The 102567-nt window shown below is 73.2% G+C and carries 108 protein-coding genes and 2 pseudogenes; 49 read left to right on the top strand and 61 right to left on the bottom strand.

The window, feature by feature from the left end; all coding sequences use genetic code 11:
• Both E6R62_RS25155 and E6R62_RS25160 read right to left on the bottom strand, forming a co-directional pair.
• Window positions 1–229: pseudogene (locus E6R62_RS25155) on the bottom strand (MFS transporter); the annotation flags it as partial.
• A gap of 279 nt (window positions 230–508) precedes the next feature.
• Window positions 509–1693 (bottom strand): serine hydrolase, encoded by a 1185-nt coding sequence (locus E6R62_RS25160; RefSeq protein ID WP_136215894.1) that lies wholly within the window; start codon window positions 1691–1693, stop codon window positions 509–511.
• A 220-nt stretch (window positions 1694–1913) separates the two neighbouring features.
• Between E6R62_RS25160 and E6R62_RS25165 the strand changes: the two genes are divergently transcribed.
• The 4 genes from E6R62_RS25165 to E6R62_RS25180 all read left to right on the top strand — a co-directional run bounded on the left by E6R62_RS25165 (window position 1914) and on the right by E6R62_RS25180 (window position 4746).
• Window positions 1914–2594, top strand: a complete 681-nt coding sequence (locus E6R62_RS25165) for a spermidine synthase (protein WP_240801876.1) — start codon at window positions 1914–1916, stop codon at window positions 2592–2594.
• 234 nt (window positions 2595–2828) lie between these two features.
• Window positions 2829–3161 (top strand): hypothetical protein, encoded by a 333-nt coding sequence (locus tag E6R62_RS25170; RefSeq protein WP_240801887.1) that lies wholly within the window; start codon window positions 2829–2831, stop codon window positions 3159–3161.
• A 24-nt stretch (window positions 3162–3185) separates the two neighbouring features.
• The gene (locus E6R62_RS25175; protein WP_306432468.1) at window positions 3186–3437 is read left to right on the top strand and encodes an antitoxin; all 252 of its coding nucleotides are present in this window, start codon (window positions 3186–3188) and stop codon (window positions 3435–3437) included.
• Between the two features lie 97 nt (window positions 3438–3534).
• Window positions 3535–4746, top strand: coding sequence for a glycosyltransferase 87 family protein (locus E6R62_RS25180; RefSeq protein WP_168714176.1), 1212 nt, complete (start codon window positions 3535–3537; stop codon window positions 4744–4746).
• Between the two features lie 55 nt (window positions 4747–4801).
• Here the strand turns inward: E6R62_RS25180 and E6R62_RS25185 are convergent, their stop codons facing one another.
• Window positions 4802–5125: a nuclear transport factor 2 family protein gene (locus tag E6R62_RS25185; protein WP_136215807.1), complete on the bottom strand. Its 324-nt coding sequence runs from the start codon at window positions 5123–5125 to the stop codon at window positions 4802–4804.
• Between the two features lie 157 nt (window positions 5126–5282).
• Between E6R62_RS25185 and E6R62_RS25190 the strand changes: the two genes are divergently transcribed.
• Window positions 5283–6254, top strand: coding sequence for a TAXI family TRAP transporter solute-binding subunit (locus E6R62_RS25190; protein WP_240801877.1), 972 nt, complete (start codon window positions 5283–5285; stop codon window positions 6252–6254).
• Here the strand turns inward: E6R62_RS25190 and E6R62_RS25195 are convergent.
• From E6R62_RS25195 to E6R62_RS25210, 4 genes are all read right to left on the bottom strand, one after another.
• Window positions 6233–7642 carry a HAMP domain-containing sensor histidine kinase gene (locus E6R62_RS25195; RefSeq protein WP_206308840.1) on the bottom strand — a complete coding sequence of 470 codons (1410 nt, stop codon included), beginning with the start codon at window positions 7640–7642 and terminating at the stop codon, window positions 6233–6235. The genes E6R62_RS25190 and E6R62_RS25195 overlap by 22 nt on opposite strands.
• Entirely contained in the window at window positions 7639–8403 is a 765-nt protein-coding gene (locus E6R62_RS25200) for a response regulator transcription factor (RefSeq protein WP_136215808.1), read from the bottom strand. Before E6R62_RS25200 ends, E6R62_RS25195 begins: the two co-directional genes overlap by 4 nt.
• Window positions 8404–8561: 158 nt before the next feature.
• Complete coding sequence (locus E6R62_RS25205; RefSeq protein WP_240801878.1) at window positions 8562–9989, bottom strand: MFS transporter; 1428 nt, start codon at window positions 9987–9989, stop codon at window positions 8562–8564.
• A gap of 202 nt (window positions 9990–10191) precedes the next feature.
• Window positions 10192–11625, bottom strand: a complete 1434-nt coding sequence (locus tag E6R62_RS25210) for an MFS transporter (RefSeq protein WP_306432469.1) — start codon at window positions 11623–11625, stop codon at window positions 10192–10194.
• On the opposite strand from E6R62_RS25210, the gene E6R62_RS25215 reads away from it, so the two are divergent.
• The gene (locus E6R62_RS25215; RefSeq protein WP_136215809.1) at window positions 11527–12012 is read left to right on the top strand and encodes a universal stress protein; all 486 of its coding nucleotides are present in this window, start codon (window positions 11527–11529) and stop codon (window positions 12010–12012) included. The two genes, E6R62_RS25210 and E6R62_RS25215, sit on opposite strands and share 99 nt — an antisense overlap.
• Here E6R62_RS25215 and E6R62_RS25220 read toward each other — a convergent pair.
• Window positions 11978–12499 carry a GNAT family N-acetyltransferase gene (locus tag E6R62_RS25220; RefSeq protein ID WP_136215810.1) on the bottom strand — a complete coding sequence of 174 codons (522 nt, stop codon included), beginning with the start codon at window positions 12497–12499 and terminating at the stop codon, window positions 11978–11980. The two genes, E6R62_RS25215 and E6R62_RS25220, sit on opposite strands and share 35 nt — an antisense overlap.
• 266 nt (window positions 12500–12765) lie before the next feature.
• On the opposite strand from E6R62_RS25220, the gene E6R62_RS25225 reads away from it, so the two are divergent.
• Window positions 12766–13179 (top strand): rodlin, encoded by a 414-nt coding sequence (locus tag E6R62_RS25225; protein WP_136215811.1) that lies wholly within the window; start codon window positions 12766–12768, stop codon window positions 13177–13179.
• A gap of 145 nt (window positions 13180–13324) precedes the next feature.
• Complete coding sequence (locus tag E6R62_RS25230; protein WP_136215812.1) at window positions 13325–13921, top strand: GNAT family N-acetyltransferase; 597 nt, start codon at window positions 13325–13327, stop codon at window positions 13919–13921.
• Between the two features lie 92 nt (window positions 13922–14013).
• Here E6R62_RS25230 and E6R62_RS25235 read toward each other — a convergent pair whose 3' ends face one another.
• Window positions 14014–14505, bottom strand: coding sequence for a flavin reductase family protein (locus E6R62_RS25235; protein WP_136215813.1), 492 nt, complete (start codon window positions 14503–14505; stop codon window positions 14014–14016).
• Window positions 14506–14859: 354 nt separating this feature from the next.
• Between E6R62_RS25235 and E6R62_RS25240 the strand changes: the two genes are divergently transcribed.
• Window positions 14860–15063, top strand: coding sequence for a hypothetical protein (locus E6R62_RS25240; protein ID WP_136215814.1), 204 nt, complete (start codon window positions 14860–14862; stop codon window positions 15061–15063).
• An 85-nt stretch (window positions 15064–15148) separates the two neighbouring features.
• Here the strand turns inward: E6R62_RS25240 and E6R62_RS25245 are convergent, their stop codons facing one another.
• A complete protein-coding gene (locus tag E6R62_RS25245; protein WP_136215815.1) occupies window positions 15149–15832 on the bottom strand; it encodes a DUF4230 domain-containing protein in 684 nt (227 codons plus the stop codon).
• 194 nt (window positions 15833–16026) lie between these two features.
• On the opposite strand from E6R62_RS25245, the gene E6R62_RS25250 reads away from it, so the two are divergent.
• Window positions 16027–17193, top strand: a complete 1167-nt coding sequence (locus tag E6R62_RS25250; RefSeq protein WP_136215816.1) for an aromatic acid exporter family protein — start codon at window positions 16027–16029, stop codon at window positions 17191–17193.
• 59 nt (window positions 17194–17252) lie between these two features.
• On the opposite strand, the gene E6R62_RS25255 is transcribed toward E6R62_RS25250, so the two are convergent.
• Together E6R62_RS25255 and E6R62_RS25260 are read right to left on the bottom strand one after the other, a co-directional pair.
• Window positions 17253–18215: a sensor histidine kinase gene (locus tag E6R62_RS25255; protein ID WP_136215817.1), complete on the bottom strand. Its 963-nt coding sequence runs from the start codon at window positions 18213–18215 to the stop codon at window positions 17253–17255.
• Complete coding sequence (locus E6R62_RS25260; protein WP_306432470.1) at window positions 18212–18991, bottom strand: MEDS domain-containing protein; 780 nt, start codon at window positions 18989–18991, stop codon at window positions 18212–18214. Before E6R62_RS25260 ends, E6R62_RS25255 begins: the two co-directional genes overlap by 4 nt.
• Window positions 18992–19275: 284 nt before the next feature.
• Here E6R62_RS25260 and E6R62_RS25265 point away from each other — a divergent pair, with 284 nt between their 5' ends.
• Window positions 19276–20484 (top strand): MFS transporter, encoded by a 1209-nt coding sequence (locus tag E6R62_RS25265; RefSeq protein ID WP_136215819.1) that lies wholly within the window; start codon window positions 19276–19278, stop codon window positions 20482–20484.
• Window positions 20485–20575: 91 nt separating this feature from the next.
• A complete protein-coding gene (locus E6R62_RS25270; protein WP_136215820.1) occupies window positions 20576–22795 on the top strand; it encodes an FUSC family protein in 2220 nt (739 codons plus the stop codon).
• On the opposite strand, the gene E6R62_RS25275 is transcribed toward E6R62_RS25270, so the two are convergent.
• Both E6R62_RS25275 and E6R62_RS25280 read right to left on the bottom strand, forming a co-directional pair.
• Window positions 22785–24044, bottom strand: coding sequence for an RNA polymerase sigma factor (locus E6R62_RS25275; RefSeq protein ID WP_136215821.1), 1260 nt, complete (start codon window positions 24042–24044; stop codon window positions 22785–22787). The two genes, E6R62_RS25270 and E6R62_RS25275, sit on opposite strands and share 11 nt — an antisense overlap.
• The gene (locus E6R62_RS25280; RefSeq protein WP_136215822.1) at window positions 24041–24442 is read right to left on the bottom strand and encodes a YciI family protein; all 402 of its coding nucleotides are present in this window, start codon (window positions 24440–24442) and stop codon (window positions 24041–24043) included. Before E6R62_RS25280 ends, E6R62_RS25275 begins: the two co-directional genes overlap by 4 nt.
• Before the next feature lie 291 nt (window positions 24443–24733).
• On the opposite strand from E6R62_RS25280, the gene E6R62_RS25285 reads away from it, so the two are divergent.
• Window positions 24734–24973, top strand: coding sequence for a hypothetical protein (locus E6R62_RS25285; protein WP_136215823.1), 240 nt, complete (start codon window positions 24734–24736; stop codon window positions 24971–24973).
• 68 nt (window positions 24974–25041) lie between these two features.
• Here E6R62_RS25285 and E6R62_RS25290 read toward each other — a convergent pair whose 3' ends face one another.
• Complete coding sequence (locus tag E6R62_RS25290) at window positions 25042–26025, bottom strand: aldo/keto reductase (RefSeq protein ID WP_136215824.1); 984 nt, start codon at window positions 26023–26025, stop codon at window positions 25042–25044.
• A gap of 120 nt (window positions 26026–26145) precedes the next feature.
• Here E6R62_RS25290 and E6R62_RS25295 point away from each other — a divergent pair, with 120 nt between their 5' ends.
• Together E6R62_RS25295 and E6R62_RS25300 are read left to right on the top strand one after the other, a co-directional pair.
• A complete protein-coding gene (locus E6R62_RS25295) occupies window positions 26146–26736 on the top strand; it encodes a TetR/AcrR family transcriptional regulator (protein WP_136215825.1) in 591 nt (196 codons plus the stop codon).
• A gap of 26 nt (window positions 26737–26762) precedes the next feature.
• Window positions 26763–27455 (top strand): nucleoside/nucleotide kinase family protein, encoded by a 693-nt coding sequence (locus E6R62_RS25300; RefSeq protein WP_136215826.1) that lies wholly within the window; start codon window positions 26763–26765, stop codon window positions 27453–27455.
• A gap of 102 nt (window positions 27456–27557) precedes the next feature.
• Here the strand turns inward: E6R62_RS25300 and E6R62_RS25305 are convergent, their stop codons facing one another.
• The 4 genes from E6R62_RS25305 to E6R62_RS25320 all read right to left on the bottom strand — a co-directional run bounded on the left by E6R62_RS25305 (window position 27558) and on the right by E6R62_RS25320 (window position 31001).
• Window positions 27558–27893, bottom strand: coding sequence for an STAS domain-containing protein (locus E6R62_RS25305; RefSeq protein WP_136215827.1), 336 nt, complete (start codon window positions 27891–27893; stop codon window positions 27558–27560).
• A 1-nt stretch (window position 27894) separates the two neighbouring features.
• The gene (locus E6R62_RS25310; RefSeq protein ID WP_136215828.1) at window positions 27895–29166 is read right to left on the bottom strand and encodes a PP2C family protein-serine/threonine phosphatase; all 1272 of its coding nucleotides are present in this window, start codon (window positions 29164–29166) and stop codon (window positions 27895–27897) included.
• Entirely contained in the window at window positions 29166–29969 is an 804-nt protein-coding gene (locus tag E6R62_RS25315) for an alpha/beta fold hydrolase (protein WP_136215829.1), read from the bottom strand. Before E6R62_RS25315 ends, E6R62_RS25310 begins: the two co-directional genes overlap by 1 nt.
• A gap of 93 nt (window positions 29970–30062) precedes the next feature.
• Window positions 30063–31001: a hypothetical protein gene (locus E6R62_RS25320; protein WP_136215830.1), complete on the bottom strand. Its 939-nt coding sequence runs from the start codon at window positions 30999–31001 to the stop codon at window positions 30063–30065.
• Window positions 31002–31337: 336 nt separating this feature from the next.
• Here E6R62_RS25320 and lanKC point away from each other — a divergent pair, with 336 nt between their 5' ends.
• The 4 genes from lanKC (at window position 31338) to E6R62_RS25340 (ending at window position 37880) form a co-directional block, all read left to right on the top strand.
• Complete coding sequence (gene lanKC, locus E6R62_RS25325; protein WP_136215831.1) at window positions 31338–34013, top strand: class III lanthionine synthetase LanKC; 2676 nt, start codon at window positions 31338–31340, stop codon at window positions 34011–34013.
• On the top strand, window positions 34010–34144 hold the full coding sequence (locus tag E6R62_RS25330; protein ID WP_136215832.1) for a SapB/AmfS family lanthipeptide: 135 nt from the start codon (window positions 34010–34012) through the stop codon (window positions 34142–34144). The genes lanKC and E6R62_RS25330 overlap by 4 nt, the downstream gene beginning before the upstream one ends.
• Window positions 34145–34218: 74 nt before the next feature.
• A complete protein-coding gene (locus E6R62_RS25335) occupies window positions 34219–36081 on the top strand; it encodes an ABC transporter ATP-binding protein (protein WP_136215833.1) in 1863 nt (620 codons plus the stop codon).
• Window positions 36078–37880, top strand: a complete 1803-nt coding sequence (locus tag E6R62_RS25340; protein WP_136215834.1) for an ABC transporter ATP-binding protein — start codon at window positions 36078–36080, stop codon at window positions 37878–37880. The genes E6R62_RS25335 and E6R62_RS25340 overlap by 4 nt, the downstream gene beginning before the upstream one ends.
• A 34-nt stretch (window positions 37881–37914) precedes the next feature.
• On the opposite strand, the gene E6R62_RS25345 is transcribed toward E6R62_RS25340, so the two are convergent.
• From E6R62_RS25345 to E6R62_RS25355, 3 genes are all read right to left on the bottom strand, one after another.
• Entirely contained in the window at window positions 37915–38523 is a 609-nt protein-coding gene (locus tag E6R62_RS25345) for a response regulator transcription factor (protein ID WP_136215835.1), read from the bottom strand.
• Window positions 38524–38951: 428 nt separating this feature from the next.
• The gene (locus E6R62_RS25350; RefSeq protein ID WP_136215836.1) at window positions 38952–39302 is read right to left on the bottom strand and encodes a PRC-barrel domain-containing protein; all 351 of its coding nucleotides are present in this window, start codon (window positions 39300–39302) and stop codon (window positions 38952–38954) included.
• A 145-nt stretch (window positions 39303–39447) separates the two neighbouring features.
• Window positions 39448–39897, bottom strand: a complete 450-nt coding sequence (locus E6R62_RS25355; protein ID WP_136215837.1) for an SRPBCC family protein — start codon at window positions 39895–39897, stop codon at window positions 39448–39450.
• Window positions 39898–40496: 599 nt separating this feature from the next.
• On the opposite strand from E6R62_RS25355, the gene E6R62_RS25360 reads away from it, so the two are divergent.
• A complete protein-coding gene (locus E6R62_RS25360; protein ID WP_136215838.1) occupies window positions 40497–41213 on the top strand; it encodes a hypothetical protein in 717 nt (238 codons plus the stop codon).
• Here the strand turns inward: E6R62_RS25360 and glgX are convergent.
• Window positions 41197–43350 carry a glycogen debranching protein GlgX gene (glgX, locus tag E6R62_RS25365; RefSeq protein ID WP_136215839.1) on the bottom strand — a complete coding sequence of 718 codons (2154 nt, stop codon included), beginning with the start codon at window positions 43348–43350 and terminating at the stop codon, window positions 41197–41199. The genes E6R62_RS25360 and glgX overlap by 17 nt on opposite strands.
• A 174-nt stretch (window positions 43351–43524) precedes the next feature.
• Between glgX and E6R62_RS25370 the strand changes: the two genes are divergently transcribed.
• The 7 genes from E6R62_RS25370 to E6R62_RS25400 all read left to right on the top strand — a co-directional run bounded on the left by E6R62_RS25370 (window position 43525) and on the right by E6R62_RS25400 (window position 50996).
• Window positions 43525–45303, top strand: coding sequence for a diacylglycerol kinase family protein (locus E6R62_RS25370; protein WP_136215840.1), 1779 nt, complete (start codon window positions 43525–43527; stop codon window positions 45301–45303).
• A gap of 43 nt (window positions 45304–45346) precedes the next feature.
• Entirely contained in the window at window positions 45347–46318 is a 972-nt protein-coding gene (locus tag E6R62_RS25375) for a YihY/virulence factor BrkB family protein (protein ID WP_136215841.1), read from the top strand.
• A gap of 109 nt (window positions 46319–46427) precedes the next feature.
• Window positions 46428–47255 carry a phosphatase PAP2 family protein gene (locus E6R62_RS25380; protein ID WP_136215899.1) on the top strand — a complete coding sequence of 276 codons (828 nt, stop codon included), beginning with the start codon at window positions 46428–46430 and terminating at the stop codon, window positions 47253–47255.
• Between the two features lie 272 nt (window positions 47256–47527).
• Entirely contained in the window at window positions 47528–48769 is a 1242-nt protein-coding gene (locus E6R62_RS25385; RefSeq protein WP_136215842.1) for a globin domain-containing protein, read from the top strand.
• A 39-nt stretch (window positions 48770–48808) separates the two neighbouring features.
• Window positions 48809–49423 (top strand): pyridoxamine 5'-phosphate oxidase family protein, encoded by a 615-nt coding sequence (locus E6R62_RS25390; protein ID WP_136215900.1) that lies wholly within the window; start codon window positions 48809–48811, stop codon window positions 49421–49423.
• A gap of 103 nt (window positions 49424–49526) precedes the next feature.
• Complete coding sequence (locus tag E6R62_RS25395) at window positions 49527–50399, top strand: YihY/virulence factor BrkB family protein (protein ID WP_136215843.1); 873 nt, start codon at window positions 49527–49529, stop codon at window positions 50397–50399.
• 117 nt (window positions 50400–50516) lie between these two features.
• Window positions 50517–50996 carry an SAM-dependent methyltransferase gene (locus E6R62_RS25400; RefSeq protein WP_136215844.1) on the top strand — a complete coding sequence of 160 codons (480 nt, stop codon included), beginning with the start codon at window positions 50517–50519 and terminating at the stop codon, window positions 50994–50996.
• Window positions 50997–51036: 40 nt separating this feature from the next.
• Here E6R62_RS25400 and E6R62_RS25405 read toward each other — a convergent pair whose 3' ends face one another.
• The 3 genes from E6R62_RS25405 to E6R62_RS41820 all read right to left on the bottom strand — a co-directional run bounded on the left by E6R62_RS25405 (window position 51037) and on the right by E6R62_RS41820 (window position 55198).
• Window positions 51037–51984, bottom strand: a complete 948-nt coding sequence (locus E6R62_RS25405; protein ID WP_136215845.1) for an alpha/beta fold hydrolase — start codon at window positions 51982–51984, stop codon at window positions 51037–51039.
• Window positions 51985–52036: 52 nt separating this feature from the next.
• On the bottom strand, window positions 52037–53671 hold the full coding sequence (locus E6R62_RS25410) for an FAD-dependent monooxygenase (protein WP_136215846.1): 1635 nt from the start codon (window positions 53669–53671) through the stop codon (window positions 52037–52039).
• Window positions 53672–53860: 189 nt separating this feature from the next.
• Window positions 53861–55198 carry a LuxR C-terminal-related transcriptional regulator gene (locus tag E6R62_RS41820; RefSeq protein WP_136215847.1) on the bottom strand — a complete coding sequence of 446 codons (1338 nt, stop codon included), beginning with the start codon at window positions 55196–55198 and terminating at the stop codon, window positions 53861–53863.
• 142 nt (window positions 55199–55340) lie between these two features.
• Between E6R62_RS41820 and E6R62_RS25420 the strand changes: the two genes are divergently transcribed.
• The 7 genes from E6R62_RS25420 (at window position 55341) to E6R62_RS25450 (ending at window position 61081) form a co-directional block, all read left to right on the top strand.
• On the top strand, window positions 55341–56255 hold the full coding sequence (locus E6R62_RS25420) for an NADP-dependent oxidoreductase (protein WP_136215848.1): 915 nt from the start codon (window positions 55341–55343) through the stop codon (window positions 56253–56255).
• A 118-nt stretch (window positions 56256–56373) separates the two neighbouring features.
• Window positions 56374–57087 carry a response regulator transcription factor gene (locus E6R62_RS25425; protein WP_240801880.1) on the top strand — a complete coding sequence of 238 codons (714 nt, stop codon included), beginning with the start codon at window positions 56374–56376 and terminating at the stop codon, window positions 57085–57087.
• Window positions 57084–58529 carry a sensor histidine kinase KdpD gene (locus E6R62_RS25430; protein WP_136215850.1) on the top strand — a complete coding sequence of 482 codons (1446 nt, stop codon included), beginning with the start codon at window positions 57084–57086 and terminating at the stop codon, window positions 58527–58529. Before E6R62_RS25425 ends, E6R62_RS25430 begins: the two co-directional genes overlap by 4 nt.
• A gap of 117 nt (window positions 58530–58646) precedes the next feature.
• Complete coding sequence (locus E6R62_RS25435; RefSeq protein ID WP_136215851.1) at window positions 58647–59051, top strand: hypothetical protein; 405 nt, start codon at window positions 58647–58649, stop codon at window positions 59049–59051.
• The gene (locus E6R62_RS25440; RefSeq protein ID WP_136215852.1) at window positions 59048–59254 is read left to right on the top strand and encodes a hypothetical protein; all 207 of its coding nucleotides are present in this window, start codon (window positions 59048–59050) and stop codon (window positions 59252–59254) included. Before E6R62_RS25435 ends, E6R62_RS25440 begins: the two co-directional genes overlap by 4 nt.
• A 136-nt stretch (window positions 59255–59390) precedes the next feature.
• Window positions 59391–59933: a DoxX family protein gene (locus E6R62_RS25445; protein WP_136215853.1), complete on the top strand. Its 543-nt coding sequence runs from the start codon at window positions 59391–59393 to the stop codon at window positions 59931–59933.
• Window positions 59933–61081, top strand: a complete 1149-nt coding sequence (locus tag E6R62_RS25450; RefSeq protein ID WP_136215854.1) for an AI-2E family transporter — start codon at window positions 59933–59935, stop codon at window positions 61079–61081. Before E6R62_RS25445 ends, E6R62_RS25450 begins: the two co-directional genes overlap by 1 nt.
• 108 nt (window positions 61082–61189) lie before the next feature.
• Here the strand turns inward: E6R62_RS25450 and E6R62_RS25455 are convergent, their stop codons facing one another.
• From E6R62_RS25455 to E6R62_RS25465, 3 genes are all read right to left on the bottom strand, one after another.
• A complete protein-coding gene (locus E6R62_RS25455) occupies window positions 61190–62395 on the bottom strand; it encodes a serine hydrolase (RefSeq protein ID WP_136215855.1) in 1206 nt (401 codons plus the stop codon).
• Between the two features lie 107 nt (window positions 62396–62502).
• On the bottom strand, window positions 62503–63906 hold the full coding sequence (locus E6R62_RS25460) for a uracil-xanthine permease family protein (protein ID WP_240801881.1): 1404 nt from the start codon (window positions 63904–63906) through the stop codon (window positions 62503–62505).
• On the bottom strand, window positions 63879–65006 hold the full coding sequence (locus E6R62_RS25465) for an aryl-sulfate sulfotransferase (protein ID WP_136215856.1): 1128 nt from the start codon (window positions 65004–65006) through the stop codon (window positions 63879–63881). The genes E6R62_RS25460 and E6R62_RS25465 overlap by 28 nt, the downstream gene beginning before the upstream one ends.
• A 145-nt stretch (window positions 65007–65151) precedes the next feature.
• On the opposite strand from E6R62_RS25465, the gene E6R62_RS25470 reads away from it, so the two are divergent.
• Entirely contained in the window at window positions 65152–65718 is a 567-nt protein-coding gene (locus E6R62_RS25470; protein ID WP_136215857.1) for a helix-turn-helix domain-containing protein, read from the top strand.
• A gap of 325 nt (window positions 65719–66043) precedes the next feature.
• Window positions 66044–67468, top strand: a complete 1425-nt coding sequence (locus E6R62_RS25475) for a nucleobase:cation symporter-2 family protein (RefSeq protein ID WP_136215858.1) — start codon at window positions 66044–66046, stop codon at window positions 67466–67468.
• A gap of 82 nt (window positions 67469–67550) precedes the next feature.
• On the opposite strand, the gene E6R62_RS25480 is transcribed toward E6R62_RS25475, so the two are convergent.
• From E6R62_RS25480 to E6R62_RS25515, 8 genes are all read right to left on the bottom strand, one after another.
• Window positions 67551–68270: a transcriptional regulator gene (locus tag E6R62_RS25480; RefSeq protein ID WP_136215859.1), complete on the bottom strand. Its 720-nt coding sequence runs from the start codon at window positions 68268–68270 to the stop codon at window positions 67551–67553.
• A gap of 383 nt (window positions 68271–68653) precedes the next feature.
• Window positions 68654–68917, bottom strand: a complete 264-nt coding sequence (locus E6R62_RS25485; RefSeq protein ID WP_136215860.1) for a hypothetical protein — start codon at window positions 68915–68917, stop codon at window positions 68654–68656.
• A gap of 157 nt (window positions 68918–69074) precedes the next feature.
• Window positions 69075–69878: a hypothetical protein gene (locus tag E6R62_RS25490; protein WP_136215861.1), complete on the bottom strand. Its 804-nt coding sequence runs from the start codon at window positions 69876–69878 to the stop codon at window positions 69075–69077.
• Window positions 69878–71152: a VWA domain-containing protein gene (locus tag E6R62_RS25495; RefSeq protein ID WP_136215862.1), complete on the bottom strand. Its 1275-nt coding sequence runs from the start codon at window positions 71150–71152 to the stop codon at window positions 69878–69880. The genes E6R62_RS25490 and E6R62_RS25495 overlap by 1 nt, the downstream gene beginning before the upstream one ends.
• Before the next feature lie 141 nt (window positions 71153–71293).
• Window positions 71294–71713, bottom strand: a complete 420-nt coding sequence (locus E6R62_RS25500; RefSeq protein ID WP_136215863.1) for a GntR family transcriptional regulator — start codon at window positions 71711–71713, stop codon at window positions 71294–71296.
• Between the two features lie 38 nt (window positions 71714–71751).
• Window positions 71752–72741, bottom strand: a complete 990-nt coding sequence (locus E6R62_RS25505) for an ABC transporter permease subunit (RefSeq protein ID WP_136215864.1) — start codon at window positions 72739–72741, stop codon at window positions 71752–71754.
• Window positions 72738–73685: an ABC transporter ATP-binding protein gene (locus E6R62_RS25510; protein WP_240801882.1), complete on the bottom strand. Its 948-nt coding sequence runs from the start codon at window positions 73683–73685 to the stop codon at window positions 72738–72740. The genes E6R62_RS25505 and E6R62_RS25510 overlap by 4 nt, the downstream gene beginning before the upstream one ends.
• 148 nt (window positions 73686–73833) lie before the next feature.
• On the bottom strand, window positions 73834–74073 hold the full coding sequence (locus E6R62_RS25515) for a chaplin (RefSeq protein WP_240801883.1): 240 nt from the start codon (window positions 74071–74073) through the stop codon (window positions 73834–73836).
• A gap of 268 nt (window positions 74074–74341) precedes the next feature.
• On the opposite strand from E6R62_RS25515, the gene E6R62_RS25520 reads away from it, so the two are divergent.
• Window positions 74342–75115: a 3-hydroxybutyrate dehydrogenase gene (locus E6R62_RS25520; RefSeq protein WP_136215866.1), complete on the top strand. Its 774-nt coding sequence runs from the start codon at window positions 74342–74344 to the stop codon at window positions 75113–75115.
• Window positions 75116–75182: 67 nt separating this feature from the next.
• Here E6R62_RS25520 and hypE read toward each other — a convergent pair whose 3' ends face one another.
• From hypE to E6R62_RS41100, 3 genes are all read right to left on the bottom strand, one after another.
• Window positions 75183–76172, bottom strand: coding sequence for a hydrogenase expression/formation protein HypE (gene hypE / locus E6R62_RS25525; RefSeq protein ID WP_240801888.1), 990 nt, complete (start codon window positions 76170–76172; stop codon window positions 75183–75185).
• Window positions 76173–76269: 97 nt separating this feature from the next.
• Window positions 76270–77439: a hydrogenase formation protein HypD gene (gene hypD, locus E6R62_RS25530; protein WP_136215867.1), complete on the bottom strand. Its 1170-nt coding sequence runs from the start codon at window positions 77437–77439 to the stop codon at window positions 76270–76272.
• Complete coding sequence (locus E6R62_RS41100; RefSeq protein WP_368773872.1) at window positions 77436–77783, bottom strand: HypC/HybG/HupF family hydrogenase formation chaperone; 348 nt, start codon at window positions 77781–77783, stop codon at window positions 77436–77438. Before E6R62_RS41100 ends, hypD begins: the two co-directional genes overlap by 4 nt.
• Here E6R62_RS41100 and E6R62_RS42210 point away from each other — a divergent pair.
• Entirely contained in the window at window positions 77694–77918 is a 225-nt protein-coding gene (locus E6R62_RS42210) for a hypothetical protein (protein ID WP_368773873.1), read from the top strand. The two genes, E6R62_RS41100 and E6R62_RS42210, sit on opposite strands and share 90 nt — an antisense overlap.
• On the opposite strand, the gene hypF is transcribed toward E6R62_RS42210, so the two are convergent.
• The 12 genes from hypF to E6R62_RS25590 all read right to left on the bottom strand — a co-directional run bounded on the left by hypF (window position 77809) and on the right by E6R62_RS25590 (window position 90270).
• On the bottom strand, window positions 77809–80220 hold the full coding sequence (gene hypF, locus E6R62_RS25540) for a carbamoyltransferase HypF (protein WP_136215868.1): 2412 nt from the start codon (window positions 80218–80220) through the stop codon (window positions 77809–77811). The two genes, E6R62_RS42210 and hypF, sit on opposite strands and share 110 nt — an antisense overlap.
• Window positions 80220–81008 (bottom strand): hydrogenase nickel incorporation protein HypB, encoded by a 789-nt coding sequence (gene hypB, locus E6R62_RS25545; protein ID WP_136215869.1) that lies wholly within the window; start codon window positions 81006–81008, stop codon window positions 80220–80222. The genes hypF and hypB overlap by 1 nt, the downstream gene beginning before the upstream one ends.
• Window positions 80987–81409, bottom strand: a complete 423-nt coding sequence (locus tag E6R62_RS25550; RefSeq protein WP_136215870.1) for a hydrogenase maturation nickel metallochaperone HypA — start codon at window positions 81407–81409, stop codon at window positions 80987–80989. The genes hypB and E6R62_RS25550 overlap by 22 nt, the downstream gene beginning before the upstream one ends.
• A gap of 138 nt (window positions 81410–81547) precedes the next feature.
• The gene (locus tag E6R62_RS39770; RefSeq protein WP_168714177.1) at window positions 81548–81712 is read right to left on the bottom strand and encodes a hypothetical protein; all 165 of its coding nucleotides are present in this window, start codon (window positions 81710–81712) and stop codon (window positions 81548–81550) included.
• Complete coding sequence (locus E6R62_RS25555; protein ID WP_168714178.1) at window positions 81709–82215, bottom strand: hydrogenase maturation protease; 507 nt, start codon at window positions 82213–82215, stop codon at window positions 81709–81711. The genes E6R62_RS39770 and E6R62_RS25555 overlap by 4 nt, the downstream gene beginning before the upstream one ends.
• A complete protein-coding gene (locus tag E6R62_RS25560) occupies window positions 82212–83633 on the bottom strand; it encodes a hypothetical protein (protein WP_136215871.1) in 1422 nt (473 codons plus the stop codon). The genes E6R62_RS25555 and E6R62_RS25560 overlap by 4 nt, the downstream gene beginning before the upstream one ends.
• Window positions 83630–84334 carry a DUF6084 family protein gene (locus E6R62_RS25565; RefSeq protein WP_136215872.1) on the bottom strand — a complete coding sequence of 235 codons (705 nt, stop codon included), beginning with the start codon at window positions 84332–84334 and terminating at the stop codon, window positions 83630–83632. The genes E6R62_RS25560 and E6R62_RS25565 overlap by 4 nt, the downstream gene beginning before the upstream one ends.
• On the bottom strand, window positions 84331–84999 hold the full coding sequence (locus E6R62_RS25570) for a DUF5947 family protein (RefSeq protein ID WP_136215873.1): 669 nt from the start codon (window positions 84997–84999) through the stop codon (window positions 84331–84333). The genes E6R62_RS25565 and E6R62_RS25570 overlap by 4 nt, the downstream gene beginning before the upstream one ends.
• Window positions 84996–85517, bottom strand: coding sequence for a NifU family protein (locus E6R62_RS25575; protein WP_136215874.1), 522 nt, complete (start codon window positions 85515–85517; stop codon window positions 84996–84998). The genes E6R62_RS25570 and E6R62_RS25575 overlap by 4 nt, the downstream gene beginning before the upstream one ends.
• Complete coding sequence (locus E6R62_RS25580) at window positions 85514–87292, bottom strand: nickel-dependent hydrogenase large subunit (RefSeq protein ID WP_136215875.1); 1779 nt, start codon at window positions 87290–87292, stop codon at window positions 85514–85516. The genes E6R62_RS25575 and E6R62_RS25580 overlap by 4 nt, the downstream gene beginning before the upstream one ends.
• Window positions 87293–87377: 85 nt before the next feature.
• Window positions 87378–88433: a hydrogenase expression protein HypE gene (locus tag E6R62_RS25585; protein WP_136215876.1), complete on the bottom strand. Its 1056-nt coding sequence runs from the start codon at window positions 88431–88433 to the stop codon at window positions 87378–87380.
• A 67-nt stretch (window positions 88434–88500) separates the two neighbouring features.
• Entirely contained in the window at window positions 88501–90270 is a 1770-nt protein-coding gene (locus E6R62_RS25590; protein ID WP_136215877.1) for a hydrogenase maturation protein, read from the bottom strand.
• A 290-nt stretch (window positions 90271–90560) separates the two neighbouring features.
• Here E6R62_RS25590 and E6R62_RS25595 point away from each other — a divergent pair, with 290 nt between their 5' ends.
• The 4 genes from E6R62_RS25595 (at window position 90561) to E6R62_RS25610 (ending at window position 93136) form a co-directional block, all read left to right on the top strand.
• Window positions 90561–91508: an NmrA/HSCARG family protein gene (locus E6R62_RS25595; protein ID WP_136215878.1), complete on the top strand. Its 948-nt coding sequence runs from the start codon at window positions 90561–90563 to the stop codon at window positions 91506–91508.
• 165 nt (window positions 91509–91673) lie between these two features.
• Window positions 91674–91877, top strand: coding sequence for a cold-shock protein (locus tag E6R62_RS25600; protein ID WP_136215879.1), 204 nt, complete (start codon window positions 91674–91676; stop codon window positions 91875–91877).
• Window positions 91878–92139: 262 nt separating this feature from the next.
• Window positions 92140–92718 (top strand): DUF5133 domain-containing protein, encoded by a 579-nt coding sequence (locus E6R62_RS41105; protein ID WP_240801885.1) that lies wholly within the window; start codon window positions 92140–92142, stop codon window positions 92716–92718.
• A 103-nt stretch (window positions 92719–92821) separates the two neighbouring features.
• Window positions 92822–93136, top strand: a complete 315-nt coding sequence (locus E6R62_RS25610; protein WP_136215880.1) for a hypothetical protein — start codon at window positions 92822–92824, stop codon at window positions 93134–93136.
• A gap of 433 nt (window positions 93137–93569) precedes the next feature.
• On the opposite strand, the gene E6R62_RS25620 is transcribed toward E6R62_RS25610, so the two are convergent.
• Complete coding sequence (locus E6R62_RS25620; RefSeq protein ID WP_136215881.1) at window positions 93570–93863, bottom strand: hypothetical protein; 294 nt, start codon at window positions 93861–93863, stop codon at window positions 93570–93572.
• Window positions 93864–94033: 170 nt separating this feature from the next.
• On the opposite strand from E6R62_RS25620, the gene E6R62_RS25625 reads away from it, so the two are divergent.
• Window positions 94034–94249, top strand: a complete 216-nt coding sequence (locus tag E6R62_RS25625; protein ID WP_136215882.1) for a hypothetical protein — start codon at window positions 94034–94036, stop codon at window positions 94247–94249.
• Between the two features lie 104 nt (window positions 94250–94353).
• A pseudogene (locus E6R62_RS25630) lies at window positions 94354–95047 on the top strand (UdgX family uracil-DNA binding protein).
• Between the two features lie 30 nt (window positions 95048–95077).
• Here the strand turns inward: E6R62_RS25630 and E6R62_RS25635 are convergent.
• The 4 genes from E6R62_RS25635 to E6R62_RS25650 all read right to left on the bottom strand — a co-directional run bounded on the left by E6R62_RS25635 (window position 95078) and on the right by E6R62_RS25650 (window position 97457).
• The gene (locus tag E6R62_RS25635; protein ID WP_136215883.1) at window positions 95078–95491 is read right to left on the bottom strand and encodes an STAS domain-containing protein; all 414 of its coding nucleotides are present in this window, start codon (window positions 95489–95491) and stop codon (window positions 95078–95080) included.
• Window positions 95492–95572: 81 nt separating this feature from the next.
• Window positions 95573–95971: a hypothetical protein gene (locus E6R62_RS25640; protein ID WP_136215884.1), complete on the bottom strand. Its 399-nt coding sequence runs from the start codon at window positions 95969–95971 to the stop codon at window positions 95573–95575.
• 42 nt (window positions 95972–96013) lie between these two features.
• Window positions 96014–96934: a Rieske 2Fe-2S domain-containing protein gene (locus E6R62_RS25645; RefSeq protein WP_136215885.1), complete on the bottom strand. Its 921-nt coding sequence runs from the start codon at window positions 96932–96934 to the stop codon at window positions 96014–96016.
• Window positions 96935–96962: 28 nt separating this feature from the next.
• A complete protein-coding gene (locus E6R62_RS25650) occupies window positions 96963–97457 on the bottom strand; it encodes a DUF5709 domain-containing protein (protein ID WP_240801886.1) in 495 nt (164 codons plus the stop codon).
• Window positions 97458–97674: 217 nt separating this feature from the next.
• On the opposite strand from E6R62_RS25650, the gene E6R62_RS25655 reads away from it, so the two are divergent.
• A complete protein-coding gene (locus E6R62_RS25655; protein WP_136215886.1) occupies window positions 97675–97893 on the top strand; it encodes a hypothetical protein in 219 nt (72 codons plus the stop codon).
• A gap of 55 nt (window positions 97894–97948) precedes the next feature.
• Here E6R62_RS25655 and E6R62_RS25660 read toward each other — a convergent pair whose 3' ends face one another.
• The 3 genes from E6R62_RS25660 to E6R62_RS25670 all read right to left on the bottom strand — a co-directional run bounded on the left by E6R62_RS25660 (window position 97949) and on the right by E6R62_RS25670 (window position 99232).
• Window positions 97949–98323: a hypothetical protein gene (locus E6R62_RS25660; protein WP_136215887.1), complete on the bottom strand. Its 375-nt coding sequence runs from the start codon at window positions 98321–98323 to the stop codon at window positions 97949–97951.
• 113 nt (window positions 98324–98436) lie between these two features.
• Window positions 98437–98811 carry a hypothetical protein gene (locus tag E6R62_RS25665; RefSeq protein ID WP_136215888.1) on the bottom strand — a complete coding sequence of 125 codons (375 nt, stop codon included), beginning with the start codon at window positions 98809–98811 and terminating at the stop codon, window positions 98437–98439.
• A gap of 106 nt (window positions 98812–98917) precedes the next feature.
• Complete coding sequence (locus E6R62_RS25670; protein WP_136215889.1) at window positions 98918–99232, bottom strand: plasmid stabilization protein; 315 nt, start codon at window positions 99230–99232, stop codon at window positions 98918–98920.
• Window positions 99233–99483: 251 nt separating this feature from the next.
• Here E6R62_RS25670 and E6R62_RS25675 point away from each other — a divergent pair, with 251 nt between their 5' ends.
• Window positions 99484–99759 (top strand): isoamylase early set domain-containing protein, encoded by a 276-nt coding sequence (locus E6R62_RS25675; protein WP_136215890.1) that lies wholly within the window; start codon window positions 99484–99486, stop codon window positions 99757–99759.
• Window positions 99760–99810: 51 nt separating this feature from the next.
• On the opposite strand, the gene E6R62_RS25680 is transcribed toward E6R62_RS25675, so the two are convergent.
• A complete protein-coding gene (locus E6R62_RS25680; protein WP_136215891.1) occupies window positions 99811–100824 on the bottom strand; it encodes a DNA topoisomerase IB in 1014 nt (337 codons plus the stop codon).
• Between the two features lie 96 nt (window positions 100825–100920).
• Here E6R62_RS25680 and E6R62_RS25685 point away from each other — a divergent pair, with 96 nt between their 5' ends.
• The 3 genes from E6R62_RS25685 (at window position 100921) to E6R62_RS25695 (ending at window position 102407) form a co-directional block, all read left to right on the top strand.
• Window positions 100921–101307 (top strand): VOC family protein, encoded by a 387-nt coding sequence (locus E6R62_RS25685; protein WP_136215892.1) that lies wholly within the window; start codon window positions 100921–100923, stop codon window positions 101305–101307.
• A 178-nt stretch (window positions 101308–101485) separates the two neighbouring features.
• Window positions 101486–101989 carry a hypothetical protein gene (locus E6R62_RS25690; RefSeq protein WP_136215906.1) on the top strand — a complete coding sequence of 168 codons (504 nt, stop codon included), beginning with the start codon at window positions 101486–101488 and terminating at the stop codon, window positions 101987–101989.
• Window positions 101990–102188: 199 nt separating this feature from the next.
• Window positions 102189–102407, top strand: coding sequence for a hypothetical protein (locus E6R62_RS25695; RefSeq protein ID WP_136215893.1), 219 nt, complete (start codon window positions 102189–102191; stop codon window positions 102405–102407).
• Window positions 102408–102567 lie beyond the last annotated feature (160 nt).

The following is a 102567-nucleotide window of genomic DNA, read 5'->3' on the forward strand; positions in this document are numbered from 1 at the left end:
CGGCGAAGGTGGCGAATGCGGAGACCACCTGCACCCCGGGGGAGCTGTCGGGGAAGAAGACCTTGCCCATCGTTCCCGCGAGGTAGGCGTACACGCCGAAGTCGAACCACTCCATCGTGTTGCCCAGCGCCGCGGCGGTCACGGCACGCCGTACCTGCGGCCGGTCGGAGACGGTCACGTCCTCGCTGCGGAGGGACGTCTTGCGTCGCCGCAGGAGCGTGCGCAGCATCCGGTCGGTCGTCGGGTGGCCGCCGCGTGGCAGCCTCTTCCCCGGCCCACTGCCCGAGCCCCGTGACGGTCCCGCCATACTGTCGGCCTCCTGGCTGGTCGCCGCTGCCTCGCCGGACTCCGATTCTGGGGTCTTCGCCCGGGCGCGGCCCGCCGGCTGGTCCGAGAGGGTGAATTCGGCCGCGAGGAGCTCCCTCCGTCCGTGGGGCGACGCCGCGGCGGTGGACCACGCCGGGGAGGCCCTACGCCCCTCGGGCTTCCCACACCCGGGGTGGCGGGTTCAGCGGCCCTTGGGCGCCGACGGTGTGTGGCCGGGATATACGTGCCGGGGGGTCACGATGCGGGTGACCGCCTCGCCGAACAGGGTGCTCGGCTCCTGGCCGTCGTGCAGGACGTCGGTGTTGAGGACGATCACCATGGTCGCCCGCGCCTGGGGCAGGTAGACGGCGAGGCATTCGTAACCGGGGAGCGAGCCGTTGTGGCCGATCCAACCCTGGACGTCGAAGATGCCCAGACCGTAGCCGGCACCCGTGACGCCGATCGGTCGGGTCTTGAGACGCTCGGCCTGCGTCGCGGGGGTCAACAGGGCGCCGGTGGCGAGGGTGTGCGCCCAACCGCGCAGGTCCTGTAGGTCGGAGATCATCGCTCCGGCGGCCCAGGCCCAGGAAGGATTCCAGTCGGTCGCGTTCTCGATCCTTCCCGATGCCGTCTGGCTGGTGTAGCCCTGGGCGTGCGGGTCGGGGAATTTGGCGCCCGTGGGGAAGAGCGTCCGGTGCAACCCCGCCGGCCGGACGACGTCCCGCATGACGACCTCGTGCAGCGGCCGGCCGGTGACCTTCTCGATCACCAGGCCGAGGAGGACCAGGTTCGTGTTGGAGTAGTCGAACCGCGCGTCCGGCTGGAACTGAATGCCGTGTTTGAAGCTGTAGTCGAGCAACTGCCGCGGGGTGAAGGGCTTGTCCGGGTGCGCGAAGAGCGCCTTGGAGAAGTCCGGGTCCTCGCTGTAGTTGAACAGCCCGCTCCGCATGCCCGCCAGTTCGCGCAGGGTGATGCGGTCCCCGTTGGGAACGCCCTTGACGTACTTGCCGATCGGGTCGTCCAATCCGATCTTCCCCTGGTCGACCAGGCGGAGGAGGGCGGTGACCGTGAACGTCTTGGTCTCGCTGCCGATGCGGATGCGGAGTCCTTCGGTCATCGGCGCGCCGGTCGCCTTGTCCGCCACGCCGAAGGACTTCACGTAGCTTCCCTTGCCGGGTGCCCACAGTCCCACGGTGACGCCCGGAACCCGCGCGTCGTGCAGGACCCGGCGGATCGCCGAGTCCAGCTCGGCGGCCACGGCCGGGGTGAGCTGCCGGAATTCCGTGTTCGGTGAGGGGGCGGCGGCGGGCCGCGTGGGATCGGTCGCGCCCTGTGCGGACCCTGCCACGGCCGGGGTGATGAGCAGACCTGCGGCGGCGACGGCCATGCAGGCCCGGCGCAACCGAATCCCGTATGGCTTCACGGCCTGGCCTCCAGTCGTACGAGGGCCCGAGCAGGCTCAGGGTAGGCCCGCGCCACCGGGGCCGCGACGTGAGCCGCACGTCACGGCGGGGCGCGGAAGGCTGCGCGGGTGTTGCGGCGGCCGCCCCGGCGGGGCCCGGAACACCGGCCGCGCATGGTTCGTTGGGCTTCGCATGACCACACCTGTGACAACGGGACAGGCCCTGACGCTGGACCGCCGGGAGGGCCGGTTCGGCGAGGTCGTGCTGCGGCAACGGGGCACCACCTACGAGATCATCGCCAACGGCTGCTTCCTCATGGACACCTCCGACGGACGGTCGGAGCGACTGCTCGTCGACGCCGCGCGCCTGGCGCTCGATCCGCCGGCGGGCGGTGGACCACCGGCCCTGCTGATCGGAGGGCTGGGCGTCGGCTTCTCGCTCGCCCACGCCGCCGAGCAACCGCTCTGGGGGCGGATCGCCGTCGTCGAACGGGAGGACGCGATCATCGAGTGGCACCGGACGGGGCCGCTCGGCGCGATCTCCGCCCGGTCGCTCGCGGACCCTCGGACGACGATCCTCCATACCGACCTAGTGCGATACCTCGCGTCGGGCGCCGAGCGGTACGACGCGCTCTGCCTGGACATCGACAACGGCCCGGACTGGACGGTGGACGAGAAGAACCGCAAGCTCTACTCCCGGGCCGGACTCGCGGCATGCCATGCCCGGCTCAACCCCGGCGGTGTCCTGGCCGTCTGGTCGGCACACCACTCCCCCGCCTTCGAAACCGCCCTGCGCGAGGCGGGCTTCACCGATGTCCGGACCGCGGAGGTCCCCGTGGCGCGCGGGGTCCCGGACGTGATCCACCTGGCCCGCAAGGCCGCCTGAACGCGTCGTCGGACTCCTGCCCCAAGGGGGAAACACGTCAGACGGGCAACCCCGCGTGACCGTGGAGGCCGGCGTGGAGATCCCGGTTCCGGCCGCCGGCGAGGTACGGACGGTCGGAGCGGTCATCCTCGACGCGGACGGCAAAGCCTTCGCTCAAAAGCGCGGCCCGGACCGGCGCCTCTTCCCGACTGCCGGGACGTCGTCGGAGGTCACGTCGAACCCGGCGAACCCCTCCTGGCGGCCCTCGCCCGCGAGGTCGCGGAAGAGACGGGGTGGCACCTGGCACGGGTCCGGCGTCTGCTCGCGACCACCACCCGGACCGGCGACGACGGCGCCGGAGTACGGCACGAGGCCGATTTCCCCGTCGAGGTCGACGGCGACTTGGACCGTCCCGAGGTCGAGTGGTCCAAGCACACCGCATACGGCCGGTTCGGACCGGAGGACCTGCCCCGCCTCGAAGAGAACCGGGCGCCCGGCGAGCATCTCGGCCACGACCTGATCGCGCTCGCCCTGCGGGGCCGGGGGGGCGAGCGGGTCCGGCCGGGCGGGTCGTCGCCGGGGGCCTGATCCGTAGGCGCCCGGTGGCACCGGATGCGGATCGCAGGGGTCTGGAACATCCTGGGAGCGCCGGACAACGAACCGAAGGAGACGGCCATGTCCATGATGGACAAGCTCAAGCAGATGCTCAAGGGGCACGAGAAGCAGGCGAACCAGGGCGTCGACAAGGCCGGCGACTACGTTGACGGGCGGACCGAGGGCAAGTACCGCACCCAGACCGACATGGCGCAGGAACAGCTCAAGCGGCGCATCGGACCGGAAGACCCGCCGCCGCCCGCTCGGTAGTCGTCGGAGGTCCGCCCCGCGCGGACCGGGCGTCCGCCCGCGCCGGTGGGTCCCACGGTGCGGGTGAGGGCGCCGGGGACGCGAGATGATGGCCGGCATGACGAGTTGGCTGACGCGCCACGCCACGCTGATCGTGGCGTGCTCAGCGGTCGCACACCTGGTGGTCGTCTTCTGTTCGGCCGACATGTTCGATCTGCGGGTGTACCGGGAGGGCGCACCCGGCGTCCTGACCGGCCATCTCTACGACTTCCGGCTGACCCGCGCCGATCCGGGAGCCCAGCCGCTCCCCTTCACCTACCCGCCCTTCGCGGCGCTGGTGTTCCTGCCGCTGGCGTCCGTGCCGTGGTGGCTGACGCAGGTGTTGTGGCAGGTGCTGTCCCTGGCCGCCGCGCTGTACCTCGTCCGCGGCTCGTTCGCGCTGTCGCATCCGGGCCGGACGGTCGAACCCACCCGCGTCCACCTCTGGACGGCTGCGGTGTTGTGGCTGGAGCCCGTGCTGCACGGGATCGCGCTCGGGCAGGTCAGTCTGCCGCTCGCCGCGCTGTCACTGGCCGCCGCGCTGCGACCGGGCGCCCTCGCGGCGGGCGCGGGTATCGGCATCGCGGCGGGAATCAAGCTGACGCCTGCCGGTGGCGTCGTGTACCTGTTGGCAGCGGGCCGACGCCGGGCCGCCGCGTACGCGGCCTGCGCCTTCGCGGCGACGGTCGTCCTGGCCGCTCTCGTGGCGCCCGTCGAATCCTGGCGGTACTGGCTCCACCTCCTCGGCGACAGCGGGCGCATCGGACCGATGGCCTCGGCGGAGAACCAGTCGCTGCGTGGCTGCCTGGCCCGGCTCCTGGGGCACGACGGCGGTGCCGCGGGCCTGTGGTGGCCGGCGCTCGTACTCCTGGCCGCCGCCGCGACGGCGCTCGCACTGCGCGCCGCGATGGTGCGGGGCGACCGGCTGGCCATGCTGCTGACCGCGCAGCTCTTCGTCTTGTTGGCGAGCCCGATCTCGTGGAGCCACCACTGGGTGTGGTCGGTTCCGGCGCTGATCTGGCTGCTGTACGGCCCTCTGCGCGGCCGACGGCTCAGTGGCGCGGCCGCGGCGGTATGGGCACTGTCGGCCGGCGCCTGGGTGGTGCCGGCGCTCCACGCGGTGGCCCCGGCGGGCCGACCCGTGTCCTGGCCCGTCGCGCTGGCCGCCTGCGCCTATCCGCTGGCGGCCGCCCTCACGCTGGCGGCGGTCGCGACCGCGCGGCCGGACGCCCCGGCCCCGCCGCCGAACGCCTTCCCCGCGCGGGCCCGCACCACCACCCACGGCCACTGACCGGGGTCCGACGACCGCTGTCCGGGCTCGGCAACACACCGGTGGCCGACCGCCGTCAGGCCTGACCGGTCTCGAAGCGGGTCACCTTGCCACCGTCCACGGTGAACCGCCAGGCAGTGCGCATGGCGCCCCAGGTGTCGTTCCGGAAGTCCGCCACGAGTGCGAGGCCGTCGGGGGTCTGGGTCTCGACGTCCATGTGGCCGCCGGAGCCGAAGATCTCCCGCTCCGTCCAAGCGGCGAGGTCGCGGTCGCTGCCGTCGTCCGACATCGTGGCGCCCGGGGCCAAGGACGCGGCGAACGCCTGCCGGTCGCCGGCGTTCAGCGCGAGGACGAAGGCGCGTACCGCCGGTTCGGTCAACTGGTCGGGAGGGAGGGCCATCACTGTCTCCGTGACTGTGGGGAGGGGAGCGTCCGCCTTCGATAGTGGACCCCGCGCCGTGGCGGAGCGGTGCTCTGCGGGCCCGCCGCGCGTGTCGGAGGTCCGGCAGGGCGGCGGCCGACCGCCCGGCGCCGCCCGCGGTCGCTACGCTCCCGATGTGAGCAGCACACCATGGGACCGCCGACGGGTGGTGGGGGCGGGACTCGGCGCCCTCGCCTCCGCCTGCGCCGGATGCACCGCGCAGTCGGGGCCGACATGCCGGCTGCTCCTGGCGACCGGGCCGGAGGGAGGGCCGTACAACGCGTTCGGCAACGCGCTCGCGCAGGCCGTCGCGGCGAGCGGCAGCCGCCTGCGGATCGTTCCCGTGAGCACGGCCGCCAGCGTCGACAACCTGCGCGAGTTGGAGGCCGGCGCCGTCGACTTGGCGCTGGCCATGGCGGACGTGGCCGAGGACGCGGCGCTGGGGCGCGAGCCGTTCGCCCGTCCCGCCGCCTCGGCGACCGCGCTGGCACGGGTCTACGTGAACTACACGCACCTCCTGGTCCCGGCGGACGGAGCGGTGCGGTCGGTGCCGGACCTCGCGGGGCGTCCGGTGGCGGCGGGCGCGGCGGGTTCGGGCGTGCAGGTGGTGGCGGGACGCCTGCTGCGGGAGGCCGGGCTGGGCGAGGGTCGCCTCCCCGCCCGCGAGCGGCAACTGGGCCTCGCCGAGTCCGCGCGGGCCCTGCGCGAGGGCGCCGTCGACGCGCTGTTCTGGTCGGGAGGCGTGCCCACCCCGGCCTTGGCGACGCTGTCGCGCGAGATGCCGCTGCGGTTCCTGCCGCTGGACGGGTACGTGGGGCCCCTCCGGGACCGCTACGGGCCGGTGTACTCGGCCGTCACCATCCCGAGCGGGGCGTACGGGCCGGCGGAACCCGTGGGAACCCTCGGGGTCGCCAACTACCTCCTCGCGCGTGCGGACGTACCGCGGGACGCGGCGCGCGAGTTGCTGACGGTCGTGTTCGAGCGGTGGGGTGACCTGCTGCGGGAGGTGACGGCCGGAGCACGGCTGGAGCCCCGGTTCGCCATCTCCACCGGTCGGGTACCGCTTCACCGGGGTGCGGTGGCGTACTACAGGTCCGTGTACGGCTGAGGCGCGCGCGAGGACGGCAGCCGCAGCTCGAAGGTCAGGCCGTGAGGCGTGTTGCGGCCGACGTCGAGCCGGCCGCCGCTGACGCGGGCGATCTCGTCGGCGATGGCCAGGCCCAACCCGCTGCCGGGGACGTTCTGGTGCTCCGGCGAACGCCCGAAGCGCCGCAGCAGTATCGGGAGTTGGTCCTCGGCGACGCCGGGACCGTCGTCCGCGACGCGGACGGCGATCTGCCCGTCGGTCGCGTCCCGCGTGACGCTCACGACGACGCGGCCGCCGGGCGGGACGAACTTGACCGCGTTGTCGAGGAGGGCGTCCAGGACGCGGCCCGCCGCGTCGGGCAGGGCGACGGCACGCAGACCCCCGGCAGGCGTGGATGTGGTCAGCTCCAGTTCTGCAGCCCGGAACACCGGCTCCCAGGCCGTCACCCGCTCCCGTACCGCCCGTGACACGTCCTGTTCGGCGGGCTCCGCGGTACCCGACTCCACGCGCGCCATCGCCAACAGGCCGTCGAGCAGTTGCTCCAGACGTTCCGCCTCGTCGAGGGCGCGGGCGTGCTCGGCGCGGCCGGGACCGGGGGCGATGTGCGGTTCGACGTTCTCCAGCCGCAGGACCAGGGTGGCCAGGGGGTTGCGCAGTTGATGGGAGGCGTCGGCGACGAAGTCGCGCTGGCGGCCGATGGAGTCGGCCAGGGCCTGCGCCATCGTGTTGAAGTGCTGTCCCAGCCGCCGCAGTTCGGGCGGCCCGGTGTACGAGACGGTCCGCGCCTGGAGGCGCCCGGCGGTCAGTCCCTCCACCGCCCGGTCGAGGTCGAGGACGGGGCGCATCAGCCAGCGCGCGGTCCCCGCCGCGACCAGGCCGGCCGCCGCGAAGGCGGCGAGCGCCCCGGCCGCGATCAGCGACCAGCGGACCGTGACGTCCCGGCGGGCCGTTCCGGTGGGGACGGACATCAGGACCGCCCCGCTGACCCGCTCGTCACGGCCCACCGGTTCGGCGACGACGACGTCCCCCGGACCCCACGGGCGAAGGGTGGGCAGTCGGTCGGTGGAGCGGCCGGTGAGGGCGCGGCGCCGGGCGTCCGCCGTCCGGCCGGTCGACGAGGCGGGGGAGGCGGGTCCTGCCTGGGCGAGAGTCCGCCCGGCCGTGTCGACGACGATCACCGAGGCCCCGTAGAGCTGGGCGTAGCGGTTGATCTCGGCGGTCAGTTCCGACCGGTCGGCGCCGGTGCGCATCCGGTCGGCGAGGTCCGCGAACCGCACCGCTTCGGAGCGGCGTTGCAGGAGCAGGTGCTCGGTCCGTCCCCGCGCGTACGCCTCGGCCAGTGGCAGGCAGAGCAGCAGCGCGGCGGCGCCCATGAGCACCGTCAGCAGGACGAGGAGCCGGCGCCTCACCGGCCGCCGTCCCCGGCGTCGTTCCCTGCGCCACTGCCGTCGCCACCGCCCTCACCGCCGCCTTCGTCGTCCACGGCGGGGCAACCGAGTTGGTAGCCGAACCCGCGAACGGTGCGCACCAGCCCGGAGCGGCGGGTCTTGGCCCGGATGCCCGCCACGTGGACGTCCAGCGACCGTGAGGCGCCGAGGAAGGCGTCGCCCCAGATCCGGTCCAGGATCTCCTCGCGGGAGTGCACTTCGTCCGGGCGCGCGGCCAGGAAGGCCAACACGTCGAACTCGCGGCGCGTCAGGCGGACCGTGCGTCCGGCCACGGCGACCGTGCGGCACGCGAGGTCGATCTCGACGTCCCCGGTGCGCACGGGCCGGCCGCCGGTGTCGGGAGGACCGGCCGCCGTACGCGCCGAGGGGATGCCGGTCCTGCGGCGCACGGTGTCGATGCGGGCGATCAACTCGGCCATCCGGAACGGCTTGACGACGTAGTCGTCGGCCCCGGCCCGCAAGCCCTGCACGATGTCGCGTTCCTCGCAGCGCGCGGTCACGACGATCAGCGGCGCGTCGCAGACGGTTCGCAGTCGACGCAGCAGTTCCAGGCCGTCCAGGTCGGGCAGGCCCAGATCGAGGAGCACGAAGTCGGCCTCGCGGACGTGCCGCAGGGCGTCCAGGGCGCGGCCGACCCGGCGGACCGTGTGCCCGCGCTGCGCGAGTGCGGTGCCGAGGGCCTGGGCCATGCGGTCGTCGTCCTCGACGAGAAGGGCGTGCATCGGCGGTCTTCCTCGTCACGCGCGCGGACCGGGTCGGGACCGCCCGACCGGTCGGCCCGGGGCAGCAGCTTACGCGAGCCGCCGCCCGGGGCCGCCGGATCGGGGCCGTCGGTCGGGGCCGTCGGTCGGAGGCGCCGGAGCGGGGCCGCCCGCGCGGTTCAGCGGGCGGCGTCGCGAGCGCCCGCGGCCGGCTGCCCGTGCTCGTCGGCCCGGCCGGCGCCGGGGTGGTCCTCGCCCCGGCCGCCGGCCCCGTCGGCGTCCGCCTCGGCGCGGCTGAGCGCGGCGTGGCGGGTGTCCGGCATCAGGACGTAGGTCACGAGGGAGACCAGCGCGCAGCCGGACACGTACCAGAAGAACATCTTCTCGTGGCCCGCGTCCTTGAACCACAGCGCCACGTACTCGGCCGTGCCGCCGAAGAGGGCGTTGGCGACGGCGTACGGCAGCGCCACGCCGAGGGCGCGGACCCGGGTCGGGAACAGCTCGGCCTTGACGGCGGCGTTGATGGAGGTGTAGCCGGTGACGATCACCAGGGCGAGCAGCGACAGCCCCAGCGCGGACCAGTAGGAGGACGCCGACCCGAGCGCGGTCATGATCGGGTACGTGCCGACGGTGCAGCCCACCGCGAAGGTGATCAGCAGGGGGCGACGGCCGATCCGGTCGGACAGCATCCCGGCGAAGGGCTGGAGCACGGCGAAGAGGGCCAGGGCCGTGAAACTGACCAGGGTGGCCGTGTTCTTCGCCATGCCCGCGCTGCCGACGAGGTACTTGGTGAGGTAGGTGGTGTACGTGTAGTAGGCCACGGTTCCGCCGAGCGTGAGCGCCATGACCAGACCGGCTTGCCGCCTGTACTGCCACAGGGCCTTGAGCGTGCCGCGTGCGCTGTCGTCGTGCGCCTCGGCCGTCGACGACTCCTCCCGGAAGGCGTCGGTCTCCTGGAGCCTGCGTCGCAGCCAGAAGACGACCACCGCGAACAGGGCCCCGAAGACGAAGGGTACGCGCCAGCCCCAGTCCTTCAACTGGGTGTTCGTGAGAGTGTGTTGGAGCGTGATGAGGATGCCGAGTCCGAGCAGCTGGCCACAGGTCATCGACACGTACTGGAAGGAGGAGCCGAGGCCCCGCCGGTTTCGGGCGGACGCCTCGGTGAGGTAGGTGGCGCTGGCCGCGTACTCGCCGCCGATGCTCATGCCTTGGAGCAGGCGCGCGAGGAGCAGCACGAGGGCGCCCGCGTAGCCGGCCTGCCCGTAGGTCGGGGCGACGGCGATGAGGAGGGCCGCCCCGGACATCATGGCGACCGTGAGGGTGAGCGCGCTCTTTCGGCCGTGCCGGTCGGCGGCGCGTCCGAGGATCCAACCGCCGACGGGACGCATCAGGAATCCGACCGCGAAGATCCCGGCCGTGTTCATCAGCTGCGTGGTCGGGTTGTCGCCGGGGAAGAACGAGTCGGCGAAGTAGATGGCGAAGCTCGCGTAGACGAACCAGTCGTACCACTCCACGAGGTTGCCGAGGGAACCGCCGACGAGGGCGAGACGGCGCTTCCCGCGGGCGTCCCCGGGCGGCACGGGAGACGGGACGGCGGACGAGGACATGGCGGCTCCAGACGGAACTCCCCGAGGGGAGAGGGTGAGGGAGAACGACCCCGAACAGCGGGGAAGTGCCCAGAGCATGCGCCGGTCCGCTTACCGGGACAAGGAGCGGCGCCCAGATCTAACGTCCCGCTAAGAAAACCCGACCCGCGCGCTTGGACCCGCGCCTCGGCGACCGCCGCCCGGTCGTGCCGTCAGGACATGCTCAGGAAGACGCCGCTTCCACGGGACCCCGGCGGCGTATCGCCCACACGCTGGGGGCCGCCAGCAGGACCAGCGTGGCCAGCGTCATCACGGCGGCACTGGCGAGCAGCACGGAAGTGGGACCCAGGGCGGAGGCGGTGGCGCCCACGACGAGGTACCCGAGCGGCACCGCCATGAGTTCTCCGGTGGAGCTGAGGGAGTTGACCCGGCCCAGCACCTCCGAGGGCAACTGCTCCTGGAGGGCGGTGTGCCAGCAGACGATGGCGATGTCCAACCCGATGCCGGCCAGTACCGCCCCCGCAGCCACGACGACGAGCGGGGCCCGGACGGCGAGCGCGAGCAGCGGAAGCGCCGATGGCAGGTTCGCGCAGACGCACGCGACCATGATCCGGGAGGGTTTCCACTTGAGGGACACGAACCCCCCGGCGAACAGACCGACGGCGAAGGCCCCCTGAACGGTCCCCCAGGCGACCGCGCCCAGATGCCGGTCCTGTGCCAGCACCGGACCCAGCAGCTGGTAGCCGCCCAGCCACAGCGCGACGACGACCGTCCCGGACGCGACGTACGACCAGAGCCAGAACCGGCCCGAGAAAGCCGCCCAACCCTCCTTGAAATCCCGCAGAACCGACGATGTCCGCTTTTCCCGTACGGAAATACCGATGCGGGATACGAGAACCGCCGCTATCGCGAAGCTGGCGGCATCCCAGGCCAGGGTCCATTCCGGTCCGACCAGGGCGACGAGCAACCCTCCGAGCGCGGGCGCGACGATTTTGACCGCGTTGACGGGAAGGCGCATGAGCGCGTTCGCCTCCTGGACTTCCCCCGCCTCGACGAGGTGGGGAAGGAGACTGTTCATCGCGGGCTGCGCGAGGGCCGAGGCGCCGCCGGCGAGGACGGCGAAGCCCGCGACCCGCGTGACGTCCGCCGCCCCCAGGGCCACGAGCAGGGCGACTGCCGCCTGTGTGCAGGCCGATACGAGGTTCCCGACCACGATGACACGCCGTCTCGACAGCCGGTCGGCTATCACGCCTCCCACGAGCATCATGACCAACTGGGGAACGGTATTACAGGCCAGGACGATCGCGAGCGAATTCGGCCGGTCGTCGAATCCGAGCACCGCGAAGGCCAACGCGACCGGCGCCATCGCCGATCCGCTCATGGAAATGATCCGGGCCAGGACAAACAAACGGAACGGCTTGTGCCGTATAACGGAGAAGGAAGATCGAAAAGCCACTCGGCGCACAGTACTACCCGTCCCCGACACCCCGCCTCCGGCGGTGCGGCGGTCGCGTGTGCCATCGTGGACGGCACCGACGTCCTCGGAGGCCGAACGACCGTGACCGTGATCGCCTGGCTCGTGGAAGGCACCTGGGCCGCCTGTGCCGAGGCCGCCCGCAGGTTCGCGCCTACCGGTGCGGACATCGTGCTGCTGCACATCGACTCCCCCGACGTGGGGGACGTGGGACACGGGGCCTTCGCCGGGCTCCTCGGCCGGGTGCGGGCCGAACGCGACCCCGGCACGGCGATGGAACACCTCGCGTCCGCCACCGCCGACCGCGTTCTCGCCGCCGCGGGCGAACTCCTCGGCCGGCCCCACAGAGCGGTCAAGCTGACCGGACGCCCCGAGACGGAGGTCGTGGCCGCCGCGGAAGGAGCGGACCTGTTGGTCCTCGTCCGCGACGGCGACCACAGCCGCCTGGGCCCCCGCAGCCTCGGCCCCACCAGCCGCTTCGTCGTCGACCACGCGCCCTGCCCGGTCCTGCTGGTGTGGCCCGACGCGGCCTCGCTCAGCGCAGCGGACGCTCGTAGCGGAACTCCGTGAGGGTCACGTCCTCGTAGACGTCGTCCTGGGTCCCCCCGTCGTGCCGGTAGCCGGCTCGTTCGTAGAAGCGCCGCGCCTGCCGGTTGTCACCGAGCACCCACAGGGCCACGCCCCGGAACCCCTGCTCGCCCAGCCGCGCGTGGACCTCGCCGAGCAGTGCCCGGCCGAACCCACGCCCGATGAGGTCCGGTCGGACGTAGAAGGCGTATATCTCGCCCGTGCGCCGACCGGCGGACGCCGGCCCCCGGTACGGGCCGCAGCTGATCCAACCCACGGGGGCGCCGCCGGCGTCGAGGGAGACCAACTCCGTCGACTGCCGCAGCGGATTCGAGAACCACGCCCGTCGCCCTTCGGCGTCACTCTCGATCGACATCGCGTCCAGATACCGCCCGGGGACGATCCCGGCGTACGCGGACTGCCAGCCCCGCACCCGGATCGCCGAAACGGCGTCGACATCGGCTTCTTCCATCTCACGCACGCGTACCATCACGCCACCCTAGGGTCACGGGTGCCTCGACCGGTCTGTCTTCAGGCGCGGGCCCCGGCCCGGCCGCTCACCGGGTTGACGAGCCGGACGGCGAGATCCGCGAACGGGCCGGACACCGCTTGGCGTTCGCGGCCACCGGTCGGACGGGGCGGCCGGGGCGCCCGCGCGATCGGGTGACATACCGCCACATCGGCGGCCCGTCGGCGTTAGCAGGACGACTTCCCCGTCAGGGGCCCGTTTCCGCTCAAGCTAAGGAACGCTCGAGAATGCTGAAGAACATGATGATCACCGCAGCTGCCACCGCCGCCGCGATCGGCGCGGGCGCTGCCGTGGCCGCCCCGGCCATGGCCATCGGCAACGACAACGGGATCAACACCGTCAACGGCAACGGCGCCTCCCAGATCTACGGCAACCAGAAGACCGAGGGCGCCATGAGCCCGCAGCTCAGCCTGGTCCAGGGCACGCTCAACAAGCCCTGCATCGGCCTGCCGGCCAAGGTCAACGCCCAGTCGCTGGTTGCGATCATCGCCAACATCGGTGTCCAGGACATCAACGTCCTGTCCAACCCGCAGAACCAGCAGTGCACCGAGAACTCCACCCAGGCCAAGGGCGACGAGTCCCTCTCGCACATCCTGGACAACATCCCGGTCCTGTCCGGCAACCTCTCCAACGGCAGCTGATCTGCCCGCACCACCCCCAGAGCGGGTCGTCCGCGGGCACGCGGTACCCAGGGCCCCGGCCTCCTCAGGGAGGCCGGGGCCCTGCCCATGTCGCGCACGCACCTACCCGATGGCGACCGCCGCCTCGGTTGTGCATGATGCCGTCATGATCGATTCGATAGGTCCCGTGGTCGCGGCCGGCAGCATGAGCGGCGGCGAACAGCCGTCCTTCGGTCTCCGCGGCGGCTTCGCCTTGCGGCCGTGGCAGCCCGACGACGCCCCGGTGCTGGTGGTTTCCAGCCGAGACCCGGAGATCCGGCAGTGGAACCGGTCGGTGGACCTCTCGCCTGCCGCCGCCGGCGAGAAGATCGCGAGGTGGCGCGAGCGTTGGCAGGCCGAGGAGGCCGCGATCTGGGCGATCTGCCGGCCCGGCGGGGGCGGGCCCGTGGGCCTGGTCGGTCTGGCGGACGTGGATCTGCGCGGCGGTGGCGCCGAGTTCCTCTACTGGCTCCTGCCGGCCGGGCGCGGACACGGGGTCGTGGTCGACGCGACGGTCCGGATCAGCCGGTGGGCCGTGGACGAACTGGGTTTGCACCGGCTGCGGATCACGCATTCCGTCGCCAACCCGGCGTCCTGCCGGGTCGCCGTGAAGGCGGGCTTCGCCTTGGAGGGGGTGATGCGCAGCGCTCTGCTCCACGCGGACGGATGGCACGACGAACACCTCCACGCGCGCGTCGCGGGCGACCCTTGGCCGTCCGGCTGAGTCCGGACCGGGACCCGGGTTCGACCACGGCACGGTGGCTCGCGCCCCTCACCGGGCGGCCGGGCCGACCCCAGCGGCGGAGCGGACGGGGCTCAGGCGGGGTGGCCCGGTTCGAAGTCCTTGACGTCGCTCAACCGGAGCAGTGCGGGGGCCTGCGGGGCCGGCGGTGACTGCTCGGTGGGGGTCAGGAGGAATCCCACGTGGTCACCGCCCGCGATCCGCTCCTCGATCCGTCCCACGAACCACACGTCGGCCTCGTTCAGCACCGGGCTGCCGTCCGCGCTCTCGTGCCAGGCGACCCGCTCGAACTTGTCCACGCGGTCCCCGGTCTGGCTGCCGAACCACCTCGCCAGCTCGCGCTGCTCGCGCCGCAGTACGTGCACCGTGAGGTGGGTGGCCCGGAGGGCGACCTTGAAGGTGTGGTTGGCCTCGGACAGCCACACCATGTAGCGCGCCGGGTGGATCGAGCACTGCGAGGCGAAGCCGACCAGGCACCCCGCGCGGTCGTCGCCCGCCGCCGCGGTGACCACGTACATGGGGACGTCCAGCACGTCCGTGAACGGATCAAGGTCCAGCTCTGCCATCACGGCTCCTCACTTCGTCCCGGCCCGGCATCCGGCGGCTACCCCGCCCACGGGTGCCCAACCCCGCACGCGCTCCCTCCAACAGGTGGAGCGCGTCACCCGTCGGTGCCATTGCGCCGAATGGCGGCAAGTCGCCGGCCCTCCGCCGGGGAAGCGAGGGGCACCGTGCCCTCGGACGGCGATGCCCTCGGGGCTCCGGGAGCCCGGTCCGACACGGGCCGTCCGCCGTCGCGCAACCGGATCGCCGTCCCCCGCGGCCGGGGGCTCGTCCATCCGACGCAGGCGGTGTTTCCGGGGAGGCCGCGGGGGTGATTCCTGATGCGCAGATCGACCCCTCCCACTCAAGGAGCAGCCATGCGCATCCGCGCCGCAGTCACGACCCTCACCCTCGCCGCCACCATGGTTCTCGGAGGCGCCGCCACCGCGCTCGCCCACGGGGACGACGACCACAACAGCGGTTCGGCGCACTACGGCGCCTGCCACCTGTCGGGCGCCGTCATCCACGGCAACCCGGGCTTCGACGGTGCCTGTGCCTGGGGAGCCATCGACTGGCACTGACCGCAGCGCGCCGCGTGGCCCGGGGTTCACTCCGGGCCACGCGCCTGTGTGGAGCCCGTTGGACCGGCTCGTCGGCGGGCGCCGTTCACGCGTAGCTGACGGTCACCTTCTGGAATCCGAGCGAGCGCAGCAGGCCCTCCAGCATCGCCGTGGTGTTCTGCTCCGCCCTCGCGGCGAGGCCGCTGTCGCGGGCCGCCTCGGTGATGTGCTGCACCGCGAGCCGCTGTACGGCCTGTTCGCCGGCAGGATTGTCGGAGAAGAAGTCACCGAGCCGGTCGAGCAGGCCGCGTTGCTTCGACACCGCGTAGGAGCGGTTCGGGTCGAGGGCGGCCGGGCCGAGGGTCGCGTGGGGGAGCCGCACCGTGGCCTGCGTACGGTCCGCGTTCACCTTCACGCTCTGCTCGCCCAGCGCGCCCAGTTCGACGTATCCGCCGACCGACCCCGCGCCTACGTACAGCGTGCGGGTCCCACGGATCGCGTCCGGCAGGAAGGCCGCGTCCTTCTCCAGATCCACCACCACCTGGAAGTTGCCGACGGCGCCCTCGTAACGGTGCATGTCCTGGATCGACTTGAGCAGCGCGGGGCCGGAGCGGTCCCGGGTGTCCTCGCCGAACAGGCCGCCGAGGCCCGGAATCAGGCTGAGACGACCCACGAGCACGACCAGCGCCAGCAGCAGGGCCGCTCCCCCGGCCACCAGCGCCCATCGCGGTTTCCTGCTCCCGCGCGGCGGGGGGAGCGACTGCCCGGTGGAACGCGAAGAGGTCTCCATGTCTCCCGTTTACCCCGTGCGGCCGCCGCCACTTCCGATCCGGTGAGTACGTCACCCCGATTCCCGGGTCGCGCAGGGGACTTGGGCGAGCGAGTCCGCCGGTGGCCGGCGGCGGGGGCATGGGACGGGGCGTTTCGGGCACAAGCGCACGATCCGATTTCCGATGAGTGATGTGAGGTGATGCCCCCATGCCCATGAGCAGTGGACCTGCGAGCAGTGGTCCGGCACGACGGTCGTGCACGGCGGCGCGCCGGGCCGTCGCGTACGTCCGCAGAGGCGCCTCGTCGCCGGGCGCCGAACGCGACGACCTGATCCGTCAGGCGAAGACGGTGGTGGCGGCGATGGTCGCCTGGGCCCTGGCACACCGCCTGCTGCCACCGACGGTCACGACGTTCGCGCCGTTCACCGCGATCGTCGCCCTCCAGGCCACGCTCTACCGCTCCGTGCGCGAATGCGTCCGGTACCTGGGCGCGATGGTGCTCGGCGCGACCCTGGCCGCCGGGCTCGCCGCCCTGATGGGCATCCACGCCTGGTCCTTCGGGCTGCTCGCCCTCCTCGCGCTCGCGGTCGGGCGGGCGCGGTACCTGGGTTCCCAGGGGCTCCAGGTCGCGGTCGTCGGATTCTTCGCCTTCACGGCCGGACACGGCCGCATCGACTACATCGGGCACCTCGCCGGTTCGGTCGCCCTCGGCGCGCTGTGCGGGTTGTCGGCGCACCTGCTGCTCGCACCGGCCCGACACCTACGCCACCGCCAGCAGGCGGTGGCCGATCTCTACGAGGGGCTTCGGCAGGTCGTCGCCGAGCTGGCGTCGGCTGTCGGGGAGGGCGGCGCGCCCTCCCGGGAGCAGGTCGGGCGCTGGCGTCGCGACTGTGACCGGGTGGCGGCGGACGCGCCGCGCGTACGGGCGTCCGTGGACGCCGAGGCCGAGAACAGCCGGCTCAATCCGCGCCGCGCCGACGGGAGGGACCGGGACGTGCTACCGCGCGCCCAGGAGGCGGCGCGGGCGGCCGGCAGGAGCGCCGCACACCTGCGCTCGGCGCTGCGCAGCCTCTCCCACTCCCTCGACAGCGGCCACGACACCCACCTGCCGCGTCGCTTCCTGTCCGGGTACGGCGCCCTCCTGGACACGGTCGCCGCGGCGATGGCGCAGGTCGGCCGGCCGGACCGGACCGACCCGCGGGAACTCGACGCGCTGGTCCGGGAGGGGATGTCCCTCCACGAGGACCTGGAGTACGCCGTCCAGCAGGACACCGGGGTGCCCGCCCCGGTACGGACGCTGTGCGGCGCGCTCCTCACGGACGCCGGGCGCCTGCTCCACGAGCTCCGCGGCGCGCTTCCCGAGCCCGCCCGCGCCGGCTGAGGCCGCCCCCGGGCCCGGCGGGGCGGGGCTGCCGGCGGGGCTTCCCGCGGACCGGGACGCTAGGGCGTGGTGTCCATGTGGAGTCGGACGGTTGTTCCCCGCTCGGCCGTGGAGCGGATCTCGACGAGGTCGCACAGCTGGTGGGCGAGCCACAGGCCGCGTCCGCCGATCTGGTCGGGGGTCGGCCTGCGCCGTCCGGCCATCACGTCGACGATGTGGCCTGAGTCGCGGAACTCGCACAGGAACGTCGCGTCCTGCGACCACGTGCGCAGGGTTCCCCCGCCCCCGCCGTGGCGGATGCTGTTGGTCGCGATCTCGGTGACGGCCACGGCCAGTTTCGGCAGCCGCTCGGCGGACACTCCGGCGTCGGCCGCGCACTGGGAGACCTTCGCCCGTATCGCCGCCAGGTCACCGTGGGTGTAACCCATCTCCTGGTAGGGGTCGCACGGGTCGGTGAGCGCGTCGAAGGGGTACTCCGCGCCGACGAGGTAACCCTCGTTGGGTACGTACTGCCCGTCCTGGCGGATCAACGGGTGGCAGCGGGAGAGGGACCGGAGGGCGGCCTGGTCGCCGTCGGCGGCGTCGTAGGGGCACAGCATCGACCAGGCGGGGCTCCGCGCGAAGGCCCGGTTCAAGAGCCACTCGTGATAGCGCAGCTCGGAGACTTGCGCGGCGCTGCGCGCCGTGCGCCAAGCCGTCTCGCCGATGCCCCGTACGGGCCTTCCGCCCTCGCCCCGCTCCCTCATCCACGCCTCCCAGACGGCGACGAGACGGCCGGGGTTGGGCCCGATCGTCGAGATGTCGACGAAGGTGACGGCGGGCTCGTCGGCGAGTTCGCCGCGCAGCAGGGACGTCTTGTCGGAGGGCACGGCGACCACCACCGCCTCACCGCCGTCCAGGGCTTCGCGGATGAAGCCCAGGGTGCCCGACAGGAACTGCGCCTCACCGTCGTAGGGGTACAGCTCGTGGCGGAACGGGGTCTCGTCCCGCCCGGAGGGTCGCCGGGGCACGCTCGCGCTCATACGGCCATCACCACCGGCATGCCGGGGGCCGCGTAGCCCGCCAGTTCCCAACACAGGCGCACGGTTTCGTTGGCGCCCTCCACGATGATCCGGCGGTCCGGCAGCTGACGGGCGGCCTCGACGAGTGCGTGCATGCCCGCGGCGTCGATCATCTCCAAGGTGTCGAACCGCAGCCGCACCTTGGGCGTGTGTCGTACCGCCGCCCGTACCGCGGCGTTGAACGCCGCCGCACACTCCGAGTCGATCACTCCGTCTACGCTCCACCTGTCGGCGCCGCTGCTGAACATCCGGAAGGCCGGACGTCCCGCGCGAATGCCCATCTCGTGCGGGTGCACACATGCCACCCGTTCCAGAGTAGGCGCGTCCCACAGCGACGGGCGGAACGCGCACACCACCATGGCGCCGCTCTCGGAGGCGAACTCGTCGAGCTTGAGTTCCTGGGCCAGCAGTTCCTCGGCGCCGCCGGTTTCCGTCGCGGGTATCCGCTCGGCGAGCACCCGCAGCGAGCGGAACCCTTCCCGGGCGGCGGAACGGGCCTCGCGGCGCACCGCGGCCAGGACCGAGTCGGAGTCGGCGGGACCGCGGAAGTCGAGGACCACGGAGGCGAGGGACACCGTGTCGCGCGGGACGCCGGAGGCGACCCCGGCGGGGCCGACGACCACGATCTTGTCGCCGTAGAGCGCACCGTCGGCCACATAGGCCCGCGCGTCGGCGGGGAACGCGCCGTCGGGCTCCATACGCCAGCAGACGTGGTCGCCGTGCTCGACCTCGTCCAAGGTAGCCAGTGCTCGCGCCGCTCTCACTCGTCCCCTTCCGGCCCTGCCGAACCACCCGGAGCCGGCCCGCTCGGGCCCCATCCGGCACGCCAGCCTACTGGGCGTCGCCGGGCAGCCGCGGGCGGCCGTGCCCGGCGAACCGCCGGCGGGGCGGTCCACGCTCTGCCCCTGCCCGCCCCGGTCGGCGCCAATCATCGGCGGAACCGGGGCCGGGAGGCCCGGACGGACCTGCCGGGCGCCGGCTTCGAGAGGCGGCCCGGGGCCCCGCGCCTAGGGTGTTGTCCATGACACGGACCAGCGCCCCGTCCCGTACCCGCCGCCCGCCCCGGCTCGGCTACGCGGGCGCCGGGGCGGTGTTCGCCATCGGCATGGCCGGTACGACGCTGCCCACCCCGCTGTACGGGCTGTACCGGCAGGAGCTCGGTTTCTCGGAGCTGACGGTGACCCTGGTCTTCGCCGCCTACGCGGTCGGCGTGATCCTGACCCTCCTCGTGGCCGGGGGATACTCCGACGAAGCGGGGCGCCGCCCGGTCCTCTTCTACTCGCTGGTACTGGGCGCGCTGAGCGCGGTCTGCTTCCTCCTGGAGGGCGGGTTGCCGCTGCTGTTCGCGGGGCGGGTGCTGTCGGGGTTCTCGGCCGGGCTGCTCAGTGGGGTGGGGACGGTCGCGGTGTTGGAGCTGGCCCCGCCCGGGCGGAAGACGCGGGCGGCTCTCGTCGCGACGGCGGCGAACATGGGCGGGCTGGGTTGCGGCGCGCTGGTCGCGGGGGTGTTGGCCGAGTACGCCCCGGCTCCGCTCGTCCTCCCCTTCGTCACCCATCTGGCCCTGCTGGCGGTGGCTGGTGCCATGGTGACGGCACTGCCCGAGACGGTGGACGACGCCCGCCTCGGGGCCCGGCTTCGGCCGCGGGGCCTGTCGGTCCCGGCGTCCGTCCGCGGTGTGTTCGTGCCCTGCGCGCTGGCGGCCTTCGCCGGATTCGCGCTGCTCGGGCTGTTCACCTCGCTGGCCCCGAGCTTCCTGGCCGAGACCCTGGGCGTGCACAACCACGCGGTGGTGGGGCTCGTGGTGTTCTCGGTGTTCTTCTCCTCGACGGTGGGCCAGTGGCTGGTGGGACATCTGGCGGTGGCACGGGCGCTGCCGCTGGGTTGTCTCGTCCTGGTGGCCGGTCTGCTGCTGGTCGCCGCCTCGCTCTGGGCCGAGTCCGCGGCGCTGCTGGTGGCGGGCGCGGTGTTCGGTGGGCTGGGGCAGGGCATGGCCTTCCGCGCGGGGCTGAGCGCGGTGGGCGACGCGGCGCCGGCCGCGCACCGGGGCGCCACGATCTCCTCGTTCTTCGTGGTCGCCTACACGGGCATCTCACTGCCGGTGGTGGGCGTCGGCGCCCTGACCCTGTGGCTGGGGCTGGTGGGCGCGGGGCTGACGTTCAGCGCGTGCGCGATCGTGGTGACCGCCGCCACGGGCCTGTACCTGCTGCGGCACTCGCCCCCCTCGTCCTGAGGTGCTCGTCCGACGCGCCGCCGCCCGCTGGCGCCGACGCCCGGTGATGGGAACCTGAGATGTGGGGCCGTGAACGGCGGGCGGAGACCACATGGGCATCCCCAGGGGGCCGGGCACCGGAAGCGACACGGGCACCGGTACGGGCAGGATCGGCCGCGCGGGGCACCGGGCCTCCCGGGCCCTGACGGCGCTGCGCACCGGGACCGGCACCCTGCCCGCCGCGGCCCGCCGGGCCGTGCGCGTCACCCTCGCCGCGTGCGTCGGCTTCTACACGTTCCTCCACGTCCTCCGCCTCCCGGTGCCCGCCACCTACGCGCTGTTCGCCGCCGTGGCGCTGGCCGTGCTGTCCCGAATCCCGGGCACGGGCCGTCAGCGGTCGGCGCAGCTCGTGCGGGTGTTGCCGGTGGCGTGCGTGCTGGTCACCCTCGGCACCCTCCTCGCCGTACGGAACTGGGCCGCCGTGGCCGGCATGCTCGTCATCGGTTTCTGCCTGGCCTTCGGTGCGGCGGCCGGACCGCGCCAGGCCGGAGCCGCGCCGGGCCTGCAACTGCTGTTCATCCTGCCCTGCTTCCCCCCCTTCGCCCCCGACGAGCTGGGCGAGCGGCTCCTGGGGGTCGTCGTCGGAATCCTCCTGCTCATCCTCGCCGAGGCATGGGTGCTACCCGATCCGCCCGAGCCCTCCTACCGCGACCGGGTGGCCCGGGCGGCCGAGGTCGCGGCCCGGTGCGCGGCCGCGCTGGCGGCGCCGCCCTACGCGCTGTCGCGGGCGGCCGCGGAAGAGGCCGTCGCCGCCGGGGAATCGTTGCGGCCCTCCCGGTCCCCGGAAGCGGAGCGGCCCGCCGGGCCGGGGGTCCGCGAGCGGGGGTCGGCCCACAGCGGTCTCGCCGCGCGGACTCTCCTCGCCCGGCTGCACGCCCTGCCCGTCCCGGCGGCGGGGGTCACGCCGTTGCCGGAAAGCCTCGACCTGCTCCGGGGTGTGGAGGCCGCGGCGCGCGAGATCGGCGCGCTTCTGGCGGCCCCCTCCGCCGAGACCTCGCGCCCCCGCGGGCCCGACGGGGCGGCCCGGCTCGCCCTGGCGGCGGCCCGCGCCGGGGCGGCGGCCGTCGTCCCGGCGCTGCCGGCCGACCGGCGCCGGCAGGCGAGCGTGCTGGAGGTGGCCGACGCCGCGCTGGTGCTGGGCGAGGCGGTGGACATCGCCGTATGGGGCCGCGGCGCCGTCGGCGATGGGCGTGACACGGGACGTTTCTGGTACGCCCGGCGCAGTGAGCCCTATCTGTGGTGGCACCGGTTGGCCGCTCACGCGGGGCCGAGGTCGGTGTACTTCCAAAACGCCGTGCGGATCGCCCTCGCGCTCGCGGTCGCGCGGACGATCGCGGGGTTGGACACCCTCCCCCACGGCTTCTGGGCCATGCTGGCGGTGCTGAGCCTGACCCGCACCACGGCCGTCCAGACCCGCCACACCGTGCGCAGCGCCCTGATCGGTACCTTCCTGGGCGCGATGGCGGCGGGCGCCGTCTTGACCCTGGCGGGCACCGCGAGCACCGCCTACGCGTTCATCCTGCCGCCCCTGATGCTCTTCGCCTTCACCACCGGCCCGCTGCACGGCGTCGGGTGGGGTCAGGCGATGTTCACCAACGTGGTGGCCATGGCCTTCGCCCAGCTGTCGCCGTCCGACTGGAGGCTGGCCGAGTACCGGTTCCTCGACGTGCTCATCGGGAGCGGCATCGGTCTGGTCGTCGGTCTGCTCGCGTGGCCGCGCGGGGCGCACGACGAGTTGGGCCGGGCCGTGGCGCGGTTGCTGCGGGCCGCCGCGGGCGAGGTCGCGGCCACCACCCGGGACGACGGGCCCGCCGGGTCCGAGGACCTCGACAGCGCCGAGGTCCAACGGGCGCTGACCCTCGCCGAGTCCGCGTACGCGCAGTACCAGGGCGAGGCCCAACGGCCCGCAGGGCCGGGCCCCGACTGGCAGTGTGCGCTGATGGCCGGCCACCACGTCCTGTGGGGCGCCCGGCGGGTCCGCGCGTCACCGGGCGGTTTGCCGGCCGCGCCGGTAGCCGAGCGGCGGATGCGGGAGTACGGCGCGTGGGTGGCCGAGGGGTTCCTGACCGCGTCCGAGCGCTACGACGTGCTCCGCCGCGCGGCCGCGCCGCCGGGCCGTTCCCCCGCGGGCTCCGGGCCCGAGGAGGCCGACTCCTCCCTCGACGCTCCGCCGCGCTACTACACCGCGCTGGCCTGGCTCGACTTCCTCACCGCGGACCTGGTCCGCATGGCGGCGTCCCATCCTGCGCAGCGCATGCCGGTCACCCCGTGACCTCGTCGGGGTCGGTGGCGAGGCGGGCCGCCCGGAGGGTGAGGTAGTCCCGTTCGGGGAGGCTCGCCGTGCGCCGGGCGGCGGCGCGGTAGTCGGCGACGGCGGCCTCGCGGTCCCCGGCCAGCTCGTGCAGGTGGCCGCGTACCGCGTACAGGCGGTGGTGCTCCCGGAGGTCCGGCGCGTCGGCGAGCAGGGCGAGTCCGGCGCGCGGACCGTCGACCATCGCGGTCGCGACGGCCCGGTTCAAGGTGATCAGCGGATTGTCGGACATCCGCTCCAGGACCCCGTACAGGGCGAGGATCTGCGGCCAGTCCGTCTCCCCCGCGGTCGGGGCCTCGTCATGGACGGCCGCGATGGCGGCCTGCACCTGGTAGGGGCCGACCGGACCCCGCGGCAGGGCGGCGGTGATCAGCGCGATCCCCTCGGCGATCGCGGCGGCGTCCCAGCGGGTGCGGTCCTGCTCCGCGAGCGGGACGAGTTCGCCGCCGGGCCCGGTGCGGGCCGGTCCGCGGGCGTCGGTGAGGAGCATCAGCGCGAGCAGCCCGGTGACCTCACCGTCGTCCGGGAGCAGCGCGTGGACGGCCCTGGCCAGGCGGATGGCCTCCCGGGCGAGTTCGACGCGTTGCAGGTCGGGACCGGCGCTGCTCGCGTAGCCCTCGTTGAAGATCAGGTACAGCACATGCAGCACCGCGTCCAGCCGCGCCGGCCACTCGTCGGCGTCGGGCATCCGCAACGGCACGCCCGAGGTCTTGATCAGTTGTTTGGCCCGGCTGATCCGCCGGCCCATGGTCGCCTCCGGCACCATGAAGGCGCGCGCGATCTCCCCCGTCGTCAGCCCGCCCACCGAGCGGAGGGTGAGGGCGATGGCGGAGGCGGACGACAGCGACGGATGGCAGCACAGGAACAGCAGGGCGAGGGTGTCGTCGCGTCCGGCCCGGTCCTCGGCGTCCGCGGGCGGGGCGGTCCGCCGGTCGGCCGGGACCCGCGCGGCCACCAGGTCCTCCCTGCGCCGCCGGGCCTGCTCGCCGCGCACCTGCTCGGTCATCCGGCGGGCGGCGACCTGGATCAGCCAGCCGCGCGGGTTGTGCGGCAGCCCCTCCCCGGGCCACTGGCGGGCGGCGTCCAGCAAGGCCTCCTGCACGGCGTCCTCGGCGGCGGAGAAGTCGCCGTAACGGCGGGTGAGCACGCCGACGACCTGCGGCGCGAGTACGCGCAGCAGGTCCTCGACGGTGCGTTCGGCCGTGGTCACAGCTCGGTAGGCGGCGCCGACATCACCTGGCGGACCTCGATCGGCATGTTCAGCGGCCGGCCGCCGGGGCCGGGCGCGGCGGAGACGCACGCGGCGATCTCGATGGCCCGCTCCTCGCTGTCACAGTCCACGATCCACCAGCCGGCCAGGAACTCCTTCGTCTCCGGGAACGGTCCCTCGGTGATCAGTGGCGCGCCGCCGGCGTGCGAGCGGACGATCCGCGCGTTCTCGGGCATCGCCAGGCCCTGGGCGTCGACCAGCTCGCCGGCCTCGGCCAGCTTCCGGTTGGTGTCCTTCATGAAGCCGATGTGGGCCCGGAACTCCTCGGGCTTCCACTCCTGGATCCCGGGGAAGTCAACGCTCTTCTCGCTGAACTGCATGAGCAGCATGTACTTCATGTCCGTGCCTCGTCTCGTCGGGTGCGCCGGCCCTCGTCGCGTCGGAGGGCCGCTTTCACGGGGAGGTAGAAGCCGGCTCCGGGATTGCGACATCTCGACGGGAGATTCCCGAAAAAAGTTAGCGGACGCGGGGGTCGGCCTCCATCGCGGCGCCCCTGACGCGGATCGGGCGGCCCTCGCCGTCGCCCGCCGTTGGGCGGGCGGGCGACGGCGGTGCCAGGGTGGGACCTGTGGCTCCTCGGGCGGCCGTGGAGCCGGTGGAAAGCCACGCTGACAGCGAGGAGGCTGACGATGACCGAATCCGCGAGCGGCGGGTCCTATTCGAACGTGGTCGTGTCACCCGTCATGGCGGGCAGCCCGCCGTTTCGGATCGTCCAGGTCTACGGGGAGGTGGCGGGCCGGGCGCACGACGTGGTCGACGTGCTCCATCTGCTGCGGGCCGTCGGCATCCCGCACCCCGACCTCGACGACCCGTCGGTGGTGCGCTGGGAAGGCGGCGACAAGTTCACCTGGGGCTTGCGGCACAAGTGACGCGGGGCCCGACCCGGAGGCCGGACCTGCCCGGGCCCGCCGCGCGCACCGGGCAACCGGTCAGCCGTTCAGCCGTTCAGCGAGGCCATCAGTTCGGGGGCGTAGCGGTCGCCCGAGACGGCGCCGTGAGGTGCCACCGCGTCGAGGGCGGCCAGGTCGGCGTCGGTGATCGTCACGTCGGTGGCGGCGACGTTCTCCTCCAGGTAGCGACGCCGCTTGGTGCCGGGGATGGGCACCGCGCCCTGGCTCAGCGTCCAGGCCAGGGCGAGCTGGGAGGGGGTGACGCCCTTGTCCGCCGCCAGCCGGCGCACCTGGGCGACGAGGGCCAGGTTGCGGTCGAAGTTCTCGCCCTGGAAGCGGGGGTCGGTGCGGCGGAAGTCGTCGGCCGCGAAGTCGTCCGGGCTGGTGACGGCGCCGGAGAGGAAGCCCCGGCCCAGCGGGGAGTAGGCGACGAGGCCGATGCCGAGTCCGCGCAGGGTCTCCAGGACGCCGTCGTGCTCGATGCCGCGCTCGAAGAGGCTGTACTCGGTCTGTACGGCGGCCAGCGGGTGGACCGCGTGGGCGCGGGCGATGGTGGCGGGCGCGACCTCGCAGAGCCCGATGTGGCGCACCTTGCCGGCGGCCACCAGCTCGGCCATGGCGCCGACGCTCTCCTCGACGGGCACGGCCGGGTCGACGCGGTGCAGGTAGTACAGGTCGATGTGGTCGGTGCCCAGGTGGCGCAGCGAGCGGTCGGCCGCGTGGCGGATGTACTCCGGGGTGCCGTTGTAGCCGCGGAATTCTCCCTGGTCGCTGAATTCGACGCCGGTCTTGGTGGCGACCACGGCCGCGTCCCGGCGGCCCGCGAGCGCCTTGCCGAGGAGCTGTTCGTTGATGAAGGGGCCGTACCCCTCGGCGGTGTCGAGCAGTGTGACGCCCAGTTCGAGGGCCCGGTCGATGGTGGCCAGGGACTCGGTGTCGTCCGTGGCCCCGTAGTGGGCGCTCATGCCCATGAGGCCGAGGCCCTCGGCGCCGACGACGAGGCCCTGACCGCCCAGAGTGCGCTTCTCCATGGTGTTTCCCTTCCGAACCCGACGCTGCCGCCGAGGTAAGTAACTAACTGGATAGTTTGAGCATGCGGCACCGGGCGCCACGTTGTCAATAACCGGATAGTTACTTGCTAGGCTGGCGCCATGGCACGGGACTCCAGCGCAACCAGGGCACGACTCCTCGACGCGGCCTTCGCCGAGTTCGCGGCGTACGGCATCGCCGGCGCCCGCGTCGACCGCATCGCGGAGGCCGCGCAGGCGAACAAGCGACTCATCTACGTCTATTTCGGCAACAAGGAGGAACTCTTCGACGCCGTCCTGCGGCGCGCCCTGGAGACCGGTTCCGAGACGGTGCCGTTCGACGCCCGGGACCTCCCCGGCTACGCGGGCGCCGTCTACGACCACCTCGTGGAGCGACCCTCCCTGATGCGGCTCGTGGCGTGGAAGCAGTTGGAGCGTCCCGGGATCACCGACGCCGAGGCCGAGTCCTACCGCGGGAAGATCGCGATGGTGGAGGAGGCGCAGCGGGCCGGACTGATCGACCCCGAGCCGGACCCGGCCGATCTGCTGACCCTGGTGATGGGGCTCTCCCAGTCCTGGTTCGGCGCGGTGGGCGGCCCCGCGGGCGGTACGGCGGGCACCGGCTGGTCACCGGAGCGGTTGGCCCGTCACCGCGCGGCGGTCGTGGAGTCCGTACGCCGCGTCACGACGCCGGCCGCGACGCCGGCCCCCTGAGCCGAGCGGTCACGGAGGCGTACGGGATGGACACGGCAGGACTGGAGGCCCGGGCCCGCGCCCTCGCGGCGGCGGGCGGTCGTCGCATCCTGGGCATCGCGGGAGCGCCGGGCGCGGGGAAGTCCACGCTCGCGGCGGAACTGGTCCGGGCGTTGGGGCCGGGGTTGGCGGTGGTGGTGCCGATGGACGGTTTCCACCTGGCGCAGGCCGAGTTGGAACGGCTGGGCCGGGCCGATCGCAAGGGCGCGCCCGACACCTTCGACGCGGCGGGCTACGTGGCCCTGCTGGCACGGCTGCGCGAGCGGGCGGCCGCCGCCGTGTACGCCCCGACCTTCGACCGCGCCTTGGAGGAACCCGTCGCCGGGAGCATCCGGGTGGGGCCCCACGTACCCCTGGTGATCACGGAAGGCAACTACCTGCTGCACGGGGCGGGGGCGTGGGCGGGGGTCAGGCCGCTGCTCGACGAGGCCTGGTTCGTCGCCCCCGACGACGTGGTACGGGTGCGCCGGCTGGTCGAGCGTCATGTGCGGCACGGCAAGAAGGAGGCGGACGCCCGGCAGTGGGTGGTCCGCTCCGACGAGGCGAACGCCCGCCTGATCGCACCGGGACGCGACCTGGCGGATCTCGTCGTCGAGGAGGACGGATTTCGGGAACCCCGGCCGCCTCGGGCGCACCTCCCCCGGACGCCGCCGGACCCCGCGCGACCACCCGGTCCGTGACCGACCGCCCGATCGTCGGCACCACGCCGACGCACCGGCGAGCGGGCCCGGGCGATTCGCCCCGCCCGTCGGGGCGGGGGCCGGGACCGGTGGGGGCGGTGGTCAACTCCCGACCGGCGGTTCCGGTTCGTACCGACCGAAGACCTGATCGAGTCCGACGATGCCGAGGACCCGGGTGATGTTGTCCGGTACGGCGGCGAGCGCCATGGCCGCCTGCGCGGCCGCCGCCCGGTTGTGGGCGGTGATCAGGGCACTGATCCCGCTGGAATCGCAGAACTCCAGCCCCCCCAGGTCCAGGACCAGCAGCTCGCCCGGGGCGAGGGTGATCTCGTCCACTGCCTCGCGCAGTCGGGGCGCGGTGTCGAAGTCGAGGTCGCCGATGACTCGCAGTACGGGACCGCTGTCGGCGTCTCGGACGGTGATCGTCAACGGGCTCATGTCAGGTCGTGGCTCCGGGATGTGTCGGGGTTGCGGGAACGCCGAGGGCGAGGAGGGCGGTGTCGTCGTCCAGCCCGTCGCCGAAACCGGCGAGCAGGCCGGTCAGGGAATCGACCAGCCCGTGCGGTCCGGCGGCGGGGTGCGCGGCGGCGAAGTCGCGCAGCGCCTCGTCACCGTACAGTTCGCGGCTCTCCCCGATACGGGCCTCCGTCAGACCGTCGGTGTACAGGAGAAGCGTGTCACCCGGGCCGAGGACGGTCCGGGTGGCCGCGAACGGGGCTGTGGGCAGGATACCCACCAGCAGGCCGCCGGGGGTGGAGAGGTACTCGGCCCGGCCGTCGGCGCGCACCAGGAGCGCCGGCGGGTGACCGCCGGAGGCCAGGTCGACGGTGACGGTGTCGCCCTGGGGTTCCAGTACCCCGAATATGGCGGTGCAGTAGCGGGGGTCGCCGCCGGTGTACCGCTCGTGCAGGACGGCGTTGAGCGTGGTGAGCGCGGCGACGGGATCGGGGTCGTGCAGGGCGGCCGCGCGCAGGGTGTACCGCGTCAGGGAGGTCACAGCGGCGGCCTTGGGGCCCTTGCCGCAGACGTCCCCGAGGAAGAAGGCCCAGCGTTTGCCGTCGATCGGGAACAGGTCGTAGAAGTCACCGCCGAGCCGGTCCAGGGAGGCGGTGTGGTAGTACGACGCCGCCTCCATGCCCGGCACATCCGGGAGCATGTCGGGCAACAGGCTCTGCTGGAGGACCGCCAGTGCCTCCTGGAGCCGCCGGCGGTCGGCCTCCGCCTGCGCCCGGGCCTCCTCCGCGGCCTTCTGACGACGCAACAGCTCCGTCTCGTAGGCGCGTCGTTCGCTCGCGTCGAAGACGGTGGTACGGATCAGCAGGGGCTGGCCGTCGCCGCCGGTCTTCACCACGGAGGTGACCAGGACCGGAAGGCGGCGGCCGCCCGCAGCCTTGATCTCGAAGGCGATGCCGCCCACCTGCCCCTGCATGCGCAGCAACGGGGCGAAGTGGGTCTCGTGGTAGAGCTTGCCGCCGACCGTCAGCAGGTCGGCGAAGCGCATGCGGCCCACGACCTCCTCGCGGTCCAGGCCGAGCCAGGTCAGCAGGGTGGTGTTGATCTTGGCGATCGTGCCGTCGAGGAGGGTGGAGAGGTAGCCGCAGGGCGCGGACTCGTAGAGGTCCTCCACGCTGTCCTCCAGCAGGGAGGTGAACAGGGCGTCGGTACCGGCCTTGTCTCCGGGCTGCTCGGCACTGTGCCCGGTACAGGACATCAACGCAACGTCCGGGCGAAGGCGAGGATCTCGGCGCTCGTGGCCTCGGGAGCGCTCAGTTGGGGGCAGTGTCCGGTGGCGTCGAGGGTGACCAGGCGGCTGCCGGGGATCGCGGCGTGCACGTAGGCGCCCACTTCGCGCGGGGCGATCACGTCCTGGGCGCACTCCAGCACGAGGGTGGGGACGGAGACCTTCTTGAGGTCCTCGCGACTGTCGGTGAGGAACGTGGCGCGGGCGAAGACGCGCGCGACGTCGGGGTCGGTGGCGCAGAAGGCGGTGGTGAGTTCCGCGCCGAGTTCGGGCCGCTCGGGGTTGCCCATGATGACCGGCGCCATGGCCGCGGACCAGCCCAGATAGTTGGATTCCAGCGATTCGAGCAGTTCGTCGATGTCGTCGGCGCCGAAGCCGCCCCGGTAGCCCTCGTCGTCGATGTAACAGGGTGAGGGACCCACCATGACGAGGGAGGAGAACCGCGAGGGGGCGACCTCCGCGGCCAGCACGCCGATCATGGCGCTGACCGAGTGGCCGACGAACACCACGTCCCGCAGATCGAGCTCGTCACAGATCTCCACCACGTCCCGCGCGTAGCCGTCCAGCGAGGCGTAGCGTTCCGCGTCCCACGCGGAGAGGTCGGAACGGCCCGAGCCCACGTAGTCGAACCGCACCACACGGAATTCCCCCACCAGCGCGGGCACCACCAGCCGCCACATGTTCTGGTCGCAGCCGAACCCGTGCGCCAGCATGACGACGGGGGCGTCCTCGCGTCCGGTCACCGTGACGTTGTTCCTGCGGAGGATGTCCATGGCCATATCCTCCCATCCCGTCCCACGGGACCGGGGGCGGGCCCCGCACCCCGCCCGCCGGCGGTGCGACCGCTACGGGCGGTATGAACCTCGTCACCTCCGGGAGGCGACGGCCTCGGGCCGCCCCGGCCGGGTGAGCCGCAGTTTCGTGACGACGGCGGGGACCGAGATCTGCAGCGTCAGGTCCCGGTCCGTCGTCCACGCCTGGGTGGACACCTCGGCCGGCCCGGTGGTGAAGCGGGCACTCACCGTCGGGTCGGTCACCGCGCGCCAGGGCACGGGTTTCCCGGGGACGCAGGCGACGATGGCGCCGTAGTAGCTCGTCACGGCTCCCGCGGAACGCTTCTGGTCCAGGCGTCCGAACACGTCGAGGTCGGCCGGTTTGGAGCAGGTGGCCGTGCCGTGCACCGTGACCAGGCCGTCGGCGGTCACCACCGCGTCGCGGGCCGCCGTGACGGAGACGCGCAGCACCGGGGGCGCCGGGCGGTTCCTCAGGTGGACGCGTCCGTGGGCGGCGGCCGTCGCGCCGTCGCAGCGGCCGTCGAAGGAGGCGTCGAAGTCCTCGACCCAACCGTTGGTGCCGAGCTTCACCTTGGTGACGGTGAAGTCGGCGTCCATCGACCGGCAGAACCCGCCGGCGCCGGTGAGGTCGAGGGCGGGACCGGTGCCGGGGCCGTTGCCGTTGAACGGGTCGTACAGGGTGGCCCCGGTGTAGGTCCCGGGGGTGAGCTTCGTGCCGGGGGCCACGGCCAGGTCGACGGACCACGAGCCGCCGTCCGCCGCCTCCACCCGTAAGCCGACGTGGCTTCCGTCGGGATCGCCGTAGGCCCGCAACCGGTCGTGTCCGGCGGAGAAGGCCAGGGACCGGCCTGCGGTGATGTGTTCCCCCGGGTCGCCGACCAGGCTCCACGAGCCCTCGTCGACGGGCTGTTGCTCGACCGCCGAGGCCGGCGTCCCCGAGGCGGGTCCCGCGACCGTCAGGCCGAACAGCAGCCCGGTCGCGAACACCGCGCGGGCGAAGGCGCGTCGCATCCCCTGAGGTCCGACCCGTCCCGTACGCCCCCCTCTTCCCGCACTTCCCATGCGTCCCACCCTGCCGGTACGTCCGCTCATCGAGGAGTCCTCCCGCGTTCCGCTCGTGGCGCTCCGGACCGTGCAGCCTAGGCCCGGCCGGCGGTGCGAAGGCGGCGGTGGCCGGGAGTCGCGTCAGGTTGTCCCGAACCGCTCTCGGCGGTACCGCCCGGGGGCGTCCCCGGTGGCCGGACGACACGTGCGTTCTGCACACCCCATCGGTGACAGCCGTGACTGTCGCCATGCCCGGCCCGGGTGGCACGGTGGTTCCGCCGCCGACCGATCGAGGGAGTACGGGTGAACAAGGGGTACGCCGCCTTCTGCGACGCAGACCGCTGGTTCTACGACGCGCCGTACCGGCGGGTCGAGGAGAGCTATCCGGCCGCGCTCGCCCCCGTACCGGAGGGCTGGCGCTCCCACCGCACGGGCAGCTGGTACGCCCTGCGGCCGCTCGGTCTCGAACTGCCCTCCCAGGGCTGGAAGATCCACGTCTCGGCCACGCTCGACAACTCCGAGTCCGTCCTGGCCCGTGTATACGACTACTGCGTGGACGGCCGCGTCGCCTTCAAGTTCGTACCGAGCCGGTACCTGTTGCACCTGCGCAACGCCAAATACGCCGACCGGGGCGCCAGCGGCAAGTTCCTGACGGTCTATCCGGCCGACACCGAGGAGTGCCGCCGCATCGCCGAGGACCTGGCCGGCCTGCTGGACGGGGAGCCCGGCCCGTACATCCTCAGCGATCTGCGCTGGGGTTCGGGTCCGGTCCACCTGCGCTACGGGAGCTTCACCCTGCGGCACTGCTACGACGAGCACGGCGAGGTCGTCCCGGCGATCGAGGCTCCCGACGGGCGCCTCGTGCCCGACCAGCGCGGGCCGGTGTTCCAGCCCCCGGAGTGGGTCGAACTGCCCCCCTTCCTGAAGCCGCACCTGGACGCGCGGTCCGCCGTCAGCCTCGCCGGTCTCCCCTACACGGTGGAGCGGGCCCTGCACTTCTCCAACGGCGGGGGCGTCTACGCCGGGCGCGACACCCGCACCGGCGAGGCGGTGGTCCTCAAGGAAGGCCGGCCGTACGCGGGCCTCGCCTCCGACGGGGCGGACGCGGTGGCCCGGCTGGACCGGGAGCGGTCGGCGCTGGAACGACTGGCCGGACTGGACTGCGTACCCGCCGTCCGCGAGGCGTTCACGGTCGGCGACCACCACTTCCTGGTCATGCAGTACCTGGAGGGAAAGCCGCTCAACACCTACTTCGCCCGCAAACACCCGCTGATCCACGCGGACCCGACGCCGGACGCGCTCGCCGACTACACCGCCTGGGCCCTCAAGATCCACGAACGGGTCACCGAGGCCGTGGCGGCCGTGCACGCCCGCGGGGTGGTCTTCAACGACCTGCACCTCTTCAACATCATGGTTGCCGAGGACCCCTCGGGCGAACCGTCCGTCGCACTGCTGGACTTCGAAGCGGCGGCGCACGTCGACGAGGGACTGCGACAGACGGTGGCCAACCCCGCCTTCGTCGCCCCACCCGACCGCCGCGGCTTCGCGGTGGACCGCTACGCCTTGGCCTGCCTGCGTCTCGCCCTGTTCCTCCCGCTGACGAGCCTGCTCGTCCTGGACCGGGCGAAGGCCGCTCATCTGGCCGCCACCGCGGCCGAACTCTTCCCGGTGCCGCGCGGGTTCTTCGACGAGGCCGTCCGGGAGATCCTCGCCGGGCCGGCCGGGGAACCGGCCGGGGGGACGCCGGGCGACCCCGCGGCGATACCGGGCGGCCCGGTGCCCGTACCCACCGGGCCCTACCTCCCGGCGGAGCCCGGGGACGGGGTCGGAGCCCGCCGCTCCATGGCGGCGGCGCTGCGCGCCTCGGCCACACCGGAGCGCGAGGACCGCCTCTTCCCGGGCGACATCGCCCAGTTCACCCATGAGGGCGGGGGCACCGGCTTCGGGTACGGCGCCGCCGGGGTGCTGTACGCGTTGGCCGAGACCGGCGCCGAGCCCTGGCCCGAAGCCGAGGAATGGTTACTGGCCCGGGCGGGCGACCCCGGCTCGGGTACCCCGCTGGGCTTCTACGACGGCCTCGCCGGCACCGCCTGGGCCCTGGACCGGCTCGGCCACCGGGAGCAAGCGCTCGCCCTGGCCGGGGAACTGCTGCGCCAGTCGTGGCAGGAGACCGGCCCGGACCTGCACAGCGGGCTGTCGGGCATCGGGCTGGCCCTGGACGCGCTGGGTACGGCGACCGGCGAGGGCGAACTGCACGCGGCCGCCCTGCGCTGCGCCGAACTCGTCGCCCGCTCGGCCCCCCGGCTCACCCGTGCGGGACTGCTGTACGGCAACTCCGGTCCGGCCCTGTTGTTCCTGCGCCTGTACGAACGCACCCACGAGGAGGAGTACCTCCGGCGCGCCGGACAGGCCCTGCACCGCGATCTCGACCGGTGCGTGACCAGCGCCTTCGGCACCCTGCAAGTCGACGAGGGGTGGCGCACCATGCCCTACCTCGGCGCCGGCAGCGTCGGCATCGGCATGGTGCTGGACGACTGGTCGGAGCACGCCGAGGACCCGCGCTTCGATCAGGCCCGGCGCGAGATCGTCCGCGCCGCCCGGTCCAACTTCTACGCGCAGCCCGGCCTGTTCCGCGGCGCGGCCGGCATGGTGCTGCATCTGGCGCGGACCACCACCCCCGACCCGGACGGCACCCGGGCCGACGACCTCGACCGCCAGATCGCCGCACTGGCCCGGCACGCCGTGCCGTACCAAGGGCATCTGGCCTTCCCCGGCGAACAGTTGATGCGCCTGTCCATGGACCTGTCCACGGGCACGGCCGGCGTCCTGCTCGCACTCGGCAGCGCGACGCCCGGCGGGCACGCCCGACTGCCGTTCCTTCCACCGCTGCGGCGCGCCGCGGCGGTCCCAGAGCCGGTCCCGCATCCCCGCGGGGCCGTGACCCCATCGCACCAACTCATCGAGAGGAACCTGACATGACCCTTCTTGACCTGCAGTCGATGGAGACCGTGAAGGAAGAGACCACCGAGGCGGCGCTGCACGGCGGCGGCAGCCAGGCGAGCCTGCTGCTCTGCGGCGACAGCAGCCTGAGCCTCACGACCTGTCACTGATCGGGTAGCTTCCGGGCCCGGGCGGTTCGCCGCCCGGGCCCGGAGCCATCTCCGGATTCCTTGGAGCCTCGACGATGACCCCGCCCCCACCGCCGTCCACCCCCGCGGGTCCGAACGCCGCCGCGCCCGGCGGGAAAACGTCCGGTCGCGCCGGCGACCGGGCGCTGCGGGCGGCCGCCCGGCACAGTGCGGTGCGCACCGGCGCCGTGGGCGCGTGCGCGGTCGCCGCCGCCCTCACGGCCCTCGTCGAACCCGCCGTGCTCGGCCACGCGCTCGACCTCTTGCTGCGGCGCGACCCGGCCGGGGGCGCGTGGACCCTGGTGTGCGCCGCCGTCATCTCGGCCGAGGTGCTTCTGGACGCCCTCACGACCCGGCTGACGGGGCAGGTCAACGGCCGCAGCACGGCCTGGCTGCGCCGCCGGGGGCTGACCGCGCTGCTGCGCGCGTCCCCGCACCACGCGGCTCGCCACTCCCCCGGCGACCTCACCGCGCGACTGACCGCCCACGCCACCGAGGCCGGTACGGGGCCGGCCGCCGCCGCGGCGGGCGTGGCCTCGCTGCTGCCACCGCTCGGCGGGCTGGTGGCGCTCTTCCTCATCGACACCTGGACCGCTCTCGCCTTCCTCGCCGGACTACCCGTCCTGTTCTGGCTGTTGCGCTCCTTCGCCCGTGACTCGGGATCGAGCGTCACCCGGTACCAGGAGGTCCAACTGGGCATGGCCGCGCGTCTCGTGGAGGCCCTCGCCGGGGCCCGAACCATCGCCGCCGCCGGCACCGTCGGCCGCGAACGCGCCCGCGTCCTGCGTGACCTGCCCGAACTGGACGCGCAGGGGCGGCGGATGTGGCGCGTCTACGGCGGCACGACCGCCAGGACCTCCGCCCTGATGCCCCTGCTGCTCTACGTGGTCCTCGCGGTGGGCGGGCTGCGGCTGGTGGCGGGGGCGCTGGGGGTCGGGGAGCTGCTCGCGGCCGTACGCTACGCCGGGCTGGCCGCCGGCATCGGCGCGGTCACCGGCCGGGTCGCCGCCGTCGTACGGGCCCGGGCCGCCGCGGGCCGGACGGCGGCGGTCTTCGATCTCCCGGAACTTCGCTGCGGCGTGGGTGAGTTGTCGGCTGACGGACCGGGGCGGCTGGAGTTGGACGGGGTCCGGGTGGTGCGCGAGGGCCGGATCGTCCTGGACGGCATCGACCTCGTGGTCCCGGGCGGTGCCACGCTCGCCGTGGTGGGTCGTTCCGGCGCCGGCAAATCCCTTCTCGCGGCGGTGGCCGGCCGCCTCACCGACCCCGACCGCGGCCGCGTCCTGCTCGACGGGGTGCCACTGGAGGAGCTTTCGGTCGCGGCGCTGCGCCGAGAGGTGGGGCATGCCTTCGACCGGCCCGCGCTGGTCGGGAAGAGCGTCGCGGACGCCATCGCGTTCGGCCGGGGCCCCGCGCCCACGCGGGAGGAGGTGCGCGCCGCGGCGCGGGCCGCCGGCGCGGAGCCGTTCGTACTGCGCCTGCCCGACGGCTACGACACCGCCCTCGCGGACGCCCCGCTGTCCGGCGGCGAGGTGCAACGCCTCGGCCTGGCCCGGGCGTTCCTGCGCGCCGGCCGGCTGCTGGTGTTGGACGACGCCACCTCCAGCCTCGACACGCTGACCGCCCGGGAGGTCGAACGGGCCTTGGCGCGGTGTGTCGGGGGAGGTACCCGGATCGTGGTGGCGCACCGGGTCTCCGCCGCCGCCCGGGCCGACCTGGTGGTGTGGCTGGAGGACGGCCGCATCCGGGCCGCCGGCGTCCACGCCGACCTGTGGCGTGACCCGGCGTACCGGGCCGTTTTCGCGGTGGAGCCGGGACCGGGACGACAGGAGGGCCCGCGCCGGGAGTCCGCCGCGGCGCACGGCTCGGGACCGGCGGCCGGGGCCGTCGCCGGGCCGGGCGCGGGCGGGCTCTCGTGAGTCGCCCCGGGCCCGGTGGCACCCTGGCAGCCGACGCCCGGCGCTTCCTGCGTCCCCGCGTCCGCCCGCTGGCCGCCCTCGCGCTCTGGTCGCTGCTGGAGTCCGCGCACACCTTCCTCGGCGGCTACGGCGTCGCCCGCGCGCTGGACGACGGCTTCCTCGCGGGCCGCGCCGCGACCGGCGCGGCGTGGCTGGCGGTGGCCGGATGCGGCGCCCTGCTCGGCGGTCTCGCCCTGCGCGGGGTGTTCACCGCACTCGCGGACCTGGTGGAACCGCTGCGCGACGGGCTCGTACGCCGGGCCGTGGGCCAGGCCTTGGCCGCCTCGGTCGCCGACCCCGCCCGGGCCGCCGACGCGCGAGCGGTCTCCCGGCTGACGCAGCAGACCGAGATGGCACGCGACTCCTTCGCCGGTCTGGTCCTGACGGCCCGCTCGTTCCTCTTCACCGCCGTCGGCGCGCTCGTCGGAATGGCGGCGCTCGCGCCCGTACTGCTGCTGGTGGTGCTGCCGCCGCTGCTGCTGGGGCTCGCCGCCTTCACGGCCACGCTGCGCCCGATGGCGGCCGTACAACGGGAGGCGCTGGACACCGAGGAGGCCTTGGCCGCACGGGTGGGGGAGGCGGCGGGCGCGCTGCGCGACATCGTGGCGTGCGGCGGCGAAACGGCCGTGGCCCGCGCGGTGGAACCGCTGATCGCCGCCCAGGAACGGCTGACCGGACGGCTCGCCGGCTGGGGGGCGGTGCGGACCGTCGCCCTCGGCGTGGCCGGCCGGGCGCCCGTCGTGGCGTTGCTGGCCGCCACGCCCTGGCTGCTCGAACGCGGGATCACGGCGGGCGCGCTCGCCGGCGCCGTGACCTATCTGCTGCAGTCCCTGCTTCCCGCCCTCGACACGCTGATGGCGGCCCTCGGTTCGGCGGGGACGCGCCTGTTGGTCGTACTGGACCGCTTCCGCGCTCCCCCGGCGACCGCGCCGGCCCGTCCGGCGGCCGATCCGGCCGATCCGCGCGGGTCGGGTGTGCGCGGTGGGCCGGGCGGTCGCACCCCGCACGAGGGCCCCACCGCCGCCGCCGAGCTGCGGTCGGTCGACTTCGCCTACGGGGCCCACGCCCATCCCGTGCTCCACGGGCTCGACCTGCGCGTGCGGCCCGGCGAGCACCTCGCGGTGGTGGGCCCGAGCGGTATCGGGAAGTCCACGCTCACCGCCTTGCTCGCCGGGCTGCTGACCCCCGACCGGGGCCAGGTCCTGGTGGCGGGGGCGCCCGCCCGTCCCCCCAGGGGGGACGGCCCCGACCCGCGCCGGACGCTGCTGCCGCAGCAGGCGTACGTCTTCACCGGCACCGTGCGCGAGAACCTGACGCACCTGTGCCCGGGGCCGATACCCGGGTCCCGGCTGGACGCGGCCGTCACCGCCCTGCGGCTGTGGGGGCTCGTCGACCGCCTCGGCGGGTACGACGCGGTCCTCGACCCCCGGGGACTGTCCCAGGGCGAACGGCAATTGCTCGCACTCGGCGCGGCCTACCTCTCCCCCGCCCCGCTGCTCCTTCTCGACGAAGCCACCTGCCACCTCGATCCGGAGGCCGAGGAGCGGGCCGAGCGCGCCCTCGCCGCGAGGCCCGGCACCCTGATCGTGGTGGCCCACCGGATCTCGTCGGCGGCGCGGGCCGACCGGGTCCTCGTGCTGGACGGGACCCGGGCGGTGTGCGGCACCCACGCGGAACTCCCGGCCCGGTCGGCCCTCTACCGGGACCTCGTGGGCATGTGGGGCGAGGAGGAGCCGGCCGCGCCCGCCGCGCCCCGTTGAATCAGCCTGTCCGGTACCGCCCCCGGCGTCGCCCCTACACCCAGCCCGCGCTGCGGGATATGCGAATCGCGTCGATGCGGTTGCGCGCGCCCGTCTTGCGGGTCACGGCCGCCATGTAGTTGCGGACCGTCCCGCTGGCGAGGTGCAGGGCGCGGGCTATCTCGGCGACGGAGTCGCCCTGCGCGGCCCGGGCCAGGACGCTCAGCTCGCGCGGGCTGAGGGGCACCGGGTCCGCCTCCATGAACGCGGAGGCCAGGGCCGCGTCGATGAAACGTTCCCCCGCTGCCACCTTGCGGACCGCGCGGACCAGCCGGCCGGGAGAGCCGTCCTTGTCGACGTAGCCGAGGGCCTTGGCCTGGAAGGCGCGGCCGAGCGCGCCGGGCGTCTTCGCGGTCGCCAGGACGAGCAGGGGCGTGGGCGGGTCCAGCAGTCGTCCCGGGCCCGGGCCCTCCCCGGCGAGGGCAGCCGTCGCCCCCGGACAGTCGACGTCGACCACGGCCACGTCCGGTCGTAAGTACTCGGCCTGACGGGCCGCCGTCCGCCATCCCGCGGCCGTGACGTCGAAGTCGCCCTCGGATCTGAGCAGGGCGGCCAGGGCGGACCCGACGAGACTGACGCTGTGCAGTACGAGGACCTTGGTCATGGTGACTCTCCGAACGTCGGTGGCAGCGGACGGTCAAGGCTTCATCAGCACCAAGCGGTTGCCCACGTACCGCCCCCCGGAACATGACCATCGCGGGCGCACGGGGGCGCGTGGCCGTAATGAGTCGACGCCTCGGCCGCCCGCGCACGGCATGTCGTACTTGTCGCCGCACTCCACCGCCGCCCGGGACCGCCCGTCACCACGATGTGTCCGGATTCCGCCGGCGGACGGCGCACGGACGGCCGGCACATGCCCGTTCGAGACACTCCATATGTTCGAACACCTATTGGATCGCGACACATGTGAGCGAAAAAAGCGGGATTCGAGTCACGTGCGGTCGGGTCACCGGGCGCGGACGAGAACGCAGGCGGGCGGCGCCGGATGAACCGGCGCCGCCCGCCTGCGGGATCGGGGAGGGGTAGTTGCGGTCAGCCCAGGAAGCCGCTGTAGTAGCCGCCCACCTGACCGTGATACTCCTGGTCGTCGAGGTGCTTCTCCCGCTCGAACTCGGGAGCGTTCTTGATCTGCTCCTTCGTCCCGTCCACGTAGATCTTCTGCTCCTGCGGGTCGATGCGCGTGATGGTGCCCGCCGGGAGCAGGACCTCCCGGCCGAAGATCCACGGCCCGGTGTCGACCACGATGTAGGAGGAGCCGACCTCGTCGGAGTGCTTGTCCACCTTGCCGATGCCGCCGTCGGTGGCCTCGACCTTGTAGCCCGTCAGGTCCGCGCCCGGCGCTCGGCCGGAGGTCTCGCGGTAGCCCCACACGTTCCCAGACATGCGAACATCTCCTTCATCGGTTCGTCGGCCCCTTGCTCCGCCGACCTGTTCGAGAGGTTCCGGAGGGGCGGGGGCCTCGTATCGGCCCGCCTGCCCCGGTGCTCGGTTCCCACACTCCGGGAACCGACTTCCGGCCTGCCGCCGCTCAGACCGCGCCGCGCCAGGAGCCGGTCTCGTGGCCGCGCGCCTCGATGTACTCCTTGAACCGCTTGAGGTCACCGGTGATCTGCCGCTTGACGAAGCCGAGCTTGTCGCCGACGGTCTCCGTGAAGCCGTCCGGGTCGTAGTCGAGCTGGAGCATGACCTTGGTCTTGGTGTCGTCCAGCCGGTGGAAAGTGACCACACCGGCCTGCTTCACCTCTCCGCCGAGGGTCGTCCAGGCGACCCGCTCGTCGGGGATCTGTTCCGTGATCTCCGCCTCGAACTCCCGCTGCGTACCGCCCACCTTGGTCACCCAGTGGGTCATGGTGTCGGTCCGCTGATCGATCCGCTCGACCCCCTCCATGAAGTGGGGGAACGTCTCGAACTGCGTCCACTGGTTGTAGGCGGTACGGACGGGGACCTCGACCTCGATGGACTCTTCGACCTTGGACATGACCACGCCTTTCCGATCACGGGCGCCACTGCCGCCGGGCGCACCGGGGAGTCCGTCTCCCGCCTCCGCCCGTGCCCCCTTTTCGCCGTCTCATCACCCGGCGCCGCCGAAACCCGTCCGCGCGCCCCGCACCGGACCCCGGAGGACGGCGTGGCAAATATCCCGTGTGCAAGGGCGTTTGACGGTGCGGGGGCGGGTCATACGCGGGGATGTCGGTGTACGGCGCCGCTCCATCGGCGTCGAAGCGGTACACCGAGGACCGGTGGCCGCGCGCCGAGCCCCTCCCCCCGGTACGCGCGCGGTCCACGGGCCCGACCCATGCTGCCGTCCCGCCGCATCGGCACCCCGGCCCCGCCCGGCTGCTCCCGCGCAGCGAACCGGGCCGGGCAAGCCCCCGGCGGCCACTGCCCCGCAGAGACCCCCGGGCCCGGACGGGGCGGCAGCCCCCCCGCGTACCACGGCGGCCCCGTACCCGGGCTCCCCCGCCATCGCTGCCCGTGCCCCCGCGCGCCCGAGCGGCCACCCGCTTCCACGACGACGTAATATGCACCGCCCTCGGGTCATCGACCGGCCCACACAGAAGGAAGGCGGTTGTCGTCGTGTCCCCTACGAGAACCGATGCCCGCACCCGCCACCCGCGACACGAACGGCGTGGCGAACCCAGGGTTCCCGCGGTCGTCGCCACGCTGGCGGCGATCTTCCTCTACCTCGCCCTGCCCCAGCAGTTGTTGATCGCCCCGCGCTACGTCCTGCCGGCCCTGGAGGTACTGCTGCTCCTGCCGTTGATCGCGATCAACCCGCGCCGGCTGACCCGCCAGACCAAGGCGTTCCGCGTCCTGTCGGTGGCCCTGGTCCTGCTCATCGTGGCGAGCAATCTGACCGCCCTCGGCATCCTCGTCCACGAGCTGCTCTACGCCGGGGTCGACGACGGCCGCTCCCTGCTCGTGGCGGCGCTCCAGGTGTGGTTGACCAACATCATCGCCTTCGGCCTGGCCTACTGGGAACTCGACCGGGGTGGCCCCGTCAGTCGCACCCAGACCCCCCGCGAGGAGCTGCAACTGGCGGACTTCCGCTTCTCCCAGGACGAGAACGACGACGCCGTCCAGGAAGTCGCGGACGGCGCCAGCAAGGCCTCCGACTGGGTGCCCACCCTGATCGACTACCTGTACGTGTCGGTCACCAACTCCACCGCGTTCAGCCCGACGGACACGATGCCCCTCTCCGCCCGCGCCAAGGTGCTCATGGCCGTCCAGAGCGTGGCGGCCCTGCTGACCTCGCTCCTGGTCATCGCCCGGGCCGTCAGCATCCTGCGCTGACCCGCCCCGGGTCCTCGCGCACGTGGTCCTCGCGGGCGCTTCGCAGGACGACCGTGCTGTGTGACTCCAGGCGCAGGGCTGCGCCCGGCTTCAGTTCCCGCTCGTCCGGGGCGTCCGTCGTCGCGGTGTCGAAGAGCGGCGTCCAGCGGGCGGCGAAGCGGCTCCCGGGGAGGCGGAAGTCCACGGCACAGTCCGAACTGTTGAACATCAGCAGGAACGAATCGTCGGTGACCCGGTTGCCGTAGCGGTCGGGCTCGGTGATCGCCTCGCCGTTGAGGAACATGGTCAGGGCGCCGGCGTGCGGCCACGTCCAGTCCTCCTCCTCCATCGGCGAGGCGTCCGGGCGCAGCCATTCGACATCCGCCGGGAGCCCCGTGTGACCGGCGGCGCGTCCGGAGAAGAAGCGTCGGCGGCGCAGGACGGGGTGCCGGCGGCGCAGGTGGATGAGCCGGGAGGTGAAGTCGAGGAGGCGTCGGCCCCCTTCGTCGAGGTCCCAGTCGATCCAGGCGGTGGGGTTGTCCTGGCAGTAGGCGTTGTTGTTGCCGCCCTGGGTGCGCCCGAGCTCGTCCCCGTGGCTGATCATCGGGATGCCCTGGGAGAGGATCAGCGTGGTCATGAGGTTGCGCTGCTGCCGTTCGCGCAGGGCCAGCACCGCGGGATCGTCCGTCTCGCCCTCCACACCGCAGTTCCAGGAGCGGTTGTCGTCCTCACCGTCCCGGCCGTCCTCGCCGTTCGCGTCGTTGTGCTTGCGGTCGTAACTCACGAGGTCGCGCAGGGTGAACCCGTCGTGGGCGGTGACGAAGTTGACGCTGGCGAGGGGACGGCGCCGGTCGTGTTCGTAGAGGTCCGCGGAGCCGGTGATGCGGGAGGCGAATTCGCCGAGCATGCCTTCGCGACCGCGCCAGTAGTCGCGGACGGCGTCCCGGTAGCGACCGTTCCACTCCGACCACAGGGGAGGGAAGTTGCCGACCTGGTAGCCGCCCTCGCCGAGGTCCCAGGGTTCGGCGATGAGTTTGACGCGGCTGATGACGGGGTCCTGTTGGATGACGTCGAAGAAGGCGGAGAGCCGGTCCACCTCGTGGAACTGGCGGGCGAGGGTGGCGGCGAGATCGAAGCGGAAACCGTCGACGTGCATCTCCTGCACCCAGTAGCGCAGCGAGTCCATGATGAGTTGCAGCACGTTGGGGTGGCGCATCAGCAGACTGTTGCCGGTGCCGGTGGTGTCGTAGTACTGGGAGCGGTCCTCGTCGACCAACCGGTAATAGGCGCAGTTGTCGATGCCCTTGAAGGCGAGGACGGGCCCCTTGTCGTTCCCCTCGGCCGTGTGGTTGTAGACGACGTCGAGGATGACCTCGATGCCGGCCGCGTGGAGCGCCTTCACCATCCGCTTGAACTCGGTGACCTGTGCTCCGCGACCGCCGGTGGCGGCGTAGGCGTTGTGCGGGGCGAAGAAGCCGATGGTGTTGTAGCCCCAGTAGTTGGACAGGCCCTTTTCGGCCAGGTGGCCGTCCTGGACGAACTGGTGCACCGGCATCAGTTCCAGGGCCGTCACCCCGAGACCGGTCAGGTGGTCGAGGATGGCCGGGTGGGCGATGCCCGCGTAGGTGCCGCGCAGTTCCTCGGGCAGGGCGGGGTGGGTGCGCGTGAGGCCGCGTACGTGGCCTTCGTAGATGACGCTCTCGCCGTAGGCGTAGCCCGGCGGCTTGTCGTCGCCCCAGTCGAAACGCCGGTCGGTGACCACCGACAGCATGGTGTGGCCCGCGCTGTCCAGGGTGTTCGGTTCGGCGCCGTCCGCGAAGCGGTGGCCGTACAGGGACTCGTCGTGGTCGAGCTGTCCGTCGATGGCGGTGGCGTACGGGTCCAGCAGGAGCTTGGCCGGATTGCAGCGGTGCCCGGCGGCGGGATCGAACGGGCCGCGTACGCGGTAGCCGTACCGCTGTCCGGGGCCCACGTCGGGCAGGTGGATGTGCCACGCGGACCGGTCGATCTCCGTCATCGGGACACGGGTCTCGCGCCCGGCGTCGTCGAGCAGGACGAGGTCCACGCCCTCGGCGGCCTCGGAGAACAGTGCGAAGTTGGTTCCGGAGCCGTCGTACGTCGCTCCCAGGGGATACGGTTTGCCCGTCCATGTACGCATGGGCTCACGCTACTGTCGCCGAGGGCTTCGGGCAGGGCGGCCCGGCGGAGAACGGGGCGAGGAGTCCCGGCGCGGGCAGTGCGGCGCCGACACGCCGGCACCCCTTGGCGGGGATGTCCACCCCGATGGCCGCGGAACGCGCATGAGTGGGCCGTCGCGGGTAACACGGCGGCAATGAGACCCGCATCCGGCGCGGCCGTACGGCCCGGTCGCCCTTCCGTACTGTTGTTGCTGCCGGTTCAGGCGGCCCTGATGGTGGGCGTGGGGCTGCTGGTGACGGGGCCTTTGGCGGACCAGTGGCCGTTGGCGGCGGAGGACGGCGTCAACCGCGCCCTGGCCGCGCACCGCGGCGGCCTGGCCACGCCGCTCTCCGCGTGGCTGTCGCTGCTGGCAAGCACGCGGAGCGTCATCGCCCTGACCCTCCTGGCCGTCGCCGCCCTGCTGGTCGTGTCGCGGGGACGGCGGCCGTGGGAGGCGCTCTTCCCGGCCGTGGCCGTCGCCGCCCAGTCGGCGGTGTTCCTGCTCGTGACGCTGGTCGTGGAGCGACCGCGTCCGGACGTACCGCACATGGACCCCGCGCCGCCCACCTCCAGTTTTCCCTCCGGGCACGTGGGGGCGTCCGTGGCGCTGTTCGGTGGCCTGGCCGTCCTGGTGGCCGTCCGCCTGCGCGACGGCCGGCGCTGGGTGCGGTACGTCGCGGTCGCGGTCCTGGTGCTGATCCCGGTGGCCGTGGCGTTGTCGCGGGTGTACCGGGGCATGCACCACCCGTCCGACGTGGTGGGAGGACTGCTCAACGGGGCCTGCACGCTGTTGGTCGTGACCCACGCGTTGCTGCTGCCGCGCCGCCGACCGGAAGCGGCCGACGAGGCGCGCGCCGAGCCGCTCCCCTCGGCCCGAACCCCGTACCGGAGCGGTACGGGTGACGACCCCACGGGCGCGGCCACCGGTCCCGCCGGGGGCCGGCGGGCCGTGGTGGTGCGTCACCCGCTCGGCTGCGGCGCCGAGCAGGCCGAGCGGGTACGCGCGGTCCTGGCCCGCCACGGCTACGCCGATCAGGTGTGGACGTCGACGTCCGCCGAGCAGCCGGCCGGCGCTCTCGCCGGGCGGATCGCCGAGGCCCGAACGGAGCTGGTCGTGGCCTGCGGCGGTGACGGCACCGTACGCGCCTGCGCCGACGTGTTGTCGGGCACCGGCGTCCCCCTCGCGGTCGTCCCTTGCGGCACCGGCAACCTGCTCGCGCGCAACCTTCGCCTCCCCGCCGATCCGGTCACCGCCCTGGAGTCGGCCCTGTCGGGGGAGACCGTCCGTATCGACGTGGCCCGGGTGTGGGGGGACGGACTGGCTCCCGCCCGGTTCACGGTCATGGCGGGAGCCGGCTTCGACGCCGCGATGGTGGCGGACGCGTCGGAGCGGGCGAAGGAGCGCCTGGGCTGGGCCGCGTACGTCCTCTCGGCGGTCCGCCACCTCGGGGACCCGCGGATGCGCCTGTCGATCCGGCTCGATTCGGAGCCCGTACGGGAGCGGCGGGCGCGGATGGTCGTCATCGGCAACGTCGGCACCTTGCAGGGCGGGTTGCCGCTGCTGCCCGACGCGCGCCCCGACAGCGGGCGTCTGGAGGTGGTGTTGCTCGACCCCAGGGGCGCCCGCGGCTGGCTCGCCGCCGCGGGGCATCTCGGCTCGCACATGCTGCCGGGCCGGACGGCCCGGACTCCGGGCGGGGCGCGGGGGGCGGTGGCCGGCGGGGCGCTGGAGTACTTCAGCGCGGCGCGCGTCGAGATCCGCTTCGCGAAGCCGCAACCGCGCGAGCTCGACGGCGATGTGGTGGGCGCCGGGAACCGGATGACGGCCGAGGTCGAGCCGGGCGCGCTGCGGATCTGCATGCCGCCGCGGCCCCGGGCCGTCGAGGCGCCCGAGGCGCCGGCCGAGCAGGCCCCGTTCACCGTCGGCGGTTGAAGCCGGCCTCGTACCGCACCAGTCGACACAGGGGGTCAGGCACATGGGCACGGCGACGCGGGTACCGCAGCGCGATGAGGTGGAGGCCGCACCCGAGGTGGAGGGCGAGGAGCTGTCCGCCGAGGAGGCGTGGTCGACGCTGCGCCGCTACGGCGGCTGGAGCCTCCTGCGGGACTCGTTCATCCGGTTCCGCTACGCCGACGGATTCAGCCACTCCAGGGCGCTCGCCCTCCAGACGGTCCTGTCGATCGTCCCGCTCGCCATCGCGCTCATCGGCCTGTCGGGCGTGCTGCACACCGAGGGCATCGGGCGGGTGGCGGAGCTGACGATCCGCCGGCTGGCGAGCGGGCCGAGCCAGGACGTCGTGGACGACGCGCTGGCGCGCAGCCACCACCGGGCCGGGGACGGCAGTCAGGTCGCCCTCTGGCTCGGCCTGCTGTTCTCCGTGGTGAACGTGACCACGAGCCTGTGCCAGGTCGAGCGCGGGGCCAACCGCATATACGGGACGGAACGCGACCGGCCGTTCCTGGCCAAGTACACCCGCGGGCTGGTGATGTCCGTGCTGGCCGGGCTGCCCCTGGGGCTCAGCTTCGCGGTCACCGTGCTCGGGGCGGAGCTGAGCCGGGCCGTGGCGGAGGTCTACCACCTCGGCCCCGGCACGGTGCACGTGTGGGACCTGCTGCGCCGGCCGATCGGCATCCTGTTGGCGATCCTCGCCACCAGCGCCATCTTCCGCCTCTCCCCCCGCCGCACCCAGCCCGGCTACACCTGGCTGGCCTTCGGCGCCGCCGTGTACCTGGTGCTCTGGCTGGTCGCGACGTGGGGGTTGAGCCTGTACGTCGGGGCGGGCGGCTCCTTCGCCACCGTGTACGGGCCACTCAGCGCGTTCGTCTCGCTGCTGTTGTGGTCCTACCTCACCTCGATGGCCCTCTTCCTGGGCCTGGCGTTCGCCGCCCAGCTGGAGGCCGTGAGGGCCGGGGTGGCCGAACCGGTCACCGAGGACCCCGGCGTCTGACACCGTGCCCTTCGTCGGGCACGACGGCAGACCCGAAGAACCACCGAGAGGAAGCACGAAGACCATGTCACGAAGCTCCACCCGACCACGGCGGGCCGTGGGCCGCCTCATGTCCGACCGCTTCGGCCCCGACGCGCGGTTCGGTGTGCGGCTGGTCACGACGGTGGCCGCCACCGCGCTGGCGTCCGTGCCCTTCGCGGTCGCCCTGGTGCTGGTGGAGTCCCGGTGGGCGCCGTTGCACCGGCTGGACCAGGGCACGGCCGAGCGGCTGCACCGTACGGCGCTGGGGCACCCCGCCTGGGTGCGGGTGCTCGACTTCCTCACGCACGTGGTCTGGGACCCGGTGACCATGCGTCTGCTGGTCGCGGCGCTCGTGGTGTGGCTCCTGGTGCGCGGGGCGGTACGGCTGGCGATCTGGGCGACGGTCACCGCGACCGCCGGCGGTCTGCTGGGGCTGCTGGTGAAGAACGTGGTCGAGCGGACCCGACCCCACCTGCCGGACCCCGTCTCACAGGCGCCCGGGTTCTCCTTCCCCTCCGGTCACGCCATGACGGCCACCACATCCTGCGCCGTACTGCTGATGGCCCTGCTGCCACTGGTGCCGCGTGCCTGGCGTCCGCTCCCGTGGGCCCTCGCGGTGGTCTCGGTCATCGGCGTGGGCTACACGCGCGTGGCCCTGGGGGTGCACTGGGTCAGCGACGTGGTGGGGGGCTGGCTGCTCGGTCTGGCCGTGGTCACGGCGACCACCTTGGCCTTCGAGGCCTGGCGGACGGATGTCGGGCGCGACCGGACCACGCCCGCGCAGGGTTTGGAGCCGGAGATCGTGGCCGAGCGGCCCGAACCGCCGGCCGGCTCGACGGATGGCCGAAATCATTCGTCGGGTTCACCGCGCATACCTCAGGACCAGCCGGGGCAATGCGACAAGAACACGGGGTGAGTTCTAGCGGATGCACCCCTTCCCCTGGTCGACGACCCGAACGAGGATCATGTGCGGTCGGAACTACTACGTCCGCTTCGTTGACCAGGCACGCCTACCCGATGAGGATCCATGCACTCCCGCCACTACACCCCCTACCCGCACCCGATATGGAGATGCGGTGAAGGTTCCGGCCCCGGCGCGTCCCCGGAGCCCGCCGACTCCAGGGAGGGCGTCCACCGTTACACCCGGCCCGGGCCGGCCGGCAGGGCGGGCGGAGGAGCGCTGGTCCGTTGAAGTTCCGGATCGGCCGCCCCGGCAGTGCACCAGACGGACAGCCCGCGCAAGAAGGCCCGTACTCCCCCGTACCCGGTGAGGCGGCGTCGCCGCCCCCACAAGCGCCCCTGTCCGATCACGAGATACACCTGATCAAGACGTCGGCGTCGGTGGTCGCGCCCGTGGCCGAAGAGATGACGGTCTACTTCTACGCGATCCTCTTCGCCCGGTACCCCGAGGTGCGGCCCATGTTCCCGCCCGGGATGGACGCCCAGCGCGGTCGCCTCCTGCGCGCGCTCCTGCACATCGTGGACGTGGTCGACGACCCCGAGAACCTGGTCCGCTTCTGTGGCCACCTCGGCCGCGACCACCGCAAGTTCGGCACCCTCGCCGCGCACTTCCCGGCGGTGGGCGAGTGCCTCCTGGCCTCCCTGGCCCGTTACGCGGGGCCGGCCTGGACACAGGACATCGCCGACGCGTGGACCAAGGCGTACGGCGTGGTCTCCCAGGTCATGATCGGCGCCGCCGAGGAGGACGAGGCCCTGCGCCCCGCCGTCTGGCCCGCCACGGTGGTACACCGCGTCGCGCGCGGACACGGCATCGCCGAGATCACCGTGCGCCCCCACATGCCCTACGACTACCAGGCCGGCCAGTACGTGAGCATGGAGACGCCGTGGTGGCCGAAGCTGTGGCGCTACTACTCCCCCGCCAACGCGCCCCGCGTGGACGGCACGCTCACCTTCCACGTCCGCGCGGTGCCCGGCGGCGCGGTCAGCAACGCGCTGGTGCACCGGGCCGCGGTCGGCGACGTACTGCGACTGGGCCCCCCGATGGGCGACATGGTGCTGGACGCGGCGGTCCACACCGACCTGCTCTGCGTCGCCGGCGGTACGGGCCTCGCCCCGATCCGCGCCCTCATCGAGGAGGTGGCCCGGCGCGGGGGACGCCATCAGGTGGACCTGTTCCTCGGCGCCCGTACCGGGGCCGAGCTGTACGGGGTGGACGCCATGCTGCGGCTGGCCCAGAAGCACCACTGGCTGACCCTCCGGGGCGCGGTCTCCCACGAGCACATCCCCGGCATCCGGGGGTCGCTGCCGCAGGTGCTGGCCGAGTACGGGCCGTGGTACCAGCACGACGTGTTCATCAGCGGACCGGCACCGATGGTGGCATCCGCCGGCGAGATGCTGACCCGCCACGGTACCTTGCCCGACCGCATCCATCACGACCCCTTCGAGACGCCCGTCCTGTCCGCTCGCTGAACCGCTTCCCCCGTTCCCCTCCCCAGGAGAAGTCCCGTGATCTTCCCTCCACCGTCTTTCGGTTCGGCCGGTGAGCACCGGCTCCAGCAGCAACTGGGTACGGCCGAGCGCGCCGCCCGCTTCTACGACCAGCAGGTGCGTCCCCACCTCACGTCCGAGATGCGGGAGTTCATCGGCCGCCAGATCATGGTCTTCCTGGCCACCGCCGACTCCCACGGGGAATGCGACGCCAGTTTCCGTGCCGGGCCGCCCGGATTCGTCCACGTCATCGACGAGCGCACGCTCGCCTATCCCGAGTTCCGCGGCAACGGCGTGCTCGCCAGCGCGGGCAACATGAGCGAGAACCCCCACCTGGGCATGCTCTTCGTGGACTTCACCCACCACCACGTGGGACTCCACGTCAACGGCGTCGCCCGGCTCTGCGACGACGCGGAACTGCGTCGCGTCCACCCCGGCCTGCCCACCGACGTCGCGCCCGGACGCAGCCCCCACCTGTGGGTCCACCTCACGGTCGAAGAGGCGTACATCCACTGCTCGAAGTACATACCCCACCTGGAACCGGCCCCCCGCCCCGCCGGGCACGACCCGGCCCGACCCAAGGACGCGGAGTACTTCACCAAGCCCCGCACGCCGATGTGGTCGAGCCTGTCGTGAACGGGACGGCGCGTGGGCCGGGCCCGTCCCGGCCCTCGCGCGCGGCGTGGGGGCACGGCGCTCCGGGGCGCATGCACCCGGGCCTGAGGGGCACCAGCACGCTGTGACATCGACTCCGCACACCGAAGGGCGCCGTCGGCCGACCCCCGCCGCGGCGATCGCGGCGCGTTCCCGCGGCGCGCTGCGCGGTACGGCCGTACGGCTCTGGCACGACAACGTCGCCGACTCCGCGGCGGCCCTCACCTACTACGGCCTGCTCGCGCTGCTGCCCGCGCTCGTGGTCGCCGTCTCCCTGGTGGGGCTGCTCGGGGACGCGACGCGGCAGCGCCTCGTCTCGGATCTCACCTCCTACGCCCCTCCGCAGTCCGCCCAGGTGCTCCAGGACGCGCTGAACGGCCTCTCGGCGGCGCACACCTCCGTATGGACCCTGGCCTTCGGCGGCGTGGTGAGCGCGCTGTGGTCCGCCTGTAGTTATCTCGCCGTGTTCCGTCGCGCCCTGCACACGATGCACCGCGTCCCCGACACCCGACCACCGCTGCGCGCGGCGCACACGCTGGTCATCACCGCGTCCCTGCTCCTGCTGCTCCTCGTCGTCGGCGCCGTGGGTCTGGTCGCCTCCGGTCCGCTCGCCCACCGGCTCGCCACGGCCGCCGGAGTCGACGTGGGGAGCCTGACCGTCCTGCGTTGGCCGGTCCTCCTCGGTGTGGTCACGCTGCTGATCCTGATCCTCTTCCGTACCGGACCGACGGGAACCCGCGGCACCCGGCGCGGACTGCCGGGCGGTGTGCTGGCGGCGGTCCTGTGGCTCGGCGCGTCATTGGTCTTCACCCTCTACACGCAGTTGAACACCTACGGCCGGCTCTACGGCTCCCTGGCGGGGGTCATCGTCTTCGTGGTCTGGCTGTGGTTCGCCAATCTGGCGCTGCTGGCGGGGGCCCAGTTCAACCGGGAGCTGGCGCGGGGCCGCGCCGGGTGAGGGTCCGGGGCCGGACGGGGCGGCGGCCGTCGGGGCCGCACGAACATCCGCCTGCCGACCGCCCGTTCGGACGTAGGGTGTCCCGTGATCGTTCCCGTCTCCAGGAAGGCGTGTCACGTGGCTGAGAACAGCGCTCCGGCCGAGGTGGTCTGCGACCCGGTCGGCCGGGTCGTCGGCGGCCGGACCGAGGTCCACGACGACGCCTGGGAGGACGTGTCGGCGGTGATCCGGCTGGACGGACGGTTCGGACCGGAGGCACTCGCCGGGCTCGACTCCTTCTCGCACCTGGAGGTCGTCTACCACTTCGACCGGGTCGCGCCCGACAAGGTCGAGGCCGGGGCCCGGCACCCGCGCGGCAACACCGACTGGCCGCTGGTCGGCATCTTCGCCCAGCGCGGCAAGAACCGCCCCAACCGGCTCGGGGTGTCCCGCTGCCGGCTGCTGAGCGTCGAGGGGCTCGACATCCACGTGCGGGGTCTCGACGCGGTGGACGGCACGCCCGTGCTCGACGTCAAGCCCTACATGGACGAGTTCGGCCCCCGGGGCGCCACCCGCCAACCGGCCTGGGCGACGGAGATCATGCGCCGGTACTACTGACGGGCGAGGCCGGTCCCGCCGAGGGACGAAGCCGGTCCCGTCAGCGGGCGGGGGTGCGTTCCACCACGAGGCGGACCGTGGCGATCGTGAGGTCCGGGTCGTGGAGCTGGACGTAGTGGTCGCTGCCGGTGGCGAGCAGGTGCGGGGTCTGTGGCGCCAGTTCGACCAGTGACCGCTGTGCCTTGGGCCAGGCCGCCTCCAGCCGGGCCAGGAGCTCCTTCGACATCGTGGCGGGCGCGGCGAACGGCCGCGTCTTGCTGAGGACCGCGAGCGGGACGCGCGGCAGCGGGCCGGCCCGCTCGACGGCCGTCACCGCCCCGTCGAGGTCGACCTGTTCGAACGCCGGATCGCCGTCATAGGGGGTGCCCGGCCGGCGCAGTGCGCTCACGTACTCGGACCAGGAGGCGCCCAGTTCCCGTCTCAGGGCCGGGGCGAGGGCGTCGACGAGGACGAGGCCGCGGGCCCGGTCCGGGTGCCGCTTCGCGTACAGCAGGGTGATCAGGCCTCCGTAGGAGTGGCCCACCAGGACGTACGGTCCGGGGACCTTCCCCACCGTCAGGACGCGGTCGAGGTCGCGGACCGCGTCCGGGAGTTCGCGGACGCCGGTCACCGGGCTGCTGCGGGTGGTGAGCGTCGGCGGATCGGTGTAGCGGAGGGTGCCGGGCCTGTCGTACAGGCACACCCTGGTGAACGCCGCCACGCCGGGGAAGACGGCCGGCGCCCCGGGCACGGGCGGAGCGGTGTCGGTCAGGGTCCAGCTGTCGGACGATTCATGCAGGCCCGACACCAGGACGACGGTGGGCGTACCCGTGCCCCGGCAGCGCAGGTACACGGTGTGCCCGCCGCCGACGTCGACGTGTCGAACGGTGTCGCCCCCGTCGGCGGAAGGCACGGGGGCTGGCGGCCGGGCGGTGGCGGCCGGCCCCGCGCAGAGGGTCAGCGCGACGGTGACCGCCGCCAGGACGGCGGAGCGGGGACGTCGTCGCACGTGGGCCTCCTTCCGGGCCGGGTGCGGCCGGACCGGACCAGGTCCGGCCGGCCTACGGGGCGAAGACGCGGGAGAGGTACGAGCCCAGACCGGGTCCGGACGGAGGACACAGACGGGCCCCCAGGTAGCCGTCGGGCCGCACGACGAAGGCGGCGGGCGCCTCCCCCACCCCGTACGACCGGGCGAATTCGCCTTCCGAGTCGCGGTAGACGGGGAAGGGGGCCGCCCTGCCCGCGTCGGTGCGGGCGAGCACCGCGCAGATGTTCACCCGGTCCGGCGCCAACTCGTGCACGACCGCGGTGACATGCGCGAGATCGGGCACGTCCGGTCCCGGGCCGTAGAGCACCAGGGTGTGTTCCCGGCCGCGCAGCACGTCGAACAGGCGCAGCGGATACGTCGCGATGGCGGAGAGGAGGCCACCGCAGTCGGGCGCGCGGTCCCCCGGCCGCGGGCCGGTGCCGGCGTCGGGCCCCGCCGGCTGCACCAGGGGGCTGTCCGGGTAGCCCACGAGCAGTTGCGCCTCGCGCCGCATCACGGTCATCGGGTCACCGCGGTCGGCGTGGACGCCCTCGGCGGCGTGGCGGACGGTGCGCCCGACGACCTCCTCGCCGACCGGTCGGCGCTCCGCGTCGTAGCTCGCGGGCAGCTCCGGGTCGGCGGCGCCCTCGACGGCCAGGGCGAGCTTCCAGGCCAGGTTCCAGGCGTCCTGGATACCGGTGTTCATGCCCTGCGCGCCGGTCGGCGGATGGATGTGCGCGGCGTCCCCGGCGACGAAGACCCGGTCCCGGCCGTACCGGTTCACCAAGCGGTGGCTGATCCGGAACACGGAGGACCAGCGCAGCGCGGACGCGGTGGTGGGCCGCGGCGACAGCCGGTCCAGCACGTCCTGCACGTGCGTCAGCCCGGGCGCCCGGCCGCCCTCCAGGCCGTGCGCCACCTCGCCGCCGCCGGGGTGCCCCGAGGTGGACAGCTCCGGCGGCACCAGCATGGACACGCGGTAGCGGTGTTCGCCCGGCAGCGGGATGCACACCAGGATGTCGTCCACGGCGCCGTCGGGGCTCCGGTGCTCGCTGCGCACCCCGTACCCGTAGGGCATGTCCCAGTCGACCTCCACGTCGGCCAACATGTACTCGTCGGGCAGGGCGCCCCCCTCGAAGGTCAGCCCGAGGCCCTTGCGCACGACGCTGTGCGCGCCGTCGCAGCCGACGAGGAAGCGCGTGCGGATCTCCTCCTCGCCCCGGGGCGTGCGCAGCAGGCTGGTCACGCCCGTGGCGTCCTGGGTGAAGGAGACCAGTTCGGTCTCGCGTTCGATCGCGGTCCCGAACCGGTTCAGGTACTCCTCCAGGATGCGCTCGGTCTCGTACTGCGGCAGGGCGGCGAAGCCGTACGGCACCTCGGGGGGCAGCGCCAACTCGATGCGGGCCTTGGCGACGCCGTTCTCGTAGACGAGCTGCCCGCGCATCGGTACGGCGACGTCGAGGACGGCCTGGACGAGGCCCATCCGGTCCCAGAGCTCCAGGGTGCGGGGCTGGATGCCGACGGCCTTCGCGTAGGGGAGCCTGGCCGGGAGCCGGTCGACGACGCGGCACGAAGTCCCTCGGCGACGGAGTTCGGCGGCGGCCGACAGGCCGACCGGCCCGGCTCCCGCCACCAGGACGTCCGCGGGGGCCGCGTCGTGGTGCGCCATGGCGTTCTCCCGGGGGTGTGGTCCGCCACGAAGGGTGCACCTCCATGGTGGCCCGGCCGCCCCGGACCGGCCATCGCACGGCCGGCGCCCCGCGTGCCCAGGGCGGTGGGGGCCCGGGCCGCGGGGTCGGGGCCGCCGGGTCGGGCGGCGCCGTGGCGGCGGTCCGGGCTCGGCCGCCCGGCCGGCTGCCTACGCGACCGCGTGGAAGAGGGCCGCCGCCTCGCCCCGGGAGGCGACGCCGAGCTTCGTGAGGATCTTCGCGACGTGGAACTTGACCGTCGACTCGCTGATGTGGAGCTCCTGGGCGATGGCCCGGTTGCGGTGTCCCCGCGCCAGCCGCGTCAGGACTTCGAGTTCCCTCGCGCCCAGCGTGCCCAGCGGGTCGAGCGCGCCGTGCGAGGGGGCGTCCGGGGTGGTCAGCGGGATCAGCGCGGACACGGTGGTGCCCCAGCCGGGGACGGGGTCGATGTCGAGGCGTCCGCCGAGGACCTCCAGCCGGTCCGCGATGCGGGTGGGGCCGAGGCCGCAGTGGCTCAACCCGCCCGGTCCGTCGTCCCGTACGGTCACCCGCAGTTCCTGTCCGACGACCTGCCAGCCGATGTGGACGCGGGTGACCGGGTCCTGTTCGAGTACGGCGAGCAGCAGCTCGCGGGCGATGGCCCGTGCCGTGTGTGCCACGTCGGCGGGCACGCTGCGGGTGGAGTCCGGCGCGCCCAGCTCCAGTCGTACCGGGCTGTGTCGCAGCAGCGGGCGCAGCGAGTCCGCGAGCCGGGCGAACGCCTCGTCGGCTCGTTCCTCCGCCATGGCCTGGTCCCGTTCGGCCTCGGCGCGCAGCTCGGCCAGTCCCGATACGGCCAGTTCGGTGGCGGTCGAACGCGCGGCCGCGTCATGGAGGTTGCGGCTGCGCAGGACTCCGAGGAGGGCGGTCAGGGTGGCGCCGTGGCGGGCGCCCAGTTCCGCGATGACCCGGGCGCGGGTGTCCGCCGCGGCCCGGGAACGGGCCAGCGCGCCGGGGGCGGCCTCCGCGGACAGTCGTTCGAAGTGGCTGGTCACCAGGGTCCACAGCGCTTGGACCACGGCGAGCGCGGCCTCGTCGGCGGGGGCCGCGCCCTCGTCCCGTACGAGGACCAGCAGCGCGCCGCGCTGTGTCGCGTCGGTCGTGACGGCGACGACCGGACGATCGGCCCCGGCGATCGTCGCCCTGCCCTGCCAGGGTCGTCCCGCGACGCCCGACAGGAACAGCGGCTCCATGTCCGCGGTGCTGATCCGGGTCGCGTACGCCTCGTCGCCGAAGGACTTGAACGGCGAGTGGGCGCAGTGCGTGGACAGTTCGGCGGCGGCCCGGTGCGGCACGAGGTCGCGCAGGACCGCCGAGAGCCGGGGCAGGATCTCCCCCAACGGCTGCCTGATGACGTCGTACCCCGCGGCCAGCGCGGCGAGCGTCGCCTCCCCCGCCGCGAGCACGGGGGCCGTGCGGGTGGGGGTGGACTCGGCGGTGCGGGACCCGGGGGTCACGATCAGCTCCATGAGCTCAGCCTAGCCGGCCGCGACCCGATCCCCACTGGCCTTTCGGACAGGTGGGACTGGCCTGAAGACGGGCCGGTTTCCCGTCCCTCCGGCCAGAGGCTTGAGCCACGGAACGACAAGCCGTCACAGCGGGGAGACTGACATGGAAGCGATCGTCTACGACGAGTTCGGCGGCCCGGAAGTGCTGCGCCAGGAGGAGACCGACAAGCCGGAACCGGGCGCCGGGGAAGTCCGCGTGAAGGTGGTGGTGGCCGGGGTCAACCCGCTGGACCACAAGCGGCGTTACGGCTGGGTCGAGGAGTTCTACCCGAGCGTGTTCCCGATGATCCCGGGGCTGGAGTTCGCCGGTGTCGTGGACGCGGTCGGCGAGGGCGCCACCCATGTCGCCGTCGGGGACGAGGTCCTGGGTTGGACGCGGACGGGCGCGTACGCCGAGTACGCCATCGCCGGTGACATCGTCCACAAGCCGGCCGGACTGTCCTTCGAGCAGGCGGCGGCGCTGCCGGTGGCCGGCGAGACCGCGCAGCGGGTCCTGGACCTGCTGCGGGTGAAGGCGGGCGAGACGCTGCTGGTGCACGGGGCCGCCGGAGCGGTCGGCTCGGTGGCGGTCCAGCTCGCGGTGGCCGCGGGCGTCACGGTCATCGGCACGGCGTCCCTGCCCAACCACGACCACCTGCGGTCCCTGGGGGCCGTCGCGGTCGAGTACGGGGACGCTCTCGCCGAGCGGGTACGGGCGGCCTCGCCGCACGGCGTGGACGCGGTGTTCGACGCGGCCGGCCAGGGCGTGCTGCCCCTGTCCATCGAGCTGGCGGGCGGCTCCGCGGAACGCGTCGTCACCATCGCCGACCCGCAGGCCGCCGCGCACGGGATCGTCTTCACCGGCGGCGGTACGGACCCGGCCGCGATCCGCGCCGGTCTGGCCGAGCACGCCCGTCTGGCCGCCGAGGGCCGCCTTCGAGTCCGGCTCGGGGAGGTGTTCGCCCTGGCTGACGCCGCGAAGGCGCAGGAGCTGAGCGAGTCGGGTCACGCCCGCGGCAAGCTGCTGATCCGGCCCTGACCCCCGGTGCGCCGCGGTCGGGGGCCGGGGTGCGGAACTTCCAGGGGGTGGGCCGCCGGCCCGGCTTCCGGGTCCGGCCGGCGGCATGAGAGGGTCGGCCCGACAGGAGGTGGGCGGGGTGACCGGTGGGACGTCCCATGGGCTGGTGCTGGTGGCGGACGACGACGCCGCCATCCGTCGCTCGCTGGAGCGCGGGCTGCGGCTGAGCGGCTTCACGGTGCTTCTCGCCGAGGACGGTCCGGGCGCGCTGCGGCTGCTCGCCGACAGGCACCCGGACGTCCTGGTCTTGGACGTGTCCATGCCCGGCTCGACCGGCACGGAGGTCTGCCGTGACCTTCGGGAGCGGGGTGACGAGACGCCCGTCCTCATGTTGTCGGCGCTCGACGAGCTGGCGGACCGGGTCGCCGGGTTGCAGGCCGGCGCCGACGACTACCTGGTGAAACCGTTCGCGCTGGAGGAACTGGTGCTGCGGCTGCACGCCCTGCTGCGGCGCCGGCCGGCCCACGCCCCCTCGGACGTGCTGCGGGCCGGCCCCCTGGTCGTGGACGAGGCGACCCGGCAGGTGCGCCACGGGGATGCCGAAGTGTGCCTGACACGGCGGGAGTTCGAGCTGCTGGTGCAGTTCGTGCGCAACACCGGGATCGTCCTCACCCGCGACACGCTGCTGGACCGCGTGTGGGGCTACGACTTCGAGGTGCGCACCGACGCCGTCGACACCTTCGTCAGCTACCTCCGGCGCAAGCTGGAGGAGGGCGGCCGGCCGCGGATGATCCACACGGTGCGCGGGGTCGGCTTCGTCCTGCGCGCGCCGGACGACGGCGGCCGGCCGTGAAGCTCGCCACCCGCATCGCGCTCTCGGTGACCGTGGTGGTGCCCCTGCTGGTGCTCGCGGCGGGGCTGCTCGTGCTCGGGCTGGTCACCCGTGACCTGCACCAACAGCAGGACGCCCGGCTGCGGGACCGGGCCTCGGCCGTCCTCCCCGATGTCAGGACGCTGCTGGCGGCCGAGCTGAAGGGCCGGCCGAAGGTGGAGCAGAACCAACACCGCAAGGTCCTCGGCGACGCCCTCGACGCCGGGGTCAGGGTGCTGGCCGCGGACGGGGCCGTCCTCCTGGAGGGCGGCCCGCAGCTCTCCGATCCGGCGCGGCTGCCCGCCCGGACGCCGGAGGGACCCGTCACGGTCCGCGCCAAGGGCCGTGCCTGGCGGGTGCTCGCCGTCCCGGTGACCGGCGCGGCGCCGGGCACGCTCTGGCTGGTCGCCCCGGCCTCGGCCGCGGACCCGCAGCTCGTCGCCGTGCGCGGCCGGGTCCTGCTCGTCGCGCTGCTGTCGGCCCCGGTGTCGGGGCTGATCGCGTACGGCCTGGCCGGGCGCGCCACCGCATCCGTACGGCGGTTGAGCCGCCGGGCCGCCACACTCGACCCGCGGGCGGGCGCCGCGGCTTTCGCCACGGCGCCGGTGAACATCACCGAGGTGGACGAACTTTCCTTCGCCATCGGGCAGTTGCTGGCCCGCTACGACGAGCAGGCGGCCCGGACGGCGCAGGCGCTGGAGACCGCCCGCTCCTTCTCCTCCGCCGCCTCGCACGAGCTGCGCACACCGCTGATGAGCATGCGGACGGACCTGGACGTCCTGGCGGCCCATCCCGACCTCTCTCCCGCCGAGCGGGCCGAGGTGGTGCGGGACCTCCAGGCCGACCACGCCAGGCTGCTGGAGCTGTTGACGGCGCTGCGGATGCTGGCCCGGGGCGACCTGGTGGAGGCGTCCGCGTTCGCTCCGCTCGACTTGGCGGAGCTGGTGGACGTGGCGGTGGGCGAAGCCGCCCGGCGCCGACCCGAGGCGCGGCTGCGCGCCGATGTGCCCGCCGAGTTGCGGGTACGGGGTTGGGAGGCCGGGCTGCGCATCCTGCTCGACAACCTCCTGGGCAACGCGGTGACCCACGGGCACCTGCCGGACGAGCCGCCCGAGGTCGCGGTGCGGTTGCGCGCGGAGGGCGGTCACGCGGTCCTGACGGTGGACGACGCGGGGCCCGGCGTCCCGCCCGGGGAGCGCGAGGCGGTCTTCCGGCGCTTCCACCACCGCCCGGGGAGCCCCGGCTCGGGGCTGGGGCTGACGCTGGTCGCCCAGCAGGCGGCGCTGCACGGGGGCACGGTGACCGTCGCGGCGGCGCCCGGCACCGGGGGCGCGCGCTTCGAGGTGCGCTTGCCGTTGTCGGCCCCGGACGCCCCCGTCGGGCCGCTCCCGTCCGGCCGGAACTGGATCTCGCGCGGCGCGTGAGGGCCGTCCGGCGGTCCTTCGCGGGCCCACAAGAAAACCACAAGAACTCCCCCTAGCGTCCTGCACGTCCGGCCCGTTCACGCCAGTCGGACCAGTCCGCACGAAGGGGATACCACCATGCTCAAGAGCCGTAGGACCGCCGCCGCGATCGGCGCCGTCGCGCTGACCGGCGCCCTGTTCGCCGCCGCTCCCGCGCAGGCCGACGCCGGCGCGAAGCCGTCGTCGTCGCCGAAGTCCGCGCCGAAGGGCGACGGCTCCAAGGCCGTCTGCAAGCGTCTGCCCAAGACCGAGGCCCGCGTGAACGCCGCGGTGACCCGGCTGAACGGTGACGCCACCGTCTCCGGGTCGATCGCCCGGCTGGAGCAGCGCGTCGCGAACGCCAAGTCCGAGGGTCACACCGAGATCTACACCTACCTCAACGACCGGCTGACCGCCCGCAAGAACCTGCTGCCCACCCTGCAGAAGCGGCAGGCGGACCTCAAGGCGGTCAGCACCTGGTGCGCCGCGCAGAAGTCCAAGTGACCGGGCGCGCCGCCGCCGGCCTCGTCGCGCTGGCCGCCGGGGCGGCCTTGCTGCTCACCGGCTGTGGGCCGGGCGCGACCGCCCAGCCCAAGGCGCCCGCGTCGGTGTCCGACGACGCCAAGGCCAAGCAGATGCAGGACACGCTGGACGCCGCCGACGACGCGGCCGCCCAGGCGGACGCGGACGCGGCCCAGAACAACTGAGACACCGGACGGCTGAACGGCCGGACGGCTGAACGGCTGAGCCATTCGGCTGCGGTGGCGCGCGCGGGCGGTGGGACCGGGTGAGGCTTGCGATCAGGTCTTCTTCCGGTCTCATGCCTAGGGAAAGGTCCGGCCCATGCCGTTCAGCCATCGCAAGGACCTCGGACTGCTGGCCTTGCGCCTCGGTACGGGCGGCGTGCTCATCGCCCACGGCGCCCAGAAGCTCTTCGGGTGGTTCGGCGGGGGTGGCCTCGAAGGCACCACCAAGGCGATGGAGCACATGGGGTTCGCCCCGGCGCGCCCCAGCGCCATCGCCGCCGGGCTCGGTGAGGCCGGCGGCGGTGCGCTGCTCGTGCTGGGGCTGGCCACACCCGCGGCGGGCGCGGCGGCGGCCGGGGCGATGGCGGGGGCCGTCTCCGTCCACGCCCCCGCCGGGTTCTTCGCCCAGGGCGGCGGTTTCGAGTACCCGGCCTTCCTCGGCTTCGTCGCGGCCGGGCTCGGTCTCGCCGGGCCGGGAGAGTTCTCCCTCGACCACTTCACGCGTCACCGGTTGGACCGGCCGGCCGTCCTGCTGCTGGCCTTCGCGGTCAGCGCGGCCGCGGCGACCGTCGTCGTCACCCGTCGAAACGCGGCCGTGGCCGCCGCGGCGGCCGACGAGGGCACGGACGACGGCGCGTAATGGCCGGGCGATCCGCGGCGCGACCGAAGCGCCGGGACACGGACGACACGCGCGCCCGCATCCGCAACGCCTCCCGTCGGGCCCGCGGCGGCCGTCCGGTCGCCGGTCCGGCGGCGGTGGCACCGACGCTGGTCACGGTGGCGGGGTACGCCTGGCGCATCCTGATCCTGGCGGGCTTCGCCTACGGCGTCTTCGCCGTCCTGGGACGGTTCCACGAGGTTGCCGTGGCCGTCTTCCTGGGACTGGTCGTGACGGCGATGCTCCGACCGCTCGCCGATCTGCTGGCCCGGCGTATTCCGCGACCGCTCGCCGTCGCCGGCGCCCTGATCGGCACCATCGTCCTGGTCCTGGGCGTGCTGGCGTTCGTCGGGGAGACCGTGGCCGGCGAATGGGACACGCTGGTGACCGAGTTCAAGGACGGCCTCGGCCGTATCCAGCCGTGGCTGGAGCGCCCGCCCCTGCGGCTGAACGCGCACGCGCTGGGCGATGCGCAGGCCAAGATCGGCGAGTACCTCTCCACCCACCGGTCGGACATCCTCAGCACCGCCGTCAGCGGGGCGGGCCGGCTCGTGGAGGTCCTCACGATCGCCGCGCTCGCCCTGTTCTGCTCGGTCTTCTTCATCCACTCCGGCGACCGGCAGTGGCGGTGGTTCTGCGACCAGCTCCCGGCCGGCGCGCGCCACCGGGTCGCCGTCGTCGGCCGTGCGTCCTGGCGCACCTTCACCGGCTACACCCACGGCATCGTGCTGGTCGCCGGCACCAACGCCATCCTCGTGGGCGTCGCCCTGCTCGTCCTGCGCGTGCCGCTCGCGGTGCCGCTCGCCCTGCTGGAGTTCGTCGCCGCGTTCATCCCGCTCATCGGCTCGCCCGTCGCCCTCGCGATCGCCGCCATCATCGCGTTGGCCACCCGGGGGCCGCTGATCGCCGGGGTGGTGATCGCGCTGATCGTGGTGATCGGCCAGATCGAGGGGCATCTGCTGCACCCCCTGGTCATGAGCTGGGCCGTGCGTCTGCACCCCGTGATCGTGGCGCTGTCGGTGGTCGCGGGGGCCATCGCCGCCGGGGTGGTGGGGGCGGTGGTCGCGGTGCCGCTGGTCTCGGTCCTGTGGTCGGCCGGTCAGGCGCTGCGCTCCACCGCCCCGCCCTGACGCCGACGACACGTACCGCCCTCCTGGGCGGCGGGACCGAACGGGGCCCGCGGCCCGCGGCGGCCCCGCCGCCGCGAACCCGGCCCCTCGCCCGGCGGCGACGGCCGGTCAACGCGTGGTCAGGGGGTGGTCCGGGGCGAGGACGCGCGCAAGACGCGAGGCGATCGTCTGGGCCGGATTGCCGTCGGTGGCCCCGGGGCCTTGCGTCGTGCTGACGGCGATGGACAGCCGCTGCGCCGGAAGGTAGGCCTGGACGGCCGCGTAGCCGCTGAACGACGGGTTCTGGATGATCCAGTCGTCGACGACGAGGACGCCGAACCCGAAGTGTCGGGCGGCGGTGTTCTTCAGGCAGACATCGGCGGGGCAGGTGTCGCTCTTGCCGCCCAGGCCGACGGTGCCGGGGTCGAGCTGCGTCTTGAAGCCCTGGGGGGAGAGCAGTTCACCGCTGCCGATGGCGCGGGCGGTACGGGCGAGGTCACAGATGTCGCTGGTGAGGACCGCCCCGGCGGCGGTCGTCCAGGACGGGTTCCAGTAGCTGGACTCCTCGTAGACGCCGCGCTCGGACGTGAAGGCGTGCAGCGCGGGGGCCGGGATGTCGGGGGTGAAGGAGTTGTGCGTCCCCCGCAGTCCGAGCGGGGTCGTGATCCGTTCGCCCAGCAGCCGGTCCAGGCGCGTGCCGGTGATCTTCTCCAGTACGACGCCCAGGATCTGGAAGTCGGCGTGGGAGTAGCTCCAACTCGTGCCCGGCTTGTACCAGAGCGGATGGGCCGTGGCGATGTCGACCGTGTCGGAGAAGGTCCAGTGTCGGAAGGGCGCCGCTTGGAGTTCGGCGAGGAACTTCTTGTCGGTGACGTAGTCGTGGAGTCCGGAGGTGGAGCTGCCGAGCATGCGCAAGGTGATCTCGGAGGCGTGCGGCAGGGTGGGCAACCAGCGCGAGACCGGTTCGTCCAGGCGCACTTTGCCCTCGTCGACGAGTTGCAGCAGCACGGTCGTCATGTACTCGATGGCGACGGAGCCGGAGCGGAAGTGCATGGCGGGGTCGGCGGGAACGCCCGTCATGGACTCTCCCACGGCCCCGGTGACGATGTCCTTGTCGCCGGAGACCGCCTTGAAGATCACCGAGTTCAGGTGCAGGTCCCCGGAGGCCTGCCGGACGGTGGCCCTGATCCGGGCCGCCTGATCGCCCGTGGACCGCGGCGAGCCGACGCAGGTCTGCGGCGCGCTCGCGGCGGCCGCCGGACGGGGGATGCCGGTGGGGAGGATCGCGGCGACGATTCCGGCAACGCTGAGCAACGCCGTTCGGGTACGCCTCACGCTCCTCAGTATCTGTGGAAGGCCTCCGCTCCGCCCCTTCACTCGGTCGGAGGCCTCCCAAGCCCGCGAGCCCGCCCGCGAGCCGTCGGCGCGCCCGCGGGCAGGGCCTACGAGGCCGGGGCCCGGGAGGGCCGGGTCGGGTCGAACCGGCGGAAGAGCGCGTGGAGCAGCACCGCGGCGAGCGTGCCCGCCACGACCCCGCTGCCGAGGACGGTCCGGGCCCAGCCCGGGAATCCCTGGTAGAGATCGGGCGCGACCACCGGCAGCAGGCCGGCGGTCAGGGCCAAGGCGGCGACGGTCGCGTACGGGCCCTCGCCCGAGGCCGACTCGGCCGCGGCCGGCAGCGCCCGCCCCAGCATGGTGACGCCCATGACCGCGATGATCCCGTAGATCACCAGGGCCGAACCGCCGACGACCGGCGCCGGGATCGCCGCCAACAGCCGCGACAGGGGCGCGACCAGACCCACCACGACCAGCAGGACGCCCGCTCCCGCCGTGACGAACCGGCTGCGCACGCCCGTCAGCCGGCCGATGCCGATGTTCTCCGCGCTGGTGACCAGCAGGGAGGTGCCGAACAGGGCGCCGAAGACCGAGACCAGCGCGTCGGCCCTGGCGACGCGCGGCACGTCACGGCCGAGGTCGGGCTCCCGGCCCACCGTCCGGCTGTTCAGGACGGTCTGTCCGGTGACCTCGGCGAGGGTCGTGAGGCCGAACACGAGCAGCGGCAGCGCGGCGAGCACGTCGAAGTGGGGCGTCCCGTACGGGAGGAGGCGCGGGAGCGCCGGAGCGCCGAGGCTCCCGCCGCCGGCCGGCGCGAAGCTCCCCAGTCCCGTGGTCAGCGCGATCAGGGCGCCCGCGCCCAAGCCGAGCAGCACCGCCGTCTGGCGCCAGACCCCGCGCAGCACCAGGAGCAGCACCACGGTGCAGCCGATGGTGGCGGCCGCCAGGATCACCGACGAGGGCTCGGCGTAGCCCGGGGTGCCGCGCCCACCGGTGATCAGCTGGGCCGCGACCCGGATCATCGCGATGCCGATCAGGAGCACCGTGGTGCCCATGACGAGCGGCGGGAAGAGCCGCACGATCCTCGCGTAGAACGGGAGCACGGCGAACAGCAGGGCCGCCGCGAGCAGGACGGAGCCGGTGGCGGTGGCCGGACCGTGGTCCTTGGCGATCTGGAGGAAGAGCGCGGTGGCCGCGCCGCCCGGCAGCATCACGAACGGCAGCCGGGCGCCGATCCGCCACGGCCCGAGGGACTGGAGCAGCGCGCCCGCCCCGCACAGCAGCAGGGTGGCGCTGAGCAGGGACGCCGTGCGGGCGGCGTCGAGACCGAGGGCCTGGCCCGTCAGGAAGGTGGTGGAGACGGGGGCGGCGATCATCGCCAGGACGTGCTGGGCGGACAGGGGCGCCAGCCGGCGCAGCGGCAGCCGCTCGTCCACGGGCCGCACGGGCTCCGCGGGCCGGGAATCAAGGGTGCCCGGGGCGCTCACGACGTGGCCGCCGCGTCCAGCCACGGCAGCTCGTGCGCGGAGTATCGGTAGGCGCGGAAGACGGCGTTGGGCTCGGAGGGGAACAGGCCGCGCACCTCGGATTCGCGGTAGCCGCCGAAGTACGGGACGACGTACTCCCAGCAGAGGTAGCCCTCGGGGGTCACCTCGAAGAGCCTGCCGGACGGTGAGTCGGTGACGAGCGTGTTGCCGCCGGGGAGGCGCTGCGCGCTGCCCATGAACGGGGCGAAGAACGCCTCTCGCGCCGGGTCGTGGTACTCCCAGACGACCTTGCCCGAGGAGCGTTCGATCTCGATGACGCGCGAGTACGGAACGTCCGCGTGGGGGCGGAAGACGCCGTTGTCGAAGACGAGCACGTTCCCGTCGGCCAGTTCGGTCGGCGCGTGTTGTTGGGAGACGACGCCGGGCTCGGTGCGCCACAGGACGTCGCCGGTCTCGCGGCTGATGACGACGACCGCGGACACGCTGCGCAGGCTCGCCAGGATGTTGCCGTCGGCGAGCGGTACGACGCTGTTGATGAGGGGCCAGTGCTCGCGCGAGTACGCGGGGTGCAGGGCGTACTCCTCGCGGTCGAGGTGTTCGGCGGCGCTCCACGTCCAGGTCACGGCCCCGTCCGCGTCGACTTCCCGGATGGTGTCGGCCCATACGGTGGCGTCCGTCTCGGAGCCGGGGACGCCGCCGCGCACGGCCTCGGCGTCGGCGCCGCGCAGCGGTTCCAGCGCGGTGTACAGGAGTCGGCCGTCGCCGAGATGGTGGGCGTCGTGGTGCTGGAGCGGGTCGCGGTACTCGCGCAGGATCGTGCCGTCGGGGGCGGCTTCGAGCATCACGCCGCCCCGGTACTTGTGCCACATCGGGAAGAGGGCCGGCTCGCCCGGGAGCACGCCGCTGTAGGCGAGGTTCCCGTTGGCCAGGACGCGGGCGTGCCGTCCGGGGCGGTAGGGGAGGTTCCATTGGTGGACGACCGTGCCGAGCGGGTCGATCAGATACACCTCGCCGGTGCCGGTGAGCGGCGCGAAGAGGGTGTAACCGCCCTCGGAGGCCTCGGGATCGAAGGCGATGAGGCCGGTGCCGCGGCGGCGGCGGAAGTTCTGGTCGACTGTGGACATTCGGTCCTCCTGTGAAACTTTCTTTGATGACACCAACTGGGTTAGAAGGTAGTGGCGAAGTGTTGCGGCACTGTGACGGCCGTACGAAGGCCGGCGCGGACTGCGAGAAGATGATCCACAGAGCGGACCGGACCCGAGGAGCCACGTGACAGAAGAAGCCTCCGCCCCACGACTCGGGGCGGGCATCCGCCGGCGGCGCAGGAGCCTCGACCTGACCCTGGCCGAAGTGGCCGCCGCGACCGGCCTCTCCTCCCCGTTCCTCAGTCAGGTCGAGAACGACCGGGCCCGCCCGAGCATGCGCTCGCTCCAACTCATCGCGGACGCGCTGGAGACGACGGCGGTCCAACTGATGGCCGCCGCGGAGAATCCGCGCCGGGTGGACATCGTGCGCGCGGACGCCGATCCCGGCCTGGACCCGGCCACCCGGGTGCGTCCGCTGGTGCGCGGCCACCACCAGATGCACGCCCTGGAGTTCACCGGGGACCATGACGCGGACCGGGCGTTCGAGCACCGCAACGACGAGCTCATGTACGTCGCCGACGGCACGGTGGAGGTCGAGGTGGACGGCCGCACCCACCGCCTGGGCCGCGGCGACACCCTCTACCTGACGGGCGGCGTCCGCCACCGCTGGCGCGCGCTGGAACAGGGCACGCGGGTGCTGCTCGTCGCCGTCGCCGACCACGTCGAGGCCACGACGGACCCGCGCGGCTGAGCGGGCGGAGGCCGGCCCGGGGCGCCGCGCGCCGGCGCGACTCCCGCGGCCGGCCGCAGGTTACTCGCGAGGAAAGCCCACATGTGGCTATGGTGAGCGCCCTCGGTCGAAGCCTCCTTCAAATTCCAAGGAGAACTGCGCCTTCGCGCGCCGATCGAAGGGCGTCCTGCCAATCCAGGGCCCATATCCCAGTGCAGAGCGACGTGGTGTCGGCAACACCGCCCGGCGTCGGCTCGGTACGAGCCGACCTGCCCTCGCCCCGTCATCCCCGGGGCTGGAGGGCGGCGGTCTTCTCATTCACCTACCTCGCGAAGGCAAGGCAGAGATGGCACGAGTCACCCGACAGTCCTCCCGACAGCAGCAGACGCATCCCGTCGACGAGTTGCTGCCGTTCCCGCAACTCGCCCTGTACGGCTTCCAGCACGTCCTCGCCTTCTACGCGGCGGCCGTCATCGTCCCCGTCCTCCTCGGCAGCGCCCTCGGGCTCTCGCGCGCCGAGCTCGTCCACCTCATCAACGCGGACCTGCTCACCTGTGGCATCGCCTCGATCATCCAGGCGCTCGGCGTCTGGAAGATAGGTGCCCGGCTGCCGCTGGTCCAAGGCGTCACCTTCACCGCCGTCTCCCCCATGATCGCCATCGGTCTCGGAGCGGGCGGCGGCACGGCCGGCCTGCTCGTCGTGTACGGCGCGGTGATCACGGCGGGCATCGCGACCTTCCTGTTCGCCCCCGTTTTCAGCAAGCTGGTGCCCTACTTCCCGCCCGTCGTCATCGGGACGATCCTCACGATCATCGGCATCACCCTCATCCCGGTGGCCCTCCAGGACGCGGCCGGCGGCTCACGGCTGATCGGCACCCCCGCCTACGGCGAGCCGAGGAACCTCGCCTACGCCCTGGGCACCCTGCTGTTCATCCTGGCCATGGCCCGCGTCGGCAAGCCGTTCCTCAGCAGCGTCGCGGTGCTGCTCGGCCTGGTGGGCGGCACCACCGTCGCCTGGCTGTTCGGGGACGCCGACTTCTCGGCGGTGGGCGACACCGACTGGTTCGGGATCACCACCCCCTTCCACTACGGCATGCCCCGGTTCGAACCGCTGCCGATGATCGCCATGCTCGTCGTCATGCTGATCACCATGGTGGAGACCACCGGGGACGTGTACGCCATCGGCGAGATCACCCGAAAGCGGGTCGACACCGACACGGTGGCCCGGGCGCTGCGGGCCGACGGCGCCGCGACGGTGCTCGGCGGAATCCTCAACTCGTTCCCGTACGTGGCCTTCGCCGAGAACATCGGCCTGGTCCGTATGTCCAAGGTGATGAGCCGGTACGTGGTCGTCGCGGCCGGGGTGTTCATGGTCCTGCTGGGGTTGCTGCCCAAGGCGGGCAGCCTGGTCGCATCGATCCCCAACCCGGTGCTCGGCGGGGCAGCGCTGTCCATGTTCGGCATGGTGGCCGCCGTCGGCATCCAGATCCTGGGGAAGGTCGACCTGCGCGAGGAGCGCAACGCCCTGATCCTGGCGGTCAGTCTGGGCGCGGCGCTGTTGCCGACCACGGTGGCGCCGTTCTTCGACCGGATGCCGGACGACGTCCGGGCCGTGCTGGACAGCGGCATCACCTTGGGGGCGTTGACGGCGATCTCCCTGAACCTGCTGTTCAACGTCTTCACCAGCCGCTCCACGATGGAGATCGACTGGGACGACATCGAGGACGACGGCGTCGTCGAACCGCGTTACGCCGCGGGCGGCGCCGGCTGAGCCCGTCCGACCGAGGGCGCCGGGCCGGGAGGGACCCCGCGGGTCCGTCCCGCGCCCGCGCCCGCGTCCGCCGGGTGGCGGCTCAGCGGTCGAGGGGCAGCGGTGACGCCTCGCCCGCCTCGCCGATCAAGTCCCAGAAGTGGTCCACGAGTCGGCGCAGGTAGGCGGAGCGCTCGGCGGCGATCTCCTTGAGCCGGGTGTCGTCGTTGCGGGCCACGAGGTGCCCCATGTAGCGCTCGGCGAAGTCCGAGAACTCGGCGTTCATCGTGCGCAGCGCGTCGCCCACGCTCGTCGCGTCGACCACGACGATCTCCGCCACCGGTCCCACGTACGCCTTCCACCGTCCCTCGACGGCCGTGCGCAGGAGCCCGGCCAGTTCGTCGACCCGGCCCATGATGCCGGTGAGGGCGCGCAGCGACAGGCCCAGCGCTTCCACCAGCGCTCGGGTCTGCCAGGTGTCCCCCTGCCACGGCCCGCCGGCTTCCGCCGCACGGTACGCCTCCGGGTCCATGCCTATGCGGTACGCCAGCCGCTCCACGGTGAGTTGGCGGGCGAGGCGGAACTCGGCGAGGGTGCGCGGCGCGACCCCCATCAAGGCCGTGGTGTCGCACCACAGCGCGTTGGCGAGCGCGAAGAGCTGCTGGTCGGTCGGCGCGTAGGAGCCCAGCTCCCAGGCGGCGACCAGTTCGGGGTGGACGGGGGTGCCGCAAGCCGCCATGGACTGGGCCACCTGGGCGGTCGTCAGGCCCACGCGTTCGCGTGCGGAGCGGGCCTCGGCTGGGGAGAACGGAGTGCTGTACACGTACAAGACACCTCGCAACGCCCTCGGCGCGCGGAGCGTTCGAGGGGAGACGGATCGGTGGATGAACATCCAGGAGCGGGCACACTAACAGACGTTCCTACGGTGCGATCGTCCATACCCCTTGGATATGAAGGTGCGGGGCGGCTTCCGGAAATGATCAGGAGAGACGCCCCGGGCGAGGCCCGCAGGGCACCACATCGTCCGGCCCCAGGCACCTGTCCACCGCGGCGCGGCCCCGCACGCGGTTCCGCCACGGTGGCAGGTCCGCCGTCCGCCCGGCCGGCGCATGATCGGTCTCCACGACCGGAGGGAGTCCCACGCATGTCAGCCGACGACCGTCCGTGGGACCTCGCGCGGGCCGGATGCCGCCGCGCGCGGCCGGCTCAGCCGCCGATGGTCTCGCGCACCCCGCCCAGTGCCTCGTCGAGGGTCGGTGCGATCAGCTCGTGGCCGGTGAACCCGTCGTCCGTACCCGGGTCGACCGTCCACCCCCACCCGGAGGAGTCGTCGCCGTCGATGGTGGCGGTGTGCGCGCCGCTCGTCACCGTGATGGCCAGGTTCCCCGCCGGGAAGGTGGTCACATCGGCGTGCGCCTCCTCGCCCAGGATGCGGCGGACGGCGTCACGGGCGGTCTCTGCGGTGGTCATGAGCGGGCCCTCCTCGCAGGCGGCGGCTACCGGTACACCTCCAGTACACCGCGCGCGGGGCGGCGCCGCGTGCGCGGAGGCGAGGGCGGCGGGCGAAGGAGGCCGGGAGAGGGAGGAAGGGGCCGTCGCGGCGCCGCGCCGCGGCGGCCCCTTCGCCTCAGGCGCGGGGCGCGGGGCGGCCCGATCCGCGGGTGAGTCGGTATCCGGCGATCCCCGCGAGGCCGCCGAGGAGTCCGCCGACCGCGGTCCAGATCCAGCGATCGGACCACCGACCGCCGGCCCAGCCGTCCTCCGGTTCCGTGCCGGCGGCGGCCGCGGGCCCGCTCTCGCGGGCCGCGGTGATGCCCGGGACCAGCGGGGCGGCCACGGCGCCGTCCACCGCGTAGGCGCCGCCCAGGTCCCGCGCTTCCGCGCGGACCTGCGCCCGTACGGGCTGGCCGAGGTCCTCCTGCGGCAGGTCCACGACCGTCAGGCGCAGGTAGTAGGTGCCCGGAAGCGGGTCGTCGGACCACGTGTCGGCGCCGGTACGGACCGGGCGGAGCGTGCAGGAAAGCTCCAGGGTGGCGCTCTCCTTGGGGGCCGGCGCCGCCTGCACCCCGTACATGCACGGCTGGCGGCGGCGCAGCCCGTCGTAGACGTCGATCCGCCAGGTCGAGGCGGCGTGCCGGGAGGCGGACGGCGGAAGCTCCACCTTGGCCCGCACCGTGCTCCGCTGACCCGCGTCGAGCGGGAACGACCAGTAGAGGTAGTCACCCGTGGAGGCGTCGGCGGTCGCGTCCTGGCCGAGCTTGACCGGCGTGGCGGTACGGAACGCGGTGCCGGCCTCGGTCGGTCCGGCCGCGGAACCGGCCGCGGAGCCGCTCGGTTTCGGCGAGGGAGCGTCGGCCAGGGCGGCGCCCGCCGGGCCGAGCAGGCCGGCGCCGGTCAACAGGGCTGCGGTCAGTACGCGTACGGTACGCATCAGTTGGTCCTCCAGACCGAGATACGCCAGCGGGAGATCCAGCCCCAGACCAGACCGGCGACGAGGCCGGTGAGGACCAGCACGCCGAGTAGCCACCAGCCCCGGCCGAGCCCGAAGGCCGCCGCGTCGGACGCCCGGTCGGGGCCGTCCACCAGGTCGATGGTCAACTCCAGTGGCATGCCCGGCGTCGTCTTGACCGACGCGGGCGCCGAGAAGGAATTGCTGATCTGCAGGCAGACGGTCTCGGGGGCCGTCCCGGTGTTCCCGTCGGCGTCGTCCAGGACGGGCTTCGGATAGCGCAGGCCGGTGGAGATCAGGTCGGTGCGTCCGTCACCGGCCTCGGAGCCGCGGACGATCTCCCGGCCGTGCACGGTCGAGGCGCGCACCATCACGCCGTAGTCGTTGTTGACGGCGCGGTCCGCGGCCAGGCTCACCGAAGCACGCAGTTCCTGCCCGGGCTTGACGTCGACCTTGTACCAGCGGTGCTCGCCGAAGGTCTCACGGTCGCTGTAGAGCCCCGCGCCCAGCTTCGGCGCGTCGCGGCACTCCTTGGCACCCTGTGCGGCGACCGGGGTGACGACGGGAGCCGCCGCGCGGTCGACGAGTTGCCGTACGCGGCCGGAGAGTTCCTGCTTGTGCTGTACGGAGGTGTAGGTGCCGCCGGTCGCCTCGGCGATGCAGACGAGCTGGTCCCGCGTCTTGGCGTCCGGGACGAGTCCGAGCGTGTCGATGGTGAGGTGGATACCCTGGGCGGCGATGTCCCGGGCCACCTCGCACGGGTCGAGCGGGGCGCAGGTGTCCTCGCCGTCCGTGATGAGCACGATCCGCCGGGTGGCGTCACCGCCCTTGAGGTCGTCGGCGGCACCCAGCAGGGCCGGCCCGATCGGTGTCCAGCCGGTGGGGGCGAGGGTGGCCACCGCCGTCTTGGCCTCCGTCCGGTTGAGCGGTCCGACGGGGTAGAGCGCCTTGGTGTCCTTGCAGCCGACGTTCCGGTCGTCACCCGGGTAGGTGGCGCCCAGGGTCCTTATCCCGAGCCGCACTTCGTCGGGTACGGCGTCGAGCACCTCGTTGAACGCCTGCTTCGCGGCGGACATCCGGGACTGGCCGTCGATGTCGGTGGCCCGCATGGAACCGCTGACGTCCAGGACCAGTTCGACCTTGGGGGGTTCCTTGGATACGGGTTCACCGGCGGAGGCGGTCGCCGGGAGGAGCCCGACGGCCAGCGTGGCCAGCAGGCCACAGGCCCCGGCCGCCACCCATTTTCTTGTGATCATCGCCGGATCGTATTGAGGATGGTCCGCCAAACCAAAACGCGCGCGGCCCTCTTGGCCGCGTACGACCGGCCGTCGGACGGGGCCCGGACGGATGCGGTGGGGTGCGGTGCGGTGCGCAGGGAGCGCGGGCGGCGCGCCCTCTCACCCGGGCGGTTCCCCGCCGTGCGCGGCACAGGCGCCCTCGGGGAACACCTCGGGGAGGACGGCGTCGAACAGGGCGACCACCTCGGACGCGCCGAGGCCCTCCTCGCGCGCCTCCCGCATCCACGCGGCGAGCCCGCCGCGCAGGGCGGGGTCCGCCTTCGTCTCCGGCGGTCGCGGGACGTGGATGACGAACGTCCCGGCCCCCTGACGGACTTCGACGAGGCCGGCGCGTTCCAGTTCGCGGTAGGCCTTGAGCGTGGTGTTGGGGTTGACCTTGGTGGCCGCGGCGACCTGCGCGGCCGTGGGCAGCCTGTCGCCCTCGACCAAGGCGCCCATGCGCAGCGCCCGTTCCACCTGTCGGACGATCTGCAGGTAGGCGGGCAGTCCGCCGCGCCGTTCGATGTGGAATACGACCATGTGCCCGCCTCCTTCGTGCCGTGTGGTGGCCTGTCACTCTATGACGTGAGCGGGGCCCGGCGGAGCCGGGTGAGGAACAGGGTGACGAGGACGGCGCTCGCCGCCAGCAACACCCCGGCGGCGGTCCACTGCATACCGAGCCGCTGGTCGTCGCCGAAGTAGTCCCAGACCGAGTTGACGATGCCGAGCCGTGCCCGGCAGGCCTCGGGGGACGCGTCGGAGACGCAGGTGCCGTATCCGTAGAGCTTCCCGGACCCGGTGCCCACCCACTGGTCGACCTGTACGACGTGGTCGAGTACGGCCGGCTGGTCGGCGCCGAGCGGGAAGGAGATCCGGCGCGGCGTGGCCAACCTGTTCTTGAACACGTCGGCCACGGTCAGGGCGACCCAGGAGGTGACGAAGGTCAGCACCATCGCGCTCACCACGCGCCGGGTCAGCGCCCCGATGGCGAGGCCCAGCGAGGTGGTGAAGAGGGCGGTCGTCACGAGTACCGGTGCGCCGGCCTCGAAGACGGGGTCGTGCAACCAGTCGGTGCCGGCGAACGGCCCGACGGAGTCCCGCCACCAGCCGAAGAGCAGGCTCAGGGGCACTGTCGTGACGGTGACGACGGTCAGCGCGAAGCCGAGCTTCGCCCTGAGCCAACGGTCCCGCGACACGGACTGGGTGGTGACCAGGCGCGCGGTGCCGTGCTCCAGGTCGGAGGCGATGAGCGAGGCGCCCAGGACCACCCCCAGCACCGTGGGCAGGAAGGCCAGGGTGTTCGCGTAGGAGTTGAAGCGGTTGGTGACCCGGTTGGCCACTTCGCCGTCCAGGGTGTCGGCGGGTTTCCCGGGCCAGCCGGCCGCGTGCAGCGTGTCGAGCATCGCCCCGCGCTGGTACACGATCCAGGCGGCGCCGAGGACGGCCACGGCCAGACAGGTGAGCAGGGCGATCCGATGCACGCGCACCATCAGCCAGAGCAGTCCGCGCGGGCCCCGGCGCCGGGGGTCGGTGTACGGGTCGGCCTCGGAGGGGGTGAGCGTGGTCATGCCGCGTGCTCCTCTCGGTGTGCGGGCGACGCGGTCGGGGCGATCAGCGCGGGGGCCTCGGGCGAACGGAGGTAGGCCAGGAGCACGTCCTCCATACCGGGCTCGGTGAGCTGCCATGGCCCGCTCAGCGGTCCTTGGCGCAGCACGAGGGCGGTGAACTGGCGGCCGGCCGTGCGCGTCTCGACGACGGTGTGGGCGGCCAGGGCGTCCGGCAGCGCTCCGTCGGGGGTGGTCACCCCGGTGACCAGGGTGTGCATGGGGACGAGTTCCTCGGTCTCACCGGCCATGCGGACGCGTCCGCCGTCGAGGACGAGCAGGAAGTCGCACATCTGCTCCAGCTCACCGAGGAGGTGGGAGGACATCAACACGGTGGTGCCGTGTTCGGCGGCCTCGGACATCAGCAGTGCGCCCATCTCGTCCCGGGCGACCGGGTCGAGGTCGGCCATGGGTTCGTCCAGCAGCAGCAGTTCGGGGCGCTTGCCGAAGGCGAGCGCGAAGGCGACCCGCGTGCGCTGGCCTCCGGACAGCTCGGCGACGCGGGTGTCCGGCCGCAGCCGCCCGGCCCGCACGATCCGTTCGGCGACCCCCCGGTCCCACCCGGGGTTGAGCTCCTCGCCCATGCGCAGCGTCTGCGCCACCGTGAACCTCTTGAACAACGGCTTGTCCTGGGCGAGATAGGCCCAACGCCGCATCGCGGCGGGCTCGCCGGCCGGGCCGCCGAAGATCCTCAGTTCACCGGCCGACGGTTCGGTGAGCCGGGTCGCCAGGTTCAGCAGCGTGCTCTTCCCCGCGCCGTTGGGGCCCACCAGGGCACAGACGCGGCCGGCGGGAATCCGGAAGGAGCAGTCGCGCAGCGCCCACCCCCGGCGGTACTTCTTCCCCAACCCACGCGCTTCGAGCGCCCACCGGGTGTCGGCGGGACCGGGAACGGTCGCTTCCCCCACGCCTCCCCCTCTCCATGATTCCATTAACTAATTAGTGGAATCATGGAGTGCGGACCCGGTCCTGTCAACCGGCCCCGGGCATGCGCGGGGCCCGTCACCCGCCGCGGGACGGCGGGTGACGGGCCCTGGGGCACGGCGGAACAACGGGTCAGTCGTTGACGCAGACGTTGCCGGCCGCCGGGTTCAGCGCTCCGATGACGCTGATCGAGTTGCCGCAGAGGTTGATCGGGATGTGGATCGGAATCTGAACCACGTTGCCGGAGAGCACGCCCGGCGAACCGACGGCCACACCCTCCGCCTCGGCGTCGGCCGACGCAACCGAGGCTCCGCCGACGACCAGCGCACCGGCGGCCAGGGCCATGGCGACACTCTTCAGAACACGCGACACGAGGTGTCTCCTTCAGACGCATCCAGCGACCCGCGACAAGCGCGCCGCACGGGCCGGTTCAGGTCCGCACTCCTTCATTCGTCCGCTACCGGGTCCCGGCTTTACCCCTGGGGCCGCTTTCCCGCGAAGGGATGAGCCCGACCGGCGCAGCCTCGGACACGCGTCCGGATCTCTCGCCACGGATGGCGGTGCGCGCCACAGCGCTCCGGACGGGTGTGTGGGCGGACGCCATGGGCGCCGCGCGGCGCCGCGCCTACTGTGTGCGGTCATGACGAGCACACTTCCCACCCCCTCCCCCACCGACCTGCGCGGGCGGGTGGCCCTCGTGACCGGCGGCGGCAGCGGCATCGGGCGCGCCTGCGCCGTCGCCCTCGCCGCGGCCGGCGCGACCGTACACGTGGTGGACATCGCCGAGGAGGCCGCGAAGAGCGTCGCGGCGGCGATCGGCGGCCGGGCGCACGGCGTGGACCTGGCGCGGCCGGCGGCCATCGGCTCGCTGCCCTCGGAGGTCGACGTGCTGGTCAACAGCGCGGGGCTCCAGTACGTCGCGCCGATCACCGAGTTCGCCCCGGAGCGGTTCGCCCTCATCCAGCAGGTGATGGTCACCGCGCCGTTCCTGCTGCTGCGCCACGTGCTGCCGCACATGTACGCGGGCGGCTGGGGCCGGGTGGTCAACATCTCCAGCGTGCACGGCCTGCGCGCCAGCCCCTACAAAGCGGCGTACGTGGCCGCGAAGCACGCCCTGGAGGGGCTGAGCAAGGTCGCCGCCCTGGAGGGCGCCCCGTACGGCGTCACCAGCAACTGCGTGAGCCCGGGGTACGTCCGCACCCCCCTGGTGGAGGGCCAGATCCGGGACCAGGCGCTGGCCCACGGGGTCAGCCCCGACGACGTGCTGGGCGAGGTGCTGCTCGCGCGGTCCCCGGTGGCCCGGCTCATCGAGCCGGAAGAGGTGGCCTCGGCGGCCCTGATGCTGTGCGGCCCGCACTCGGGCTCCATCACCGGCACCTCCCTGGTCATCGACGGCGGGTGGACGGCGCGTTGACGGGCCGTGCCGGGACGCGGACGAGCGGCCACCGTCCCGCGGCGGCCGCTCGTCGGATCGGTCCGACTCAGCAGATGCGCGGCAGTTGCTCGCCGATCGGGAGGTCCACCACGCGGGTGCCGCCCAGGCCCGTGCGGGCCACGACCAGGCCCGGATGGGCCTCCACCGCCTCGCCGATCACCGCCGCGCGACGGCCCAGGGGGTGGGCGCGCATCGCTTCGAGCACGGCCTCGGCGTGCTCCCGGGGTACGAACGCGACCAGCTTGCCCTCGTTGGCCACGTACAGGGGGTCGAGACCGAGGATGGCGCACGCGTTGGCCACCGGGTCCGGGATCGGGACCGCGCCCTCACGGATGACGACGCCCGCCCCCGAGGCGGCGGCGATCTCGTTCAGGGCGGCCGCCAGACCGCCCCGGGTCGGGTCCCGCAGGACGTGCAGGTCCGGGGTGACCGCGAGCATGGCGTCCACGAGGCCGCCGAGCGGGGCGCAGTCGCTCTCGACGTCCACGCCGAACTCCAAGCCCTCGCGCACACTCATGATGGCCACGCCGTGGAGTCCGATCTCACCGCTGACGATCACGACGTCGCCGGGGACGACGCGCTGCGGGCGCAGGTCCACACCGTCCGGGATCAGCCCGATCCCGGCGGTGTTCACGTAGACGCCGTCGCCGTGTCCGGCTTCGACCACCTTCGTGTCACCGGTCGCCACCTCCACCCCCGCCGCGCGCGCCGCGTCGCCCAGGGCCCCGGCCACCCTGGCCACCACGGACATCTCGACACCCTCTTCGAGAATGAAGCCGCAGGAGAGGTAGGCGGCCCGGGCGCCGCTCATCGCCAGGTCGTTGACCGTGCCGTTGACCGCGAGATCACCGATGCTGCCGCCGGGGAAGAACAGCGGCCGGACCACGTAGGAGTCGGTGGAGAAGGCGAGTCGGACCCCGCCCAGCGAGAGCGCGGCGGAGTCGCCGAGCTGCGCCAGCGTCTCGCCCCCGAAGGCCGGTGCGAAGAGGTGCTGGACCAGTTCGGCGGAGAGAGCCCCGCCGCCGCCGTGGCCCATCACCACGCGGGGGCGGTCCCGCAGCGGGGCCGGACAGGTCCATCCCGCGACGTCCAACGTGGTCCCGGACTGCGCGGGCAGCGCGGGCTGTGTGGTCTCAGGCAACGGGGCTCGCCTCCAGAGGTGCGGCGCTCTCGCTCGGCTCCGCCGGCGCGGGCGGGGCCGTACGGGCCGGGGTGAGTTCGAGGCGCCGGTAGAGGTAGTACGCCGCGCAGGCGCCCTCGCTGGAAACCATGGTGGCGCCGAGCGGGGTGCGCGGCGTGCAGGTGGTGCCGAAGGCCTCGCACTCGTTCGGTTTGATGAGGCCTTGGAGGACCTCGCCGCTGCGGCACTCGGCCGGTTCACCGGTGGTGATGCCGGTCACCGAGAAGCGGTGCTCGGCGTCGAACTCCCGGTAGCGCTCGGACAGTCGCCAGCCGCTGTCGGGGATGACGCCGATACCGCGCCAGGCCCGGTCGGTGACCTCGAAGACGTCCTCCAACATGGCGAGCGCCGTGGGGTTCCCCTCCGGGCGGACGGCGCGGGCGTAGGCGTTGTCGACCGTGTGCTCCCCGCGCTCCAACTGCCGGACCGCGCGGCGCACCCCCTCCAGGATGTCCAGCGGTTCGAAGCCGGTCACCACGATCGGCACCCGGTGACGGGCGGCCAGTTCGGGGTACTCCCCCATGCCCATCACGCTGCACACGTGACCGGCGGCGAGGAAGCCCTGCACCCGGCAGCTCGGCGAGCGCATGATCGCCTCGATCGCGGGGGGCACCCGGACGTGGGAGACCAGCAGGCTGAAGTTGGGGATGCCGAGCCTCTTCGCCTGGTACACCGTCATCGCGTTCGGCGGAGCGGTGGTCTCGAAGCCGATCCCGAAGAAGACGACCTCGCGCCCCGGGTTCTGCCGCGCGATCTTGAGCGCGCCCAGCGGGGAGTAGACGACCCTGACGTCGCCGCCCTCGCCGCGCACCTGGAACAGGTCGCGGCCCGTCCCCGGCACACGGAGCATGTCACCGAAGGAGCAGAAGATCACGTCCGGGCGGGAGGCGATCTCCAGCGCCTTGTCGATCACCTCCAGCGGCGTGACGCACACCGGACAGCCCGGACCGTGGATCAATTCCACCGAATCCGGAAGCAGTTGGTCGATGCCATGCCGGATGATGGTGTGCGTCTGACCGCCGCAGACCTCCATCAGGGCCCACGGCCGGGTGACCGTGGCATGGATGTCGTCCAAGAGCCGGCGGGCGAGGTCGGGGTCCTGGAACTCGTCGATGTACTTCACTGCCGCGCCTCCTGCGGTACGTGCTCTGCGACCGGGCCCTCGGTCCGGCCCTCTTCCTCGACCCGGGCCTCTTCGCCGGTCCGGCCGCCTTCTTCGGTCGGGACGGCCTCCTCGAAGGGCCAGGGGGCTCCGCCCGCCTGCGCCGCCTGCTCCCAAGGGTCGCCGAACTCCTCTTGGAGCATGCCGAGTTGGGTGAAGAGCTCAAGCGTCTGGCGGGCTGATTCCTCGTCCAGGCGCTGGAGGGCGAATCCGACGTGGACGATGGCGTACTCGCCCACCCGGAGGTCCGGCAGGTACTCCAGGCACACCTCCTTGACCACGCCCCCGAAGTCGACGGTGGCCATGCGGGTGCCGTTCTCCTCCGCGATCTCAAGCACTCTGCCGGGTACCGCCAGGCACATGGACTTCTCCTCGCTGTGGGTGTTCCGTGGTGTGGCCGCCGGCGTCCGTGGTGTCGCCGCGCGCGGCCGCCACCATGAGCTGACCGAGCGCCAGGCCCCCGTCGTTCGGCGGGACCAGGCGGTGGCGCAGTACGGTGAAGCCGCTCTCGCGCAGCCCGGTGGCACAGGCCGAGGCCAACAGGCTGTTGCCGAAGACCCCGCCGGTGAGGGCGACGGTGTCCGAGCCGTGTCGCTCGCGCGCCGCCGCGCAGGCGGTGGTGACGAGGGAGGCGACCGCGCCGGTGAAGCGCGCCGCGATCGAGGAGGGCGCGGCGCCCGCCCGCAGGTCGGCCACGACGGCCCGCAGGACGGGGGTCGGGTCGGCGACGAGCGGCGCGTCCGCCGCGTCACCTCGCGCCGGTCTCAGGGTGAAGGCGTATCGGGGCCCCGCCCCCGGGGCGTCCAGCGCCGCGGACTCCAGCTCGATCGCGGCCTGTGCCTCGTAACCCGTGTGGTGGCAGATGCCCGCCAGCGAGGAGACGGCGTCGAAGAGCCGCCCCATGCTGGAGGTGGGGGCGCAGTTCAGATCGCGATCCAACTGCACGCGCAACAGACGGAGTTCGTCCGTCGGGCAGGCCTGGACGCACGGCAGGTCGGGCGTCCAGTCGATGCCGGCCGCGCGCAGGTGGGAGAGGGCCATGCGGTACGGGCGCCGTACGGCGGCGTCACCGCCGGGCAGGGGAACGTAGGCCAGGTGCGCGAAGCGGGTGTACCCGGAGTAGTCCGCGAGGAGGAACTCCCCGCCCCATACCGCGCCGTCGTCGCCGTAACCGGTGCCGTCGAACGCGACTCCGATGACCTTCCCGGCTCCGGTCAGGCCGTGTTCGGCCATCGCGGAGGCGACGTGCGCGTGATGGTGTTGGACACGGAGCAGTGGTCGGGGGCCGGCGTTGCGCTCCGCCCACCGTGCGGACCGGTAGCCGGGGTGCCGGTCGGCGGCGAACAGGGCGGGGACGACCCCGGTGATGCTCTCCAACTGCCCGACGGCACGTTCGAAGGCGTACTGCGTGGCGAGGTCGTCCATGTCCCCGATGTGGGCGGACGGCCAGGCCCGGCGCCCCTCCCCGAGGCAGAAGGTGTTCTTGAGGTCTCCCCCGGCGGCCAGTGTCGCCGGAACGGTCACGGGCAGCGTGAGGGGCAGGGGCGCGTAACCGCGGGAGCGCCGAAGGAGGAGCGTTTCGCCGTCGCAGACCCGCACCACGGAGTCGTCGCAGGGTACGTGGACGGGGCGGTCGTGGGTGAGCCAGGCGTCGGCGAGCGGGCCCAGTCGCTCCAGGGCCTCGGCGTCGTCGGTGACGATCGGCTCGCCCGCCAGGTTGCCGCTGGTCATGACGAGGAAGCGGGGGCCGGGAGGGTCGCCGGGCAGGCCGAGCAGCAGGTGGTGCACGGGCGTGTACGGGAGCATCACCCCGAGGTCGGGGCTGCCCGGGGCGACGCCTTCGGCCACCGCCGGGCCGCCGCGGACGCCGGGACGGCGGCGCAGCAGCACGATGGGGCGGACGCCTCCGGTGAGCAGGGCGAGCTCCTCGGGGCCGATCGCGACGAGGGCCGCGAGGTCGGCGGGGTCGCGGGCCATGAGGGCGAACGGCTTGCGCCCCCGGGCCTTGCGGCGGCGCAGGGTGGCCACGGCTTCCTCGTCGGCGGCGTCGCAGGCGAGGTGGTAGCCGCCGAGGCCCTTGACCGCGAGGACCGCTCCCCGGGCCAGGAGTCGGCGGGCCTCGGCCACCGGGTCCACGTCCGGCACCTCCCGCGGCGGTGTTCCGGCCAGCAGGCGCAGGCGGGGCCCGCAGGCGGGACAGGCGACGGGCTGGGCGTGGAAACGGCGGTCGGCGGGGTCGGTGTACTCGCGGGCGCAGTCCGGGCACATCGGGAAGGGCGCCATGGTGGTGTGGGCCCGGTCGTAGGGCAGTCCGGTGACGATGGTGAAGCGCGGGCCGCAGTGGGTGCAGGTGATGAAGGGGTGGCGGTGGCGCCGGTCGGCGGGGTCGGCCAACTCGGCGAGGCAGTCGGCGCAGGTGGCGACGTCCGGGGAGACCAGCGTACGTGCGGGGCCGCCGCTCCTGGACGCGATGATGGTGAAACCCGCGCCGCCCGCGAGGGGGACCTCGCAGTGGTCGACGGCGTCGATGAGCGCGAGGGGCGGGGCGTCCGTCGCGAGCCGCTCGCAGAACTCGGTGACCGCCGTCCGGGCGCCCTCGACCTCCGCGACCACGCCCTCCGGGGTGTTCGTGACGTGTCCGGCCAAGCCGAGCGCGGTGGCCCGACCGTAGACGTACGGTCGGAAGCCGACGCCCTGGACCACGCCCCGCACCGTGACCCGGCGGCGTTCGACGGCCTCCATCAGAGGGTCCGCGCCACGGGAGGGTGCGTGTGGCCGTGGTGGGCTTCGTGGCCGTGGTGGTCGCCGTCGTGACCGTGATCGTGGCCGTCGTGGGAGTGGCCCCCGGCCGCCATCACCGGCGTGTGCGCGGGGCAACCGTCCGCGACGGAGAGCGCCCGTTCCAGCAGGGTGCCGACGCCGGCCCCGGTGCGGGCGGAGGTGAGCACCACCTCCACACCGGGGTTGACCTGCCGGACGTTGGCCCGGAAGGTGGCCTCGTCGAACTCGACGGCCTCGGCGATGTCGGTCTTGGTGACCACCACGAGTTGCGCGAGCCCGAAGGCGGTCGGGTACTTCAACGGCTTGTCCTCGCCCTCGGTGACGGAGGCGAGGGCGACCCGCAGCGACTCCCCGAGGTCGTAGGAGGCCGGACACACCAGGTTGCCGACGTTCTCCACGAACAACAGCCGGGTGTCCTCGGGCAGCCACCCGTCCAGGTGCCGGCTCAGCATGGCGGCTTCCAGGTGACAGAGTCCGTCGGTGAGGACCTGTTTGACGGGAACGCCGGAACGGCCCAGGCGCAGCGCGTCGTTCTCTGTCGCGAGGTCGGCGGTGAGGGCCGCGACGGGCACGCCGCGCCGGCGGGCGAGGTCGAGCTCCGCTTCCAGCAGGGCCGTCTTCCCGCTGCCGGGGCTGGAGAGCAGGTTGACCACGGTCGTGCCGCGTGCGGTGAGTTCGGTGCGCAGAGTCCGCGCCGCCGTCTCGTTCTTGGCCAGTACCGCCTGTTTCAGGTCGACCACTCGGCACATGGTTCAGCGCTCCTCGGAGATCGTTGGGCGGGGCCCGGTTCGCGTGCCGGATCGTCTTCCCAGGTGACACTGAGGATCTGCAACTCGCGGCCGGAGAGCAGTTCGACGTCCGTCGCGGTGCCGCAGCCGGGACAGCACAGGTCGGGCGGCATGCCGACGGGCCAGTCCCCCGGACACGAGTGGCACCGGGCGCGGCCCGGTACGGGTTCGGTGGTGAGCGCGGCCCCTTCCAGGGCCGTCCCGGCGCAGGCCAGTTCGAAGCAGAAGGCGAGTGCGTCGGGTACGACTCCGGCCAGTTCCCCGACCTGGAGCCGGACCGCGCTCACCCGACTCGCGCCGGCGGCCGCGGCCGCCTCTTCGACCTGGTTGACCACGGCCATGGCGATCGACATCTCGTGCATGGGACTCCGTCCTGCCGGGCCTCATTAGACCGGCAGGACGGGGGCGACACGCGTGGCCACGCCGACGCGCCGCACGCCCCGTACGCCATTCGGGCGCGGGGCGTGCGGTGGAGGTGCCCGGGTCACCCGATCACCGGGTCACATGCTGCGGATGCGCAGATAACGCTTGATGTCCGGGTACTGCGCCGCGATCACGAGCAGGGTCACGGCGGTGATGCCGAGACAGAGGGCCCTGGCCACCGGGCCCTTGGTCGCGTGCGTCTTCCCGCAGTGTTGCCTCGTCGGGTTGCAGTGCTGCTTCATCGGGTTCTCTCCTCGGTTCGCGCCAGGTCTTCGTGCAGGAGTTCCACGAGCGTCCGGACGGCCTCCGGCACCGCGGCGGCCACGGCCGGGCTCAGCCCCATGCCCTCCTCGACGGTGGCCGGTTCGCAGCCCAGCACCAGGATCCGGCGGGGCGGAGTGCCCCCCGCGCCGGCGCACAGCGTGTCGAGCAGGGCAAGTACGGCGTCCGGGGACATGTGGTGGCCGTCCAGGACGGCGGGGCCCCCGATCCCGCCCGGTTCCCCGACCTCGATCAGGTAGAGCGTGCCGGGCGCGCCGCCGCGCGCGGTGGCGTCGACCATGACGAGGGTGTCGTAGCCGTCGAGGAGCTGGTAGGCGAGGTGGACGCCGCGGACGCCGAAGTCCACCACCTCGACATGGCCGGGCAGCGGGCGTGCGGCCAGCCGGCGCACGGTCTCGACGCCGAACCCGTCGTCGCCCAGGAACACGTTGCCGATCCCGGCGATCAGCGTGCCACCCGTCACGGCTCCTCCAGGGGTTCGACCTCGTCGGGTTGGAAATAGAGGAACCGGCCCTGCTCGCGCCGGATGTCGGCGCCCGGGTCCCCTTCGACGGTGACCGCGAGGTGTACGCCGCCGTCGACGTCGTGCAGGACCGCCTCGACCCGGGCGGCATGACCCTGGACGAACAGGTCCTGGGCGTCGGTGCGCCGCAGGCCGGGCCGCAGCAGGACGCGGCTGCCCACACCGACCGGGACGCCGTCGACGAGGACGTGGTCGGGGACCGGTTCGGCGGCGTCCGCGCGGGCCGGGTCCCACCAGGGGGTCTCGGGCTTGAACACCGCCTGTCCGCCGAACGGTTCCAGACCGGTGGGGGCGTCGGGCGGCACGTCGGGGTCGGTGATCTCGCGCAGGGACCGCACCGCGCCGTGCAGCCGTTCGAGCACCTCGGGCGGCATCGACTCGGCGAGGTCGATCACGGCGGCGGCGCGGGGGTCCGTACCGCGCGCCTCGCGCTTTTCCCGGTCGGTCAGGGCCGCGGTGCGCAGGGCGAGGATCTCGTCGATCTCGGTGGCGTCGTACATCGCGCCGATGCTCTCCGGAGCGATGCCGGGGTGGTCCTCCAGGATGATCGGGGAGGACAGGACGACGTCCGCGCGACCGGGCTCGCCGGCGAGGACGGGCCAGGTGTGCCGGTTGACGCAGCCCGCGGTGGCCGACTTGGCCCATTCGGGCGGGTCGGTCATCGACAGGAACCGGCCCGCGCCCAGACCGAGCAGGAGGTGGGCGGCGACGAGGGAGCGCGACAGGGCCGCGTCGCGACCCGCGTCCTCGGCCCCGGGCCGCCAACCGCCGGTGTTCTCCACGACCGCGGTGAGCTTGAACACCCGGTAGGCACAATTGAGTTCGCTCGCCCGCAGGCGCAGGACGCCGTTGATCTCCTCGGTGCGCCGCACCAGCCGGCCGACCGTCCGCCCGTCCGCGTCGACCACCGGTTCGGTTTCCTCGCCGGCGGGGCGGGTGAAGGGCAGCGTGACGCCGTCGCCCGCCAGTTCCCCGAGGTCGACGGCGAGCTCGACGCGTTCCTCGGTCCCCTCGTCCCAGGGGACGAGGACGCGGTCGGCGAGGTGCAGTTCGTCGACGTCCGTGAAGGTGCCGTCTGGCGCGGCCTCTTGGACGGTACGCCGCTGCGCGTGCAGGAACCGCAGCTCGACGGCGAGGGGGGCGTCCCCCTTGGGTTCCATCAGGAGTTCGGTCTGCTGGAGGCAGTGCTCGCCGTGCACCGGTGCCCAGGCCGGGGGCACGAGTACGCCGAACTGCCAGCGCAGCCGGTTCTTGGCGGCCGAGGCCCGGTACGGGTAGAGCACGTACCCCTCGAAGAGGACCGCGTCGGCCACCTGTCGGGCGGTCTCGAAGCGTGCGTCGAGCGCTGCGGTCGTCATGGCGCCGTCCGCTCGCCGACGCGCAGCGCCGATCCCGCCCGCAGCCGCTCGGGCGGGGAGGGCCGGGCCGGCGCCGGGGCGGCCTCGGCGAGGAGGGCGCGCACGGTCTCCTCCCAGGAGGCGAGCGCGTGCCGGGAGCGGTAGGCGAGCAGTTCGTCCATGGCGTCGCGGGGCAGGCGCAGCCAGCCGCAGCCGGGGAAGTGCTGCTCGATCATCTCCCGCCACACCGTCACCGGCATCCGGCAGGCCGCTTCGCGGTCCCAGGGGACGGGCTCGACGTGGAAGCCGCCGGCCCCGGTGAAGGCGGTGCCGGAGAACAGCATCAGCAGCGGTGCCTCGCCGTCGTCCAGGGCGGTGAAGTACCGGGTCGCGGCGATGTCCATGTCGTAGGTGCAGGGCACCGCCAGGTCCACCTCGGTCGAACCGGTGAAGCTCGGCACCATCAGCGCCACCTGGGCGAACTGCACGGGCCGCAGGGTGTTGCCCCAGCGGGAGCGCTCGCCGAACAGGTCGGCCAGGCCCTCCGCCTCGGCGTCCCCGTAGCTCCGGCGGGCCGGTTCGATCCGGATCTGGCAGCGCAGCGCGAGGGCGTGTACCCGGGTGTTCCCGGAGGCGGTGACGGCGAGGCGGAAGACGAGCGTGGGGCCGGCGGCGTACGGGTCCGCGCGCACTCCGGTGCAGGTGAAGCCGAACTCCGTCATGTCGTGACCTCCGCGGGCACGGCCTTGGCACGGCGTTCGACGCCGTCGAAGAACTCCTCCAGCGCGGCGCGGGCCTCGGCCCCGCCGTCGAAGCCCTGCCACAGGAGGCGCATCCGGCCCACGAGTTCGTAGCAGATGTCGATGGGGACGAGATAGCAGTCGACGCGTCCCTCCCGGCGGCGCAACAGCAGCGCCTCCACATCCGGCAGCAGCAGGCCGGCCAGGGCGCTGCCGCCCAGCGCCGTCTGCCAGGTGGCGGGATCGAGTTCGCTCTCGGTGGCCCCGGCCGGGCTCGGGTAGAGCGCGACGAGCCGGTCCAGGGCGGCGTTGCGGAAGAAGAACGCGACGCCCACGGGGATCTGGAGGAGGTCCCAGGCGCCGTCGTCGAGGCGGTGTCCCGGGTCGTGGAGGTAGCGGTCGGGGACGGCGCGGTAGCGGCCGGTGGCGGCGCCCGGCCGGTCGAACAGCAGGGCGCAGGCCGTGCAGGCGCAGACCAGCGCGCGCTTCTCGATCTCGACCAGGTGGCGGTGACCGTCCTCGGCGACCGCCACCCCGCACAGTTCGCAGGTCTCGGTCCGGGGTTCCCGCGGGCGCGTGAAGCGGCGCAGGCCGGTCGGCCCCGCCGTCCGCGCGGACGGCGGGGCCCAGCCGCGGGGCGCGCTCACGGCACCCGGACCGGGGCCTGCGGGCGGGTGCCGATCTGCAGCAGCGGCTGCGACGGTGCCCCGGCCGGCTCCAGTTCGACGGTGGTCACCTCGGGTGCGAAGGAGGCCAGCACGGCCTCGACCGCCTCCCGTACGCCGTCGCCGCTGCCGCCGCAGCCGCAGCCGCCGCTCGCCGCGGCCCGCAGGCGCAACGTTCCCGCCGCCTCGTCGAAGCCGAGGAGCTCCACCGGGTCGCCCAGGCTGTCCAGGGCCCGGGCGATCCGGGTGCGCACGTCCTCCGGGTGCAGGTCGTGCAGGGCCAGCAGGCTGGAGACGAGTTCGTCGTCCAGCAGCGGGGCGAGCGCGTCCGGGTCCAGCCGCGAGGTGATCCGGGCGAGGCCGGAACCGTAGAAGTCCATGAGGACGCGCACCAGTTCCTCGGCGGCGGCGCACACCTCGCGGTCACCGGTGTCGGCCAGCCGGTCCAGGACCTCCTCGACCCGAAGGCCGGTTCGGAGGGAGTCGGCGGGGGCGCTCATCCGCCCAGTCCGCTCAGACCGGTGGGCACGTGCATCTGCTTCACGGTCTGCCCGTTGCCGACGTACATGTGGACGCCGCAGGGGAGGCAGGGGTCGAAGCTGCGCACGGCGCGCATGATGTCGATGCCCTTGAAGTTCTCCGGGGGGTTCTCCTCGAAGATCGGCGTGTTCTGGACCGCGTCCTCGTAGGGGCCGGGTGTGCCGAAGGTGTCACGGGTGCTTGCGTTCCACGGGGTCGGCGGATAGGGGTGGTAGTTGGCGATCTTGCCGTCGCGGATCACCATGTGGTGCGAGAGCACACCCCGGACGGCCTCGGTGAAACCGACTCCGATGGACTCGTCCGGCACTTCGAACTTCTCCCAGGTCTGGGTGCGTCCGGCGCGGACCTCTTCCAGGCCCTTCTCGGCGCAGTGCAGGGCGATGGCGGCGGCGTACGCCTGGAAGTACGTGCGGGCGCGGTTGCGCTCCAGCGCGTTGCTCCACTTCGGGATCTTCCACTCGAAGGTGGTCTCCGGCTTGGTCATCGTCCGGGGCAGGTTGATGACGACGCTGTGGCCGGTGGCCTTGACGTAGCCGACGTCGACCAGCCCGGACAGGGCCGTGGACCACAGGCGGGCGATGGGGCCGCCGCCGGTGTCCAGGGCCAAGTGGTCCTTGCCGTCGAACCAGCGCGGTGACATCACCCAGCTGTACTTGCCGTCGAAGTCGCGCTTCTGCGGGGCGGGGATGGTGTGTTGGTTCCAGGGGTGGCGGGGATCGACCGGGTTGCCGAGCGGGTCGTGGGTGACGAACTTCTCCTGGCCGGCCCAGTCGTCGTAGTACGAGCTGCCCAGCAGGATGCGGATGCCGAGGTTGATCTCGGTGAGGTCGTTGGTGACGAGTTTGCCGTCCACGATCACGCCCGGGGTGACGAACATCTTCCGACCCCAGTCGGACATGTTGGCGTAGGTGAAGTCGCAGTACTCGGGGTCGTTGAGGGCGCCCCAGCAGCCGAGCAGCACGCGGCGCCGACCGACCTCCTCGTAGCCGGGCAGGGCCTCGTAGAAGAAGTCGAAGAGGTCGTCGTGGAGCGGGACGACGCGCTTCATGAACTCGACGTACCTCATGAGGCGGCTCAGGTAGTCCGTGAAGAGCTGGACGGAGGCGATGGTGCCGACCCCGCCCGGGTACAGGGTGGAGGGGTGCACGTGGCGGCCCTCCATCAGGCAGAACATCTCGCGCGTGTAGCGGCTGACCTGGAGGGCCTCGCGGTAGAACTCGCCCTCGATGGGGTTGAGGGAGCGCATGATGTCGGCGATGGTGCGGTAGCCGTGGTCGCCGGCGTGCGGGGCCTCGGTGCGCTCGGCCAGTTCCAGGACTCCGGGGTTGGTCTCGCGGACCATCTTCTCGCAGTAGTCCACGCCGACCAGGTTCTCCTGGAAGATGTTGTGGTCGAACATGTACTCCGCCGACTCGCCGAGGTTGATGATCCACTCGGCGAGGTGGGGCGGCTTCACGCCGTAGGCCATGTTCTGCGCGTAGACGGAACAGGTGGCGTGGTTGTCCCCGCAGATCCCGCAGATGCGGCTGGTGATGAAGTGCGCGTCACGGGGGTCCTTGCCGCGCATGAAGACGCTGTAGCCGCGGAAGACCGACGAGGTGCTGTAGCACTCCGCCACCCGCTTCTGCTTGAAGTCGATCTTCGTGTGGATGCCGAGACTGCCCACGATCCGGGTGATCGGATCCCAGGCCATCTCCACCAAGCCGTCGCCGGACGCCTTCGTCTTCGGTGCCATCGTGTCTGCCGTGACCCTTCTTAGGAGCGGGCTCTGCGGGACTGCGGGGATGTGCGCGGGAACTGCGTGCGGGGCGGGGCGCCGGTCACCAGGGCGGGCGGTAGCCGGTGGTGAGCTCCTCCCCCGTGTGACGCCACTTCGGTTCCTTGTCGACGGTGCGCGCCGTCACCTGGCGCAGCTTGCGGACGACCGCGCCGTACGCGCCGCTGGCCTTGCTGGACACCTTGGCCCCGGGCGGCTCGTCCATGAACGGCATGAACTTGTCGGGGAAGCCGGGCATGGTGCAGGCGATGCAGATGCCGCCGACGTTGGGGCAGCCGCCGATGCCGTTCATCCAGCCGCGCTTGGGCACGTTGCACTTGACGACCGGGCCCCAGCAGCCCAGTTTGACCAGGCACTGCGGCGAGTCGTAGACGTGCGCGAACTGGCCCTGTTCGTAGTAGCCGGCCCGGTCGCAGCCCTCGTGGACGGTCGCGCCGAACAGCCAGGTGGGGCGCAGCTTGTCGTCCAGCGGGATCATCGGCGCGGAGCCGGCCGCCTGGTAGAGCAGGTAGGTGAGCGTCTCGGAGAAGTTGTCCGGTTGGATGGGGCAGCCCGGCACGCACACGATCGGGATGCCGGCCTTCGACGTCCAGTCCCAGCCCAGGTAGTCGGGTACGCCCATGGCGCCCGTGGGGTTGCCCTCCATCGCGTGGATGCCGCCGTAGGTGGCGCAGGTCCCGATGGCGACGACGGCGAGGGCCTTGGGCGCCAACCGGTCGATCCACTCGCTGGTCGTGATGGGTTGGCCCGTCTCGGGGTTGTCCCCGAAGCCGCACCAGTAGCCGTCGGCCTTGATCTTCTCGTTGGGGATGGACCCCTCGATCACGAGGACGAAGGGATCGATCTCGCCCCGCTCGCCTTTGAAGAACCACTCGATGAACGTGTCCGCGCCGCCGACGGGCCCGCACTCGAAGTCGATCAGGGGCCAGTGCACCGCGATCTTGGGCAGACCCGGCAGCACGCCCATCACGATCTCTTCGATGCTGGGTTGCATCGCCGCCGTCAGGGACACCGAGTCACCGTCGCAGCTCAGCCCCGCGTTGATCCAGAGGATGTGGATGGGGGGATCCTCTACCGTGCTCGGCGCTGCTGCATCCATGAGGATGCCTCCTTGGGCAGGAAATGGAGGTGGGGTGAGGGGGAGCCGGGGGACGGCCACTCCGCTCTCATCCTTCTTCGTAACAGGACCCGGCGGCCGGTGTGCTGTCTTGTACGGCCAGTCCGGTGACGGCGTCCGGCGCGTCGCGTCGGTCGGCCGGGACCGTCCGGGCCAGGTGCGCCGGTGTCGCGGCGGCCGGCTCCTTGCGCACGAAGGCGCGGCGCAGCGCGTGGTACGGGGCCCGCGGGTCGAAGAAGGTGGCGCGCATCAGGGCCAGCTCCGCCTCCCGGTACGCGGCGAGCGGGGTCTTGGCCTCGTCCCGCTCGCGCAGCGCCTTCTTCGCCGCGATCCGGGACGGGGCGGCGGGCGAAGCCGCCAGCAACCCCGCCAGCCGGGCGGTCTCGTCGGCGAACTCCGCGGCCGCGCAGGGCAGCGTACGGTCCACCAGGCCGAGCTCGACCGCCGCGGTCGCGCTCAGCGGCAGCGCGTCGCCGGTGAGCCGCTCGGCGACGGCGGGACCCACCCGGCGGGGCAGGGTGTACGTCCAGTACTCGGAGCCGTGGAGGCCCATCAGCCGGTAGTGGGGGTTGAGGACGACGCCGGAGCGGCACCAGACCTCGTCGGCCGCCAGCGCGAGCATCGCGCCCCCGGCGGCGGCGTTGCCGCCGAGGGCCGCCACGACGAGCCGGTCGGTGGTGGTCAGGACGGCCTCGACGAGGTCGTCCATCGCCGTGATGTTCGCCCAGGACTCCGCCGCGGGGTCGGCGGACGCCTCGATGACGCCGAGATGGATGCCGTTGGAGAAGAAGTCGCGGCCGCCCCCGAGCACCAGGACGGAGGTGGGCCGGCCGCAGGCGGCGCGGTAGGCGTCCAGCAGGCGCCGGCACCGCTCGGTGCTCATCGCGCCGCCGGGGAAGGAGAACGACAGGAAACCGGCCTGCCCTTCCTCCCGGTAGGTGATGTCGGACCAGGTGGACCGCGACGGGTCGGCGAACGCCGGCACGGGGTCTTCCGGCAGCGGGGGCAGCCGGTCGCCGAGTGCCAGGGTGGCGGGCAGCTTGACCGGGACCGGCTCTCCCGGCGCCCGGCAGGCCCGAAGCTCCGGAATCCACACCGCGCCGTCGGTGGTCGCCCGGCAGACCGCGCCCGCCCGGGTGGCCAGCAACTCGCCGGGGCGGCCGCGCAGCCGGTCCTCGCGGTGGCCCCCGTGCAGGAACCACACCCCGCCGAGCAGCTCGTCCCGTACGCCGGGCTGTGAGTCGGCGGCCCGCAGGACGCGCAGGACCCGATCGGTGGAGTCGTTCGCCCAGTCGATGCGGCGCTCGTCCTGGCGCAGGTAGGGCCGGGTGCGGTGGGTGGTCTGCGGGGTGGGCGCGTACGTCCCCGAGGCGAAGCGCTCCACGGCGAGCAGGACGGCCCGGAGCGCCGCGTCGGCGATCTCGCCGCGGTAGAGGTCGCTCTTGGCCAGCTCCGGCAGCGGGCACTCGGCGAAGGCCCAGACGTCGCCGGCGTCCATCTCGGCGTCCGCCTGAAGGACGGTGACGCCCCAGTGGCGGGCGCCCTCCTGGACCGCGCGGTCGAGTGAGGAGGGACCGCGGTCCCCGACCGGTCCCGGGTGGACGATCAGACAGGTGTGGGTGGACCAGACCTCGCGGGGCACGGCGGTCTTGAGCATCGGAGCGATGATCAGGTCGGGCCGGTGGCGCCTGGCGGCGTCGGTCAACGAGTCTGCGCCCAGCGCGAGTTCGACGGACACGTGGTGGCCGTGGTCGCGCAGCTCCGCGTGGACGCGCTGCGTCAGGCTGTTGAACGCGCTCGCGACGAGCAGGATGTGCACCCGGTCTCCCAGCGGCCATGCGCCTTCGCGCACCGTCGGCCGGGGGTTCTCCGGCCGCCTGCGATGTTCGGGGACCAGCGGGCGCGGCGGTGTGACGCCGAGCGCCGGCGTCACTCGAAAGCGGACAGGACGCGCTGCCACTCGGCGGTGCGGCCGCGCCGGCGGGGAAGCGCGATGGAGTGGTGTCCGCGTGCGTCGGGCGCGCCCGTTCCCGGACCGGCCGGGCCGCGCGCATAGGGTCCGGAACCATCGTCCGGTCGGGCGCGGAGGTATCGAGAGGGAGGTCGGCGATGGTCGGGGCACGCGTCATCACGGTATTCGGCGCGACGGGCGCGCAAGGCGGAGGACTGGTACGGGCGATCCTCGACGACCCGGAGAGCGGGTTCTCGGTGCGCGCGGTCACCCGTGACCCGGGATCGGACCGGGCACGGGAGCTGGCCCGGCTCGGCGCGGAGGTGGTCCGGGCCGACCTGGACGACGAGGCCACCCTCGGACCCGTCCTCGAAGGCGCGTACGGGGCCTACCTGGTGACGAACTTCTGGGAGCACATGTCGGCGGAGCGGGAGAAGCGGCAGGCCGCCTCCCTCGCCCGGGCGACCGGACACGCGGGGGTGCAGCACGCCATCTGGTCGACGCTGGAGGACACCCGCGAGTGCGTCCCGCTCGACGACGACCGCATGCCCACGCTCCAGGGCTCGTACAAGGTGCCGCACTTCGACGCCAAGGCGGAGGCCGACCACTTCTTCCCCGAGGCCGGCGCGCCGACCACCTTCCTGCGCACGACGTTCTACTGGGAGAACCTGTACTCGACGTTCGCCCCGCAGCGGGGCGAGGACGGCGTCTTGCGGCTGGTCTTCCCGATGGGCGACAGCCCCCTGTCGGGCATCGCCGTCGACGACATCGGCCGGACCGCGCTGGCCGTGTTCAAGAGGGGCACCGACCTGATCGGCGCGACGGTCGGCATCGCCGGTGAACACCTCCCGGTCGCGGACATCGCGGCGGCGCTGACCGACGTCGTCGGCGAGCCGGTGCGGTACGCGCCGATGGAACCCGACGCCTTCCGCGCCCTCGGTTTCCCGGCGGCCGACGAGATCGGCAACATGTTCCAGTACTACGCCGAGTGCGCCGACCGCTTCACCCACGCGAGGGACCTGGCGGCCATCCGGGCGCTGAACCCGTCGCTGCAGGACTTCGCCACCTGGCTGGCCGGGCACCGCGAGGCCTTCCGGTCCCTGTGACCGCGGGCCGGGCCGGGACGCGGCGTCCGGCGGGGGTGGGCCGGACGGGTGAGGTCGCGTGTGGCGCCGTTTTGTGTTCGGAACCGGTGCGCTCGCGTTGTACCTTCCCGTCGTTCGGGCGTTCCGCGTGGTGTGGAAGGCCGACCGTCGAGGAGAGGGACCTGTGTGGCTACCGGAACGGTGAAGTGGTTCAGCGCGGAGAAGGGCTTCGGCTTCATCGCGCAGGACGGGGGCGGCCCCGATGTCTTCGCCCACTACTCAGCGATCAACGCTACCGGTTTTCGGGAACTGTGGGAGGGACAGGCGGTGACCTTCGATGTCACCCAGGGGCAGAAGGGGCCGCAGGCCGAGAACATCGTGCCCGCCTGATCGCGGTTCGCCCCCGGATCGGCCGCCGTGCCGGTCCCCCGTCACCGGCCGGAGGGCGGGGCCCGTGCGCCGCAGGAGCGGACCCTCGGGTCTCGGGGTCCGGGGGCCCGCTCTGCGTCATCATGTGCCATTCGCTTATCCCCGGCCGGTACCACCGGGCGACCGGCGGCGATTCTCACCCCTTCGGCCACTCCCCCCGCCGCGCGCGTGCGCCACGGTACGGACGGGCCGGGCGGGGCACACCGAGCGAAGGAGTCGGCGGATGAACGACACACCAGCAGGCCACCTGCCGCCGCCGTCGGTGGCCCCGGTCGCCGGCGCGGGGCCGGACGCTGCGTCCGCCACCGCGGTCGTCGCCGCGGCCACCGGCGTCCTGATGGCCTTCGTGCCGTGCTGCCACGACACCGCGCGCCGCATCCTGCTCGACACGGCCCGCGGGAGCGGTGTGGGACCGACGGCGGCCGCGCACGCCGCGATGGCACTGCGGGGCGACGAGGAAGCCCCAGCGGCCCGGCCTTCACCCCACGTGGGAGAAGTCCTGCGCTCCCTGATCGACGACACCCTCTCGGCTCCGGCGCCCCCGTCCGGTCCCGGCTCCCCCGGCCTGCTCCCGGACCTGGCGGTCCTGCGCCGGCACCTGCACGACTTCCGCACGCTGCGCCGACGCACCTTCGCGACCCCGGACGACGCGGCGCTGCGAAGCCGGCTGGAGGACGCCTCCTACACCCTGTGCGTCCTGATGGGCCGGCGCAGCACCCATCTGGCGCTCCAGGCGGCCGAGGAACTCCTCACCGCCGACCGCCTCGACCGCCCCACCCGGTCGCGGGCCCCGTACCGGTGAGGGCGGGACCACGCGGGCGGGCGCGGGCCGGGTCGTCCTTCGTCCGCACCGGCGTCCGGCACGCCGGCGGGTCGGCGCGCCCGTTTCCCCCTACTCTCGCCGGATGACCGAGAACGAGATCAAGCTGAAGGCCATCGCGGTGCTCACCGGGGTGCGCGGCGACGTCGGCACGGATTACGTCTCCGCCCTGCTCAGCGAGGTGACACCGGCGGAGTTCCTGGTCCCCGCCGAGGCGGACCCGGCGGAGATCGGACTCGCGGTGCTGGACCAGTTGTCCGGGCCGTGGAGCGCTCTGGTCACCGGTTTCGTGTTGGCCTTCGAAGCGGTCGCGGACGCCTACGACGCGGCGGACCCGGAGATGTCCGCGCAGGAGATCCTCCAGGCGCTCGCCCTCGAACTCGCCGCCGGGGACGACTGAGCCCGGACCGCCCGACCGCCGGGCGAGGCGCACGTCTTGATCGACCGTCGTGTCAGGGGGCGCGCTGCGGGTAACCGCCTGACGAGGATTCACCGTCAGCGCCGGTCGTCCGTCACCGGCCCGAGTCGAGAAGGGCACCATGGCCACCCCTCCGAACGATCCCGTACCTCCCAACCCGACGCCCGCGCCCGGTCCCGGCCCCGGGCCCCGGCCGGGTCCCCTGCCGGGCCCCGTCCCCGGGCCGGGCGGCCCCGACCCGGTGCCCCCGGCTCCGCCGCAACCGCAGCCCGACCCGCGGCCCGAGCCCGCGCCGGGACCCGATCCGCTCCCCGCGCCCGGCCCGCTGCCCGGCCCGGTCCCGGCTCCCGACCCCGCGACCTGAGGCCGCCGCCCGGGCGGAGGCGGCCCCCGTCCCAGACGGTGTGCCCCCGTCTCAGACGGTGTGCCCGGCCCACTCGGCCGGGACCCCGGCGCCGCCTCCGCCGCGCAGCGCCTCCACCACCGCCTGGTGCAGGTCCCGGCTCTCCTGTTCCGAATCGCACTCGACGGGGCTGCCGGCCAGCGTGAACCAGTCGGACGAGCCGCTGTACTGGACGGCCACCTGCGCCGCCGCGCCCGTCCACGTGGTGTGCAGCGTCAGATTGCCCGAGATGACGCCCGCCTCCCTCGTACGGACACCGCCGGCCCCCGGATAGATCCCCGTCGTCGTCCACGACGCCCATGCCATGGGGCACTCCTCCCGTGCCGATGTCGTCGGCGAAGCCGACCTGTCCGCCAAACCTCTCCCGCCTCGTTTTCCTTCTCCTGGTCTACCCCCATTGGTCCCTTTCCGCACGGCGCGCTCTCATGGACACAGGCCGTTCCCTCTGCCGCGTCGAGCATGAAAGAGGTACGCCCATGTACGAGATGCGCGCCGAGCCCAGCACCGAGCTGGGCCGGCTCCTGTGGCACGTGATAGCCAAGGACACCACCCTCAGCACCCTGTGCGGGTCCCTCCTCAGCCCCGACCGGGCCCCGCTCCCGGCCGCCGAACCCGCCTCCGACCACTACTGCGCCGCCTGCATGCACGCCGTCCGCGCACAGGGCGAGGCCGTGACGGAGGACAGGGCCTAGCGCGGTTTGGCCGCCGGGCCCGCGGGCAGACGCCGCGTGCCGGCCGGTGGCGACGGACTCGTGGCGGTCCGACGTCGAGTGGGGCGCGGCAGGAGGTGGGTCCCATGATCGACGGCACGAGTGCCAACCCCGGCACCCTGCCCTCGGTGGGGCGGCAGTACGACGCAGGCCCCTACGTGCCCCGCCACGGCGGCCTCGGTGCCCTGCGCCGGGCCGCCGCCGGGTGCCAGGGCTGTCCGTTGTTCGAGCACGCCACCCAGACGGTGTTCGGCGCCGGAGCCGCGCACGCCCGGCTGTTCCTGGTCGGTGAGCAACCCGGGGACCAGGAGGACCGCCAAGGCGAACCCTTCGTCGGCCCCGCCGGGCGGTTGCTGCACCGGGCGCTGGAGGAGGCGGGCCTCGGCGACGAGGACACGTACGTGACGAACGCGGTCAAGCACTTCAAGTTCACGACCTCCGCCCGGGGCAAGCGCCGTATCCACAAGGCGCCCAACCTGCGGGAGACGTCTGCCTGCCGGCCGTGGCTGGCGGCGGAACTGCGCCTGGTGGAGCCCGAGGTGGTGGTCGTGCTGGGCGCCACCGCGGGGCGCGCCCTGCTCGGGAGCTCCTTCAAGGTCGGGGAGCAGCGCGGTGTCCTGCGCCCGATGCCCGCCCTGGGGGACGACCCGGCGGACTCGTGGGGGGGCGCGACTGCTGGCGACCGTGCATCCCTCCGCGGTACTGCGTTCCCACGACCGGGAGGCGGCGTTCCGCGGTCTGGTCGGCGATCTTTCGGTGGCCGCCTCCGCCCTCGGCTGACCGCACCGGCTCTCGCACCGGGCCGCCGGCTCATCGGCCGTCTTCCTCGGCCTCGGCGTTCACGCCCGGGCCTCGGCGTTCGCCCGTGGGCGAGGGGGCGGCGGGCGAGGCGGACCGGGAGCGGGCCTCCGCGAGGCTCGGGGCGATCTCCAGCTCCGCCTCGGCGTCGAGGAGCCGCAGGAGCTCCGCGAACTGCTCCGGTACGGGGCCGGCCAGGACGAGGTGGTCCTCGCGGTCACCGGCGAGCAGGATGTTCAGCAGCGAGGAGTCGGCGAAGGTGACCCGGGCGATGTCCACCACCCGCCGCACGCCCTCCCGGGCGGCGTCGGCGAGGACCTCCGCCAACGGCCCGACGCTGTCGATGTCGAACTCGCCCGACAGTACGACCACCCGGACCCCCTCCTCGTCGAGGAGGACCCGCACTCTCGGGTGGTCGTACGTCATGGCCTGCCTGTTCGACGGGGTGTGTCCGCGGGGCGCGCCACGGACCCGACGCACGGGCCCCGCGCCCCGCGGAGGCCGGGTTCAGCCGCCGCGACGTCCGCCGGACGGGTCCTGGGGGTCGACACCCGTGTACGCGGAGGCGTCCTTGGTCCCGCTGGGGCGCTTCGAAGCGCCCTTCTCGCCCATGTCGTGGTGGCCCTTGTCGCCGGAGCGCGCTCCCTTTCCCTTGTGCTCCCCACGCCGCCCACCGGTCTTGACCGGGGTGCCCTCGTCGGCCTTGGTCGGCGAGGCCTTGGTCGGCGAGCGCCGGTCCGGGCCGTCGCCCGCGTACTCGTCGGTGTGGAAGGAGCGGTGCGCGCTCGGGTTGTCCTGTTGTCGGGTGGCGTCCACGTCGGGCGCCCATCCGTGCTGATCGGTCCCTTCGTGCCGGCTGGGACCCTCACCGTGTGACGGTTGTCCCGACTTCCTGTTCTTCGACATGCACTACACCTCCTGGGCTCTTGCGCGGGCCGAGCGCCCGTTTCAGGCGGAGGACGACCGCGGGGTGTGGAAGTGGCGCAGCCGCGCCTCGACGTGGCCGTCGACCTCGCGCGTCTCGAATGACGGTTGGGGGGCGGTGGCCGGTCCCTCGACGTTCCAGCCGTCGGAGAGCCGGAAGACACTGCCGTGCCAGGGGCAGCGTACGCAGCCGTCGGTGATCTCGCCTTCGGACAGCGGGCCGCCCATGTGCGAGCAGTGGTCGGCGAGGACGTGCACGGTCCCGCCCGAGGCGCGCACGACGAGTACGTCGACTCCGTCCACCCGGGCCCGGACGGGCTTGTCGACGGCGAAGTCCGCCACCGGGCCGACACGGTGCCAGCCCTCCGCCACCAGATGGGTCACCTGCTCGGCGTGGTTGGCTCCGGCGGCCTGGCGGTAGGCGAGGTGGCCGCCGATCGCGCCGCCCGCGGAGACGGCGGCGAGCCCCGCCATGGACAGGGCCCGGCCCTTCCAGGTCCGGCCGCGGGAGCGGGCCAGGAAGGAGCCGGCGTAGAGGCAGAGCCCCGCGCTGTTGGTGAGGGCGTGGACGAGTCCCACGCGGGCCTGCTCGGGTGGCAGCTCGGCCCAGTCCGTCCAGCCGGCGAGGGCCGCGGGCACCGCCGTGACCACTCCCACCCCGATCAGGGCGCGGGCCGCCCGGCGCTGGCCGGGCAGCAGGTCCAGGACTGCGGAGGAGAACCAGGCGCCGAGCGGCACCTGGACGAGCGGCGGGTGCGCCGGGTGGCCCAGCGGGCGGCCGTGCAGGACGTCGCGGGCCGCTCCCAGCGGGAGGGCGCGCACCGCGCGGCGTACGGCCTCGATGAGACCGTCGGCCACCGTCGTCCGCTCCAGCCGCTCCATGGCGGTCAGGACGGGTCCGGGGCCGTTGCCGGCGGTGCCGAGTGCGGTGCTTCGTAGGTCCATGGCGGGCGCCTACCCCGAGCGGGACGCGCTATGGCGTCCTGCCGCCGAACGGTTGCGGATCGTCCCCCCGGGGCGCGTACTCGCGGGGCTCCCTGGCCGTATTGCGGCCCACCACGTGCATCGCCGCCTCCTCCGCCGACTCCGCTCCCCCGTCTTCGCCGACGTCGTGGGCCAGTACGTCGATGGAACGGCGGGAGTCGTCCTCCACCGGGGCGAGCCGGCCGACCGTGTCGTGGGGCAGCGGCTCGGGGTGTGGACCGCTGTCCGGGCCGGACTGGCCGACATCGGGCGTCTCCTGCGCGAGACGCTGGTCCAGGGTCTCGCCCTCCCGCTGCTCGGCCGCCGTCGTGCCGTGGCGGGAGACGGCGCGGGGCCGGTCCGGGGTCTGGTAGCCCTCGTCCAGGCTCCGGTCGGCGTCAGGCTCGTCCAGCGCGTTCTCCATGTCGGGCTGGTACTCGGCGCGCTGGTCGCCGTTCTGCGGCTGGTACACCTCGTCGCCCTGGGTACTGCTGTCGTCGGCCATGGTCGTCGCCTTTCCCGGGTCTCCTGTAAACGGCCCTCGGCGGGCGCCTACCCCTTCCCGACCGGCCCACACGGTCACCGGCGCCCGCCGCGGCATGTCCGGTGGCAGGGCGGGTAGCCCCCCACCGGCGACGGACGCGGCCCCTCGGGGGCGGACGCGACCGCCGTGTCAGGAGCCGGACCGCACGGAGGGCCGGACCGCACGGAGGGAGAGAGCCATGGACGACCAGGGCGGCGCGGGCGGCGCGCCCCTGCACCACGACGAGGGCGAGGCGAGGCGCCGCAGGCCCCACGTGGAGCAGCCGGCGAAGGAGGGACACGAGACGGGCGGCCGGACGGGTGGCCGGCGTTCCGAGCACGAAGCCCCCGAGCGCGACCGCGAAATGGGCAGCGCGCGCGACGGCGAGCGCAAGACCCCGGCCAAGGGGCCGGAGTAGCCAGGACCGAACGCCGGAACGGGTCGGCCGGAACGCGGCGCCGGGCGGTGGGATCTCAGCGTTCGGAGAAGCTGAAATCGCCCATCGTCCAGGCGCTGACGTCCTTGACCGCGATCCGGTACATCCCGCCGGTCTCCGGGATGCCGACGGTGCCCTGGAGGATCCGGGCCACGTGGAAGTGGAGGTAGGCGGGCGGGGCGACGCGCGGGGAGGGGGACATGGTGCCCGCGTCCAGGAAGACGTTCGCGAAGGCGCCGAGCTGGTCCGAGTCCTTGAGGACCTCGGCCACGCGCTGGCGCCAGACGCTCTCCGGGGCGAGCCGGCCCGTGATCACGGCGCCGTGCACCACGACGGTCAGGGCCATCTGATTCGTCGGCTCGGACTCCACGGCGGCGGCGATGGCGACGAGCAGGTCGTCAGGCTTCGACATGGGTACGGAGTCTACAAGGTCCCGCCCCGGGGACCCACCCCACGGCCCCCGGAACCGGCCGGGCCCGCGCAGAGGTTGGCCGGGTGGCTCGGGGCACGGGCACGGGGCAGGGATCAGGCGGTTGCGAGCAGCAGCTCGACCTCGCGCTCCTGGTCTCCGGCGACGGTGCCCTTCGCCTCGACGGTGAAGGACTCCGACAGTGCGAACAGGACCCGGTCCACGGCGCGCGGGCCGCCCTGCACGCCGACGCGGACCGTGCCGTCGAGGGTTACGGGGCCGGTCCGCGCGCCCGGTCGGCCGGCGTCGACGGTGGTGCTCCAGACGGTGGGGTGCCCCGCGTGGTCCCGGGCCGGTGCCGCCTTCTCCTCCACGACCTCTCCCGGGAAGGCCCGTTCGAGGAACCCGATGAGGGTACGTGCGTCTTCGGGCGAGCAGTCGGTGGCCGTCACCAGCACCGCGTCGTCCGCGTGCCGTGCTTCGCTGTTCATCACGTCGCCTTTCCTTCGGGTCCTCGGGAACCCCTTCGGGGGCCGGTCACGCGCGGCGTGGCGGACCGGCCGGGGCCGGTCCGCCACGGCGGCGGCGTTCCACGGCTCAGCGCCCGAGGGCCTTCTTGAGCTGCTCCTTGTTCATCGTGGAGCGGCCTTCGACGCCCCGCTTCTTGGCCTCCTCGTACAAGGCGTCGCGGGTGGGCCCCGAGGAACCGCTCCCGGAGCCGCGGCCGCCACCGCCGCCCGAACCCGACGAACCACGGCTGGTGGACTTGGTCTCGCCGGACCGTGCCCGCTCCTTGTTCACCGTGCGGCCGGCCATCTCCTTCGCCCGGCCCTCCGACATGCCGCGCTCCTGACCGGACTCCTTGATGTGGTCGTACTGGCGCTCGCGCTTACCGCTGGAACCTCGGGGCATCGCAGTTCTCCTCACGCATAGGGGTGGACACGGCCATGCTGCGGGCCGGCGCCGGCTCCCGCACCCCGGATCGGCCACCGGAGGGACCCGCCCCGTCGGCGCACCCCGCCCGGTCCGGGCGTCGAAACCGGGCGCTTCCAACGGCTTTGGCGTACGGGTGAAACCTTCCGCCGTTCCACGCGCCCCCGGCCCCCACCGGGTCACCCGGCCGGCACAGTGGCCGCACCCACCTCCGGCCAAAGGAGTTTCACGTGCTCGAACGCAAGCGGCGCAAGAACGGGACCGAGGTCACCTTCGTCCTTCCGGCCGACACTCCGCCCGGGCCGGTCAGCGTGGTGGGCGACTTCAACGACTGGCAGCCGGGCACCCACGTGCTGGAGCCCCGCGAGGACGGGCTGCGCGCCGTGACCGTCGCCCTCAGCGGGAAGAAGACGCACACGTTCCGCTATCTGGCGGCGGGCGACTACTGGTTCGACGAGGAGCAGGCCGACGGCCACGACGGCACGAACAGCCACCTGCGCACCTGAGGACGCGGCACCCGTCCGTCCGGCAGGTCCGCCGGTGCCGGGCCGAGCGGCTCAGGAGAGCAGCTCCAGCACCGCCGCCTCCACCTCGCCGTGGGTGGCCGGGTGCCCGTAGACCACATCGGCGCCGAGCCGCTCCAGCGCCGGCCTGATGGTGACACCGTTCTCGTAGAGCTCGAACAACCTCGGGTTGATGTAGGAGGAGCGGCAGACCGCGGGCGTGTTGCCCAGGTAACCGCTCACCTCGCGCACCGCCCGGGCCAGCGCCTTCGTACGCAGGGCCCGGGACTCCCCCACGACCTCGGCCGACACGGCGAGGGCGACGGCGGCCAGGACCGTGGCGTGCCAGGTCCGGAAGTCCTTCGCGGTGATGTCGGTACCGGACCTGCTGCGCAGGTAGTCGTTGACGTCACCGGCCCGCACCTCGTGCCAGATGCCGGCCTGCCGGTACACGAAGAGCTGCGACTGCCCTTCGCTCCGGCGCAGCAGGGACCTGACCACCGCGTACGCGGCCGGGTCCACCAGGGCGCGGGTCTGCTCCTGCCCGGATTTGCCCGGGTAACGGAAGCAGACCTCGCCCCGGCTGCAAACGGCGTGCTCGCGCAGCAGGGTGGTCAGCCCGTACGCCTGGTGGTCGCGCCGGTACGCGGTCCCGCCGACGCGGAAGAAACCGAGGTCGAGCAGGCGCGCCGAGCAGCCCAGGACCCGGTCCCGGCCGAGGCCCCGGGCCGCGAGGTCCCGGGCGACGCCCTGGCGCAGGCGCGGCAGGCGCGTCGCGACGTCCAGGACGTGGTCGTGTTTGGCCGCCTCCTGCCGTTCACGGAAGGCCGGGTGGTAGAGGTACTGCCGACGACCCGCCTCGTCGGTCCCCATGGCCTGGATGTGACCGCCGGGCCACGGGCATATCCAGACGTCCGTCCAGGCGGGCGGGATCACGAGGGAGCGCAGCCGCTCGCGCTCCGACGGGTCGATGACGGGCGTCCCGGTCGGATCGAGGTAGCGAAAACCCCGGCCGTGGCGTACCCGGGCGTAGCCGGGTCGGTCGGGGTGACTCGTGCGCAGTCGCATGGTCCTCCTCCGGCGGTCGCCGGGCGCCTGCCCGACCGCGCCGCGAATACTCCGGGTACGCGCGCCTTCGCCCGGCGGGGGCATAGATTCGTCCGCATGGTGCACGTACTGGGCAGCAGGGTCCTGCTGCGCCCCACCGATCCGGACCGTTCGCGCGCGTTCTACGGCGGGGCGCTGGGCCTCGCCGTGTACCGGGAGTTCGGTACGGGGCCCGAGCGCGGGACGGTGTACTTCCTCGGCGGCGGGTTCCTGGAGGTGTCGGGCCGCTCCGAGCACCCGCCGGCCCCCGGTATGCGGTTGTGGCTCCAGGTCTCCGACGTCCAGGCGGCGTACGAGGAACTGTTGGAGCGGGGTGTCGCGGTATCGCGGCCGCCGATGCGCGAGCCGTGGGGGTTGATCGAGATGTGGGTCGAGGACCCCGACGGTGTGTCGATCGCCGTCGTGGAGGTCCCGGCGGACCATCCGCTGCGGCTGCGCGTCTGAGGCCGGTCCCGGCGAGGGCTACCGGTGGCCACGGGGTGCCGCGGCCTACCGTGGCGTGCGCCACGATCCGGGCGGGACCATTCCAATGGTGCGGATGCGGCCGTTATCGTGACGATTCACCCTTTCCTCTCCGCCCGGATGGTCACCAGTGCCCGCAGACTCCTCCCTGTCCCCGCTGATGGCGGCGACGACGCACTGGCTGACCCGCGCCTATCCGGCCGGCGGCGGCGCGCTCCAGCGCGGCCTGGCGGAGGCGCAGGCCCGGCAGGCCGTGACCGTCGCCGCGTGGCTGCGGTATCCGACGGACCTCGACGCGGAGCTGGTGGCGCTGACGGGGCCGGGCGGCTCGGCCCGCCTGGACTGGATCAGCGGGGCGGACGTCCCCTCCGATGAGGAGGAGCGGGAGCACGGGTGGCGCAGCTGGGTCGACGAGGTCGTGGCCAGCTGGGCGGCATGCCTGCTGACCACGCCGTCGTTGGCCGCGGCGGCGGTGGCCGCGCTGGCGGGTACCGAGCACGCCGACGCCGTCCCGGTGGCCTTCCGTCGTCTCACGAAGCCCGCGGCGGGCGACCGGGGCGCCGCGGCGCTGCTGCGCCACCCGGACCTGCTCGCGCCGATAGCGGAGCTGCACCGCCCCGGGCTGCTGGACTGCCTCGGCGCGGACCCCGCCTTGGCGGGCTGAGCGGGGCGGGCCCCCGACCACCCGTTTCCGGGGGACCGGGACGGGTAGGGGCCGGCGTGCGGGGTGCGGTCTTGGCCGACCCGGCCGCGACGGAGGCCGCACCCCGCCCGGACTGCCGGGACCCGGCGCCCCGGGGGCCGGGCAACCCGTACGCGCGACAGCGGGCGCCGCGGACGGCGCCAGGACCGAGGATGGGGGCATGTCCGCCCGACTGGTGATCTATCCTCCCGACGAGAACGGCTGGCGCCGGGTGCGTTACGACGGCGTCGCCATCGGTGTCGCCCACAAGCCGTCCGACATCCTCGTCTTCCTCGGCGCGGCCGGGATGGAGGATCCGGAGGAGCTGGACCTCACCGACCCCGAGCTCGTCGAGTGGCGCGGCCCCGGACCGGAGTTCTGGGCGGAGTCACCCCCCTGAGCCGGGCTCCGGGTTCGGGGCCCGCCGACATCCTGGCGGGCACGACCGCCGACGTACGAAAGGAATCGCGCGCCGTGGGACAGCTGCCCGAGGACGTACCGCCCCAGCCGACCCGAGAGAAGGCGGCCCAGCTCGCCCTTTCGCTCCAGGACGGCCGCCG

This window comes from Streptomyces sp. A1136 (assembly GCF_004795055.1).
Taxonomy (GTDB): domain Bacteria; phylum Actinomycetota; class Actinomycetes; order Streptomycetales; family Streptomycetaceae; genus Streptomyces.

Bases quoted from the DNA above. Each gene is read 5' to 3' on its own strand.
- E6R62_RS25160 (WP_136215894.1), bottom strand. From the start codon at position 1,693: ATGGCCGTCGCCGCCGCAGGTCTGCTCATCACCCCGGCCGTGGCAGGG.
- E6R62_RS25175 (WP_306432468.1), top strand. From the start codon at position 3,186: ATGCGGATCGCAGGGGTCTGGAACATCCTGGGAGCGCCGGACAACGAA.
- E6R62_RS25180 (WP_168714176.1), top strand. From the start codon at position 3,535: ATGACGAGTTGGCTGACGCGCCACGCCACGCTGATCGTGGCGTGCTCA.
- E6R62_RS25185 (WP_136215807.1), bottom strand. From the start codon at position 5,125: ATGGCCCTCCCTCCCGACCAGTTGACCGAACCGGCGGTACGCGCCTTC.
- E6R62_RS25200 (WP_136215808.1), bottom strand. From the start codon at position 8,403: ATGCACGCCCTTCTCGTCGAGGACGACGACCGCATGGCCCAGGCCCTC.
- E6R62_RS25205 (WP_240801878.1), bottom strand. From the start codon at position 9,989: ATGTCCTCGTCCGCCGTCCCGTCTCCCGTGCCGCCCGGGGACGCCCGC.
- E6R62_RS25220 (WP_136215810.1), bottom strand. From the start codon at position 12,499: ATGGTACGCGTGCGTGAGATGGAAGAAGCCGATGTCGACGCCGTTTCG.
- E6R62_RS25225 (WP_136215811.1), top strand. From the start codon at position 12,766: ATGCTGAAGAACATGATGATCACCGCAGCTGCCACCGCCGCCGCGATC.
- E6R62_RS25230 (WP_136215812.1), top strand. From the start codon at position 13,325: ATGATCGATTCGATAGGTCCCGTGGTCGCGGCCGGCAGCATGAGCGGC.
- E6R62_RS25235 (WP_136215813.1), bottom strand. From the start codon at position 14,505: ATGGCAGAGCTGGACCTTGATCCGTTCACGGACGTGCTGGACGTCCCC.
- E6R62_RS25240 (WP_136215814.1), top strand. From the start codon at position 14,860: ATGCGCATCCGCGCCGCAGTCACGACCCTCACCCTCGCCGCCACCATG.
- E6R62_RS25245 (WP_136215815.1), bottom strand. From the start codon at position 15,832: ATGGAGACCTCTTCGCGTTCCACCGGGCAGTCGCTCCCCCCGCCGCGC.
- E6R62_RS25250 (WP_136215816.1), top strand. From the start codon at position 16,027: ATGAGCAGTGGACCTGCGAGCAGTGGTCCGGCACGACGGTCGTGCACG.
- E6R62_RS25255 (WP_136215817.1), bottom strand. From the start codon at position 18,215: ATGAGCGCGAGCGTGCCCCGGCGACCCTCCGGGCGGGACGAGACCCCG.
- E6R62_RS25265 (WP_136215819.1), top strand. From the start codon at position 19,276: ATGACACGGACCAGCGCCCCGTCCCGTACCCGCCGCCCGCCCCGGCTC.
- E6R62_RS25270 (WP_136215820.1), top strand. From the start codon at position 20,576: ATGGGCATCCCCAGGGGGCCGGGCACCGGAAGCGACACGGGCACCGGT.
- E6R62_RS25280 (WP_136215822.1), bottom strand. From the start codon at position 24,442: ATGAAGTACATGCTGCTCATGCAGTTCAGCGAGAAGAGCGTTGACTTC.
- E6R62_RS25285 (WP_136215823.1), top strand. From the start codon at position 24,734: ATGACCGAATCCGCGAGCGGCGGGTCCTATTCGAACGTGGTCGTGTCA.
- E6R62_RS25290 (WP_136215824.1), bottom strand. From the start codon at position 26,025: ATGGAGAAGCGCACTCTGGGCGGTCAGGGCCTCGTCGTCGGCGCCGAG.
- E6R62_RS25295 (WP_136215825.1), top strand. From the start codon at position 26,146: ATGGCACGGGACTCCAGCGCAACCAGGGCACGACTCCTCGACGCGGCC.
- E6R62_RS25300 (WP_136215826.1), top strand. From the start codon at position 26,763: ATGGACACGGCAGGACTGGAGGCCCGGGCCCGCGCCCTCGCGGCGGCG.
- E6R62_RS25305 (WP_136215827.1), bottom strand. From the start codon at position 27,893: ATGAGCCCGTTGACGATCACCGTCCGAGACGCCGACAGCGGTCCCGTA.
- E6R62_RS25310 (WP_136215828.1), bottom strand. From the start codon at position 29,166: ATGTCCTGTACCGGGCACAGTGCCGAGCAGCCCGGAGACAAGGCCGGT.
- E6R62_RS25315 (WP_136215829.1), bottom strand. From the start codon at position 29,969: ATGGACATCCTCCGCAGGAACAACGTCACGGTGACCGGACGCGAGGAC.
- E6R62_RS25320 (WP_136215830.1), bottom strand. From the start codon at position 31,001: ATGCGACGCGCCTTCGCCCGCGCGGTGTTCGCGACCGGGCTGCTGTTC.
- E6R62_RS25330 (WP_136215832.1), top strand. From the start codon at position 34,010: ATGACCCTTCTTGACCTGCAGTCGATGGAGACCGTGAAGGAAGAGACC.
- E6R62_RS25335 (WP_136215833.1), top strand. From the start codon at position 34,219: ATGACCCCGCCCCCACCGCCGTCCACCCCCGCGGGTCCGAACGCCGCC.
- E6R62_RS25345 (WP_136215835.1), bottom strand. From the start codon at position 38,523: ATGACCAAGGTCCTCGTACTGCACAGCGTCAGTCTCGTCGGGTCCGCC.
- E6R62_RS25350 (WP_136215836.1), bottom strand. From the start codon at position 39,302: ATGTCTGGGAACGTGTGGGGCTACCGCGAGACCTCCGGCCGAGCGCCG.
- E6R62_RS25355 (WP_136215837.1), bottom strand. From the start codon at position 39,897: ATGTCCAAGGTCGAAGAGTCCATCGAGGTCGAGGTCCCCGTCCGTACC.
- glgX (WP_136215839.1), bottom strand. From the start codon at position 43,350: ATGCGTACATGGACGGGCAAACCGTATCCCCTGGGAGCGACGTACGAC.
- E6R62_RS25370 (WP_136215840.1), top strand. From the start codon at position 43,525: ATGAGACCCGCATCCGGCGCGGCCGTACGGCCCGGTCGCCCTTCCGTA.
- E6R62_RS25375 (WP_136215841.1), top strand. From the start codon at position 45,347: ATGGGCACGGCGACGCGGGTACCGCAGCGCGATGAGGTGGAGGCCGCA.
- E6R62_RS25380 (WP_136215899.1), top strand. From the start codon at position 46,428: ATGTCCGACCGCTTCGGCCCCGACGCGCGGTTCGGTGTGCGGCTGGTC.
- E6R62_RS25410 (WP_136215846.1), bottom strand. From the start codon at position 53,671: ATGGCGCACCACGACGCGGCCCCCGCGGACGTCCTGGTGGCGGGAGCC.
- E6R62_RS41820 (WP_136215847.1), bottom strand. From the start codon at position 55,198: ATGGAGCTGATCGTGACCCCCGGGTCCCGCACCGCCGAGTCCACCCCC.
- E6R62_RS25420 (WP_136215848.1), top strand. From the start codon at position 55,341: ATGGAAGCGATCGTCTACGACGAGTTCGGCGGCCCGGAAGTGCTGCGC.
- E6R62_RS25435 (WP_136215851.1), top strand. From the start codon at position 58,647: ATGCTCAAGAGCCGTAGGACCGCCGCCGCGATCGGCGCCGTCGCGCTG.
- E6R62_RS25445 (WP_136215853.1), top strand. From the start codon at position 59,391: ATGCCGTTCAGCCATCGCAAGGACCTCGGACTGCTGGCCTTGCGCCTC.
- E6R62_RS25450 (WP_136215854.1), top strand. From the start codon at position 59,933: ATGGCCGGGCGATCCGCGGCGCGACCGAAGCGCCGGGACACGGACGAC.
- E6R62_RS25465 (WP_136215856.1), bottom strand. From the start codon at position 65,006: ATGTCCACAGTCGACCAGAACTTCCGCCGCCGCCGCGGCACCGGCCTC.
- E6R62_RS25475 (WP_136215858.1), top strand. From the start codon at position 66,044: ATGGCACGAGTCACCCGACAGTCCTCCCGACAGCAGCAGACGCATCCC.
- E6R62_RS25485 (WP_136215860.1), bottom strand. From the start codon at position 68,917: ATGACCACCGCAGAGACCGCCCGTGACGCCGTCCGCCGCATCCTGGGC.
- E6R62_RS25490 (WP_136215861.1), bottom strand. From the start codon at position 69,878: ATGCGTACCGTACGCGTACTGACCGCAGCCCTGTTGACCGGCGCCGGC.
- E6R62_RS25495 (WP_136215862.1), bottom strand. From the start codon at position 71,152: ATGATCACAAGAAAATGGGTGGCGGCCGGGGCCTGTGGCCTGCTGGCC.
- E6R62_RS25500 (WP_136215863.1), bottom strand. From the start codon at position 71,713: ATGGTCGTATTCCACATCGAACGGCGCGGCGGACTGCCCGCCTACCTG.
- E6R62_RS25505 (WP_136215864.1), bottom strand. From the start codon at position 72,741: ATGACCACGCTCACCCCCTCCGAGGCCGACCCGTACACCGACCCCCGG.
- E6R62_RS25520 (WP_136215866.1), top strand. From the start codon at position 74,342: ATGACGAGCACACTTCCCACCCCCTCCCCCACCGACCTGCGCGGGCGG.
- hypE (WP_240801888.1), bottom strand. From the start codon at position 76,172: ATGGGCCACGGCGGCGGCGGGGCTCTCTCCGCCGAACTGGTCCAGCAC.
- E6R62_RS41100 (WP_368773872.1), bottom strand. From the start codon at position 77,783: ATGGCCACCGTCGACTTCGGGGGCGTGGTCAAGGAGGTGTGCCTGGAG.
- hypF (WP_136215868.1), bottom strand. From the start codon at position 80,220: ATGGAGGCCGTCGAACGCCGCCGGGTCACGGTGCGGGGCGTGGTCCAG.
- hypB (WP_136215869.1), bottom strand. From the start codon at position 81,008: ATGTGCCGAGTGGTCGACCTGAAACAGGCGGTACTGGCCAAGAACGAG.
- E6R62_RS25550 (WP_136215870.1), bottom strand. From the start codon at position 81,409: ATGCACGAGATGTCGATCGCCATGGCCGTGGTCAACCAGGTCGAAGAG.
- E6R62_RS39770 (WP_168714177.1), bottom strand. From the start codon at position 81,712: ATGAAGCAGCACTGCAACCCGACGAGGCAACACTGCGGGAAGACGCAC.
- E6R62_RS25560 (WP_136215871.1), bottom strand. From the start codon at position 83,633: ATGACGACCGCAGCGCTCGACGCACGCTTCGAGACCGCCCGACAGGTG.
- E6R62_RS25565 (WP_136215872.1), bottom strand. From the start codon at position 84,334: ATGACGGAGTTCGGCTTCACCTGCACCGGAGTGCGCGCGGACCCGTAC.
- E6R62_RS25575 (WP_136215874.1), bottom strand. From the start codon at position 85,517: ATGAGCGCCCCCGCCGACTCCCTCCGAACCGGCCTTCGGGTCGAGGAG.
- E6R62_RS25580 (WP_136215875.1), bottom strand. From the start codon at position 87,292: ATGGCACCGAAGACGAAGGCGTCCGGCGACGGCTTGGTGGAGATGGCC.
- E6R62_RS25585 (WP_136215876.1), bottom strand. From the start codon at position 88,433: ATGGATGCAGCAGCGCCGAGCACGGTAGAGGATCCCCCCATCCACATC.
- E6R62_RS25595 (WP_136215878.1), top strand. From the start codon at position 90,561: ATGGTCGGGGCACGCGTCATCACGGTATTCGGCGCGACGGGCGCGCAA.
- E6R62_RS41105 (WP_240801885.1), top strand. From the start codon at position 92,140: ATGAACGACACACCAGCAGGCCACCTGCCGCCGCCGTCGGTGGCCCCG.
- E6R62_RS25610 (WP_136215880.1), top strand. From the start codon at position 92,822: ATGACCGAGAACGAGATCAAGCTGAAGGCCATCGCGGTGCTCACCGGG.
- E6R62_RS25620 (WP_136215881.1), bottom strand. From the start codon at position 93,863: ATGGCATGGGCGTCGTGGACGACGACGGGGATCTATCCGGGGGCCGGC.
- E6R62_RS25625 (WP_136215882.1), top strand. From the start codon at position 94,034: ATGTACGAGATGCGCGCCGAGCCCAGCACCGAGCTGGGCCGGCTCCTG.
- E6R62_RS25635 (WP_136215883.1), bottom strand. From the start codon at position 95,491: ATGACGTACGACCACCCGAGAGTGCGGGTCCTCCTCGACGAGGAGGGG.
- E6R62_RS25640 (WP_136215884.1), bottom strand. From the start codon at position 95,971: ATGTCGAAGAACAGGAAGTCGGGACAACCGTCACACGGTGAGGGTCCC.
- E6R62_RS25645 (WP_136215885.1), bottom strand. From the start codon at position 96,934: ATGGACCTACGAAGCACCGCACTCGGCACCGCCGGCAACGGCCCCGGA.
- E6R62_RS25650 (WP_240801886.1), bottom strand. From the start codon at position 97,457: ATGGCCGACGACAGCAGTACCCAGGGCGACGAGGTGTACCAGCCGCAG.
- E6R62_RS25655 (WP_136215886.1), top strand. From the start codon at position 97,675: ATGGACGACCAGGGCGGCGCGGGCGGCGCGCCCCTGCACCACGACGAG.
- E6R62_RS25660 (WP_136215887.1), bottom strand. From the start codon at position 98,323: ATGTCGAAGCCTGACGACCTGCTCGTCGCCATCGCCGCCGCCGTGGAG.
- E6R62_RS25665 (WP_136215888.1), bottom strand. From the start codon at position 98,811: ATGAACAGCGAAGCACGGCACGCGGACGACGCGGTGCTGGTGACGGCC.
- E6R62_RS25670 (WP_136215889.1), bottom strand. From the start codon at position 99,232: ATGCCCCGAGGTTCCAGCGGTAAGCGCGAGCGCCAGTACGACCACATC.
- E6R62_RS25680 (WP_136215891.1), bottom strand. From the start codon at position 100,824: ATGCGACTGCGCACGAGTCACCCCGACCGACCCGGCTACGCCCGGGTA.
- E6R62_RS25685 (WP_136215892.1), top strand. From the start codon at position 100,921: ATGGTGCACGTACTGGGCAGCAGGGTCCTGCTGCGCCCCACCGATCCG.
- E6R62_RS25690 (WP_136215906.1), top strand. From the start codon at position 101,486: ATGGCGGCGACGACGCACTGGCTGACCCGCGCCTATCCGGCCGGCGGC.
- E6R62_RS25695 (WP_136215893.1), top strand. From the start codon at position 102,189: ATGTCCGCCCGACTGGTGATCTATCCTCCCGACGAGAACGGCTGGCGC.